Origin of the sequence: Planotetraspora sp. GP83 (assembly GCF_041262585.1) — a bacterium.
Classification (GTDB): Bacteria; Actinomycetota; Actinomycetes; order Streptosporangiales; family Streptosporangiaceae; genus JAOEGB01.
The window spans coordinates 1-114,500 of the sequence record NZ_JBGCBZ010000008.1 but is presented as its reverse complement, the minus strand read 5'-3'; the positions used below and the strand labels follow the sequence as shown (position 1 = coordinate 114,500).

Genomic DNA, 114,500 nt, shown 5'->3' with positions numbered 1-114,500 from the left:
CGACCGGCTGTGCCGGGCCGACCGCGACGGGCGAGGAGGCCCCGGTGAGGAGCAGGCGAGGAGCGCCGGTCCCGTCGGCGGGGACCGCCCAGACGGACCCCCGCTTGCCGTACATGACCGTGTCGCCGTCGAGCCAGGCCGCCTGGTCGTCGACGCTCTCCGGCTCCGCGAGCGGCGTCTCCCTCATCGTGGCCAGGTCGAGCGCGTACAGCCGCCAGGGGCCCGGCCGGACCCGCTTCTTGAAGACCAGGCGGGTGCCGTCGGGCGACAGCGACGGGCACTCGGCGTTCTCCCGCAGGGCCCGCGCCTCCCATTTCCCGTAGTCGCCCTCGATCAGGTAGGTCTTTCCCCTGGTCGAGACGGTCCCGTAGAAGCGGTTGTCGTCGGCGGCGAAGTTGACGCCCCAGTAGTTCACGTCCGGCGAGCGGTAGCGCCTGCCGTCGATGTAGAGCTGGATGTTCTCCATGTTCGGTACGGCGTAGCCGGTCCTGGTGTCGAGGATTCCGGTCCAGGTGGAGAACCCGCCCTGGTTGTAGGAGTCCCCTGCGACGAAGACCGTCCACGACACCATGCGCCCGCTGGCCGACACGCGGGCGCGGTTCGGGACCCCGGCGGTCTGGATCCGCCGGACCTCCCTCATCGAGCGGTCGAGGACTTTCGCGTACGTCGCGGGCACCGGGCCCGTCGTGACCACGAGGCAGAGGCCGGTGCCCGCCGCCGCGTAGAACCGCTGGCAGGTCGTGCCGCTCACCGTCCGCGTCCCCGGCGAGCCGCCGCCCAGGGGCGCGGACGCCACCCGGCCGCCCGACACGAACAGCAGCCGGCCGGCCGTAGCGAGATCCAGGGCCCGCGCCACGGGCTGTGGGTGACGCCTGGCCGCGATGGCCGTGTACGCGGCCGCCACCGTGGCGAGCACGATGACGGCCGCGACCAGGATCAGGACCCGGCGCACAGGTCGCCGGGTCGCGGAGATCTGCATCAGTGGCAGGTGTAGGTCGGGCTGGAGTCCTTGACCTTGCCGTCGGTGCCGATGAGCTGCCAGGAGTAGGTGGTGTCGGTGAACGTCAGCTTCGCCACGCCGTACGCGCCGCTCAGCCGGAACTGGCTGTTGGGCTGGACGTTGACGATCTGGTACGGGTCGGCGCCGCCCATGCCGCCCAGCAGCTCGACCAGGCCGTTGGGGTCGGCCGCGCCGGAGGGGTTCTGCGGGCCGAACCGCTCGTAGTGGTGGTCATGGCCGTTGAGGATCAGGTCGGCCTTGTTGGCGTACAGGATCTGCCAGACCGGCTTGCTGACCGGGTCGTTGCCGTGCTCGCCGGAGCTGAACAGCGGGTGGTGCCAGTAGGCGGCGACGCAGCCCTTGGTGTTGGCCGCGAGGTCGGCCTTCAGCCAGTCGATCTGCGCGGTCTGGTCGAAGATATTCGAGTCGAGCGCGATGAAGTGCCAGTTGCCCTGGTTGAAGCTGTAGTAGCTCTTGCCGGCCGGGAACGCGATCGCCCCGAAGTAGGACTTGTAGCCCGCCTCGAACCCGGCGGGGTCATAGCTCTCGTGGTTGCCCGCCGCCGGGTGCGTCTTGCTCTTGAACTTGCCCCACGAGGTGTCGTAGTAATTGCGGAAATCGGCGATCGTGCCGTCGTCGTACTGGTTGTCGCCCATCGTGAGGACGAAGTCCGGGTTGATCGCCTGGACCTGCGCCGCCGTCTTGGGGTGGGCGCAGGAACTCGATGAGGCCGTGCACTGTGCCGCGATGTCACCTGCCGCGACGACCGTGAACGCGCCACCCGGCCCGCTGGGCGACGGTGAAGGAGACGGGGAAGGAGACGGCGAGGGAGAGGGAGACGGCGAGGGGGACGGCGAGGCCCCACCGGGGGTCACGGTGAGCTTGTCGACGTTCGGGCCGCCGGCGGCGCCGGTCGCCGTGGCGCGGATCTTGCTCGTCCCGGCGGGCAGCGCCGCCACGGCACTCGCCGTCGCCCAGGTGTCCCAGTTGGCGGTCGGCGGGAAGACCAGGCTCGCCACGACCGTCCCGTTGACCGCGATGTCCACCGGCCGGTTGGCCGTGGTGCCGTTGGCGTACCGGAAGGCGAGCGTCGCGTTGCCCGCCGTGGCCGCGTTCACCGTCCACTCGATGGACCCGCCCGCCACGTTGACGTAGTCGACGAACCCGGTGCCGGTGTATCCGGTGTGGTTGGTGAACACCGCCGCCTGCGACAGCGTCGCGTTCTCGGCCTGGTAGTCACCGCCCGCCGGAACCGTCGGCGTGGGACTGGGACTGGGGCTGGGGCTCGGACTGGGACTGGGGCTGGGGCTCGGGCTGGGGCTCGGGCTGGGGCTCGGGCTGGGGCTCGGGCTGGGGCTGGGGCTCGGGCTGGGGCTCGGACTCGGGCTGGGCGTGGCCCCGGCCTCGCCGTACACCTGCACCTCGTAGAGGGAGTAGCCGTAGGACGTGCCGCGGGCGGTGCCGAGGACTCGGACGTACCTCCCGGTGCCCGACAGGCCGGTCCGGTCGTCCGTGCCGCCGTCTCCCGTGGTGGTGGAGTAGACGGTCGTCCAGGCGGTGCCGTCGGTGGACGTCTGCACCTGGTACGCCTTGGCGTAGGCGGCCTCCCAGTACAGCTTGACGCGGGAGATCGAGAAGGCGGCGCCGAGGTCGACGCTCAGCCACTCGGGGTCGTGGCCCTCGGCGGACGCCCACCGGGTCGAGGTGGTGTTGCCGTCCACCGCGTAGGACGCGGCGTAGGACGAGGACTCGGCCGAGGAGGCCGTCGCCGGCTTGCCCTGCGACAGCAGGGTCTCGGCGGCGTCGGCGTGCTCGGCTGTGACAGTGAGACCGGTGAGACCGGTGAGCACACCGGCGAGAAGCACTCCGGCTGCGGCGGCTGCGCCGTACCGGTTTCGGCGGAAGAGTGGGGACACGGCTGTCTCCTGGGGGTGAGAGACCACGACGGACCGGGGCGCGTCCGACGACGCGCGAGGCGACGCCGGGCACTCCCTAGACGGCCGGGGCAGATCTCACTGAGCGCGTCACGTCCTCGTGGAGTCCTGGACGCCGCGCCAAGCCGTTACCCGGCATCGTGGCAAGCGCCTCCCACGATGTCAACTTTCGTTAGGAAGGTTTCCTAACGTTCACCCGAGCTTCAGCGGCCCGCAAGGAAGGTCAGCAGATCCTGCCGGGTGAGGAGGCCGACCGGCTTGCCGTCGTCGAGCACCACGGCGGCGTCGGCCTTCTCCAGCGCCTCCACCGCGCGGGCCACCGGCTCGCCCGAGCCGACCATGGGAAGCGGCGCGGACATGTGGTTACCGATCGGGTCGTCCGAGTGCAGCCTGCCCCGGTAGAGGCCCTCCAGCAGATCGCGCTCGACGATCGAGCCGACGACCTCGGCCGCCATGACGGGCGGCTCCTCCTTCATGACCGGAAGCTGCGACACGCTGTACTCCCGCATGGCGGCGATGGCCGTGCCGACCGACTCATGCGGGTGGACGTGCACGAACTCCGGCAGACCGGGCGCCTTTCGGCTCAGCACGTCGCCGATCAGCCCCTCGTCGCTCGACGTCGTCAGGAAGCCGTAGTCGGCCATCCACTCGTCGTTGAAGATCTTCGACAGGTAGCCCCTGCCGCTGTCCGGCAGCAGCACGACCACCACGTCGTCCGGCCCGGCGGCCCGGGCGACCCGGAGCGCGGCCACCACGGCCATGCCGCACGACCCGCCGACCAGCAGGGCCTCCTCGCGGGCGAGGCGGCGGGTCATGCCAAAGGACTCCTTGTCGGAGACCGCGATGATCTCGTCGCAGATCGTGGTGTCGTAGGTCGCCGGCCAGATGTCCTCGCCGACGCCCTCCACCAGGTAGGGACGGCCGCTGCCGCCCGAGTAGACCGAGCCCTCCGGGTCGGCCCCGATGACCTTCACCCGGCCGCCGGAGACCTCCTTGAGATACTTGCCGGTGCCGCTGATCGTGCCGCCCGTGCCGACCCCGGCGACGAAGTGGGTGACCCTGCCCTCGGTCTGCTCCCAGATCTCCGGGCCGGTCGAGTGGTAGTGGCTCGCCGGGTTCTCGGGGTTCGAGTACTGGTCGGGCTTCCACGCGTTGGGCGTGTCGCGGGCCAGCCGGTCGGAGACCGAGTAGTACGAGTCCGGGTGGTCCGGGGAGACGGCGGTCGGGCACACCACGACCTCCGCGCCGTACGCCCTGAGCACGGCGATCTTGTCCTGGGCCACCTTGTCCGGGCACACGAACAGGCAGCGGTAGCCCTTCTCCTGCGCGACGATCGCCAGCCCCACACCGGTGTTGCCCGAGGTGGGCTCGACGATCGTGCCGCCGGGCTTGAGAGCGCCGCTCCGCTCGGCGGCCTCGATCATCCGCACCGCGATCCGGTCCTTCACCGAACCGCCCGGATTGAAGTACTCCACCTTGGCCAGCACCTGGGCGGGCGCGCCCGCCACCACCTTGCGCAGCCGGACGAGCGGGGTGTTGCCCATCAGCTCGATCAGCGAGTCGTGTACGCGCACCGCGAAGACCACCTTGGTTAACTTAAGCTTTGTCAGCCTGCCAGCCGCCGATCCCGTGGGGGTGGCCGGGACCGGCTGTTTCTCATTTCAAACCGTACCGTCACAGGGAGAGAGCGGGTGATCTGGACGTCCGGCGCGGCGCGCGCCGCCCGCCGCATCGCCACCGCCGCCGCGCTGGGTGGAGGCGGCCTGACCGCGTTGGGAGCCGTCACGTACGGCCTGCTCATGGCCGAGGCCATGGTCGCCCGCAGGATCGTCGGGCAGCCGCACGGCCTGGACGGCCCGCCGGCCGACGGGCTCTACGGCGACTTCCCCGGCGAGCCGATCCGCATGGTGGTGCTCGGGGACTCCACCTCCGTCGGACTCGGCATGACCGACCCGGCCGACACCCCGGCCGTGATCATCGCGCGCGGCCTCGCCGCCGTCGCCGAGCGTCCGGTACGGCTGAGCGTCCTCGGCCAGTCCGGCGCGGCCTCCGCCGAGCTGGGGGTCCAGGTGGACAAGGCCATCGAGGCCCGGCCGGAGATCGCCGTCGTCTTCGTCGGCGCCAACGACGTCACGACCGCCACCCTCCCGGCCCGTGCCGTACGGCACCTGCAGAAGGCCGTGCGGAGGCTCCGGGAAGAGGGAGCGGAGGTCGTCGTCGGGACCTGCCCCGACCTGGGGACCGTCAGGCCCCTCCCCCAGCCGCTCCGCTGGGTCACCCGGCGGTGGTCGCGCCAGCTCGCGGCGGCGCAGACCGTCGCGGTCATCGACGCCGGCGGCAGGACGGTGGCCTTCGCCGACCTCCTCGGACCGGAGTTCGAGACCAACCCGGCCGAGATGTTCGGACCTGATCGTTTTCATCCATCTGCCCGAGGTTACCTACAAGCCGCGTACGCAGTGCTACCGTCTGTATGCGCTGCGTTGGAGTTGTGGCCCGAGCCGGAACCCGCGCGCGTCGAAGGATCGCAATACCTTCTGGCGGCAATGGCCGTGGAGGAACCCGGCACCGAGGTCACCGCGACCCGCGTCGCCGGCCGGGCGGTCGGCCCCCATGGACGGTGGGCGGCGCTGCTTCGCCGGAGGCCTGGGCCGATGCCGAGCGGCTAGAGCCGGTCACCCTTCGCGGCCTGTCCATCACCCCCTGTAGGAGTGACATGACACGGCCTCACGCGAAACCCGCTCTGGCGCTCGCCGCGGCGACCCTGGTCGCCGGCGGCGTCCTCACCGGCTGTTCCGGCAGTGACGCCGCCCACGACGACGACCAGCACGCCTGGCAGAACGCCCAGGTCAACGCGGTCAGCCGGGCCACCGCGGCCGCCGGCGTCGCGGCGGCCACCTCGATGACGTCAGGCGGCACCCTGGAGACCGTCGCCCTCGATCTGTCCACCGGCAAGAAGCTCTGGTCCTCCCCCGCGACGATGGTCGGGCGGCTCCCCGGCATGGGCGTGCAAGCCCCCGCGACCGTCGAGACCGGGGCCGGCCAGGCCGTCGTCGTGGCGGTCGACCCCGCCAAGGCGGGCGCCGGCTCGGCGGGCAACTCGGCGACCGGCTCGGCGGGCGACTCAGCGGGCAAATCGAAGGCGACGCTGGTCGCCCGCGACGCCCGCACCGGGCGGCAGCGGTGGACCCGCCCCGTCGAGTCGACCTTCGGGCCCCAGCGCTGCGGGCCGTACGTCTGCCTGTCCGAGAACACCGCGCTCTCGTCCGCCCGCGTCGTCGTCCTGGAGCCCCAGACCGGCAAGACCCTGTGGAACCTGCCCGGCATCGCCGAGGTGGAATGGTCCGATCCCACCCGCGTCGTCATGCTCCGGCTCGCCTCCCACCCCGTGCTGGAGGCCCACTCGCTGAAGAACGGCAAGGTCATCTGGCAGCTCCCGATCGAGCAGGCGCTCGGCCCCGGCGTCGACCTGTCCGGAGGATGGGCCTTCGGCTCGACCGGGGACAATCTGGTGGGCTATGTCGCCCCCTACACCAACCCCCAGACCAAGCAGACCTCGACATTCGGCCTGTTCTCCGTGCAGCTCAACGACGGCGTGGTGGACTGGATGCGCCCCTCGGTCGTCCGCGTCTACCCCAGCGGGAACCCGGCGTTCGCGCCCGTGGTCCGGCCGGTCGACGAGCAGGGACAGTACGGCGGGTTCGCCCGGCTCGACGGGGAGACCGGGCGCGTCCTCGGTCAGATCACGCCCACCCAGGTGCCCGGCTCGGGCTGGTGGCTGGCCTTCCCGAACGCCATGGACAAACTAGGCTTTCTCAAGCGCGGCGCCCCCGGCTCCGCCTTCGACCTGACGACAGGCGAGCCCACCCCGGTGAAGGGCGCCAGCGGCTGGTCGTTCTGCGTGACCGACCCCAAGCCCCTGTCACTCACGGGGATGACCCCCGGGTTCTACTCCATCGCCGCGCTCTGCGAGTTCGACCTCGCCACCGGGAGGCGGATCAGCTCCTCCACGCCCCCGCCCGCCTGGTTCACCGGCAGCCAGAACGGCTGGCGCCTCTGGCGCGACGAGAAGGGCGCCCTGCACGCCGTCAACGACGGCACCGCAACCACTCCCGGCATGTACGGCTGAGCAGTGTTCGATTGCCGCGCCTCCGGCGCGGCGGGCTCGGGGCGCCTTTGAGGCCCTCGCACACGGGTTGGCCTCAGAAGAGCAACCCGCGCCCCGAGCGTTTATGGTGCCCTCGCCTTGGGTGAGATGGGCTAGGGGCGCGGCTCCGGTACAAAGTTCTGTTTTGTGGGGGCCTGGGCGTGGCGGGAGCCGTACCGAGGGGTAACCTCCTGCGGAGGAGGGCCGCCCGAACTCTGCGCGTGGTGGCCGGCAACCAGGCAGGAGAGTGACATGCCCGAGGCAGTGATCGTGGCGACCGCGCGTTCGCCGATCGGCCGCGCCTTCAAGGGATCGCTGAAGGACATCCGTCCCGACGACCTGACCGTCCAGATGGTCCGCGCCGCGCTCGCCAAGGTGCCGCAGCTCGACCCGAACGACGTGGACGACCTCATGCTGGGCTGCGGCCTGCCGGGCGGCGAGCAGGGCTACAACATGGGCCGGGTCGTGTCCGTGCTGCTCGGCCTGGACAACGTGCCCGGCACCACGATCACCCGCTACTGCTCGTCGTCGCTGCAGACGACCCGGATGGCGTTCCACGCGATCAGGGCGGGCGAGGGTGACGTGTTCATCTCCGCCGGCGTGGAGACGGTGTCCCGGTTCGTCACGGGCAGCTCCGACTCCCTTCCCGGAACGACCAACCCGCTCTTCCTGGACGCCAAGGGCCGCACCGACAAGGCGGCGGAGGGCGGCGCGCCTGTCTGGCACGACCCCCGCGAGGACGGCGCGCTGCCGGACGTCTACATCGCCATGGGTCAGACGGCGGAGAACGTCGCCGCGTTGAAGGGCGTCTCGCGGCAGGAGCAGGACGAGTTCGGCGTGCGGTCGCAGAACCTGGCGGAGAAGGCCATCGCCAACGGCTTCTGGGAGAGCGACATCACGCCGGTGACCCTGCCCGACGGCACGGTGGTGAGTAAGGACGACGGCCCGCGGGCCGGCACGACCTACGAGGCGGTGTCCCAGCTCAAGCCGGTCTTCCGCCCCGACGGCACGGTGACCGCGGGCAACTGCTGCCCGCTGAACGACGGCGCCGCCGCCGTGATCGTGATGAGCGACACCAAGGCGGCCGAGCTGGGCATCACCCCGCTCGCGCGGATCGTCTCGACCGGCGTGACCGGCGTCTCCCCCGAGATCATGGGCCTCGGGCCGGTCGAGGCGTCGAAGCAGGCGCTCGCCCGAGCCGGGATGTCCATCGGCGACATCGACCTCGTCGAGATCAACGAGGCGTTCGCCGCCCAGGTCATCCCGTCCTACCAGGAGCTCGGCATCGACATCGACCGGCTCAACGTGAACGGCGGCGCGATCGCGGTGGGCCACCCGTTCGGCATGACCGGGGCGCGCATCACCTCGACGCTCCTCAACAGCCTGCGGTTCCACGACAAGTCGATCGGTCTGGAGACCATGTGCGTCGGGGGCGGCCAGGGCATGGCCATGGTCCTGGAGCGCCTGTCCTAGAGTCCCCACCCTCAATGGTGGTGATCATGCACAAGTTCCTGGACGCCCGCCTCGCTGGTGGTGATCATGCACAAGTTCCTGGACGGCCACCTCACCGGCCCAAACCTGGCCGTGATCATGCTCGTGCATGATCACGCACCAAGAAGAGGCAGGCTGGGTGAGGTGCAGGGGAAGGTGTGCATGATCACCACCAAGGTGGGGGTGGGGGCGGGACCGAGGAGGGTTTGGGTCAGCCCTGGTAGTCGGGGCCGGCGCGGGTGGGGGTGACACGGATGATGACCCGCTTGTCCCGGACCATTGCCGCGCGATAGTCGTCCCAGTCCGGGTGCTCGCCGCTGACGCCCCGGTAGTAGTCGACCAACTGGTCCATCGCCTCCGGCAGCGAAACGACCTCCGCCTGGCCCTCGATGTGGATCCAGGGGCCATAGAAGGCGTCGGTCATCACCGTCAGGTGCACCTGGGGGTTCTTGCGGCTGTTGCGGGTCTTGATCGCCGTTTCACGGCTGCTGATGACGACATATCCGTCTTTGTCGAGGCCAACGGTCACCGGGGACATCTGCGGCCGCCCGTCGGCGTGCCAGGTCAGCATGACCGCGCGGTGGTTGTCCTTGACGAACTCACGCGCCTTATCGAGATCCATAAGACAATGATGCGCCCGCACCGGTGCGGCGCGGGCGCGAGTGTGTCCTGTGTGTCCGTTGTGTCGCTGAAGCTGTCGTTAGAAGCTGTCGTCAGAAGCTGTGTCGTCAGAAGCGACGGCGCCGTTCGTGCTCGAGAACGATGGCGGCGGCGTAGCCGTGGCTCAGCCCGTGTTCGTCGGCGAGCCAGTTGGCCCTCTCTTCGCACCGCAGAAACGATGGGCCGTTGTCGATGGCTTGGAACCACTCTGGGAGGTCGCGGCCGGTGATGGACGGGACGCGTGCGATCAGCTTGTTCTGTGTCTCCGGTGAGTGGTTCAACGACATGGGCACCTCCACGGATAAGGCTGCTTTGTGTCACAGTGCATCACGCGCCCGTGATTGACAAGACCCTGGCAGACATCGATTCGTTACGTTAAGTTGATCAAAAGTTACGCGCGGAGCCGCGATGTCCTGCTATAGCGCAGAAAAAGAGCGCTCTTCGGCGAGGAAGAGCGCTCTTTCCGGCGACGGACGCTAGTCGTTGTTCGTGAAGTAGCTGATGAACCGGAGGATCTCCAGGTAAAGCCAGACCAGGCTCAGCGTCAGGCCGAACGCCATCAGCCAGGAGTAGCGCTCCGGAACGCCAGCCCGCGCACTCCGCTCGATCTCGGCGAAGTCGAGGAGCAGGAAGAAGCAGCCCAGCAGGATCATCGCCACGCTGAAGATCCAGCCGACGGGGCTGTCCGTCCGCAGGCCGAGGCCGCCCGTGACGAAGATGCTCGCGATCCAGTTGATGAGCACGAGCCCAAGGGCGCCGAAGCCGGCCGCGATCACGAACTTGGTGAACTTCGGCGTGGGCCGGAAGATCTTCAACGCGTAGACGGCCAGGGTGCCGCCGAAGGCGACCATCGTGCCGAGGACGGCCTGCACGACGATGCCGTTGAACCGGGCCTCGTACGCCTGGCTCAGCGCACCGATGGCGATGCCGTAGGCGACCGCGTAGCCGAGAATGAGGGCGGGGTTCGTGCTCTGGCGGAAGGAGACGATCAGCCCGAGCACGAGGCCGACGATCCCCGCCAGGACCGCGACGCCAAGGCCGACGTCGAAGTACCACGCCAGGGCCGCGGACACGACCAGCGTGCCGAGGGTCATGGAGCCGCGCACGACGACGTCGTCGATCGTCATCGTCCGCTCGGACGGCGGGGCGTACGACGGCGCGCCGTACATGTCGTTCAACTGCTGCACGCTCGGCGCCGGCGTGGACCATGCCTGCTGACCGGCCGTCCCACGCCGGCTGAATATGGGGTTCCTGCTCTCCATCGTGCCTCCAGGACGCGACTTGTCAGCCTCTTGCGCGGCTCATATCGGGATGGTGCCCGGGGCGTGACGGCCCCGGCAAGGGATTTCGCCACTCCACCACCCGCTCCAACGATCAGCCCGGGGTGCGAGTTCCCCGCCCTTCCAGGGGCGGCACGTCTTCTTCGAGGACACCCTCGGCGAAATGTATGGCTCCACGACGCAAGACTGGGACGATTCTTTTACTTGAGTCGTTCAATTCTAGTGCTACCGTGGTGCTCGTGGACGAAAGGCGGCCGGCTCCGCCCGAGGAGACAATCCCGCGAGAGCCCGCCGTACGGAGACCGTGAGAGGCCCCGTCCGACAACTTGTCCGATAATCCGGCCGACCTGGCGTACGGAGACAGAGCAGCATCACGATCTCTCGCCGCACCTCAGGCCAACGGGGACATGGTCCTGTGAGAGGGGGCGCGTCGTGGACACCATCCGTAATCTCGCCAAGCGCGTCTGCTCGTCTCTGACGCGGTTGCGCCCCCGGTCGATCCGCGGCCGGATCACCGTCTTCGTGACCGTGCTCGCCGTGGCGCTGCTGATCCCGATGGGCCTGCTCAGTGAAATGGTCGTCCGCCAGGGAGCGGGCGACGCCACGTGGCTGGACACCCGTGAGCAGGCCACGCTGACCGCCGCGGCCGCACGCCTCGGACAGCTGGCCGACCCGATCGTGCCGCGCGTCGCCGGCATTCACCTGGTCCAGGTCGTGACGCCCGATCATCGCGTCGTCGCGTCGTCGGCCGCGGCCAAGGCCATGCCGCCGTTGGCCTCGGTTCGGCCGCAACCCAATCGTCCACAGCAGGACCTGCGGACCTGCCTGACCAACCCGAAGACATGCCTGCACGTCTCGGCCCTCAGGGTCGAGCCGGCAGCTGACTCCCTCGTCGTGTACGCGGGGCGTCCTTCGGGGGGGACGGGCTCGTCCGGGGTCTTGAACGCGATATTCGCAGCGGAGGTGGCTGCCTTGATCATGCTCACGATGTGGGGAACCTGGAAGATCGCAGGTCGCACTCTCCGCCCCGTGGAGGACATCCGGTCCGAGCTGGCCGCGATCAACGTCAACGACGTCGGCAACCGGGTAGCCGAACCTTCCGGCCATGACGAGATCGCCCGGCTCGCGCAGACGGTCAACAGCACGCTGGGGCGGATAGAGCGGGCGAAGCAGGTGACCGAGCTCACCCTTCAGCAGCAGCGCCAGTTCGCCGCGGACGCCTCGCACGAGCTGCGCACGCCCCTCGCCGGGCTGCGCGCCCAGTTGGAGGAGGCGCAGCTGCATCCGGACGAGACCGATCTGCGGGAGCTGCTCGACCGGGCCCTGTCGGACGTCGACCGGCTACAGGCGATCATCACCGACCTCCTCCTGCTCGCCCGGGTCGGCGCGAACAAGTTCACCGAGAGGGAGCCGGTGGACCTGGCGGAGCTGGTCGAGGAGGAGGTCTTGCGGCGGAACGACCGGGTGAAGGTGCAGTTGCGGCTGCAGTCGGGGGTGACGGTCTGCGCCGTCCGCTCCCACATCGGCCGGCTGCTCACCAACCTGCTCGACAATGCCCAGCGGCACGCCAGGGGTTCGGTCCGGGTCGAGGTACACCTCAACGGCGGCGACGCCGAGCTCTCGGTCAGTGACGACGGCGCCGGAATCCCGCCGTGCCAGCGAGAGCGGATCTTCGAGCGGTTCACCCGGCTCGACGCGGCCCGCAGCCGCGACCGCGGAGGCACCGGGCTCGGCCTGGCCATCGCCCAGGACATCGCCAAGGCCCACCAGGGCACCCTGCGGGTCGGCGAGTCGCCCTGCGGCGGCGCACGCTTCGTGCTGAACCTGCCTCTGGGCAACTCTCCCGTGAACTCACACGCGCTGACATCCGGATCGGCGGGTCCGATCAACGGGTTTGATCACCGAGTCTGACCGTCGGGTTTGATCAACGGGTCACAGCATGCCGAACCAGTCGCGTACGGCGTCGCGGCCTCCGGCGCCGAGGGCGACCATCAGCGCCGCGCGAGCCTTCACGGGCGCGAGTCCGCGCGCTCCGATCGCGCCCACCCTGGCGGCGAGCCCCGTGCCAAGCGGCAGGTCGTCGAGCGGAACCTCCCGCGTCCGGCACCGTGAGGCGACGACCACGGGGATGTCCCAGTCCGACAGCTCGGCGATTGTGGAGAGCAGCGTGACGGGCACGTTCCCCAGGCCGGTTCCCTCCAGGACCACACCCCGCGCCCCCGCGTCCACGACCGCCGTGAGCAGCACCGGATCCATGTCGGGATAGGTCTTGATCAGCGCGACGTGCGATTCCGGCTCTCCCTCCGGATCGGGCGGTCTTGACGGCGGTACGGCCGGCATCTCGACGCGCCGCCCGATCACACGGCCCAGGATCGGATGGGGCGCCGAGGAGAACGCCGACACGCTCGCGGCGTCGACCTTGGTCACCCAGCGGGCCGCGTGCAGTTCGTCGTTCACGCAGACGACCGCCCCGGCGCCCCGGAGCGCGGGATCGGCGGCGGCGGCGATGGACGACGCCAGATTGCGGGGGCCGTCGCTGGACAGGTCGTCGAGCGCCCGCATGGCGCCGGTCAGCACGATCGCTCCCCGCCGCGCCGCCGGTCCCGCGAGCAGGTCGGTCAGGAACGCGGTGTCCTCCATGGTGTCGGTCCCGTGTGTCACCACGACCCCGTCGAACCCGTCGTCGAGAATGGCGGACCTCGCCCGGCGGGCCAGCCGCAGCATGGTGGCGGGCGACATGTCCCAGCTCGGCTCGGCCATCACATCCTCGACCACCACGTCCGCCGCCGGCGCGTCAGCGGGGATGGTCTCCAGCAGGCCGGCCCCGGACGCCACTGCGGCACGGCCGGGCCCGGACGAGTGCGCGATCGTGTCTCCAGTCGCCAGCAGCAGCACACGCTTCACCACATCGATCCCTTCCCTGATCCGTCCCTGCCGTCGGCCTTCGCTCAGGTGGCCGGGTCCGCGGGGATGCCGGCGTGCTCTTCGAGGCGTCGGATGCGTTCGGTGAGGGGCTCCAGCTCCTGGCGAACGACGGCGGCGACCTGCCCCAGGACCGCCGCGGTCGCGGCCTGCGTGGCGGTGCCCGTCGTGGCGGTGGCAGGCGTGGTGTCTTCGGCTGTGGCGGTTGTCTTGGCGCCGGCGGCTTCGCTCGCGGTGCCGTACGCCGGGATGGCGCCCTGGGTCTGCGCCCGCAGGTGGACGTAACCCGCGAGGGCCGCGACGACGGCTCGGCGGGTCAGCCGCGGCTCCGCGCCCCGGGCGCGCAGGATCTGCCCCGCCGTGCCGTCCGGCTCGATGATCAGCCCCAGCAGCAGGTGCTCACAGCCGACGTAGTTGTGCCCGAGGGTCTGCGCCTCCGTCACCGCCAGTTCCAGGACGTTGGCCGCGGCCCCGCTGAACTGCCGCACGGTGTCGCCTTCCGCGCCCTCTTCCGCGCCCTCTTCCGCGGGCTCGGACTGGGTGGGAGCCTGGCGGGCGAGGTCGCGCCCCACCAAGTCGGGATCGACCTCCACGGCGCGCAGCACATGAAGCGCCAGATTGCCGCCCTCGGCGAGCATCCCGGCGAGAAGGTGCTCCGTACCGACACTCGGCGAGCCGTCGGCCCGCGCCCGTTCCAGCGCCAGCTTGAAGACGGCGCGGGCGCGTGCGGTGAAGTGCGCCAGCCGTCCAGCCGGGTCGTCGAGCTCCAGGTCTCCCACGACGGCCTCCCTGATGGCGGTCACGCGACGTACGGCCTGCTCCAAAGCGCGCTGACAGATGGCCGACACCGGCAGGCCCGCCTCCTTGACCGCCTCGGCCAGCTCATCCGGCAGATACACGTTTATCTTCGGCATACCCCGTATATACCCCCAGAGGGGTTACGTGTCCACAGCGACTGGGCTTCGGCGGGGCGGACCGGAAGGGACGTGAGAAACTGGCGCAGTTCAGGCATAAGGCTGCGACAGATGGGGTACTGCCTTGCCGTGGCCGATCGGCACCACGCGGAGACGGAGACACCGCCCGTGCCGGAATCGACCAGGTCACAGGGCTATAAGCGGGAATGCAGAGGCGAGTGCCCCCGGCGGGACTCGAACCCGCACAACAGCCCTTTTAAGGGGCTTGCCTCTGCCATTGGGCTACGGGGGCGCCGCGATCATATGTCACGGATCACTCATCTGTAACTGGTTAGGCCTTACGCCGCTTGTCCCCCTTTCCGGACAGCATGAACGGCCCAGGTGCCCGCGACCCGGTCCAGGAAGAGTAGACCGTCCAGATGGTCGATCTGATGCTGGACGCAGCGGGCCTCGAAGCCATCGGCGTGAATCGTCATAGCCTCGCCCGTGCCGGGCCGTACACCGCGGACCGTGACAAGACCGGCCCGCGCGACCTCGGCGACGAGGCCGGGGACCGACAGACAGCCCTCCCGGGCGACCTCCCAGTGAGCGGCCTCGACGACCTCGGGGTTGGCGATCACCAGTTCCCCGGAACACGATCGAGCCAGCGGGTGTCCCGAGACGTCGAGGCACATCAACCGCTGCCCGAAGCCGAACTGGGGAGCCGTCAGGCCGAGACATCCGGGGATGCTCCGCATGGCCTCCAGCATCCGGGCTGCGGCGGCGACCACTGCGGCGTCGGTGGGATCCACCGGAGCCGCGGGCGTCACGAGCACGGGATGCGGCGCGGTGACCACCCCCTTCAGCAGTGCCGTACGGCTGTCACCCTCCATCAGATCACCGCCGGCTCGGCGGGCCGGAAGGCGATCCGATGATCATCCAGAGCCGAGGACATGCCCCGCATAAGTGACGGTACGTCGGCCCGCTCCGGCAATTCCACATCGGCCACGAGCACCAGCAGATCTCCCGCGACCCGGGTGATCAGAGATGTGATGGAACAGCCGGAGCCGGCGAGGAGTCCGGTGAGGACGGGAAGCACGTCCCCCTGCGAAGGACCGTGGAGGGTCAGGACGTACCCCAGCCCCGTTCGCACGGTCTCCACCAAGCCGAGGCCCCGGGGACTTCGCATCGGCCGGGCGTCCCCCACGACGCCCGGCGTCACGACCTCCCGCGCGGCTCTCACCGTCTCGCCGTTGTGCGTCTCGCCGTTGTGCGTCTCGCCGTTGTGCGTCTCGCCGTTGTGCGCCGAGACGAGCGACGTCTCGACCAGATCGGCGACGCCGACGGCGTAGCCCGGAAAGCGCCCGGTCAGCCCCTCGCCGAGACGGTCGGCACCGAGGCCGGCCGTGATGACGAGGATCATGGCGAGATAATCGCCCAGAAGGATCATCGACGAGTCGCCGATGGCGCCTCGGTCCGCGAGTGCCCCCGTGACCTCGGCGATCACGCCGGGACGATCCCGTCCGATCACCGTTACAGCGTAGAGCCCCACTCTGAACCACCTCCGTCGCAGTCACATGCGGACCGCACTGCCGACGGAAGGGGTGGCCGGCGTCGTGCAACGGGTGCCGGCGCGGCACACGCCCCCACGGTGGAGGCGCGTGCCGTACGGCGATGGTCTAGCGCTTGCGACCACTCTCGGCGGCGGCCTTGAACACCTCGCGCGGGTTCTCGATCTCGCCCAGCGAGACGGTCTCCCGCTTGAAGAACAGCGACAGCGTCCAGTCGGCCACCACACGGACCTTGCGGTTCACCGTAGGCACCCGCGAGAGATGATACGTCCTGTGCATGAACCACGCCGGGAACCCGCGTAGCTTCACCCCGTAGACGTTCGCCACACCGCGGTAGAGGCCCAGACCGGCGACCGATCCGGCGTACTTGTGCCGGTAGTCCTTCAGCTTCTCCCCGCGCAGGTAGGCGGTGATGTTGTCGGCCAGGACCTTGGCCTGGCGGACGGCGTGCTGGGCGTTGGGCGCGCAGTACTGGCCCGCGTTGGTCACGTCCGGCACACCGGCGATGTCTCCGGCGGCGAACGCGCCCTTGACGCCCGCGACCGTTAACCGGGTCGTGGTCTTGATCCGGCCACGCTCGTCGAGCGGCAGGTCCGTGGAGTTGACGACCGGGCTGGGCTTGACCCCGGCGGTCCACACGATCGTGGCCGCCTCGAACTCGTCGCCGTCCGAGGTCTTGACGAGCCCGCCCTCGCAGGACTGGAGCAGCGTCTCCATCTTGAGCTCGATGCCGCGCTCGCGGAGCTGCTCGGCGGTCCACTCGCCCATCTCGGGGCCGACCTCGGGCAGGATGCGGTTGCTCGCCTCGATCAGGACCCAGCGCAGGTCCTTCTTCTCGATGCTCGGGTAGTACTTGATCGAATCCTCGGTCATGTCCTCGAGCTCGGCGAGGGCCTCGATGCCCGCGAAGCCGCCGCCGACCACGACGAAGGTCAGCGCGCGGCGGCGCACGTCCTCGTCATCGGTCGACTCGGCCCGGTCGAGGAGGGCGAGAACACGGTTGCGCAGCGCGATGGCCTCGCCGACGGTCTTGAAGCCGATGGCGGCGTCCGCCAGGCCGGGGATCGGCAGCGTACGCGAGATGGAACCGGCGGCCATGACGATGACGTCGTACTCGATCTCCCGCGAGTGGCCGACGGCAGGCTCGAAGGTCACGGTCCTGGCCTCGTGGTGCACCTTGGAGACCTTGCCGTTGAGGATCCGGACCTTGGGCAGCACCCGGCGGAGCGGGGCCACGACGTGGCGCGGCGAGATGTTGCCCGCCGCGGCTTCGGGAAGGAACGGCTGGTAGGTCATGTAGGACTGCGGGTCGATGAGCGTGATCCGCACGCTCCCGTCGCGCAGCTCACGGCGAAGCGTGCGCTGGAGGCGCAGGCCGCTGTAGAGGCCCACGTATCCACCGCCGACGATGACGATGTGCTTCGACTTGCGGTTCACCACGGATGCCCTTCGTGCCTGATGGCTTGTGAAAGCATTCACAAGCCTACGCCACGGGCAGGCGACAGCACCAATCCCCCCATGGAGTAACTTTGACGAGACTTGACCATTGGTGCGTATCAATGCTGGTTTCACGGCAAAAATTTCACCGAACTTTCGTTCGTGACGGACTTCACACTCGTGAAACGGTTCACAAGCCGCGCGTACCCCCCGTTAGCAGACACCGCGTGATCATGCACAGGCTCCCGCGGAATGTTGAGACCTGCACAAAGGTCGTAGGTGATCATGCGCGGATTCCCGTGGGTGCGCGCCGACCTCGTGCGCGGCAATTCGTGACCATGCAGCCGGATGTTCGGGCACCTATGCATGATCACGAAACAGGAGTTCGCAGGTTGAGGTGCTACCTCGGGAATGTCTGCCAGATCACGAACCGCAAGTGCCCAGCGTGGCTCCCAGGTGCGGGAACCCGTGCATGATCACGCCGGTGGGGAGGTGGGGTGGCGATGATTAAGGTGACTAAGTGGTGGCGAGCACGACGGCCCTTGCGAAGATCGCGTCGAGCATGGCGGCCGTCACCCGCCCGGTGAAGGTGTTCTGCTGGCTCGGGTGGTAGCAGCCCAGCAGGGTCGCGGGCGCCGAGCCGTACGAGATGGGCACCTCAACCCCATGGCCGAACGGCGGCCTGCGGGGAGGCAGCGAGAAACCGGCGTCCCGGAGAGCGGGCCAGACGGCCTGCCAGGCGAAGCCGCCGAGGGCCACGATCACCCGAGTGGACGGCGCGGCCAGGGCGAGCTCCCTGGAGAGCCACGGGAAGCAGGCGTCCCGCTCCTCCGGCGTTGGCTTGTTGGCGGGCGGCGCGCACCGGACCGCCGCCATCATGCGCGCGCCGAGGAGCCGCTGGCCGTCCCCCGCGTGCGTGCTCGTCTCCTGTACGGCGAGGCCGGTCCGATAGAGGGACGCGAACAGCCAATCGCCGCTGCGGTCGCCCGTGAAGATCCGGCCGGTACGGTTCCCACCGTGGGCGGCCGGGGCCAGCCCGACGATGAGCGTGTGCGGGTTGTCGTCCCCCCATCCGGCGACGGGGCGGCCCCAGTAGGTCTCGCCGGCGAACGCCCGCCGCTTGACGTCGGCGACGGTCTCCCGCCACTCCACGAGCCGGGGGCAGGCCCGGCACACCGACTGCCGGGCCGTCAGCTCCTCAGGCGTACGGCTGTCCGCCGCGAGCTTGGCGACCTCCACGGCATCCTGGGCGACGGGAGTGTCCGGCCTGGCGGGGTCGTCCGGCCAGCCGGATCCGGGAGGTACGGAACTCATGACACCGATCGTGCCAGCCCGGGCAGCCGCCAGGACCGCATACCCAGCCATATCCCCGGGCCGCACCACCGGCCCATCCCGGGCCCCATCCCGGGCCCCATCCCCCGGCCGCCTTGCCGACCCGCATCGTCAGCGCATGAAGGCGGGTAAAGCATCTTTCTCCGGGACATGAGGTGGGTACGTACCGCCCGTGTCCAGCGACTCATGCCCCCCGTTGTTCGGTCCGTCCTTCGACGCCGACCCCTATCCCGCCTACGACTGGCTGCGGCGCAACGCCCCCGTCGTGCGCGTCCCGCTGCCGGGCTGCGAGGCCTGGCTGGTCACGCGCTACGAGGACGCGGTGGCCGCGCTCACGCACCCGTCCCTGTCCAAGGACCCCGCCTCGGGCTCGCCCGAGTGGCGCGCGGCGGGCCTCGGCCTTCCCCTGGACCACCGGCCCTCGCTCGCCCGCCATATGATCAACGCGGACGCGCCCGATCACCCTCGGCTGCGGCGGCTGGTCAGCTCGGCCTTCACCCCACGACGCATGGAGGGTCTGCGGTCCCGCGCCCAGGAGGTGACCGACAGCCTGCTCGACCGCCTTGACGGCCCCGAGGCCGACCTGATCGCCGATCTGGCCTACCCGTTGCCGATCACGATCATCTGCGATCTCCTCGGGGTGCCGGAGGAGGAACGGGAGACCTTCCACCACCACGCGTCAGTGATCGACTCGGCGGAGGCCTCCGAGGTCGAGGAGATCGCGCGGGCCACCGACGCCCTGGAGAAGTTCCTGGCCGACCTGGTCGAGCTCAAGCGCTCCCGCCCCGGCGACGACCTGCTGACCGACCTGGTCAGGCGCTCGAAGGACGGCGAGATCGACAACGACGAGCTGACGTCCACGGCGTTCCTGCTGCTCATCGCCGGCCACGAGACCACTGTGGCCCTGATCGGCAACGGCCTGCTGGCGCTGCTGCGGCACCCGGGCCAGGCGGCGGCCCTCCGCGCGGACCCCTCACGGCTTCCCGACGTCATCGACGAGATGCTCCGCTACGACGGGCCGGTGCGGAACGCGACCTGGCGTTTCCCGACCGAGCCCGTCGTCATCGGCGGCCAGGAGATGCTGCCGGGAGACCCCATCCTGGTGTCGCTGCTGGCCGCCAACCGGGATCCGTCTGCCTTCCCCGACCCCGACGCGTTCTCCCCCGGCAGGATCGGCGAACCGCACCTGGCGTTCGGGCGCGGACCCCACTACTGCATCGGAGCGGCCTTGGCCAAGGTCGAGGCCGAGGTCGCGATCGGGACCGTGCTCCGCCGGTTCCCGGATCTACGGCTCGCCGCCGACCCGGCCGGGCTGACGTGGTGGCCGAGCGCCATCATGCGCGGGCTCTTCTCGCTGCCGGTCCGGCTGCGTCAGTGACCCTTCTTCCCGGTCCGGCCCGGGCTCGGGCCACCACTCGGAGTGGCCGTCGGGCTCGGGCTGGCACTCGGGGTCGGCGTCGCGCTGGGGCTCTCGCTTGGGGATTCGGTCGCGCTCGGGAAAGCGCTCGGCGACGGGAAGGGCGTGGGCGTGGCACAGGCCGGAGTCCCTTCCGGGAGCGGGCCGGGACCGTCCCCGAAGGCTTCCCGCTCCGGCTCGAGCGGCAGCGGATAGGCGTTGCGGATGATCGGCCCTCCCCCGCACGGGGCGATGATCGCCTGGCCGTGCATCTCGGGGTCGGTGGTGATCGCCTTGCCGTCCTGGTCGTAGAGCCGGACGTCGCTCAGCGGCGTGCCGTCCGCGGAGAAGGGGAAGATGTTGTAGACGCCTCCCCCGTCGAGGCTGGCGACGCTCTCGACCGGGACGCCAGGCCCCCCCGGCCCGCCGTACGCGAAGGAGACCTTGTCCCCGTCCCCGGCGTCGGAGGCCCTCGCCATGCCGGAGACCACGCACACGGCCGCGACCGCGTTGAGTCCCAGCAGCAGCGCCCGTCGCCAGGTGAGGGCCCTTCGTCCCCCGGACACCGGTCCCCGCACAGGTACGGAAGCTCCCGCAGGCGCACGTCCGCGGCTCACGGTCCGCCGGCCGAGCCACACCGACGCCCAGATCACCATGAGGGTGAACGCCCACGCCACGAGGTTGCCGGGGACGACGTCGTCCGGTCCCAGCGTTCCCAGCACGACCAGGGCGAGGGCGTAGCCGCGTAACACCCACCAGGCGGGCCGGAGCTCGGGCAGGAACGCGGTCGCCTGCTGGTACGGCGGGAGGCCGAGCAGCCGGGCGTGAGCCGTACGGAAAGCTGAGCGGATCCGGCCCCTCGCTCGCAGGGCCCGGCGCGGCGCCATGGGACGGCCCCCGTAGGCGGCCCGCAGCTCCGCGGCGTACGCGATGGGGGAGCCGAGGCGATCCTCCAGCGGCACGTCGGACTCGGCGGCGACCTCGCTCAGATGGTCGTCGAGGTCCTCCAGCAACTCCTCCCGCTCCCTGTCGGGGAGGTCCGCCAGGGCGTCACGTACGGCACGGGCGTACTCGCCTGGGCTCATCGGCGGGTTCATCAGGCGTCAACCTCCTTGAGCAGGTCGTTCATGGTGGCGGCGAAAAACGTCCAGGTCTTCGCCGACGAGGCGAGAAGCGAGCGGCCGACGTCGTTCAGGCCGTAGTACTTGCGGTGCGGCCCCTCGTCGGAGGCCACCACGTAGGAGTTGAGGGCCCCGGCCTTGAACAGGCGGCGGAGCGTGCCGTACACCGAGGCGTCCCCGACCTCTTCGAGGCCGACCTCGCGCAGGCGGCGCACGACGTCGTAGCCGTAACTGTCGCGTTCGTTGAGCACCGCGAGAACCGCGACGTCGAGCACGCCTTTCAGGAGCTGGCTGCTATCCACGCACGGCACAGTACTACGCAATGCGCAATAGCTGCCACACGTTGGCCGGATCGGTCCCGACCGGAAACGATCAGACGAGGGACCAGGCGATGCCGTCGAGGATGTCGTGCTCGCTGACCACCACTTCGGCGAAGCCGTACCGGCGGACGATGCGGTCGAGGATCAGCGCGCCCGCGCCGATGACGTCGACCCGGCCGGGATGCATGACGGGGATGGCCGCCCGCTCGTCGTGCGTCATGGCGAGGAGCCGCGCCGAGACCTCGTGGACCCGCTCGGCCGGAATGCGGGAATGGTGGATCTTCGCGGCGTCGTAGGCCGGGAGGCCGAGAGCGATGCCGGCGACCGTGGTGACCGAGCCCGCCAGGCCGACCAGCGTCCGCGCGTCCCGCACGGGGACGGCCGCCTCGACCCGGTCCATGGCCGCTTCGATGTCCGCGATCGTCGCCTGTACGGCTGCCGCCTCCGGCGGGTCGTCCGTCAGGTGGCGCTCGGTCAGCCGCACGCAGCCGATGTCCACCGACAGCGCTCCCTCGACCGAGGTCGAAACCGAGGAGGAGCCGACGACGAACTCGGTCGATCCCCCGCCGATGTCGACCACCAGATACGGAGTGTCGTCGGCGGCCGGTCCGCGCCGGGCCAGCCCCCTGGTGGCGCCGGTGAAGGACAACCGGGCCTCCTCGTCGCCGGTCACCACTTCGGGGTCCACGCCGAAGATCTCGCGCACGCCGGCCACGAAGTCGTCGCGGTTGGCCGCGTCCCTGGTCGCGGAGGTGGCGACCACCCGGACCGGCATCGATCCATCAGGACCGGCGTGTCCGGTGATGAGCTTGGCGTAGCCGCGCATCGCGGTGAACGTGCGCTCCAGGGCCTCCGGGGCAAGGCGGCCGGTCCGATCCACGTCCTGGCCCAGCCGGACGATCTCCATCCGGCGCTCGACGTCGGTCAGCTCGTCACTCTCTTGCGAGATGTCCGCGATGAGAAGCCTGACCGAATTGGTCCCGCAGTCGATGGCCGCGACCCTCATGATGACCCCTTCGCGGCGTCTGACTCCTTCGCGACGTCCGAAGCCGGATGGGAAGCCGAATCAGGGGCGGGGGCGACGCAGGGCCCGTCGGCCCACCAGTCGGGAAGCAGCTCCAGAGCCTCCCGGCCGAACGGGTTGGCCCCCGGGACCGCGAGCTCGTGCGCGACCAGCGCGTGGAGGCACTTGACCCGGTCGGGCATGCCCCCGGCGGTCTGCATGTCCGGAGGGAGCGGCTCCATGCCCTCCTCCGCGGCCGCCCGGTCTCTGCGGGCGCGGTAGTCCTCGTGCGCCGCCTGATAGGCCGCGGCGAGCTCGGGATCGCCGGCCAGCCCGGCCTGCATCCGCTTCATCAAGCCGGACGACTCCAGGGTCCCGATGGCCGAGGCCGCCTTGGGGCAGGTCAGGTAGAACAGCGTCGGGAACGGCGAGCCGTCCGGCAGCCGGGGTGCGGTCTCCAGGACGTCGGGCAACCCGCAGGGGCACCGATGAGCGACGGCCCGCGCCCCGCGCGAAGGGCGCCCGAGCTGGGCCTCCACCGCCGCCAGATCGGCCTGATCCACCACCCGTTCCACCACCCGTTCCACCACCCGATCCCCCACTGTCGAACTCCTCGCCAATTCAGTTCTGGCCCGCCTGTACGGCGCCGCGCCCGTTGTCGGCGGCCTCGACCGACTGCCACAGCGTGAGATACCAGGCGGGCTTCTCGGCCGGCTTCACCCCCGCCTTGGCGGTGGACCTGCCAGCGTCGTCGTTCTGCACGACGTAGCACTTCGCTCCGGGCTCGCAGAGGTGGAGCCGCGTCCTGGCCACGCGCTTGATGAACTCCGGGTCGTCGCGTTGCTTGGCGCGCTCCTCCAGGTCCCGGAGGTGCCTGAGCGCCTGCGCCTGCTGCTGCTCGAGCTGGGCGATCTGCCGCCGCTGGGCGAGGTACTCCCGGATGGGGTAGGCGAGGCTCATCGCGATCGCGCAGACGACGACCGCGAGGATCGCCGCCCGCCCGGTGAGCTGCGGTCGCTTGGCCAAGGCGAACCCACCCCTTCCGGTTGGATCTCCGTACCGTCCCTAGCTCTGGAAGCGCGGGAAAGCCCCGCGACCCGCGTAACGGGCGGCGTCGTCCAGCAGCTCCTCGATGCGCAGAAGCTGGTTGTACTTCGCCACGCGGTCGGAGCGGGCCGGGGCGCCGGTCTTGATCTGCCCGCAGTTGGTGGCCACGGCCAGGTCGGCGATCGTGGTGTCCTCGGTCTCGCCGGAGCGGTGGCTCATCATGCAGCGGTAGCCGCTGCGGTGCGCCAGGTCCACCGCGTCGAGGGTCTCCGACAGGCTGCCGATCTGGTTGACCTTGACGAGCAGCGCGTTGGCGGCGCCCTCGCGGATGCCGCGCTCCAGCCGCTCGGGGTTGGTCACGAACAGGTCGTCGCCCACGATCTGGACCTTGGTGCCGAGGGAGGCGGTAATGGCCTTCCAGCCCTCCCAGTCCTCCTCGTCGAGCGGGTCCTCGATGGAGACCAGGGGGTAGGAACGGACGAGGTCCTCGTAGAAGGAGATCAGCTCGGCGGCCGACAGGCCCTTGCCGTCGAGGGTGTAGACGCCGTCGGAGTGGAACTCGGTGGCCGCGACGTCGAGCGCGAGCGCGATGTCCTGGCCCGGCGTGTAGCCGGCCTTCTCGATGGCCACGAGGATCAGGTCGAGCGCGTCGCGGTTGGACGGCAGGTTCGGCGCGAAGCCGCCCTCGTCGCCGAGGCCGGTCGCGTAGCCCTTCTCCTTCAGCACGCCCTTCAGCGTGTGGTAGGTCTCGGCACCCATGCGCAGGGCCTCGGAGAACGTCTCGGCGCCGATCGGCGCGATCATGAACTCCTGGATGTCCACGTTGGTGTCGGCGTGCGCGCCGCCGTTCAGGATGTTCATCATCGGCACGGGCAGGATGTGCGCGTTCGGCCCGCCGACGTAACGGAACAGCGGCAGGTCGGAGCTGTCGGCGGCGGCCTTCGCGACGGCCAGCGAGACGCCGAGGATCGCGTTGGCGCCGAGCCGCGCCTTGTTGGGCGAGCCGTCCAGGTCGATCATCGTCTGGTCGATGAGCCGCTGCTCTTCGGCGTCGAAGCCGATGATCTCGTCGGCGATCTCATCGGTGATCCCGAGGACTGCCTTCTCGACACCCTTGCCGAGGTAGCGCCTCTTGTCCCCGTCGCGCAACTCCACGGCCTCGAACTGGCCGGTGGACGCGCCGCTCGGGACGGCGGCGCGGCCGGTGCTGTAGTCGTCCAGCAGTACCTCGACCTCGACCGTGGGGTTGCCCCGGGAGTCGAGGATCTCGCGGGCGGTAACGGCCTCGATGGCAGCCACGAACGCTCCTAGCAAAGTCGCGGGCATTTTGCCTCCTGAGCCTATCGGTCCCTACTACCCGGTTCTGCTCAGGGCCGCCTCTTCACGGTGTGTCGCGCGTGCTTTCCCATTCTTCGACCCGGCGGCGGTACGCCCGGGCCGCTGCGCGAAGCTCGGCCTCGGGGTCCAGCCCGTCCGCCTGTGCCTGCCGTACGAGATCGAAGAGCCGGGCGCCGAGCGCCGAGGGGAGGTCGTCGGAGAGCGCGCCCGGGGCGCCCACCCGCCCGGCGCGGCGGAGCAACTGGGCGGCGAGGGAGAGCGCGGGCTGCCCCATGGGCACTCCGTTGAGCACGGACTCCGCCTGGCCCTTGGCGGCCCGCTCGGCCGCCTTGATCGTCTCCCAGTTGTCGCTGACCTCGCCGGCGCCGGACACGGTGACGCCCGCGAAGACGTGGGGGTGGCGGCGGACCAGCTTGTCGACGATCCCGGAGGCCACGTCGTCGATGTCGAACCCGTCCTCCCGGCCCGGCGCGAGCCGTTCCTGAGCGACCCGGGAGTGGAACATCACCTGGAGCAGCAGGTCGCCGAGCTCCTCCTGGAGGGCGGCGTAGTCCCCCTGGTCGATCGTCTCGAGGACCTCGTACGCCTCCTCGACGAGGTAGGGCACGAGCGACTCGTGGGTCTGCTTGCGGTCCCAGGGGCATTCGCGGCGGAGCCGGTCCATGACCTGGACGAGGTCGAGCAGCTTCGCGCCCGGGAGGTCGTAGGTCCCCGGGATCACCTCGATGACCGGCGGGTCCTCAAGGGCGACCGCGGCAAGGCCGATGGACCGCATGAATTCCTCGTCACCGTCCTGCGCGGCCAGCCAGACGACCGTTCCCGTACGGCTCTCGCGGGCGAGCGCCGGCGGGTCGGGCGTCACCACGTCGACGCGGATGCCGGCTTCCTCCAGGAAGGGGAGGTACGGGTGGCGGGTGGAGCCGGTGAGCACCGGCCCCGCGCCGAGCACCGCCCACGCGTGCCTGGTCAGCACCCCCGGCGCCACCCGCGGAGACGTGGTTACAACGATGAGCGGCATACCGCCACCCTAACGCTCCTCCCCGCCGTGATCATGCACAGATTCTCGCGCGGGGATCTCACCAGCGAAAACGCCCGCCGTGATCATGCACGGATTCCCGTACGTGCATTCCACCAGCGGAAACATGCCGCGTGATCATGCAAGTGCATGATCACGCATGGTGTCCTCGCACTTCAGCGCGGCCGATCGGGACGTTGCGCATGATCACGGCCGAGGGCTTCTCAGGTCAGTACGGCCAGCCGGGACTTCGTGCATGATCACGCCGGAGGGGCGGCGGGCGGGGCTTCGGGGGCGGCGGGAGCGGCGGGAGCCACCGCGCCGAAGCGGTCGTCGGCGACGAAACCCTGCTGCGGGTCGTACTTGCCGTACCTCGGGCTGTAGCTGACGGGCACCGCTGTGTCGGCCTCCTGGGCCACCTTCAGGGAGGCGGTCCGCTGGCTCTGCTGGTCGTTGCCGGCCCCGAGCTGCGCCATCAGCTTCTGCCGGATGACCCACGCCCGGATGGCGTTGTCGCCCTCCGACAGCGGGATGCCGCTGGCCAGAAGGATCTGCTCGATCGTCGCCTGCCCCTGCTGGGCTTCCACGAGCGCGCGCTTGCCCTCCTGGATCTCCGACTGGGTGACCGTGATGCCCTTCTGGCGGCCGTACTCGGTGAACTGCCTGCCGTTCGCCATGTTGAGCAGGACGAGCTGCGGCACGGATATGCGGAGACCGAGCTGGTCCTCAGGGATCTTGTTCGCGGCCAGGTCCTTGCGGTACGCCTGGATCTCGGCGCTCAGGTCGCTGGAGGTGATGCGGTCCTTACCCACGATGGCCGCGGCACCGGCCTGCATGGGGCTACACGCGCTCAGCGCCACACCCGCCGCCACGACGGCGGCCGCGACGCGCACACGATACGACTTCACGTTCGATCCTCCCGACGACACCGGCCAGGCAATTGTGCCGATTTTCACAAACCCGGGGGTCACTGTACTCGCATCGGCTCGAGGAACATGGCCTCGACCAGGTCCCCGCACCATTTGAGCAGGTCGAGGTCCCTGAGGGGCTGGCCGCCGATGGGCTTCGTCTTCGGCACGGGCACCAGCAGGATCTCGGTCGCCTGCTTGACGATCGACTTCGGATACAACCGCTGCAGCCGCACCTGCTGGGAGTCCCTCAGCGAAACGGGGGCGAACTTGATCTGCTGGCCCTGCATGGTCACGTCCGTGAGCCCCGCCTTCCTCGCCTTGATGCGGAACCGCGCGACCTCCAGCAGGTTGTCCACCTCCTGCGGCGGCCTGCCGTACCGGTCCGTCAGCTCGTCGCGGACGGCGGCGATGTCGTCCTCGGAGCCGATCGCGGCGATGCGCTTGTAGGCCTCCAGACGCAGGCGCTCGGAGGTCACGTAGTCGTGCGGGACATGCGCGTTGATCGGCAGCTCGACCTTGACGTCGGGGCGCTCCTCCACCTGCGGCTGGCCGGAGAGCTTGGACTTCTGCTCCTGTACGGCTTCCGCCATCATCCGGACGTACAGGTCGAAGCCAACGCCGGCGATGAAGCCCGACTGCTCGGCCCCGAGGATGTTGCCCGCGCCCCGGATCTCCAGGTCCTTCATCGCGACGTACATCCCGGCGCCCATCTCGGTGTGCTGGGCGATCGTGGCGAGCCGCTCGTGGGCGGTCTCGGTGAGCGGGGACTCCGGCGGGTAGAGGAAGTAGGCGTAGCCGCGCTCCCGCCCCCGGCCCACCCGGCCGCGGAGCTGGTGGAGCTGCGACAGGCCGTAGTTGTCCGCCCGGTCCACGATCAGCGTGTTGGCGTTCGGCACGTCGAGACCGGACTCGACAATCGTGGTGCAGACGAGCACGTCGAAGTTGCGCTCCCAGAAGTCCACCATGATCTTTTCGAGCTGGTGCTCCTGCATCTGGCCGTGGGCGACCGCGATCCGCGCCTCGGGCACGAGCTCGTGCAGCCGCGCGGCGACCCTGTCGATGCTCCGCACCCGGTTGTGCACGAAGAACGTCTGGCCGTCGCGCATCAGCTCGCGCCGGATGGCCGCCGCGATCTGCTTCTCGTCGTACGGCCCGACAAAGGTGAGGATCGGGTGCCGCTCCTCGGGCGGGGTGAGGATCGTGGACATCTCCCTGATGCCGGTCAGGCCCATCTCCAGCGTCCGGGGGATCGGCGTGGCCGACATCGCGAGCACGTCGACCTGGGTGCGGAGGTGCTTCATGGCCTCCTTGTGCTCGACGCCGAACCGCTGCTCCTCGTCCACGATGATGAGACCCAGGTCCTTGAACCTCACCTCGGGCGAGAGCAGCCGGTGGGTGCCGATGACCACATCGACCGCGCCCGACCTGAGTCCCTCGAGGGTCCCCTTGACCTCGCCGTCGGTCTGGAACCGGGAGACCGGCTTCACCGAGACCGGGAAGCTCGCGAAGCGCTCGCCGAAGGTCGACAGGTGCTGCTGCACGAGCAGGGTCGTCGGCACGAGCACGGCGACCTGCTTGCCGTCCTGCACCGCCTTGAACGCCGCGCGGACCGCGATCTCGGTCTTGCCGTAGCCGACGTCGCCACAGATCAGCCGGTCCATCGGGACCGGCCGCTCCATGTCGCGCTTGACCTCGTCGATCGCTTCGAGCTGGTCGCCCGTCTCGGCGTAGGGGAAGGCGTCCTCCATCTCGCGCTGCCACGGGCTGTCCGGCGCGAAGGGGTGGCCCGGCGACGCCATCCGCGCCGAGTAGAGCCGGATCAGCTCGCCCGCGATCTCCCTGACGGCCTTCCTCGCCTTGGTCTTCGCCTTGGCCCAGTCGGCCCCGCCCATCCGGTTGAGCGTGGGCGCCTCTCCCCCGACATAGCGGGTGACCTCGTCGAGCTGGTCGGTCGGGACGTAGAGCCGGTCGCCCTTGGCGTACTCGATGACCAGGTATTCGCGGGTCGCCCCCTGGATCGTGCGCTGCACCATCTCGATGTAGCGGCCGACGCCGTGCTGCTCGTGCACCACATGGTCGCCGACCTTGAGCTGGAGCGGGTCGACCATGTTCCGGCGCCGGGACGGCAGCCGCCGCATGTCCTTGGTCGACGCCTTCTGCCCGACGAGGTCGAGATGGGTCAGCACGGCCAGGTCGGGGGTGACGAAGCCGTGGTCGAGGCGGCCCGTCGTGACCTCCACGACGTCGTGGCCGGGCGGCCCGTCGAGCGCCGGCACCAGCCGGGCCGGCACGTCCACGCCCTTGAGCAACTCCACCATGCGCTCCGCCGGGCCGTGGCCCTCGCTCAGCAGCACCACCGCCTTGCCCGCGCCGAGCCATCCCTTGATGTCGGCCAGCGCCCGCTGGGTGTCGCCCCGGTACGCCTCGACGTCCTGTGCGTCCAGCTCTGCGCCGTCGCCGAAGGGGGCGATGCTCCACCACGGCTGGCCGAGCTCACGGGCGTGGTCGCGGATCTCCTCCAGCGTCCGGAAGGCGGCCGCCTGGAGGTCGATCGGCGCTTCGCCGCCCGCCGCCGCGGTGATCCAGGACGCCTCCATGAACTCCTGGCTCGTGCGGACCAGCTCGACGGCCCGGCTCCGGATGCGCTCGGGATCGCAGACGAACACCGCCGACCGGACCGGCAGGTGGTCGAGGATCAGGTCCATCGTCCCGGCCAGCACCGGCGCGAACGCCTCCATGCCCTCGACCGGCACACCGTCGGCCAGCTGGTCGAGCACGTCCTTCAGCGCCGGGTGCTCCTCCCCCAGCTCGCGGGCGCGCCGCCGTACGTCGTCGGTGAGCAGCAGCTCCCGGCACGGCGCGGCGAACAGGCCGTCCTGGGCGATCTCCAGCGAGCGCTGGTCGGCGACCCTGAACCAGCGGACCTCCTCGACCGTGTCGCCCCAGAACTCCAGCCGCAGCGGGTGCTCCTCGGTCGGCGGGAACACGTCGAGCAGGCCGCCGCGCACGGCGACCTCACCGCGCTTCTCGACCATGTCCACCCGGTGGTAGCCGTTGCCCACGAGCCTGACGACCACCTCGTCCAGGTCGGCGTCGTCGCCCGCGCGGAGCCGTACCGGCTCCAGATCGCCGAGACCGGACACGATCGGCTGCAGCAGCGACCGGATCGGCGCGACGACGACGCGGAGCGGCCCCGCGTTCGGATCTCCCGCCACCGGGTGCGCCAACCGGCGGAGTACGGCGAGGCGCTGGCCCACCGTGTCGCTCCGCGGCGACAGCCGTTCATGCGGAAGGGTCTCCCACGCGGGGAAGACCGCCACCGAGGTCTCGTCGACGAGGCTGGTCAGCGCGGCCGCCAGGTCCTCGGCCTCCCGCCCGGTCGCCGTCACGGCCAGGACGGGCCTGACGCGGGAGAGCGCGGCCACGGCGAACGGCCGGAGCGCGGCGGGCGCGAGCAGGTCGGTGCCGGGATCGGCGGATTGTTTGGCGCTTTCGAGCGCGACGGCCAGCTTCGGTTCGGCGGCGACAAGGTCGAGCAGTCCGGAAAGAGACATTGATGCCTTCAGAGCCCCACGACGGCAAGCGAATGGCCCCGAGCCGAAGCGGACCGGGGGTATCAAGGCTACGCCCGTCCGCCCATGCGCGGACCGCGAGTCCCCCAACCCCGCCGACGCGGGCGCGGAAGCGGGCCGGCGCGGGGGAAGCGGCGGGGCCGCGCTCGGCGACGGAAATCTTGGCGGCGCGCAAATCCGCTACTAGTCGTGTGATGGTGACTACTCTCTGATGCTATGTCTGAGGTTCAGTGGTCGTCCGTGGACGAGGATGACGTGTTCAGCCAGCGGATCCGCGAGCAGTGGACCGATCAGCTGGGTCGGCGGCTCGACATCCTGATCGCCGGCTGCGGCCGCGGGGGCGTCCTTGACGTCGGCCGGTGCGACCCCAAGATCACGGGGATCGACGAGGACCTGCCGCCGCTGCGGGCCTACACCACCGCGCGAAAGGACCTGGACGCGTGGTACCTCGACGACATGCGCTCGGTGCCGATCCCTCCCCGGTCGTTCGACGTGATCTACGTGTCGTTCCTGCTGGAGCGCATCAGCCACGCCGAGCTGGTGCTCGACCGCATCGTCGCGGGCCTGCGACCCGGCGGGCTGCTCCTCATAAAGACCCGCGACCGGAATTCGGCGTACGGGTTCTGCGACCGGATCACGCCTCCGTGGCTGCGCCGGATGCTATGGAAGTCGCTGGTCCCGGCCGGTTCCGTGGGGCCGCTGCCCGCGGTCTACGAGCCGCTGGCCTCCCGCGAGGGCATCCAGGCGTACTGCCTGATGAGGGGTCTCATGATCGCCGAGGACCACCCGGGCACGAGCGGCCCGGCCCGGAGGGGACCCCAGGCCGGGCCAGTCAACCTGATCTGCCGCGCGATCGCGCTGCTGTCCCGGGGCAGCCTGACCGTGGAGGACGAGGTCACCATGGTCATCCGCAAGCCCCACAACCACTTCGCGCGCCTCATCTGAGACCCCGGGCCGGACCCCGGTGTGTTGCTCGTTGAACCGCTTGTGCCCGCGCCACAGCGCGGACCGGCTTCCCCGCGCCCTGGGATCCTGCCGAGCATCGTCTTACCTGCCCTCTCTCCATCAGACTGGACTGGGGCGGTCCGCACCGAATCATCGGTGGCGTGCCGGTCGTCTCCGGTGAGCATCGCTCATCCGCGGCGCCCACGATCACCTCCAGGGGTTAATGTCAGCTTCTTGGACGCCTCGCCCCCCGGCGGCACAATGCCTGATTGGTGTACTAAGGAAATATCCGACTGAGTCGATCGGAAATAGGAACGATGCACGAGTGGACTCCCGACGCGCGGGAGCTGGCCGACCTGGAGCTGCTGCTCTCCGGGGCGTACGCGCCGCTGACCGGCTTCCTTAGCTCGGCCGACGTGACCATGGTGGTGGAGCGCGGACGGCTGGCCGACGGCGCCCCGTGGCCCGACCCGATCACCATCGCCCTTCCCGACGAGATCCGGTCTGGCGATCGGGTGACGCTCAAGGACCCAGAGGGCGCGGCGATAGCCGTACTGACCGTGGAGGAGCGGGACGGGCACCACGCATCGGGGCCCGTGGAAGCCCTCGACGCGCCCGTCTACGGGCCGTTCGCGCGGCTGCGCCGTACTCCCGAGGAGGTCCGCAAGGACCTGCCCGACGGCGAGATCCTGGCCGTGACCATGCGGGGGCCGCTCGACTCGGCCGCCCTCGACGACGTGGCCGCGACCGCCGAGGAGCTGGAGGCGACCGTCCTGCTGATGCCGCTGGTGTTCGGCGAGGGCGGTCCGGCGGTGGTGCGGGCCGCGCTCAAGGCGTCGGCCCAGCTTCCCGGGTCGTCGGTGGTCGCCGTGCCGCTCGCGCCGCGCGAGGACGTCGAGATCGACCTGGAGCTGCGGGAGCACGTGGCGCGCAACTACGGCGCGACCGAGCATTACGCCGGGCCCGCTCCCGTGGTGATTCCCGGGCCGCCGCACCGGCGCGGGCTCGTCGTGTTCTTCACCGGGCTGTCCGGCTCCGGCAAGTCGACCATCGCCAGGGGCCTGCGCGACGCGCTGCTGGAGCGGGGCGGCCGCACGGTCACCTACCTGGACGGCGACGTGGTCCGGCAGCTGCTGTCAGCCGGGCTCACGTTCTCCCGGGAGGACCGCGACCTGAACATCCGGCGCATCGGCTTCGTCGCCGCCGAGGTCGCCCGGCACGGCGGCCTGGCCATCTGCGCACCCATCGCGCCGTACGCGGCCACGCGCGACGAGGTCCGCGCCATGGTCGAGGAGGTCGGCGCCGACTTCGTGCTCGTGCACGTGGCCACGCCGCTGGAGGAGTGCGAGCGCCGCGACCGGAAGGGCCTCTACGCCAAGGCCCGCGCCGGGCTTATCCCCGAGTTCACCGGCATATCCGACCCGTACGAGGAGCCCGACGACGCCGAACTCGTCGTGGACACCACCGGCATGACCATCGAGCGTTCGGTGAGCACGGTGCTGAACCTGCTCACCTCCGGAGGCTGGATCCGCTGACCCCCGCCGTATGGTCACCCCTTGCTGGCATATGGTCACCGCTTGCCCGCCCCGTGCCTGCCCGTTGCCGCAGAGGTTTCGACGGCGTACGGCTCGCACCGGCGCGGCCGGCGGCCATGCGCGAGGCCGGGGCGGCCGGCCCGCGCGGTGGAGAGACGGGCCGGGACGCAGATGGTCACTGGGCGGGGACGGCGGTGCGGGTGAAGCGGCGTTCGCGGCCCAGTTGGATGAACGCCCTCGTCGCGCCCGGGGTCGTGTCGAACCGGGTGTCCCCACGGGGAGCCAGCGGCGAGTCGAAGTAGACGAGCGCCTTGATCTGCGGATATTCGTCGATCTGCCGCCCGACCGAGGTGTAGAAATCGCGCTTGAACCGCGGCATGCCGGACCGCTCGAACGCCCCCCACTCAGCGATCATGATCGGCTTGGCCGGGAAGCGGGACTGCATCCAGCGGTAGAAGCCCGGCCACTGGGGGTGATCCGGGCGGGTCTTGTTGACCAGCCCGGCGAAGTCGCTCACCCGGTCGTCGGCGTAGGGATCGAGGCCCACCCAGTCGACCACGTCGTCACCCGGATAGAGCTTCTCGAACCAGGGCTTGTCCGCCCAGTTGGGCGCGCCCATGTAGGTCATCACGGTCACCGCGTTCCGCACGCCTCTTTCGCGGAGGCGGGTGACGATGTGCCGGTACATCGCCGCGTAGTCGGCGGCGGAGTTCCCCGCGCCCTGCCGTACGTCGTTCTCCGGCTCGTGGTGGATGGTCAGGAAGAACCGGCCGGGAAATGTGCGGGTGATGTAGTCGGCGAGCGTGTCGATGCGATGGTCGATCGCGCCATGGGCGACCTCGGCCCAGGTGTGGTCCATCGCCGGCTTCCAGTTGACGAGCAGCAGCCGGGGGCCCTTCGCGATCTCCCGCTCCTCGGGAGTCGGGAACAGCTCGCCGTTCCGGTGGTAGACGTGCACGATGTCGGCCCGGCGGCCCATCCGCCGCTCGGCCATCTCGACCGCCCGTAAAGGCCGCCTGCCCGAGAAGACGTCAGGCGCGATCCCCCACCACACCCCGCACGTCGGGATGAGCTTCTCCGTCACCGCGCAGTCCCCCGGCGGCCTGCGGCCGTGGCCGAGGGGCGTCGCCAGCCCCCTCGACGTGCCGGTCGCGGAGCCGCACCCCGCCAGGCATCCCGGCGCCAGTACGGCCAAGCCCGCCAGCAGAGCCAAGCCTCGTGGCCCAGCCCAGCGACGACGTCGTACAGCCGAGCCGTCACGGACGGTTTTATTCGCGGCCAGGCCGGCGCCCCCAGTTCGTCGCACGGTGCCCCTCCTCTATTCGACCGGGCCCCCGCCTCGATCGGTCGGCATTCACCTTCCCACTAGAGGGGAGGGGTGGTGAGCCATTCCCGACATCTCATCTGTCCTGAAATTTCCGCCGAAAGACATCTATTGGCTGGCCATTCCTTGATGGAAATCTTGAATAGTCGGCAGGGGGAAACACATGTCCGCCCTATAGTTCGAGACTGAGCGCGGAAGCCGGCATCGGACGGCCGCGAGACAGCCAAGGGCACGGAGAGTTTCCATGGGTCTGCCCCCGCACAGCCGGGACCTCGCGGAGTACGGTTCGGTGCTCCGCCGCAGGCGCCTGCTCTTCGCGTTCTGCCTGTTGGCGGGGGTTTCGGGGGGCGGCGTGCTGTTTGTGCGGACTCCCCCGCAATACACCTCCGTGGCGCAGGTGCAGGTGCTTCCGACCGGTGCGCAGGAGCAGATCAATCAGGTGACTCCGCGGCAACGAGAACCACTTAATCTCGACACCGAATCACAGATCGCACAATCCATGGTCGTCGCGTCGATAGCTGGTCAGATCCTGAAAAATACCGATCCGGCCGGTCTGCGCGACCGGGTCACCGTGGACGTCCCCCCCAATTCGGCTATTTTATCTATTTCCTTTACCGCGCCTGATCCGCTGTCGGCCGCCGCAGGCGCGCAGGCATTCGCCGACGCCTATTTGCGCAACCGTTCCCGCGCGGCCACGGACACGATCAACGCCGGGCTGAAGGTCCTCGCCGCCAAGCTGCGCCAGGTCAACGCCGACCTCGACAAGACCGTCAGCACGGGTCCGGTGCAGCCCCGAGGCGCGGCCGCCCGGACGATGGCCGCCCATCAACAGGCCGTGCTGGCCCGCCAGGCGTCCAGCCTCACGCTCAAATACGACGCGCTCAAGACCATCGCGATCACACCGGGCACCGTCATCAGCCCGGCCCAGCCGCCCCCAAAGCCGAGCGCGCCCAGCGTCCCGGTCTATCTCGGCAGCGGGCTGTTCCTCGGCCTGCTCGCCGGCGCGGGCACGGCCTTCGGCCGGGACCGGCTCGACACCCGCCTCCGCACCGCCGCCGACGTGGAGCGGCTGACCGGGCTCCCGCTGCTCGCCGAGCTGCCGTCACGGCCGGACCCGTCGATCTTCCCCGAGCTGGCCGCCACAGTGGCGACCTCGCTGGGCGACGACGAGTACCACACGCTCCTGCTGGAAGGGATCTGCGCGGAGAGCCACGCCAGGCCGATGGCCAAGGGGCTGGGCTCGGCGCTGACGCCTTTGGCGCCCGTCTCCGTCGTGACCCGCCGCGGCGCGCGTCCGGACGCGGCGGTCCTGCTCGTCGGCCTCAGGCGAGCCACCTCCACCCAGGTGGCGAGAGCCGTACGGCAACTGACCAGGCAAGGCACCCGAGTGCTCGGCGTGGTGACCGTACCGCCCCGGCTGTCCGTGCCCGAGCCCGACCCGGCGGAGCAGACGACGTGAGGCCTGCCGTGTGGCCGATCGCGGCGCTGCTGGTCGGCTATCCCGTCTGGTGGGCGCTCGGCTTCGGCGGCCTGTCGGTCGTCGTGCTCACCGTACCGATGGCCGTGGTGCTCTGGCGCAGGCGGCCGATCAGGATCCCGAAAGGCTTCGGCCTGTGGGTGCTGCTGCTGGCCGGATATCTGATCAGCGCGCTCACGCTCGCGGAGACGCCCCCGGGGACCTACGGCGAGCTGGCCCCGGGCCGTGTCATCGGCTACCTGATGCGCCTCGCCGTCTACATCGCCCTTCTCGTCATGGTGCTCTACCTGGGCAATCTGACTCTGGAGGAGCTGCCGCAGCTCACGCTCGTCCGGATGCTCGGCGTGCTGTTCGTGACCACGGTGGCGGGCGGCCTGCTGGGCGTTCTCGCTCCCCGGTTTCAGTTCACGTCGCCGCTGGAGATGGCACTGCCGGAGTGGATCGGCGGCAACTCGTTCGTGCGGAACCTCATCCACCCGACGGCCGCGCAGATCCAGCACGTGCTGGGCCACGCATCGCCGCGTCCCGAGGCGCCGTTCGAGTGGGCCAACGCCTGGGGCAGCAACGTGTCGGTGCTGGTCATCTGGTTCGTGGTCGGTTGGTGGGCGTACGGCGGGCCGTACCGGCGGGTGGTGGCGGTGCTGTTGCTCGCCGTCGCCGCGATCCCGATCGTCTACTCGCTCAACCGGGGCCTCTGGATAGGGCTCGCCATGTCCGCGGCCTATCTCGCGCTTCGGAGCCGCCGCCCGCTTCTGGTCGGTACGGCTGTCGCGGTCGCCGGGGCGGTGTTCGTGCTGTCCCCGCTGAGCACGATGGTCGGCCAGCGGCTCGACAGCCCGCGGAGCAACGACATCCGGGCCTTCACGGTGACGTCCACCGTGCGGGTGGCGGCCATGTCCCCGGTCATCGGGTACGGCAACACCCGCAACGCCCTCGGCAACCACCGCACGGTCACGACGGGCAAGACCCGCTGGTGTGAGGAGTGCGGCCATCCCCCACTGGGCAGCGACGGGCAGTTGTGGCTGCTGCTGATCAGCCAGGGCTTCGCCGGGGCCCTGCTGTACGTCGGCTTCTTCGCGGGCGCCGTCCACCGGTTCTGGCGCGACCGGACGCCGATCGGCCAGGCCGGGACGCTCGTCATGATCCTCGTGCTGTTCTACATGTTCGTCTACGACGGCCTGATCAGCGCCCTGAGCCTGTACCTCATCTCGTTCGCCCTCCTCTGGCGGAACGCCCAGGGACAGACGAACGACAGCCCCGCACCGGCGGGGCATACATGGGCACTTACGAGGAACTCATGAGGGACGCCCGCATTCGCCTGCGATATCTCCAGGAGGTCCTCGCCATGCTGTACCCAGAGACCATCGCACACCGCCCGCAAGATGCTGATGTCGAGGAGGCCCGGGAAGTCGAGGAGGCCGGGGAGCCGCACGTGGAGACCAGGGACGCGTCCGGGGATGGAGTCGCCACGAGCGCGCGCACGGTGCTGCCGCACCGGCTGGTTCCCCGGCTGCTCGTGCCGCGCGCCCCGTGGCACTCGGTGCTGGGCCGCCGTGTGGTCGTCGCCGACGGGCCGGACACCATCGAGACCTACCTGAGTGACGTGCTCGGCCAGCGCATCCACGTGGTCGTCCACGTACGGCCGGCCCGCCGGGCCAACCGCAAGCCGATCCTGGAGGCGCACGGGCCTGCGGGCCTCGTGGGATACGTCAAGGTCGGCGACTCGGACAGGGCCAGGGACCTGGTCCAGCATGAGGCCGAGGTGCTGCGGATGCTCGCCGCCCGTCCGCTGAAGGTCGTCGTGCCGCCGACCGTGCTGCATCAGGGAGTGTGGCGCGGGCTCGACGTCCTGGTCGTCTCCCCGCTGCCGGTCACGTCGCGGCGGGTGCCGATGGACCTGCTCAACACCGCCGTGGCCGAAATCGCGGCGTTGGGCAGAGGCCGCATGATCACGAACCCTGTTTGGCAAGGTGAGCGGGCATGGGCGGGAACGTATGCACGATCACGAATGACGTTTACGCAGGTGAAAGCCGTGACAGCGGAGCCTGTGCATGATCACGCCGAAAACGCGGCGTGGGGATGGCATGGGGACCTGGCCCCGTGGAATGTCTCGGCCTCGGCGGACGGGCGGCTGCTCGTATGGGACTGGGAGCGTTTCGGCAGCGGCGTGCCGTTCGGCTTCGACGCCCTGCACTACTTCTTCCATCGTGCGCTCCGCCGCATGAGGCCCGCGACGGCTGCCCACGCCTGCCTCGCACAGTCGGGCAGGGTCCTGGAGCCCTTCGGGCTCTCCACCGCCGAGGCCCGCCGTACAGCCGCTCACTACCTGATCACCATCGCCGACCGGCACCACCGGGACGGCCACGAGCCCCTCGGCCCGTCGTCCCGATGGCTCAACCCTGTCGTCGACCACCTGGAGGGCCTGCTGTGAGGTCATCGCCGTGAGGTCATCGTTCAAGCGCTCGGCCCATGCCGTCTCCCTCACCACGGGGCGCATCACCGTGGGCGCGCGGATGCTGCCATCGTTCCTCATCATCGGGGCGCAGCGGTGTGGGACCACGTCGCTCTATCGGGCGCTCGCCCAGCATCCGCTGATGATGAAGCCGGTGCTGCGCAAGGGCGTGCACTACTTCGACGTGGCCTACGACCGGAGCCTGTCCTGGTATCAGGCGCACTTCCCGCTCAAGGCGACCGCTTCAAAGCTTCACCGCCGGTACGGCTACCGCCCCCAGGCGTTCGAGTCATCGCCGTACTACCTGTTCCACCCGCTGGCGGCGGCCCGGATCGCCTGGGACCTGCCGGGGGTCAAGCTCATCGTGCTCGTGCGGGACCCGGTCGAACGGGCCTACTCGGCCCACGCCCACGAGCTGGCGCGGGGCTTCGAGACCGAGCCGTCGTTCGAGCGCGCCCTGGATCTGGAGCCCGAACGGCTCGCGGGCGAGGCCGAACGGCTGTGCGCCTCGCCGCATTACGTGAGCCACGCGCACCAGCACCATGCGTACCTGGCCCGTGGGCGCTACGCGGAGCAACTGTCCAGGCTGGAGCTCCTCGTCGGCCGCGACCGGGTGCTCGTGCTCGACAGCGGCGTCTTCTTCCGCGATCCAGATCCGGTCTACGACCGAGTGCTGGAGTTCCTCGGACTTCCTCGTTTGGGTGACCCTGTTTTCGAGCCCCACAATGCGCAGCCCCGCGCCTCGGACATGCCGGCCAAGGTACGGCGGAAGCTCAACGAGTACTTCACCCCCTGGGACGCCCTCCTGGAGCCCTGGCTGGGAGCCGAACCTTCATGGCGCCAGTAACCGACTCCGACGCGGTCGACAATCCCCGAGCCGGGCTGGCTCGGGGCAGCCTGGCTGGGATCGCAGCTGCGGGCGCCAACGCGACAAGCCAGTTCCTCATCGTGCTGGTGGTGACGCGGTCACTCGACCCGGACTCGGCGGGGGCCTTCTTCACCGCGACGGCGCTATGTCTCATGCTGGCCGGGATCCTGCGCCTCGACACCGGCAACGGCCTTATCTATGTCCTGGCACGAGAGAATCGTGGCCCGACCTCGGAGTCACGTGAGCCGCGCCCTGGGCCAGAGCGTCCCCACGCCAGATCAGTCCTGTGGACGGCCCTCCCGCCGGTGGTCGTGCTATCTGTCGTGGCGGCATGCACCGTGGCCCTATTCCGTGAGGAACTGCGCGACCTCACCGGTGTGCCGGTGGGCGTATGGCGGGTGCTGGCCGCGATCCTCCCGGCGATCGTGCTGGCAGACGTGCTCGTGTCAGCCACGCGCGGCCTCGGCTCGATGCGGCCGACGCTGCTGCTCGACGGCCTCGCTGAGCCTCTTGGCCAGCTCGCCCTCGTCACAGCGGCCGTCCTCACGGGTGTCTCACTACCGACCCTGGCCGCCGCATGGGCACTCCCCGCAATTGCCACAGCCGTCGTGGCTGCCCTCTGGCTACTGCGCCGCGAACCGTACGGCGACGACGGTGCGGTTACGTTCCAGTGGAACACCGAGAGGTTCCGGCGAGACTCAGCGGCGTTCTGGCGGTACACTGCGCCGCGCTCGGCCGCCGCGGCGATCCAGTCGGTGTTCCAGCGACTCGACATCGTGATCGTCGCCGTGCTTGCCGGGCCGGCGCCCGCGGCGGTCTACACAGCGGCGACCCGATTCAAAGTAGTCGGCCAGCTCGCCAACCAGGGGCTAGCGCAGGCAGTACAGCCTCGGCTCGTTAGAGCACTCACCGAGGGTGACCTGGCCCGAGCGCGGGAGCTGTACCAGACCACGACGATGTGGTTGGTCGTGCTGACGTGGCCGATCTGGCTCGGCTACGCGGCCCTCGCGCCCTGGCTGCTGCCGCTCTTCGGTCCCGTCTACGGGAACGGCGTGGCCGTCGCGGTCGTGCTCTCCGCGACCATGATGGTCGCCACCGCCTGCGGCATGGTCGACGTGGTGCTCATCGCCTCGGGACGCACGACGGCGAGCCTCGTCAACACCGCCTCCGCGGTGGCCGCGACCATCGTGCTCGACGTGCTGCTGGTGCCATCCCACGGCGCCCTCGGAGCCGCTCTTGGCTGGTCGGGCGGGGTCCTCGTGAAGAACCTCCTGCCGCTGGTCCAGATCTCCCGCCGGTACGGCCTGCGTCCCTTCGGCAGGCACTCCTCGGCGGCCCTCCGCCTGTCCAGGGTGCCCGCATGACCGCCGCCGGACCGCCCGTGCTGGTCACCGGGCTTCCCCGCAGCGGCACGAGCTGGGTGGGGAAGATGCTCGCGGCAAGCGGACGCCTCGTCTACGTCAACGAGCCGCTCAACCCGCAGCACCCGCCGGGCCACTCCCCCGGCGTGCTGGACGCGTCAGTAACCCATCGCTTCCAGTACATCTGCCAGGACAACGAAACCCCCTGGCTGGAGGCGTTCTCCAGGACGGTCGCGCTCCGCTACCGCTGGCTCGCCGAGCTTCGCCGCAATCACCGCCCCTACGACCTGGCCCGGATGGCCAAGTACGGCACGGCATTCGGTATCGGCCGGCTGCTGGGCAGGCGCGCGCTGCTGGACGACCCTTTCGCGCTGTTCTCGGCTCGATGGTTCGCCGACCGTCTCGGCTGCCAGGTCGTTGTCCTCGTCCGGGACCCCGTGTCCTTCGTAGGGAGCTGGCAGCGGCTCGGGTGGACGGTGTACTTCCACGAGCTGCTCGAACAGCCGCTTCTCGTGCGGGACCACCCCTGCGTGGAAGAACTCCGGCCTTTCATCGGCTCCCAAGACCGCATCGCCAAGGCCGCCGCGCTGTGGAAGGTAGCGCGCCAGGTGACCGACGAGTTGGCCGCCCGGACGACGAACATCAAGGTCGTCAGCTACGAGCAGCTCGCCTCGGCCCCGATGGACGGCTTCCGCGACCTCTACAAGTGGTGCGGCCTGCCCTGGACGGATCGCACCGCCCAGAAGATCACCGCAGCTTGTACGGCACAGCGGTCCCGAGAGCGCACCTTCACCTGGGCCGGCTTCTCACGAACGGCCTACCGCCCCATGGACTCCCGCCAAGCCCTCACCGCATACCGACACCGCTTATCGTCTGAGGAGATCGCACGCGTCGAAACCCTCATCACGCTACCGGCCACTTGACCTGCGGTGCAGGAATGTATGGCGCATAGAACCAAGGTAACCCGATCGCTTCGGAGCCTTCAGGCAGGGATCAAGTCCGTGAGGAAGTCACGAAGACCGGGGTCGACGGCGTAGATGACAGTGCCGCGCATTCCACGAGTGAGAAGGACCTTGTAGACGTTGCGCGCCAGTTGGTCGAAGTCACTATCTGACACTGCCTTCTGGCTCCTGAAGGCCGGGTCCCTGTTCTCCTTGCGCACCGTGATCACGTTTCCGTCGCGGACGCTCAGGTCAGGGCCGATGATCACGCCGGACCAGTCGTACTCGAAGCCCTGAGCGGTATAGACGCATCCGACCTGGCCGAAACCGCTCGGCTCGGTTGCCCACAGCATGCTGGGCGGCGCATCGCCGACCGCACGGTCCTTCTTGACATTCCACGGCCGTGACCAATCCCCGATCACGACATCGTCCACGAGGGAGTCATCAGACTGCGGGTCGCTCCACGGCCAGCAATATCCGGCGGTCATTCGCGCGGTGCCGGGCTTGGCCCGTAGAGCAGCCTCAAGTTCCTGAGGGGAGTGCGCGAGCCGTACCTCGAAATCATCGTCGCCGTCCCAGACCACCGGCCCTCGGCCGTCCAGCCCGAGGAGGCTCAGCACCCACTGCTCGTATTTGCGGCTGCCTCCACAGCGGAACTGCTCGTCCAAGGACACACGGTTGACTGCGAAGCCTCGCGACCGTGCGTACTGCTCGATGGCGTGCACAGTGCCGATCTCGCCAGGCCGTACAACCTGGTGTTCGTCGAGCAGGAAGACAGGCACGCGGGCGACGGCCATCAACTCGTCGAGTTGGAGGCGGCCGTTGCGCTTGGCCGCCGGCGTGAAGCGGTTGGTCGAGGTCTCGCGGATACGGTGAGCTTCATCGCAGATCAACACGTCCAGGCTGTTCCGCTCGGCGTTGGTGAAGCTGTTGAAATACATGAAAAGGTTCTTGATCCGCGTGCTGCCCCGACCCGGATAGCGGCGCATGGTCTGCGTGAACGACTGCGAGCCTGTCGCGTGCAGCGCGGTCCGACCCTGCCTGTAGAGCTCACCAAGCAAAGACAGAGCAATCACACTCTTGCCGCTGCCGGGGCCTCCGGTGACGATGACGACCTGCTTGGAATCGGCCCGGCGGCCTCTATCGACGGCACGCATGACCAGTTCGTAGGCGACCTGCTGCTCGTCAAGTAGCGTGAATTGCTCGCGCTCGCGGATTTCTGTGGCCGCATGCGCCATGAGTTGCTTGCTGGGCGCTACGGGACTGCTCAGGAGCCGGTCGGCGGCTTCGGCGCCGGGCTTGTCGGCGAGCCGCTCCCGCAGATACCTGTGAAACTCCCCGCGCCGCTGCTTCGTGAAGAGCCTGCTCCGTTCATCGCGCACCTGCTCGCCAAGGCCGTCCACGTCTAGGTCCATGGCGTTGTGCAGGTAGGCGACGCCATGCACAGAGTTCGGCCGATCCTTGAGGACACCTAGAAAGTCGCACATGTACTCGCAGTACCGGCGCACCTGCTCGGCCGGGTGAAGTGTCTCCTTCCCCGGCATGCCTTCCACGATGACCAGGTGCTCGCCCTGGTCGGACGGCTCGGCACGACTCCACTGCTTGAGCTCCACAACCACGTAGGAGTCTTCACCGGTCTGCGGATGGACGCCGGCCAGCACTACGTCGGCGCGCTTGCTGGTCAGCGGCAGCTTGTACTCCACCAACACTTCCACCCGCCGCAGGCCGGCATCGGCCAGGTCCCGGGCCAGCAGAGGAAGGCTCCGCTGCCACGATCTGGCTTCGGAAGGCGAGGGACCGCGGCCGGTGGTGATACGAAGATGCTCGGCGATCTGCTCGGCCAATGCTGCCTCGTTGGGCGACGCGAGCAGGTTCTCGACGGACAGCCGTAACGCCGTCACGGGCTTCCCCCAGGCAGCACGAGAGATCTCGTGCGGGTGGGGGCGTATCCGCTTCTGCGTCAGCCGAACAAACGCGGAAGCCCGTCGGGCCGCATCACATGGTCATCAAGAGGTTAGCGGAGGAGCTTTGCGAGCGGAGCCGCGATAAAGCTCGGGATCGTAACGGCGCTCGCTCTCGTCCAGCTTGATGTTGGTGGCCTCGTGCTGACAACTGCTCCAACTCACTCGTCACGTCTCGTGACACTACTGGCTCACAGGGTCAGCAGCGCCGGGGCAACAAGCGTCAGTCAAACAGCGCCATACCGGACAGCACGAAGTTGGACGGGGCAGACGCCCCCGTATTTGCCTGCGATCTCAAAGGGGAACGAAGTGAGCGGCAGGCCGCCGACTTCGTCAGGCGGTGGGGCATGGGTAGACGGCGTGCCGGTTGGGGGTGCAGCAGATGGCGGCGCAGGTGAGGAAGCGGCCTCCCGTTAGCCAGATGCCCCATTGGACGTCGACGCCCGCGGTCAGGCATTCCTTGGCGATGTGCAGGCGGAAGTCCAGGGCGATGCGTGCTTCGTCGGCGGGGTGGAGGAAGGACGGCTCGGCCGTCCGGTAGTGGTCGGCGAGCCAGGTCAAGGCGTCGTCCACGGTGGGCGGGGAGGCGTCGATGCGGCGGGCCGGCTTGAGCAGCCAATCGCAGGTCCGCATCGGCGGCAGCGGCGAGGCCAGGAACAGGCCGGGGTCGGCCGGCGGCAGCGGCAGGCGGCGTTCGGCTTCGTTGCGAAGCTCCTCGCCGTTGCCCGTCCAGATGTAACAGTGGAAATGCACGTGCTCCTCGTAGTGGTCTCCGTACACTCAGCAATGGCCCCTGCCCCGTCTGCACACACATGGCAGGGGCCACCCCGGTCTCGTGGTGGTGCTATCCGATGGTGCTCATCCCGGCGGCGCGGAGCTCGGCGCCGGTGAAGCGGAGTGTCCCGGCATCCGGCTTCTTGCTGTCACGCAGCGCGAACCCGTCATCCGTTCCCGGAATCGGCGCGAGTTCGACGCAGCTCTCCTGGTCCTCCTCCTGCTGATTGCCACCGCACAACCGCCGGAACCGCACTCCAGCGAGGTCGTGGCCGTACAGGTCCATGAACTTGTTGTCCTTCCTTGTTGGGGTGGACCCGGCATCGGTCTCGCCGGGCGTTTATAAGGGGTGGCCTCCCTTAAGCCCCCAAGGCGTACGGGAGGCCCCCGGCCCTGCCGGCCGAGGCCAACTCCGCGCACCATGCCAGCTCGGTACGGCCCGCCTCCACCATGCGCTCGTCGGCACTGTCCAGTTTGAGCGCCTGCCGTACCTCAGCGAGAGGACAAAACTGGAGGACCTGGCGCACGGCCTCTCACGCCGCTCGGCCGCCCTCATCCTCGGACCCGCGACGGACGCGACGCTCACGAGGCGGAAGCCAGCTTGGCCAAGCTCTCCTGCTCCGCGATCACCCGGCACAACTCAGGCAGGTCATCACCGTCAACGGTGCGAAAGGCGCCCGCCCCCTCCGCCGTCGCGTCGAAGGGCCGCTCGCGGGTGGCCCACAGCCGCCCGGCGTCGCTCCGCAGGATCCGCCAGCCGGGGATCGTCTCCCAGACCGGGATGGCTCTATCGTTTCGCATGGGTCAGGACCTCGATTCCTGATCAAGGGGCCCGTATGGCGTGACAGCGCCTACGGGTCCCGTTCTCTTCGGCCGCTTCCCCTCAATGACACTCTCCGTAGTCTCGCCAGCACAGATGCGATTGGGGGACACTGGGGGACAGGACCTCCCCCCAGTCCAGTGAAGAGGTGCAGGCATGGGCGCCGACCTTCCCGCATGGGCCGTACGGCTGCGCGCTGAACGGCGCAACCGGTTGTGGAGCCAAAGAGAGATGGCCCGCCGGCTCGTGGAGGCCGCCGACGAGGACACCCGTGGCCGCCTGCCCGAGCGAGAGTCCATCGTCCGCAGAATCAAGGCGTATGAGGCGGGTCAGCACCAACCCGACGACCCCTACCGCGTGCTGTACGCGCGGGTGTTCGGCATCAGCGAAGCTGAACTGTTCGGCGAGAGTGCCGGGGACAGCTTCCAGAATGGCGCGGCTGTCCGGTATGGGATCGACGCCGACGAACTAGACGCCTTGGAGTTGGCGCGCCGGGTCGCCGCAAGCGACGTCGGTGCGGAGACACTCGAACGCCTCGAAGTGGCCGTTGACGATATGGCGGTGGCATACCACACGACGCCACCTGCGGAACTGCTCAGCCGGGTGCGACGGCACATCACCTACGTCCGCCAGTTGGTCGAAGCGAAGACACTCTCAGAGCACAGGCGCCTGCTTGTGGCCGGTGGGTGGCTGTCGCTGCTCGCCGCCACTTGTCATGTCGATCTCCGCCAGTTTCCCGCCGCCGCCGCGCGGCTCCGAACGGCCGCCCAGTTGGCGAAGCATGCGGAGCATCCCGAGATCGCGGCATGGTGCCTGGAGACAGAGGCGTGGCAGGTCCTCACCGATGGGGATTACCGACGCGCCCTCACCCTGTCCCAGTTGGCGCAGCGGGTCGCGCCAAAGAGCAGCTCGGCGTACATCCAGGCGACCGCGCAGGAGGGCCGGGCCTGGGCGCGGTTAGGGGCCGGCGGGGAGACCCGCGACGCGCTTGACCGGGTCGCGCGGCTGGTCGCACCGCTGCCCACCCCCGACCGGCCCGAACACCATTACCGCTACGACCCCGCCAAGAGTGACGCCTATACCGTGACAACTCTGTCCTGGCTGGGGGATCCCGCCGCGGAGTCGCTTACGCGACAGGTGCTCGCCCGACTGGAGTCTGGCGTCGACGGACCGCCACGACCGCGCAGAGTCATCGCCGCACGCCTGGACCTGGCCTTGGCTCTACTGGCTGTCGACCGACCCGACGAGGCCGGAGATGCCACGCTCACGGCAATCACGAGCGGCTACCTGGTGCCATCGAACTATTGGCGCGCTGCCGAGGTGATCGCCGCAGTTGAGGACCGCCACCTGCCCCAGGCCGTCGAGCTACGGGAGGCATATCGCGAGTTGTGCCCACCGACGGACGGCGTCTAAAGCAGGGGAAATTGCTCGCCAGCCCCGAGCACTTCTACGCAGCTACACCACCCATGAACTGGACCGGATCATGACCAACAGGCCCGCCACCACCACGGGCGTGCGCGCCCGGGAGATGAACCTCTACCGCGGCTACTTCGACCTTGTCGCCGCCGGCCGCAAGACCATCGAGGTCCGCGTCCAGTACCCGAACCTGCGGAGCTTGAAGGCTGGGGATCACATCCGGTTCGTGTGCGGCCGCGACGACGCCCTCACGCGGGTCAAGCGCGTGGCTAGGTATGCCTCCTTCGAGGACATGCTGGATAGCGAGGGGCCTGCGAACGTCAACCCAGACAGCCCTCTCGAGCAGCAACTCGCCGACATTCGCCGGATCTACGGCCCGGAGAAGGAAGCCTTGGGCGTCCTGGCCATCGAGATCGAACTCCTGGCCCCGCCCATAGACACGAGGACGGACGGATGAGCACGGCCGGCTGGGTTGAAGTCGCGGAGCGAACTTGCCGCTCTCGGGAGGCCGCGGGGGCTATGGAACCCCTGACCTGCGTCCGGTCGGCGCCGCGGGCCCGGATACGGGCGAACGTTGGGCCGTGGGAGGATCTTTGTGACCGCGCTGCGACCTAACCGACCGAAGGACGAGCGCTCATGCGCGACGAGAAGATCAGTGATTTCCTGACCCGGCTCGCCGACCGGGTGCCGGCCCCTGGCGGCGGTGCGGTGGCGGCACTGCATGCCGCGCAGGCCGCGGCTCTGCTCGGAATGGTCGCTCGATACAGCACTGGGGAGAGGTACGCCGAGCACACGCTGAGTATTGAGCGGATCATCATCAAGACCGACGAGTTGCGGTTTACCGCTCTACGGCTGGCGGAGGACGATGCGGCGGCGTTCACCGCGGTCACGGACGCCTACAAGCTTCCCAAGGACACCGAGGCCGCCAAGGCTGCCCGCTCGGCTGCCATCGCGAAGGCGCTGATCGGTGCGGGCAAGCCTCCTGCCGAGGTCATCACCGTCGCCCAGCTGGCCGTCGAGTTGGCCGAGGAACTGCTGCCCATCGGCAACCGCAACGTCATCACCGACATCGCCGCCGCCACCGAGGCCGCGCGGGCTGCGGCGACCACCGCCCGAGTGAACGTCGAGATCAACCTCGGCGGCATCAAGGATGAGCAGGCCCGTGCCGAACTGGCGACCGAGGTCGCCAAGGTCGACGACATCGTCGCCCGCGCCGAGCGCATCACAGCCGCCGTCCGCGAGGAGATCGGCAAATGAGTGCCTCCATCCTGTCCGGCAAGGAACTCGCCGCCGCGATCCGCGCCGAGACCGCCGCCAAGGCCGCCGAACTGACGGCGGCCGGGAGGCCGCCCAAGCTGGCGGTCGTCGTCGCGACGGCGGACGAGTCCAGTGCCTGGTATGTCCGGTCGATCGCCAATGCTGCCGTGAAGGTCGGGATAACCTGCGACATCGTCGATCTTGGCGCGGACGCTGCCCCCGCCGACATCCGCCACAAGCTGGCCTCGCTGTCCATCGACGAGACCGTCCACGGCGTCATCCTCCAGACGCCGCTGCCGCACGGGGCCAAGCCGGAGGACCTGGCCGGCGCCATCGCGTTCGAGAAGGACATCGACGGCGCCAATCCGCTATCCCTGGGCCGCCTGGCCGCGGGCCTCCCGGCCTTCGCGCCGGCGACCGCAGAGGCGGTGATAGCGATCCTGGACCACTACCAGATCGAGCTGACCGGTCGCCGCGTCGCGGTGGTGGGCCGGTCGACCGTGGTCGGCAAGCCCGCCGCCCACCTGTTGCTGGACAAGAACGCGACCGTCACCGTGTGCCATTCGCGGACCAAGGACCTGGCCGCCGTCACGTCCAACGCCGACGTGGTGGTGGCCGCGGTCGGCCGGGCCGGGCTGATCACTGCCGAGCACATCAGGCCTGGAGCGGTGGTGGTCGACGTGGGCACCAACCCCACCGCCGAAGGTGGTCTGGTCGGTGACGTCGACGCCGCCTCAGTCACCGAGAAGGCCGGAGCACTGACACCCGTGCCTGGCGGCGTCGGTCCGGTGACCACCGCACTGCTGCTGCAACACACCGTGCAGGCCGCCTCGATCCGCTGACCACGCCACGCTGCACGACTTCGTCAAGCAGGTCGACGAGCTCTAATGGCTGACGGCCTGCTCACATGCGGCCGACTAAGGCGACGATCAGGGCGGCCACGCCGTCCTTCACCACTGACAGGACGGCGTCCTTGGCGCCGCCGGCGATCGCGCTGCCGAGCGCCTTCAATCGGCCCGGCTGGGACTCCACGGCGGCGACGACCGCACCGGGATCGGTGACGCTCCCGTCCGCGGCGACCGCACCGTCACGGGTCAGCTGGGCGACGAAGGCGCGCAACTCCGCGACGGCGGCGTCCACCTCGGCGCGGGAGACCCCGTCCGAGTTGTTGACGGTGAAGGTGTTGTTGGTGCCGCTCTGCGTGTAGCTGTCACGCCCGACCTTGTTTCCGAACACGTAGTCCGCCATGGGACCACCCCTCCTACGACTATTTGTTCAAGGTCATACGGTTGCCGGTTCCGCCCTGCTCGTACTTGTCCCTGCCGATCTTCTCGCCGATCACGAGATCCCCGCTGACGTGCAGAACCCGCTCGTGCGAAGGCGGGTCCTCGATGGCGCTGACGATCTCGCCCTCGATCCGGTGGATCTCGTCCTGAGCGGTGCCGGACAGCGCGGCGAACTGGGTGCCCGCCGTCTCGATGACCAGCGCGTACCGCGTCCGCCTGATCAGCAGCCGGTAGAGCAGCACGAACAGCAGGTACGTCACCCGGATCGCGGCCAGGATGGCGGCGACGGTGGCGAACTGCCGCGCCGCCTCCTCGACGTTGAAATCGGCGTTGATATCGAGCTCGGGCACGACCACCACGGCCGCCGCGATGATCGCCCCGACCACCACGACGAGGAAGGCGATCTCCCGGAGCGGGTAGAACGTCGACAGCTTGCCGCCCCAGACCACCCGCAGGGTCTGCACCCGGGAGATGTTCGCGAGCGGGTAGACCTCGTGCCCGATCCGGACGATCCGCTTGCTGATGCGAATTTCGCCGACCTGTTCCTTCGCCATGCCGTCCTCACCTTCGGCTGCCCGGGACATGGGTCGTCCTGGGCTGACCGTGCGACAGGGATGTTCCCGAGAGATCGACTTCATGGTCACGCCCGATCCAGGCGGCGCGGGAGAGTACCCCCCTACTTAATGCTCACCAGAATGATCGGCGGTTCTGTCTCCCGACGACATCGCCCGAGTCGAGGCCCTCACTGCGGTCTCCAGGTGACGGGTGCCACGATGATGAGGCAGGGGTCTGGCGGGCGCGGCCGGAAACCCATTTGAGCCGATAGGGAATACCGGGTGCGGATCGAAAGTTGGGAACGCGCATGACGACTGTGGGATTCATCGGTAGCGGAAACATCGGCGGCACAGTGGCCCGGCTCGCCGTGGCGGCCGGCTATGACGTGGTGCTGAGCAACTCGCGCGGTCCGGAGACATTGCGGGAGCTGGTCGACGAGCTCGGGCCGAGGGCCCGTGCGGCGACCTCCGCCGGCGCCGCGGCGGCCGGCGACCTGGTGGTCGTGAGCATTCCGCTGCGGGCCTATCGCGACGTTCCCGTGGAGCCGCTCTCCGGCAAGCCCGTGATCGACACCAACAACTACTACTCCCAGCGGGATGGGAACTTCCCCGAGCTGGACGACGAATCGACCACGTCCAGCGAGCTGCTGCAGCGCCATCTGCCGTCGTCCAAGGTCGTCAAGCTCTTCAACAACATCTACTTCGAGCATCTGCGGGAGCTCGCCCGGCCGTCCGGCGCGGCGGACCGCAGTGCGCTCGCGATCGCGGGCGACGACGCGGGGGCGAAGGACGAGGTGACGGCCTTCCTCGACCGAATCGGCTACGACGCAGTCGACGCGGGGACGCTGGCCGAGGGATGGCGCTTTCAGCCGGGGACGCCCGCGTACGGCTTGATCTATTCGGGGGGCGACGAGAAAGTCTGGGAGACACCGGGAGTGCAGGCCGACGCCGCGGTGCTCCGGGAGGCCCTTGCCGCCGCCAGTCGCTGACCCCCTACCGCGTCCAGGGCCCGGCCGCGCGGCCGGGCCCTGCGAGAGCGGGGTTAACAGAGCGCGGGGTTAACAGGAGCGCGGGTTAGCAGGTGCTCCGGTCGTGGGGGCCCTGCCAGCCGGGCACGTGCCGCCAGTCGCTCGAGATGACGGTGGCGCCGAGGCAGCCGAGCAGCCTGGTGCGGGTCAGAGCCTGCTCCGGGGTCGGGTTGTAGGTGTCCAGCGTCGGCGAGACGCTGTGGGCGTCTGTGACGGTGGTGAAGTAGTCGCGGTAGAACGTCCGCTGCTGAGCGGACAGCCCGGCGAAGCCTGTCGCGCTGCCGTCGAAGACCACGAACCACGGGCGCAGGGACGCGTCGTAGCCCTGCCTCGGATCGGTCGTGCCGTACGCCGTGTTGGGGACCGGGAAGACCTGCGCGTCCGCCGGATGCGCGCGCAGGTGCTGGGCGTACTCGACCTCGGTGGGCAGGCTGTCGTTCTCCGCGGTTCCCCTGATGACGTACGCCATGATCTTGCCGCGGAGCTGGGTCGGCCAGGCGTGCGCCTTGGCGCCTTCGTCCGGAGTGGCCCAGCCGTTCATCAGAGCAGCGGGCGTGATCATCGCGCTGCCGAAGCGGGTACGGAGCACCGTGTCGAGCTCGTCGGGCCCCTTGCCGCGGTTGTCGTGGAAGCCGTCCTTCATCTCCAGCTTGATGATCAGCAGCTCGTGGTCCGGGTGGGCGTCATGCCAGGCCTTGATGTTGTCCAGGCAGTCGGTCAGCGGCTTGCTGCGCGCCGAGTCGCGCAACTGGCCGATGGTCGCGCCCTGCTCGCAGTTGTTGTCGTTGCCGAACGGGTTGGAGTGGCTGACCGTCCACTGCCCGAAGAAGGTCCACATGTCGATCTCGATCATGCGGTCGCCCGCGTCGAGGGCGTCGATGAGGTACGGGTAGGCCGCCCTGTCGTACGCGTTGTGGACGCCGCCGTAGAAGTAGTCGGTCAGCGTGGGAGTGCCGGCCTGCACGGGGCTGACGCCGGTCGCCAAGGCCATGGCCGTGACCAGCCCGGCGAGCATGGCGAGGCGACGGAAGCGGGAGATGCGGGGGAATGGGGGGAAACGCACAAAGGCCTCCGGGGGGGTTGAGGGGACCACTGCTGCGCTGCTGTGCGGCGGCTTGACAAAGCGCTTGCTTCGATCAACCGCCACACAGTAAGTGTGCGTTTCCTGGCCGTCCCCGCCGGTGAACGGCACTTCAATGACAGCCGAACATGAGACGGATCTCCGTACCCCTGTAAGCCCTCGCCCGGAAGCCGGTTCATCCGGCCTGGCCGGCATCCATGCACAGCGGGCTTGAACCGGACGCGACGTCAGGTTCTAGCGTTGGCGGCGTGATCGGGAGCGACGACACCGGACGCCGGTGGAGCATCGGAGAGCTGGCGCACGCGACCGGGCTGACCGTGCGGACCCTGCGCCACTACGACCAGATCGGCCTGCTTACGGCGAGCGAGCGGACCTCGTCGGGGCACCGCCGCTACACCAAGGAGGACGTCCGGCGGCTGTACCGAGTCCGGGCGCTGCGCGGGCTCGGGCTCTCGCTGGAGGAGATCGCAAAGCTGCTCGCCTACTCCGCTGACGATCTGGCGACGATGCGGGATCTGCTCGCCGCTCAGCTCCGCGATGTGGCGGAGCACGCCCAGCGGGTCCGGCAGCTCACGCAGCGGCTTCACGGGCTGCTGGACCAGATTGACGGCTCGTCGATGCCCGATCCGGATCAGTTCATGACGACCTTGGAGATGATGTCGGTGTTCGAGACCCACTTCACACAGGACCAGCGGGACCGCCTGGCCGAGCGCCGAGCCGTACTCGGCCCAGAGGCGGTCGACAACGCCAAGACCGAATGGGCCGGACTCGTCGGGGAACTGCTGCGACACGTGCAGGGGGACACGCCCGTCGAGGACCCGCGGGTTCAGGCCCTGGTCGAACGCTGGGACGCGCTGGGAGACCTCTTCCACGGCGGGGACGAGCGGGTAAAGGCCGCCGCCAAGACGATGTGGCAGGAGAACAGCACAGAGCTGAGCCAACGCCTACCGTGGCCCGCTAACCAAATGGTCAGCCTCGTCGCCTACATCGAGCGCGCCCGGCAAGCCCGCTGACACACCATGGCCAGAGGAACGATCCAGCAAGGCCACCGTGTTGGCCGAATCCCGAGCGAATGAGTTAACCTTGGCGTTAACCTCGAAGCGTGACGGACTGGCAGGTCATCTTGGTGGCAGAGGTTGCCGAATGGTTCCAGTACTTGTCGGAGACCGATTGGGAAAGCGCCGATCGAGTCGAAGATGCGATCGACGTGCTCGCAAGGATGGGCCCAACCCTGGGTCGGCCACTGGTCGACCGGATCAAAGGCTCGGACCATCACCATCTGAAGGAACTGCGACCCGGCTCCTCGGGTAGCAGCGAGATCAGAATTCTGTTCGCGTTTGACCCTGTGCGGCGGGCCGTGCTGCTGGTGGCCGGCGATAAGGCGGGGAACTGGAACCGATGGTACGACGCGAACATTCCAATAGCTGAGAAGCGCTACATAGAGCATTTGGCGGAGATCGACACGAGGATGTACGAATGAGCACGGTCGGATGGAATGAGGTCAAAGAACAGGCTCGCCGGGGGCGAGAAGCCGCAGGCCTGCCGGTGCGCTCTGAGCGAGACAAGCAAACGGCGATTGATCGCCTTACCGCCGAGGCCCGCGCACATCGCCTGGCGGAGATCCGCCGGGACCAGGCCCTGACGCAGAAGGACATCGCCGCCGCGATGGGCGTGTCCGGGCCCCGAGTCTCGGCGATCGAACATGGCGAGATCGACCGGGTCGAGGTGTCCACACTTCGGTCATATGTGGAAGCACTGGGCGGTCGGCTCCGTGTGGTGGCGGACTTCGGTGACACCGAGTACACCGTTGCCTGATTCCTCATCAGGGATGGGCTTGCCGGATGAGGACCGGATCTCCTCAATCAACTGGCGTTTGGATAGGCGTCACCACCGCTAAGCACTAGGCAGTTTTCCGAGCCTTCGCGACTCCCCTGTTGTGGCGGAGCAGGCAGCGGGTGAGCAGGCGCAGGGCGAAGGGGAGGTCGTCGATGAGGTAGCGGCGGGCCAGCCTGCCTGGCTCGCTCAGCAGGCGGAACAGCCACTCCAGGCCGTGATCGCCCATCCACGCGGGCGCTCGCCGTACCGAGCCGGCCGCGAAGGCGATCGCGGAGCCGCAGCCGACGAACCACGCCCCGGGCAGGTCGGCCCGGGCGGCGGCGATCAGCCGGTCCTGCTTCGGGAAGCCCAGCCCGACGAAAACCAGCAGCGGCCCGGCGTCGACGAGCTTCTTCCTCACCTCCGCCAGCTCTTCCGCACAGGCGTCGAACCCGTACGGCGGAGCGTTCACCCCTGCGACGACGAGCTGCGGACAACTCTTCCGGAGGACGGCGGACGCGGTGTCCGGCACTCCGGGAGGCCCGCCGAGCAGATAGATCGGGAAGCCGTGGGAGGCCGCCGCCTCAGAGAGCGACCAGATCAGGTCGGCTCCGGTGACCCTTGCCGGCAGCGGGTCGCCCAGGAGGCGGGCCGCCCAGACCAGCGGCATGCCGTCCGCCACGGCGAGATCCGCGCTGGCGACCAGGTCGCGCAGCTCCGCGTCGCGTGAGATGGCCCGGCAGATGTCGACGTTCGGGGTGACGATGTGCCCGCCGCGACCGTGATGCAACGCCTCGACGACGTGCTCCACGACCTCCGCCTCCGTCAGGGCGTCGAGTTCCACCCCGGCGACCGCGACCCGCGCCGCCCCGCGGACTGCCCCGCATCGACTCGCCATGCCGTTGGCCGCGCCCTCTGACACGCCCGTCGCCACCTCCTGCGGCGCGGCACCTCCCGCACGGCCCGGCCTGCCCTTCGCCGCTACGAGCGGGACGGCGGGCGGCTCTTGGGGCAGCAGCAGATCTCGGGCCATCAGATGCCGTGGCCGTGAGCGTTGAGGATGTGGAGGACCGCGCTCGGGGAGACCAGACGAGCCGCCACGGCCAGTGCCAGGGCTGTGCGGGGTTCTCCGCGGCGGGTCGCGAAGGTACGCAACGCCCACCGGGCCGTCTCCCTGCGCCGGCCAAGAGCAGCATGGCTGAAGGCGAGCTGGCCGTAGATCCGGGCGGCGCCGCGCCGGTCTGTCGTGAGCTCGGGATGCCGGGCCAGCATCCATTCGAGGCCGGCGATCCGGTCGGCCCACTTGGTGACGTAGCCGGACGCGCCCCAGCGGACCCGCACGAGGGGCCGGTCGACGTGGAGGATCGGGTGCCGCCCGGCGGCACGGAGCGCGAGGTCCCAGTCCTCGTTCTGGCCACCCGGGGCGCTCTCGTCCACCCAGATCGAGCCCCGCCTGAGCAGGAACGTCGACGAGTGGACCATCATCATCCGCGACCGGGTGAGGTGCTCGCGGGTGACCCGGTCCGTGCCGGCGAGGCGGGCCACGCGGCGGGAGCCGTACTCGACCTCGATCGCGCAGCTCGCGAAGTGGGCCTCCGGTTCCGCCGCGAGCGCCGCGAGCTGAGCGGCGAGCTTGCCCGGCAGCCATACGTCATCGTCGTCGCAGAAGGCCACCAGATCCGTGCTCAGGGCCGCGAGGCCGGTGTTCCTGGCTCCGGGCAGGCCGGGGCTCCGGCCGTTCCGGAGGACCCGGACGCTGCCGCGAAACGCCGCCACAACGTCCGCCAACTGCTCGGCCACCATGGCCACCCGGTCCTCGCCCATGGCCGCCCGGTCCACGCTCATGGCCGCCCGGTCCACGCCCATGGTGTACGGCCAAGCCACCGCAGGCACCCTTCCCGCCGCCCCGGGCTCGGCTGCCTCGCCGTCGGCGGCGTCGACGACCACGACGACCTCGGGTGGGCGGCTGTGGGACTGGTTCAGTACGGCTGACACCGCGGCGGCGAGAGGGCCGGGCCGGTCACCTCGGGTGGGGATCACGACCCCCACGGACGGGTTCAACGCGGAAGCTCCGATCGGTAGGCGAGTCAGTACGTGAGGCGGTAGCCGTACAGGAGGAGAAGGGGCCAGGTGAGCGCGGTGACCAGCCAGCGTTGGGCCATGGGCAGCGCAGTGTGGCGGTCGCGGAACTCGATCCGGCCGACGGCGAACCGCATGGGGTTGCCGGACACCGTGTGCGCGACACCGAGCCGCGCCTGCCGGTCGTCGAGGAAGGAAATCGCTTCCGCGGAGGACGGCAGATCGAGCTTGGCCGCCAACTTCGTCATCGTTTTGACGGGCTCGTCGAGGAGGTCCTCGTAGTGGACGCGCACGACCCGGACGCCACGGCAGCGGAGGACCTCCAAAGCGAGGTTCTGCGCCAGCCAGTGGACGGCCGTCCTGGCGGGCGCCCAGCGAGTCATGGGCTGCCCGTCTTCGGGCCGCCGCACCTTCCGCCGCCAGGAGGCCGCGACCGCCCGGGGGTCGCGGACGACATGGACGACCCGCACATCGGTGATCGCGGACAGACAGTACGCCAGGGAGGCGTGCTTGCTGCTGTCGATCACGGCTCGGGCGTTCGCGACCTCGGCCGCGGCGCCGTAGATCCGGGAGTAGGCCGACACGTATTCGGCCATCTCGGCCTCGCGGGTGAGCAGTCCGCAGGCGAACCCCGGGATCCGGCGGGTACGGTCGACCTGGGTGCGGAGACGCAGCAGCCAGTGGGCCTGGGTCTCCCGCCAGCGGCCGAAGGCCCGGGCGCCCACCTTCCCCCAGAAGGGGCACTCAGCGAAGAGCTGCCCGCAGCCGCAGGGCTCGTTGGCGAGGACACCGCGCGCCCAGAGGTGGACGACCTCCCCGAGCGGGACGACACCGGGGATCTCGCCGAGCAGGCGTTCCAACAGCGTGCTGCCGCTGCGACCCAGCCCGCCCACGAAGATCACCGGCTGAGAGTCGGCCACGGCCACGCGCCCTCCACCTTGCGGATACGGAACGTGGCGACCCTAGCGCGCAGTGTAATTACACACGTGACGATCCCTAAAGATCTACCCGGCGACGGCTACCGTCCAGGTTCGACTTGGCCATCGCGGCACGCGACCGCACGAGCACCCCTGCGGACGACTCCGCCGCGCAGTGAACCCCGCCCAAAGCCTCGTCCGCCCGGCGGACCGGCGAAAGGGCCGGTCCGCCGGGGAGACCGCGTCAGTGGGCGTCGACGATCATGCCGGCCGCCACGGTGCCGTTCGTGGCCTCGTCGATGAGGATGAAGCCGCCGGTGAGGCGGTTTCTGGCGTAGTCGTCCACGAAGAGCGGCTGGGTCGTCCGCAGCGACACCCGGCCGATCTCGTTGAGGCCCAGCGCCGTCGCCGACTCGTCACGATGGAGGGTGTTGACGTCGAGCCGGTAGTGCAGGTCCCTCACGAGGGCCCGTGCCGTCCTCGTCGTGTGCTTGATGACGAGCTTGGAGCGCGGCTGGAGCTTCACTCCGTCGGCCATCCAGCAGACCATCGCGTCGATCTCCTGCGCGACGTGCGGCTGGTTGTGCGGGCGGCAGATCATGTCCCCGCGCGAGATGTCGATGTCGTCCTCCAGCCGGAGGGTGACCGACATGGGCGGGAACGCCTCATCGACCTTGCCGTCGAACGTGTCGATCCCCGAGATCCTCGTGGTCAGGCCCGACGGCAGGTGCATCACCTCGTCACCGGGCTTGAGGATGCCCCCGGCGACCTGGCCGGCGTATCCCCGGTAGTCGTGGAGCTCCTGGCTGGTCGCGCTGTGCGGCCGGATGACGTACTGCACGGGGAACCGGACATCCACCAGGTTCCGGTCGGAGGCGATGTGCACGTGCTCCAGATGGTGGAGGAGCGACGAGCCTTCGTACCACGGCATGTTCTCCGACCGGGAGACCACGTTGTCGCCGTGCAGCGCCGAGATCGGGATGAACGTGAGGTCGCTCGCGTTCAGCTTCGACGCGAAGGCGGTGAACTCCTCACGGATCTCCTCGAACCGCGCCTCCGAATAGTCGACGAGGTCCATCTTGTTGACCGCCAGCACGAGGTGCGGGACCCGGAGCAGCGTCGTGAGGAACGCGTGCCGCCGCGACTGCTCCAGCACGCCCTTACGCGCGTCGATCAGGATGATCGCCAGGTCGGCGGTGGAGGCGCCGGTGACCATGTTCCGCGTGTACTGGATGTGGCCGGGCGTGTCGGCGATGATGAACTTGCGCTTCGGCGTCGCGAAATAGCGGTACGCCACGTCGATCGTGATGCCCTGCTCACGCTCGGCCCGCAGGCCGTCGGTCAGCAGCGACAGGTCGGTGTACTCCGTGCCCCGGTCGCGCGAGGTGCGCTCGACCGCTTCGAGCTGGTCCTCGAAGATCGCCTTGGAGTCGAAGAGCAGCCGCCCGATCAGCGTCGACTTGCCGTCGTCCACGCTTCCCGCGGTGGCGAAACGAAGGATGTCCATTACTCCCGCTCCCCAGAGTCTCCAGCGTCCCCAGACCTCGTACGGCCGCGCATCAGAAGTAGCCTTCCTTCTTGCGGTCTTCCATGGCGGCCTCGGAGGCCCGGTCGTCGGCGCGGGTGGCCCCGCGCTCGGTGATCCGGGTGGCGGCGATCTCCTCGATGATCTCCTCTACGGTCGTGGCGGCGGACACCACCGCTCCCGTGCAGGTCATGTCGCCCACGGTCCGGTAGCGGACGACGGCCTTGAAGACGGGCTCGTCCTCGCCGCGCTGCACCACCTCGTCGTCGGCCAGCAGCATGCCGTCCCGCTCGAAGACCTTGCGGGTGTGCGAGAAGTAGATCGACGGGATCTCGATGTTCTCGCGCCGGATGTAGTGCCAGATGTCCAGCTCGGTCCAGTTGGACAGGGGGAACACCCGGATGTGCTCGCCCTTGCGGATCCGCGTGTTGTAGAGGTTCCACAGCTCGGGCCGCTGGTTCTTCGGGTCCCACTGGCCGAAGTCGTCGCGGAAGGAGAACACCCGCTCCTTGGCCCGCGCCTTCTCCTCGTCGCGCCGGCCCCCGCCGAAGACCGCGTCGTACTCGTTCTCCTCGATCGCGTCGAGCAGCGTGGTCGTCTGGAGCCGGTTGCGGGAGGCCCGCCGCCCGGTGTCCTCGACGACTCGTCCGGCGTCGATGGACGCCTGGACCGACGCCACGACGAGCCGGGCGTTCAGCTCGGCGACCCGGCGGTCCCGGTAGTCGATGACCTCGGAGAAGTTGTGACCGGTGTCCACGTGCATCAGAGGGAACGGGATCGGCGCCGGCCAGAACGCCTTCTCGGCGACGCGCAGCATGACGATCGAGTCCTTGCCGCCGGAGAAGAGCAGACAGGGGCGCTCGAACTCGGCCGCGACCTCACGCATGATGTGGATCGCCTCGGCTTCCAGCACGTCGAGCTGTGACGTGGTGTAGTCACGCTGAAGCATTGGGCTTCCTTCGGGAGACTAGCGGTGCAGGTCACGGATCCCGGCGAGCAACGTTGGCGCCAGATCCGGTAGGGAGACAAGGATATCCGGCAACGAGGGGTCCGCCTGGTTGTAGGTCAGCGGCGTGCCGTCGATCCGGCTGGCGTGGGCCCCCGCCGCGAGCGCGACGGCGACCGGTGCGGCCGAGTCCCACTCGTACTGGCCGCCCGCGTGGACGTACGCCTCGACCTCGCCGGTGAGCACAGCGGAGATCTTGGCGCCGGCCGAGCCGATCGGCACGAGGTCGGCCCCGACGAGGTGGGCGAGCTTCTGCACGAACTCCGGCGGCCGGCTGCGGCTGACCGCGATCCGGAAACGCTCTCCCGCGCCCGGCCCCGCCGGGAGGACGGGCGGCTTGGCGGTCGTGAGCGTACGGCCCTGCGCCGGGAGCGCCACGGCACCGGCCGTCAGCGCCGCGCCGGCCGTCACCGGCCCAAGCTCCGTAACCGGCCCGGGCCCCGTCAGCGATCCAGGATCCGTCAGCGATCCCTGCGATCCGCGCTCCGCGGGCACCCGCTCCCACAGGGCGACGTGAACCGCCCAGTCGGACCGGCCGGGCTCGCCGAACTCGCGAGTGCCGTCGAGCGGGTCGATGATCCACACTCTCTCGGCGGCCAGGCGCCTCGGGTCCATCCGCTCCTCGCGGGTGGCCTCCTCGGACAGCACGGCGTCGCTCGGCCGGAGGCGTTCCAGCGCTTCGACCAGGAAGCGGTGCGCCGCCCGGTCACCGGCGTCCTTCAACGCCTGACGGTCGTCGAAGCCGTATCGGGCGCGAAGCTCGAGCAGCCGCTCCCCCGCCTCCGTGGCCAGGTCCCCAGCGAGGGAATGGTCGTCCCGTATCGTCATTCAGTAAGCTCCCGCCCCGCGTGCCACCGCAGACCATGTCTTCCACAGGATCTGCAGATCCAGCATGAGAGACCAGTTCTCGACATAACGCAGGTCCAACCGTACCGATTCCTCCCACGACAGGTCCGACCGGCCGTTGACCTGCCACAAGCCGGTCATCCCCGGCCGGACGACGAGTCTCCTGCGGACGTCGTCGCCGTACCTCGCGACCTCCTCGGGGAGCGGCGGACGCGGCCCCACGAGCGACATCTGGCCCCGCAGCACGTTGATGAGCTGGGGAAGCTCGTCGAGCGAGTGCCGCCGCAGCCGGCTGCCCAGCGGCGTGACCCTGGGATCCTGGCGGATCTTGAACAGCACGCCGTGGCCGTCGCTGACCAGCTCGACCTTCCGGGCCTCCGCGTCCTGCCGCATGGTGCGGAACTTCAGCATCGTGAACTCCACGCCGTCCTTCCCCACCCGCGTCTGCCGGAACAGCGCCTGCCCGGGGCTCGACGCCCGTACGGCCATCGCGACCACGGCCATCACCGGCGACAGCAGGACGAGCGCGACGCCGGCCACGAGCCGGTCGAAGACGTTCTTGATGAGCTGGCGGACGCCCGCCAGCTCGGGGTGCTCGACGTGCAGCAGCGGGAGCCCGGCGACCGGCCGGATCGTCGTCCGGGGGCCCGCCACCTCCATGAGGGCCGGAGCGACCACGAGGTCCGTGCGGGTCCGCTCCAGCCGCCAGGCGAGCCTGCGCAGGGCCGTGCCGTCCAGCTCCGGACAGGCGAGCACCGCCACGGTGTCCGCCCGCGCCTGGCCGACGACGAGCGGCACGTCGGTGAAGTCGCCCAGGACCGGGACCCCCTCGACCTCCTCCCCCGAGGCGTCGTACGGCAGGCAGGCGGCGACGATCTCCATCCCGTGGTAGCGCTCCCGCCGGAACCTGGCGGCCAGCTCGGCGATCCCGGCCGGATGGCCGACCGCCACGACCCTGCGCATGCAGTCCTCGCCCCGCGCCCGCCGCCCGTGTAACCCGCGGCGCAGGCCGTACCGCGCGCAGAGCGTGAACACGGTCACGAGCGGGAGCGCGACCACGACGTAGCCGCGGGCCAGCTCGGTCTTGGTCACGTACGCCGCGATGGCGACTCCCGCCATGAGGGTGAAGCCGCACTGCGCGATCCGGCGGAACTCCTCGGATCCCACGCCGATCAGCCGCGGCTCGTAGGCCCGGTTGAGACCGACCACCCCCACCCAGAGCACCGGAAGAGCACCGCTCAGCACCACGTACGGCATGACATACGGAGTAAGGTCGCCAAACCGCAGGAAAATGGCGACAACCCCGGCGAGGAGGGCACAAACCATGTCGCAGACGGCCGCGTGGACGCGATATCGCGCAGCCCAGCGTGGCGGCCGCGGGGTCGGGTGCGCGGGCGACTCTCGCGACCTGCCGACGGCGACCGCCGACACCTCGCCGTCCAGCACGCACGCCTCCATGCTCGTCGCAGCATCGGCCGCTTCACGTTGTAGCCGTGTCGGCACTGACAGTGAGGGAATGCTAGCGGCCACGTGGCCGGGCTTCGAGGAGAATCCGTGAAAGCCGAAACCTACATATCCGTCGATATCGAGGCCGACGGCCCCATTCCGGGCCCCTATTCCATGGTGAGTCTCGGCATGACGGTCGCCGGGCGGATGGGCGGCAGGAGGTTCGAGAAGGTCGATCCCGAGTCGGCCACGTTCTACGCGGAGCTCAGGCCGATCAGCGACGAGTTCGTGGCCGAGGCGCTAGCGGTGAGCGGGCTCGACCGTGACGCGCTGCTCCGCGAGGGCCGCGACCCCGGCGAGGCCATGGCCGCCGCGTCCGCCTGGATCCGGGAGGTCTGCGGCGGCACGCTGCCGGTGCTGGCCGCGTTCCCGCTGTCCTTCGACTGGATGTGGATGTACTGGTACTTCATGCGCTTCACCGGGGAGTCACCTTTCGGGCATTCCCGGTGCATCGACATCAAGACCCTCTATGCCGCCAAAGCGGGCGTTCCGGTGGCGTGGTCCACCAAACGGCAGATGCCGCGTGACGTGCGATCGACCCGCCACCACACGCACAACGCGCTCGACGACGCGATCGAGCAGGCGGAGCTGTTCCAGAACCTCATGCTCTGGCCGGGCCCCGGCCGTACGGTCACCGAGGCGTCAGCCGGCCCCCAGCCGCCGTCGGAATCCCCGTCGTCATCCGAAACCCCGTCATCCGAAACCCCGTCATCGCAAACCCCGTCCGCGCCGGACATCACGGTGGCAGCTAAAGCCAAGCCTCTGCCGGACGTCGCGGCGTCGGCGGCCGCGCAGGCGGAGGTCAGCGGGGAGGCTTCGCGGGGTTGAGATCGCCGGCGTGGAACCTGTTCTGCGTGGCCTCGAGACCGGCGGTGATGAACGACTCGGCCATGTCGGCCGCCCGGTCCACGAGGAACGGCAGGTCCTTGCGCTCGGCCGTGGCGAAGTCCTTGAGCACGTAGGCCGCCGGGTCCATCCGGCCCGGCGGGCGGCCGATCCCGAAGCGGATCCGAGGGTAGTCCTTCGTCGCCAGCGACTTGGTGATCGACTTGAGCCCGTTGTGGCCGTTGTCCCCGCCGCCCACCTTCGCGCGCAGCGCGCCGTACGGGATGTCCAGCTCGTCGTGGACCACGATGACGCGCTCCGCGGCGACCTTGTAGAAGTCGGCCAGCGCCTTCACGGGGCCGCCGGAAAGGTTCATGTACGACAGGGGCTTGGCGAGCACGACCGGAGCCCCGGCCAGGCGGCCCTCGACGACCTCGGCCCGCGACTTGTGGACCTTGAAGCGCCCGCCGACCCGCGCCGCCAGCTCGTCCAGCACCATGAATCCGGCGTTGTGCCGGTTACCGGCGTATTCCGGCCCGGGGTTACCCAGACCGACCACCAGCCACCGCTCAGCGCTCACGGGCGTGGACATCGCAGTCTCCTCACACGGAGAAGTCCTCCACAGGCCATCCTGCGGAGGACTCTCTCACAAACCGTCCTACTCGGCGGCCTCAGCCGCGGCGGCCTCGCCCTCGCCGGCCTCGGCGGCCTCGCCCTCTTCGGGCAGCTCGGCCGTCGGAGCGCCGATCACGTGCAGGACCAGCGCCTCGGGGTCGCCCGCGAGGGTCGTGCCCGACGGCAGCGCCAGCTCGCCGGCGTGCAGGGCGTAGCCGACGTCCTTGCCGTCGACGTCGACCTCGACGCCGGTCGGGATGTGGGTTGCCTCGGCCTCGACGGACACCGTGACGAGCTGCTGGTCGAGGATCGCGCCGCCGATCACGTCACCGGTGACGGTGACCGGGATCTCGACGGTGACCTTCTCGCCCCGCTTGACCAGGAGCAGGTCGACGTGCTCCAGGAAGCCCTTGATCGGGTCGCGCTGGACGCCCTTCGGCAGCGCGATCTCGTTGATGCCGTCGCCCTGGAGGCGGATCAGCACGTTCGGCGTGCGCAGCGCCAGCAGCAGCTCGTGGCCCGGCAGGGTCAGGTGCTTGGTGTCGGTGCCGTGGCCGTACAGCACAGCGGGAACCTTGTGCTCCCGGCGGATCTTGCGAGCGGCGCCCTTGCCGAACTCCGTGCGGAGCTCAGCGGCGATCTTAACCTCGGACACGGCACATCTCCTAGGGATGACTCGATCGATGGATTGAGCGCTCCCCCTCACCCGCCCTAGCGGAAGGCGTTACGAGCGCAACCCATACAGCCTACCGCCCCCCAGAGTGATCATGCACAATCCGCCGTGATCAGGCACGGATTCCCGCGTACGGCCGGCAGCGTGCGCGCACCTTCAGCGTGATCATGCACATGCATGATCACGATTGCGAAAACCGGACGTCACGGGGCTTCCGGGGAAACCCTGCATGATCATGGCGGCACCACGCGAGCCTTTGTGGTCCGGCCGGGGGACAACTCGGTTACCTGACCGGCTCTTCGACAGGACCTAGCTGTCGCCTTCGAAGAGGCTGGTGACGGAGCCGTCGGTGAAGACCTCGGTGATGGCGCGGGCGATCAGGGGCGCGATCGACATCACGGTGAGGCTGTCGAACCGCTTCTCCTCCGGGATCGGCAGCGTGTTCGTGACGACCACCTCGGAGATCCGCGAGTTCTTCAGGCGATCGACCGCCGGGTCGGAGAACACCGCGTGCGTCGCGGCCACCATCACGTCGGTGGCGCCGTGCTCATAGAGCGCGTCGGCCGCCTTGCAGATCGAGCCACCCGTGTCGATCATGTCGTCGATCAGCACACAGGTCCTGCCGCGCACCTTGCCGACGACCTCGTGGACCTTCACCTGGTTGGCCACCTCGAGGTCGCGCCGCTTGTGGACGAACGCCACCGGCGTGCCGAGCGAGTCGGACCAGCGCTCCGCCAGCCGCACGCGGCCGGTGTCCGGCGACACGATGGTCGTGGTCGCCGGGTCGAGCTTGCCCCTCAGGTAGTTGATCAGGACCGGCATCGCGAACAGGTGGTCCACCGGCCCGTCGAAGAAGCCCTGGATCTGCGAGGTGTGCAGGTCGATCGACATCAGCCGGTCGGCCCCGGCCTGCTTGAACATGTCGGCCATCAGCCGGGCGGTGATCGGCTCCCGGCCCCGGCCCTTCTTGTCCTGCCGCGCGTAGCCGTAGAACGGCATGATCACAGTGATCCGCTTGGCGGAGGCCCGCTTGAGGGCATCCACCATGATCAACTGTTCCATGATCCACTTATTGATCGGCGCAGTGTGGCTCTGGATCACGAAGGCGTCGCAGCCGCGCACCGACTCCTCGTAACGCACATAGATCTCGCCGTTGGCGAAGTCGCGCAGCGCCGTGGGCGTGATCTCCACGTCGAGCTCCGCCGCCACCGCGCTCGCCAGCTCGGGGTGCGAGCGCCCGGAGAAGAACATCAGGTTCCGCTCGCCCATGGTCTTGATGCCACTCATGCCGCACTCCTCGACTGCCGAGCCGTCCTGCCGGCCGCTCTGTCCCGGGTCGCCTCGTCCCGCCTACGCGGCACCACGCTGTGCCCCCTTGCTCGCTCGCCCTTGCTCGCTCGCCCGTGCTCGCTCACGGTGTCCTCCTGGCCTGGCCCTCGGGCGCTACGCGGTGTTGCCGCGCCTTGTTCTGTTTCCTGATGTGGCACGGCTAATGCCATGTCATGGCATGCCGTACGCCGGGTGCAACTCCTGGGGGGTGCTCCTCCGGGGATGCTATTCCTGGGTGCTATTCCTGAACTGCCCCCGGGACGGCGTCCTGCTCGGCCGCCGCGGCGCGGGTGGCGGCGTCCGCGGAGGGAGTCCCGGCGCGGCGGCGCGGGACCCACCCTTCGATATTGCGCTGCCGGGCCCGGGCCACCCCCATCGCCCCAGGTGGGACGTCGTCGGTGATGACCGAACCGGCGGCGGTGTAGGCGCCGTCGCCGATCGTCACCGGGGCCACGAGCATGTTGTCACTACCCACGCGGACGTGGTCACCCACGGTCGTGTGGTGCTTGCTGACGCCGTCGTAGTTCACGAAGACACAGGCGGCGCCGATGTTCGAGCCGGTCCCGATCGTGGCGTCGCCGACGTAGGTCAGGTGCGGGACCTTGGACCCCTCGCCGATCGTCGCGTTCTTGGTCTCGACGTACGTGCCGATCTTGCCCTTGCGGCCGAGGACCGTTCCGGGGCGCAGGTAGGCGAACGGGCCCACGGTGGCCTGCGGGCCGATCTCCGCACTCTCGCAGACCGAGTTGCGGACCACGGCGTCCTCGCCGACGACGGTGTCGGTCAGCGTGCTCGCCGGGCCGACCTCGGCTCCGGACGCGATCCTGGTGGACCCGTGGAGCTGGGTGTCGGGGTGGAGCACCACGTCGGGCTCCAGCGTCACCTCGGCGTCGATCCACGTGCTCGCGGGGTCGATGACGGTGACGCCCGCCTTCATGTGCGCCTTGAGGATGCGCTCGTTGAGCACCCGCCGCGCGAAGGCGAGCTGCACGCGGTCGTTGACGCCCTCGACCTCGACGTAGTCGCCGGCGACGTGGGCCCCGACCCGGTGGCCGTCCTCGCGGAGGATGGACAGCACGTCGGTGAGGTACTCCTCGCCCTGGGCGTTGGCCGCGCCGACCCGCTTGACCGCGTCCGCGAGGAGCGACCCGTCGAACGCGTAGACCCCCGAGTTCATCTCCCGGATCGCCCGCTGCTCGGCGTCGGCGTCCTTCTCCTCGACGATCTCCAGCACGGCGCCGCCCTCGTCCCGGATGATCCGGCCGTACCCCGTCGGGTCGGGGACCTCGGCGGTGAGCACGGTGACCGCGTTGCCGTCCTCGGCATGCCGTTCGAGCAGGGCCGCGAGGGTCTCGGTGCGGAGCAGCGGCGTGTCGCCGTACGTCACGAGGACCGTTCCGGTGATGGCGCCGACCGATTCGAGCACGGTGCGGACGGCGTGGCCGGTGCCGTTCTGCTTCTCCTGGACGACCGGCACCGCGTCGGGAGCGGTCGTGCTGAGATGCGCCTCGACCTGCTCGCGGGCGTGGCCGATGACGACGATCAGCCGCTCGGGCTGAAGGTCCCTCGCGGCGGTGAGCATGTGGTCCACGAGGGCGCTACCGCACAGCTCGTGGAGCACTTTGGGGGTTTTCGACTTCATCCGGGTGCCCTCACCTGCGGCGAGGACGATGACGGCGGCCGGGCGCGGCACACTCACGGACTGAGGCTCCCTCGGCGTCGCGACTGAGACGAGTCGGCTTCCGGATCCCACGCGGCCACCACCAGGGCACCGCACGGTCACCCGCTCGACAAGGTGAGCTTACCTTCCACGCCCCAGATCCAATCCAGTCCGGTTGCCCGACCGACTACAGACCAGATTTCGGCACAGCTCCGGCGCCAGGACTCGAACCTGGACAACAGGGACCAAAACCCTGCGGGCTGCCAATTACCCAACGCCGGAAAAACTACGACTCCCGGGACGAATATCCGATAACCGTCCCGGCAGTCTCCACTACCTTACCGGCGAAGGACGCCTCCCGCCGATCGCATAAGCACGCGCGGGACCGGAAGCTACGAAGAGCCTCGTCCAGCCTCGTCCACCATGCGGATTTGCCGGACTCGCGCAGAGCCACCGCCTGGGCGCGGAGGGCTTCCGGCGTGGGGTCTGCCGGGAGGTTCCTGTCACAATCCGAACTGTAGTTTCACTGACTGACAGTTTTCATGTGGTTACTAAGACGGCATGAGGGGCAGACCTCGGTTGCTTACGCATCTCGTGCGGGGAGCCGTACGGGCAGGGCGTGGTGGGCATGAGGCTCTAGCAGATGGCGCACCTTGGAGCAAGGCGTGGATTCGCCACGAGATGTATGCGCGAGCGTCACCTTCCCCACATTCGCTCTCGGGGATTCCTAACTTACGATGGCGTAGGTTACGGTTGCGTAGCCGGACATTCTTCCCAGACCGCGAGGTAGCCCATGACCGTCCTGACCGAACGCCCTGCACCACAGCCCAAGCCGGAATTCGACCCCGAGAAGAAGACCCGGGCTGAGCTGATCACCTTCGGCGTCGTCGTCGGAGCGCCCATCATCGCGCTGTTCCTGGCCGTGCCGTTCGCCTGGGGCTGGGGCCTGGGCTGGACGGACGTCGCGATCGCCTTCGTCTTCTACATGGTCTCAGGGCTGGGCGTCACGGTCGGTCTGCACCGCTATTTCACCCACGGGTCCTTCAAGGCCAACCGGGCCATGAAGATCGCCCTCGGCATCGCCGGCAGCCTCTCGCTGGAGATGTCCGTGCTCGACTGGGTCGCCACCCATCGCAAGCACCACAAGTTCTCCGACAAGGAGGGCGACCCGCACTCGCCGTGGCGCTTCGGCACCGGCTTCAAGGCCCTCTCCAAGGGTCTTCTCTACGCGCACATGGGCTGGCTCTTCGAGACCGAGCGGACGAACCGGGAGAAGTACGCCCCGGACCTGGTCAAGGACCCGGACGTCATGAAGCTCCACAAGTGGTTCCCCACTCTGGCGATCACCTCCATGGTGCTGCCGGCCGTCCTGGGCGGGCTGCTGACCTGGTCGTGGCAGGGCGCGGTGACCGCGTTCTTCTGGGGCACGGTCGTCCGCATCGGCCTGCTGCACCACGTCACCTGGTCGATCAACTCCATCTGCCACGTCTTCGGCGACGAGGCGTTCGAGGTCCGTGACAAGTCCCGCAACGTCTGGTGGCTGGCCATCCCGTCCTTCGGTGAGTCCTGGCACAACCTGCACCACTCCGACCCGACCTGCGCGCGGCACGGCGTGCTCAAGGGCCAGATCGACCTCAGCGCGGGCCTGATCCGCTGGTTCGAGAAGGCCGGCTGGGTCTACGACGTGCGGTGGCCGAATCCGGAGCGTCTGGCGGCGAAGCGACTTGGCTGACCCCGCCGGAGCGGACGGGTGGGCCGCCGTCAATCACCCGGCGGCCCTGACCCCCTCACACTTATCGCAGGTCGGAAGCGATTCCGACACCCGTACGGCTACCGCCGCGCCTCTCACCAGGGCGTCGGCGGTCGCCGTACAGGCGCGTAAGGCGCCCGCGACTCGGGCGAAAGCCGTACCGGACTCGGGCGACACGCGCAGAGAGGCCATGATTGAAGCCGTGAGCGAGTCCTCCCGATCCCGAAGACGCATGACCGGCGCGGAGCGGCGCGAACAGCTGATCCAGATCGGCCGCGCGCTTTTCGCGGAGAAGGGTTTCGACGGCACGTCGGTCGAGGAGATCGCGGCGAGCGCCAAGGTCTCCAAGCCCGTCGTCTACGAGCACTTCGGCGGCAAGGAAGGCATCTACGCGGTCGTCATCGACCGGGAGATGCAGCGGCTGCTGAGCCTCGTCACGCAGGCGCTGTCGGCCACGCACGCGCTGGTGAAGCTGGAGCGGGCCGCGCTGGCCCTCCTGCAGTACATCGAGGAGAGCAGCGAGGGCTTCCGCATCCTGGTGCGCGACTCGCACGCGGCCTCGGGCACCGGCACGTTCGCCAGCCTCATCAGCGACATCGCCAGTCAGGTCGAGGACGTGCTCGCCGACGAGTTCAAGGACCGCGGCTACGACCCGAAGCTGGCGCCGATGTACGCCCAGATGCTCGTCGGGATGACGGCGCTGACCGGCCAGTGGTGGCTCGACGTGCGCAAGCCGCGCCGCGAGGAGGTCGCCGCCCACCTCGTCAACCTGTCCTGGAACGGTCTGACGGGTCTCAACCCCAACCCCGGCCTGACCGCCGCGTCCCGCGGCCTGGTCCTCGCCCCTTCGGCGGAGGCCCGTACGGCCCGGCCCACGGAGCGGGAGCTGAAGGAGCTGGAGAAGGCCCGCGAGCGTGAGCTCAAGGAGCAGGAGAAGGTCCGGCGCGAGCAGGAGAAGGCGCGGGAACGCGAGCTGCGCGAGTTGGAGAAGGCCCGCGAGCGTGAGCTCAAGGAGCAGCAGAAGGCCCAGCGCGAGCAGGAGAAGCTGCGCGAGCGTGAGCTGAGGGAGCAGGAGAGGGCCCGCGAGCGCCAGGAGCGGGAGCTCAGGGAGCGGAGGGAGCGCGAGCTCAAGGAGCAGGAGAAACAGCGGGAACGGGAGGAACGGGAGAGGCAGAGCACGGCGGCCGAGCAGGTCGAAACCGGCTCAGATCGGTCGAACTGACGTTTTCGTTGAGGGGAAGTTAACGTTCCGTTCAACAACTTAGGGCATATTTCGTTATATGTCGGCCGAAACCTCCCCTGTCGCTGAATCCGAGGATGTCACCCCGCCCGAGGACGCTCCCTTGCCCCAGGATCGATTCCTCAACCGGGAGGAGAGCTGGCTCCAGTTCAACGAGCGCGTGCTGGAGCTGGCTGAGGACCCGTCGGTTCCCCTGCTCGAAAGGGTGCGGTTCCTCGCCATCTTCGCCAGCAACCTGGACGAGTTCTTCCGGGTGCGGGTGGCCGGTCTCAAGCGGCGGATGGCGACCGGCCTCCTGCTGCGGACCAAGAGCGGCCTGAAGCCCAGCGAGGAGCTGGCGAGGATGGCCTCGATCGCCGACGAACTGGCGCGCAGGCACGCCTCCGTGTTCCACGATCAGATGCTCCCGCAGCTCGCCGAGGAGGGGATCGCGATCGTCCGCTGGGACGATCTCGGCCGGGACGAGCGGATGGCGCTGCGCAAGCTGTTCCGGGAGCGGATCCGGCCGGTTCTCACCCCGCTGGCGGTGGACCCGGCTCACCCGTTCCCGTACATCTCCGGGCTCTCCCTGAACCTGGCCGTCACCGTCCGCAACCCGGCCAACGGCCACACGGTCTTCGCGCGGGTGAAGGTGCCCTCGCAGCTTCCGAGGTTCGTGACCGCGTCCAAGGACCGGTTCGTGCCGCTGGAGGACGTCATCGCCGCCCATCTGGGCGAGTTGTTCAAGGGCATGGAGGTCGTCCAGCACCACGTCTTCCGGGTGACGCGAAACGAGGACCTGGAGGTCGACGAGGACGTCACCGAGAACCTGATGCAGGCCCTGGAGCGCGAGCTGCTGAGGAGGCGGTTCGGGCCCCCCGTCCGGCTTGAGGTCGAGGACACCATCACTCCCGAGGTGCTCGAACTGCTGGTCGACGAGCTGGGGGTGGCCGAGCACGAGATCTACCGGCTGCCCGGGCCGCTCGACCTGACCGGGCTGCACGCGATCGCCGATCTCGACCGGAGCGAGCTCCACTACCGCGCCTTCGTGCCCGCGGAGGCGATCAGCGCCGAAGACGACCTCTTCACCACGCTGCGGGAGCGGGACATCCTGCTGCACCACCCGTACGACTCGTTCGCCACGAGCGTGCAGCGGTTCGTCGAGGAGGCGGCGGCCGATCCCGACGTGCTCGCGATCAAGCAGACGCTCTACCGGACCAGCGGCGACTCCCCGATCGTCGACGCCCTGATCGACGCGGCCGAAGCCGGCAAGCAGGTCGTCGTCGTGGTGGAGATCAAGGCGAGGTTCGACGAGCACGCGAACATCTCCTGGGCGCGCAAGCTGGAGAAGGCCGGCTGCCATGTGGTGTACGGCGTGCTGGGCCTGAAGACGCACAGCAAGCTGGCCCTGGTGGTCAGGCAGGAGGCCGGCGGCGAGCTGCGGAGCTACTGCCACATAGGCACCGGTAACTACAACCCCAAGACCGCCCGGCACTACGAGGACTTCGGCCTGCTCACGGCGGACCCACAGGTCGGTGAGGACGTCACCGACCTGTTCATCCACCTCACCGGATACTCCAACCAGGCCGACTACCGCAGGCTGCTGGTGGCGCCGACCTCGCTCAGGCAGGGGTTGCTGGCCAGGATCGAGCGGGAGATCGAACACCACCGGGCGGGTCGCAAGGGACGGATCCGCATCAAGACGAACTCGATGGTGGACGAGCCGATCATCGACGCGTTGTACCGGGCGTCCCAGGCCGGGGTGCCCGTCGATCTCTGGGTCCGGGGCATCTGTGCCCTTCGACCGGGAATTCCAGGTTTGTCGGAGACGATCCGGGTCAGGAGCATCCTTGGCCGGTTCCTGGAGCACTCCCGGGTGTTCGAGTTCGGTGGGGGCCGGCGGTCGGAGATATGGATCGGGAGCGCCGACCTCATGCGCCGCAATCTGGACCGACGCGTCGAGGCGCTGGTGAAGGTGACCAGCGCCCAGCAGCGGGAGTACCTGTCCGACCTCCTCGACGTCGCCATGAACGACACCACGACGGCGTGGACGCTGAACTCCGACGGCAAGTGGGTGCGCCAGCGGGGTGAGGTCGACCTCCAGCACCACCTCATCGCGACCCGCCGATGGCGGACCGTGGACGACTCGACGACGCTTGACTGAGGGATGCCGATGATCGAGCCCCAGGTTCGACCGACCGACATGATCCGCGCGGCAGGGGCCGTGGTCTGGCGCGGCGACGAGACCGACCCCGAGGTCGCGCTGATCCACCGGCCGAAGTACGACGACTGGAGCTTCCCCAAGGGCAAGCTCAAGCCAGGCGAGCACGTGATCTCCGCGGCACTGCGCGAGGTGACGGAGGAAACGGGCCTCGATGTGGTGCTGGGCCGCTGCCTGCCGCCGATCCACTACCTGAAGGACGGCCGCCTCAAGCGGGTGGACTACTGGGCGGCGCGGGCTGTCGACACCACTGACGCCGGAGGCGACGTCACTGCCGTCGACGAGGTGGACGAGGTCGTCTGGCTCCCACTGGAGAAGGCCAGGCGGCTGCTGACCTACGAGTGGGACGCGGGCCTCCTGCGCGCCCTCACCGCCGCGCCGCTCGTCACCACCCCATTGATCTTCGTACGGCACGGCCTGGCCGGCTCGCGGCAGGAGTGGAAGGGCGACGACGACCGCCGTCCTCTCGACGAGGGCGGCGTGGCCCAGGCGGAGACGCTCGCCGGCGCCCTGCACGGCTACCGCCCCGCCACGCTGGTCAGCTCACACAGCAAACGCTGCACGCAGACGCTCAAGCCGTACGCCACCGGCCACAGGCTGGAGATCCGCAAGGAGCAGTCGCTGTCCGAGAGCGGCTATGACGCCAAAGACGCGGACAAACTGGTGCGCAAGCTCTTCGACTCGGGCGAGGCGGCGGTGGTGTGCAGCCACGGCAAGGTCCTGCCCGAGCTGCTCACGATGGCCCTGGAGGGCCGGCTGGACACCCTCCCGGCCGACCTGCACCTCCAGAAGGGCGCCTTCGCCGTGCTCAACCGGGTGGGCGGCCGGGTCGTCAACGTGGAGCGTTACATCACCTGAGGCATCACGCACGCGACCCTCACGAGACGGCCGGTCACGTGGTGATCAGGCCAGCGTGGCCCACACCCCGGGGAACTCCTCGTGGGCCCGCTCGGCGTCCGCGCGCTCCAGGCCGACGAGGACGCCGTAGGTGAAGGTGTCCTCGCCCGCCTGCCGCGCGGCCTCGGCCTCCTGCGCGAGGACCTCCTGCGCCACCACGCCGTCCTGGTGCCTGCCCAGCACCTCCTGCACGGTCGCCGCCCGCTTGGCCGCCTCCGGCAGGCCGACCGCCTCCGCGGTGTAACGGGCGCGCTTCGCGGCCTTGCGGACGTCGTGCATCGCGATCTCGCGCTGCTCGGCGTCGTCCATCCGGCGCGCGGCGTCGTAGGTGTCCGCCACCCGCTTCCAGCCCTTGTCCGCGATTTTCTCCAGCGTCTTGGCGGCGTCCTTGCCGGCGAGCGGGGTCAGCGGCGGGTCCGCCACCAGCCTGTCGAGCCCGTCCAGCAGCGCGAAGTAGCGGTCGCCGCTGAGAGCCTGGCGGATCCGGCCGTACGCGTCGTGCTCGCGGGCCAGGAGGTCGTCCCCCAGGCGCCGGCGGACGGGCCCGACGACCAGTGACGGGTCGAGGCCGTCGAGGCGGCCGGCGAACCTCTCCCGGATGACCTCCAGGTCGCGGGCCTCTCCGAGGACCTCGCCGAGCCACTTCAGCTCCTGCTGGAGGTCGTCGGTGCCGGTGACGAGGGACTTGAACGCCTTGAGCGCGCTCCGGAGGCGGCGGCTCGCGACCCTGGCCTGGTGGACGGCGTCCTCCTCGGCCCGCCGCACTCGCGGGTCCTGCGCGGTCAGCGCGTCGACCTGCTTCCTGAGGTAGCCCGCGACGACCGCTCCGGCCGACCCGGTGGCGGGCTCGGCGACCTGCCGCGCGGGAATGTCGCCGAGGAGGCGGGCCAGCTTGCTGGCCGAGCCCGAGGGGGACGCGCCGGCCTTGCGCAGCCGCTTCCCGACGCGCCGGAGCATGTCCTCGTCGCCGTCCTTGAGCTCGGCCTCGACCTCGCGCCAGCGATGGACTGTGGGCTCCTCGCCGAACACCGTGCCCTTGACGCGGTCGTCGGCGATCTCCACGAGCAGGTCGCCACCGTCGCCGAGGAGCCTGGTGACGCCACGCCGGGTTTCGAGCTGGGCGACCGGGGCCAGCCGGGCGCCCCGGGTGTAGGCGAGAACCAGATCGGCGAGCTCCGGCGGGACGACCTTGGCGCTGCGGGTCAGCGGCAGGGTGATCTCCTGGCGTGCCCCCTTGGCCTTGGGCAGCTTGAGATGCCAGCCGTCGTCGTCCCCGCCGCGCCTGCGGCGCAGGGTGATGCCACGGGCGGCCAGCCGCAGGTCCGAGGTGTCGAAGTACTGCGCCACGAGCCGGTGGCTGAGCGGCTCGGCGACCTCGGCGCAGCCTCGCACGTCGCTCAGGTCCGGTACGGCGAACTCCGCCGGCACGTCGAACTTGTCCTCGATCTCGATCGGCACTAGGCCCCCAAAATGAGCGAATTGCGACCATTTCGTGGCCATAATGCCACTAGAAGGTAAACAAACCCCTCCCCGCGTGATCATGCACAGGTTCCGCCGTCGCCCACCGAGCTGCGCCAGCGCCTGTGGTGATCATGCACGGATTCCCCCCGGCCCCGCATGACCTGCTCAAACGCCTCTCGTGATCATGCGCATGCGACACCTCAGAGATGAGCGACGACGAAGATCCTCCGGAAGGGGAACGCCGTGCCGTACGGCTCGCGCGGGTAGGCCTCGCCGAGGACGCGCGCGCAGTCGGCGAGGAAGGCCACCTGGCGGTCCGGGGAGAGACGGCCGAGCATGGGCCGCAGGGCGGTGCCCTTGACCCAGTTGAGCACGGCGTTCTCCCCCGGCAGGACGTGGACGTAGGTGGTCTCCCAGGCGTCCACCGCGCAGCCGAGGGCGACGAGCCGGCGCAAATAGTCCACCGGCTCCCCCACCGGGGCGTCCCTGGCGAGGTCGCCCAGCTCATCCCGCCATTTCGTACGGCACAGCTCGCGGATGAGCGCGTGGCTGGGCGAATGGAAGTTGCCCGGCACCTGGAACGCCAGCCAGCCTTCCGGCTCCAGGTAGCCGACCCAGCGGTCGAGCAGGTCGCGGTGCTCGGGCACCCACTGGAGGGCGGCGTTGGAGACGATCACATCCACGGGCCGTGGGGGCCGCCAGTCCCGCAGGTCCCCCACCTCGAAGGCCGGCCCTGGCGGCGCCTTCTCGATCATGGCCGGCGAGGAGTCGACGCCACGCACGGTGGCCGCGGGCCAGCGGCGGCACAACGTCGCGGTGAGCTCCCCCGTGCCGCAACCGAGGTCCACGACGGATCGGGGGGCGGCGGGGTTCACCCGCGCGATCAGGTCGAAGAACGGGCGGGAGCGCTCGCCGGCGTACCTCTCATAGACCGCCGGATCCCAGATGTCGCGCTTCATCGCTCCTCCGCGAGGTGGATATCTTGATATCGGGCAGGATATCTCGATGTCAAGACAGCTAGACTCTGCCCATGACGCACGTCGAGGACTCCAGGCAGGTCGAGGATGAGGTGGACCGGCTGGTCGCGGCGTGGCGACAGGAGCGTCCCGACCTGGACGTGACTCCACTGGAGGTGCTGAGCCGGGTTTCACGGCTGGGCAGGCACCTGGAACGGGAGCGCCGCGCCGCCTTCGCCGATCAGGGCGTCGAGTCATGGGAGTTCGACGTGCTGACGGCCCTGCGCCGGGCCGGCGAGCCGTACGAGCTGAGCCCCGGAACGCTGCTTCGGGCCACTCTGGTCACGTCGGGCACGATGACCAACCGGATCGACAGGCTCGCCGCGGCCGGGCTCGTGACGCGGCGGCCCGACCCCGAGGACCGGCGCGGAGTGCTGGTCCGCCTGACCCCCGCCGGACTGCAACGGGTCGACGCCGCCTTCACGGATCTGCTGCGACGCGAGCGCGAGCTGCTGGCCGGCTTGGAACAGCATGAGCAGCAGGCCCTCGCCGGCCTGCTGCGCACGCTGCTCGTCCCTTTTGACGCCGCCGACAGCGGAGTGCAGTAGCGGCTACCCCGGCGATCGGCGCTCTAACACGGCAGTCTCAGACGTGGTCACCCGGGCTTCCGGTTTCACGTCGGCGATGTGATTTACATCACATCCCGATGCGAATCGATCTATCACGCTCTGTAAGAGCTCTTCGCGCCATATGACTGGTGATCTGCGCAAACATCTCTCGCGTGCGGCGACCACTCTCGTCGCCTTTATTGGCCGGGGTCCGCATCGCCACAAAAAGCACGGCTGGTTACCAGATGCCCACCCGATTTCTCTTATAACTTGTCAACCGTTCCTTTACTGACGCATGGGGCGCAAGAGCCGCCTCACGACAGACCAGGGAGATCCCCCTTGAAGCGCACCCTCGCACTTGGTGGCGTCGCAGCTGGGCTACTGGCCTCCGCTGCTATCGCCGCCCCTGCTCACGCCTCCGGCGACGTCGCCGCCGACCCGCTGGCGAAGACGAACCTCGCCGCCAAGCAGGTCGCGGCCTTCTGGTACGGCGAGAACAAGGCCAACCTGATCAACGCCACGCCGTACAACGTGGAGACCAAGGTCGTCGCCAAGCACGTCTCGACCGGTGGCCCGGCTGCGGACAGCAAGCCCGGCGTCGTCCCGGCGATCGGCGACGAGAAGAAGTCGGCCGCCAAGTCGAAGAACATCAACCTGCCCAAGACCACGGGCAAGGTCTTCTTCATCGGCGCGGACCACAAGCCGCACTGGTGCACCGCCACCTCGGTGCAGTCCGCGTACCACAACCTGGTCGCGACCGCCGGTCACTGCGTGTACGACACCGAGTCGAACGCCGCCACCCTCGACAAGTGGGTCTTCATCCCGGGTTACTACCAGGGCAAGACCCCGTGGGGCATCTACGTCGGCAAGCAGGCGTTCACGCACTACGACTACGACGTCTACGAGGACGGCGACCGCGACTACGCGTTCGTGACCGTGTACAACGGCGTCCTGCCCACGTCGGCCGCCAAGGACTGGGTCTCGCAGACCTTCGAGACCAAGGACCTGGCCGAGAAGAAGAAGGCCGAGCTCGAGTCCGACAAGACCAACGGCTACTCCAGGCTCTGGATCAAGCCCGTGGTGGACTGGGCCCACAAGGTGACCGTCGGCACCGCCGACTCGCAGAAGGTCGACGCCAGCGTCGCCCAGCTCGCGGTGGACCCGAGCACCATCGACTCGGCGCGGACCACCCTCGAGAACCAGGCCAAGGACCACGGCACCTCCACCTTCAGCGACAACACGTGGGGCACCGTCGTCACCAAGGCCACCGACGCCGAGTACGGCAACGGCGGCTGGAACTCCACCGACGCCAAGAAGCAGACGGTCTTCTACTTCACCAAGGGCGAGGACAAGTTCAAGGCCACCTTCTGGGGCGTCTTCGACACCGACTACGTCCTCAAGGGCAGGATCCTGTCGATCGCGCTGACGGACGTCGGCCGCCTCGGTGACAACGTCGGCGGCCAGGGCCTCGCCTACAACCAGAAGCTCGGCAAGCCGGTCTTCGTGTTCGGCTACCCGAGCGGATCGCACCCGGACGGCAACTACGCCTACACCGGCAAGACCCTCAAGTGGTCGTACGGCAAGACCTTCGCCGCCTCCGCCGCCGCCATCAAGGGCGAGGAGCTCGTGGGTGTCAAGTCGTCCTTCACCGGCGAGGGCTCCATCGGCTCCTCCTGGCTGCTGAGCTACAAGAACGGCCGTCGTCTCGGCTACCTGAACGGTGTGACCATCGGCGTCTCCGACACCGACAAGAACAACCGCATCGACACCAGCATCTCCCCGTACTTCGACGGTGAGCTGTACGGCGTCTACAAGTCCGCGGCCAACCTCTGGTCCGGCAAGATCGTCTAAGTGACCGGTTGGATGATCTCCTGAACGATCGGAAGGGCCCGGCGCATCCCGCCGGGCCCTTTCGCGTTCTCAGTGCCAGATCACGGATCGCGTCGCGCCTGGTCGGCGGGCGTGCGCGGGACAACGTGCATGATCACGACCGGGATCGCGGCAGGTCAGGCCGTGCGTCCGGGAACCTGTGCATGATCACGGCCGGGGTGGGTCAGGGGGTGGCGTCGAGGCGTTCGGCGAGCTCCATCCATTCGAGCTCGACCGCTTCCTTCTGCACGCCAACCTCCCGGAGCTCCGCGTCGAGCTTGCCGAGGCGCTCGAAGTCGCTCGCGGCCTCGGCCATCTGGGCGTGCAGGGTCGCCTCTCGCTCGCCGAGCTTGTCGAGCTGCCGCTCCAGCCGGTTCAGCTCCTTCTGGAGCTCCCTCTGCTCCTTCGCCGACAGCCCCCCGGGCGCGGCCGCCTCCCCGTTCGGCGTGCCGTTCTGGGCCGCGGCGGCGGGAGCCGTACCGTCCGAGGCCGCGGCGCGGGCGGACAGCGCCCCACCGGCCGCGCGCCGTTCCAGGTATTCGTCCACGCCACCGGGAAGCATCGAGAGCGTGCCGTCGCCCAGGAGGGCCACGGACCGGTCGGCGACGCGCTCCAGGAAGTAGCGGTCGTGGCTGACCACCACGAGCGTGCCCGGCCAGCCGTCGAGCAGGTCCTCCAGCTCGGTGAGCGTCTCGATGTCGAGGTCGTTGGTGGGCTCGTCGAGCAGCAGCACGTTGGGCTCGTCCATGATGAGCCTGAGCAGCTGGAGGCGGCGGCGCTCGCCACCGGACAGGTCGCCGACGACCTTCCACTGGGCCTCGCCCTTGAACCCGAGGCGTTCGAGGAGCTGGGAGGCCGACCACTCCTTCTTGCCGACCGTGATGTACTTCCGCACCTCCTCGACCGTCTCCAGCACCCGGCGAGAGGGGTCGAGCTCGGCCAGCTCCTGGGACAGGTGCGCGAGCCGTACCGTCTTGCCGCGCACGACCCGGCCCGAGTCCGGCGCGACGGTTCCGGACAGCAGCCGCAGCACCGACGACTTGCCCGAGCCGTTGACGCCGATCAGACCGATCCGGTCTCCGGGGCCGAACTGCCAGGTGCAGTGGTCGAGCACGAGCGGGCCCGTCCCGGGGCCGCCCGCGTGGAGCGTCACGTCTTCGAGGTCGTAGACCGTCTTGCCGAGCCGCGCCGAAGCGAACTTGAGCAGTTCCACGGTCTCGCGCGGCGGCGGCTCGTTGGCGATCAGCGCCTCGGCGGCGTTGATGCGGAACTTGGGCTTGGACGTCCTCGCGGGCGGCCCGCGCCGCAGCCAGGCGATCTCCTTGCGCATGAGGTTCTGCCGGCGGTCCTCGGCGGCCTGGGCGATCCGCGCGCGCTCGGCCTTGGCCAGGACGTACGCCGCGTATCCGCCCTCATAGCGCTCGACGGAGGCGTCCACGACCTCCCACGTCCGCGTGGAGACCGCGTCGAGGAACCACCGGTCGTGGGTGACCACCAGCAGCGCCGACTTCCGCTGGGCGAGGTGCCCGGCGAGCCAGGCGATGGCCTCGATGTCCAGGTGGTTGGTCGGCTCGTCGAGGATGATCAGGTCGTGCTCGCCGATGAGCAGCTTCGCGAGAGCCGTACGGCGCCGCTCGCCACCGGAGAGGGCGCCGGCCTGCGCCGAGAGGTCGATGTCACCGAGCAGGTTGGCGAGAATCTCCCTGATGGCCGGATCGCCGGCCCACTCGTGCTCGGCCCTGTCCGAAAGGACCAGATCCTGTACGGCTGCCGCCGGATCGAAGTCGTCACGCTGGGACAGGACGCCGACCCGCAGCCCCCGGTTGTGCGTGACCCGGCCGCTGTCGGGTTTCAGCTCCCCGGCGATGATCGAGACCAGTGTGGTCTTGCCGCCGCCGTTGCGGCCGACGACGCCGACCCGGTCGCCCTGTTCGACGCCGAGGGAGACGTCGGTGAGCAGCGGCTTGGGCCCGAAGGCATGGGAGACGGATTCAAGATTGACCAGGTTCATCGCCCGTAAAGCCTATCCGGCAACCGTCCCGCGAGCCTATTCGGAAGCTTCCCCGGGCCTGTTCGGCGATCTGGCGGGAGATCTAGTGGAGGAGCACGGCCCCGGGGACGGAGCCGAAGGCGGTGACGGCGGAGCGGCAGACGCCGGCGGCTTCGAGGGCGGCGGCGAGCTCGGCGGCGTGCGTCTCGGACTCCGCGAGGAAGGCGCAGGTGGGGCCGGAGCCGGAGACGATCGCGCCGAGCGCTCCCCGCTCCCGGCCCGCGTCCAGGGTGCGCGCCAGCGAGGGGCGCAGCGCCAGGGCCGCGGGCTGGAGGTCGTTGGCCAGGGCCAGGCCGAGCGCCTTGGCGTCGCCGTCCCGCAGGGCGGCCATGAGCGGCTCACTCGCGGCGGGCCACGCCACGGTCTCGCCCGCGACCTCCCGCAGGCGGTCGCACTCGCCGTACACCCTGGGAGTGGACAGGCCGCCGTCGGCGAGCGCGAACACCCACTGGAACACCCCTGACGTCTCCACGGCCGTGAGTCTCTCACCGCGCCCGGTGCCCACGGCGGTGCCGCCGAACAGGGCGAACGGCACGTCGCTGCCGATGTCGCCGCCGATCTCCATCAGGTCGCCGAGCGGCAGACCGAGACCCCACAGCTCGTTGCAGGCGACCAGCGCCGCCGCGGCGTCCGCGCTGCCTCCGGCCATCCCGCCGGCCACGGGGATCGACTTGCGGATGAGCAGGTCGGCGCCGTAGGAGCGGCCGGCCCACCCGGCCAGCGCGCGGGCCGCCCGGATGGCCAGGTTGTCGCTGTTCGCCGGCACGTCCGCCGCCGACTCGCCCTCGACTCTGACCGTCAGCATCCCGGCCGCGGCGGTGGACGAGGCGGGTTCGTGCTCGGTGGCGGTGACCTCGTCGAACAATGAGACGGCGTGGAAGACGTTCACCAGATCGTGGTAGCCGTCGTCGCGCAGCGGGCCCACGGCGAGCTGGAGGTTGACCTTGGCGGGGACGCGCACGGTCACCCTGTTCATCGCTCGCTCACCGCTTCCTCACCTGAGATCACGTGTTCGCACCGGCTGGCGGCTCTCTCCTGTGCCGACTCGCCGCGGTCACGAGACCCGAGCCTAACGTGACCTGGCCCTACGCCGTTCATCGGCCGCAGGAAGCCGGGGCCGCGGTCGACTTCGGCGCGTCAGTCGGGTGACCGAGCCACGTCAGTCCGCCAACCGACCCGCGCCATTCCGGTAACCGAGCCACGTCCGTCGGGCGACCGGGGCCATTATCGCCGCTGGCGGCTGCGCGCTGTTTTCTCTGTACGCCCGCCGGCTGCGGGAGAGTGCTCCGCGATGCGGGCGAAGTCGTCGATGCCGAGTTGCTCGCCTCTCGCGGACGGGTCCACCCCGGCCTTGACCAGCGCCTCCTCGGCGGCGGCGGCCGTACCCGCCCACGAGGCGAGGGCGGCCCGCAGGGTCTTGCGGCGCTGCGCGAACGCCGCGTCGATGGCGGCGAAGACCTCCTCACGGGTCGCGGTCGTCTCCGGCGGGTCGCGGCGCACGAGGGAGACCAGGCCGGAGTCGACGTTCGGCGCCGGCCAGAAGACGTTGCGGCCGACCGGCCCGGCGCGGCGGACGTCGGCGTACCACGCCGCCTTGAGCGAGGGAATGCCGTAGATCTTGGAGCCGGACGTCGCCGCGAGCCGGTCGGCCACCTCGGCCTGCACCATCACCAGGCCCCGCCGCAGCGACGGCAGCACCTCCAGCAGGTGCAGCACGACCGGAACGGACACGTTGTACGGCAGGTTGGCCACCAGCGCGGTCGGCTGGGCCGCCAGGTCATCCGGACGGACCCGCAAAGCGTCGGCGTGGACCACGGACAGCCGGTCGGCGTATTCAGGGGCCATGTCCGCCACCGTCAACGGCAACTGCTCCGCGAGCACCGGGTCGATCTCGACCGCGACGACCTTCGCGACCTCGGGAAGCAGCGCCAGCGTGAGCGAGCCGAGCCCGGGCCCGATCTCGATGGCGACGTCGTCAGGGGTCACCTCGGCCACCCGGACGATCCGGCGGACCGTGCCGCCGTCGATCACGAAGTTCTGCCCCAGCTTCTTCGTCGGCCGGATGTTCAGCTTCTCCGCCAACGTGCGCACTTCGACCGGGCCGAGCAGACTCATGCCTCCAGTGTCGTGCATGCGAGCGTGTCGATTTACCTGGTGCTCTCGACCGACGGCCATCCATTCTCGTTTCGGTGCCGAACATGCCATATACGGAGGGAGCGGACGTGGATAACGTGGCGACGCGCGGCACCGACGCCGCCAGGCAAGGAGGCGCGCCCATGCGGCCCACCGGCGCCGAACCGCTCAGTCCGGACGACCCGGCGGCGATCGGCCCCTACCGGCTGCTGGGCAGGCTCGGCGAGGGCGGCATGGGCACCGTCTATCTCGCCGTGGCCCCGGCCGGCCAGGTCGTCGCGGTCAAGGTGGTGAAGGCCGAGTTCACGGCCGACGACGACTTCGCCGCCAGATTCCACGCCGAGGTGGACAACGCCCGCAGGGTGGCCTCGTTCTGCACCGCCCAGGTGCTGGACAACGGCAACGCCGCGGACGGCAGGCCGTACATGGTCACCGAGTACATCGCCGGGACTCCGCTGTCGCGGCAGATCACGACGTACGGCCCGCTGGGGGCGGGCCCGCTCCACGGGGTCGCGCTGGGGGTGGCGGCGGCGCTGGCCGCCATCCACGTCGCGGGACTGGTCCACCGGGACCTGAAGCCCGCCAACGTCATCCTGTCCATGTCGGGCCCACGGGTGATCGACTTCGGGATCGCGCGGGCGCTCGACACCACGCACAGCTTCACGCAGTCGGGTGAACTGCTCGGCAGCCCGGGGTGGTGGGCTCCCGAGCAGGTGCGAGGCGAGGAGATCACCCCGGCGACGGACATCTTCGCCTGGGGGTGCCTGGTGGGCTACGCCGGCAGCGGCCGCCACCCCTACGGCCGGGGCGACGCGGTCATGCTCGCCGCCCGCGTGCTCAACAACGGCCCCGACCTGGGCGCCCTGCCCGCACCGCTCGACGAGCTGGCCCGCAGGGCCACCCACCCCGACCCCGCGCGGCGGCCCAGCGCGCAGGACCTGCTCCTCGCGCTGGTCGGCGGCGTCGCGCCCGTTCCGGCGTCGCCTGCCGCGACGGCCACGGAGATGCTCACCGAGTCGTGGGAGCCCCCGCCGAACGTCGCGGCGGAGCCCGACGCCACCCAGATCCTCGGCCGGCCCACGTCGACGGAGCCGGGGCTCGTCACACGGCGGCGTTCAAGAGTGAGCCGCTGGCTGTTCGCCGCGGCCGCCGTGGTCGTCGCGCTGAGCGTCACCGTCGGCGTGCTGGTCACGGCCCGCCACAGGCCGGGCGACGCCGGCCCGGTCGCGGCGCCCAAGGCGCCCGCGGCCAGGAAGGCCCCCGCCGTGGGCGCGGATGTCGGGCGCCGGATCCGGCTGGCCGGGTCCAATACTCAACCGCCCGGCACTCAAACTCCCGGCACCTCCATGCTCGACACCCAGATCCTCGTGCCGCAGCAGCCGCGCTGCGGGCTGCCGGCCTACGAGAGCGTCACCGCGACGAAGGGCGGGCTCTGCGTCGTGCGCTGGACGATGGTGAACCTGGGAGGCGACCTCGCGCCTGTCGCCACCATGTCCCCCCGGCTTTTCGACGACCGGGGAGGCGAGCATGACGCCGACAGGGCATCCACTCCCCTGCCGACCGCTCTCGTGCCGGGCGCCAAGGTCGACGGTGTCCTCATCTTCGATCTTCCGCCGGGCCGCAAGCCCACGAGACTCGTCCTCTCCGACGGTGTGGAGGTGCAACTGTGAGGCTCCTGCGCGCGGTTCCGGCGCTTCCCCTCGTCGCCGCTTGCGTCGTCGCCGGACTGTTCAGCCCCGGTACGGCTCTCGCCCGCGCCGATTGCTCGGAGGCGTCCGCGGCCGACTTCGACGGCGACGGGACCGACGACGCCGTCGTGGGTGACCCGTTCGCCGACGTCCGGGGTGGCGCAAGCGAGGGCGGCGTGGGCGCCGAGGGTGCGGGAGCCATACATGTCCTGCTCGATGGCGGGCGGGGCGGCGTCCTGGTGCTCAGCAGCCCCGAAGCGAAGGCGGGCGACGGGTTCGGATGGTCCGTACGGACGGCTCACGTCAACGGTGACCGATGCCTGGACGTGATCGTCGGCGCGCCGTACGCGGACGCCCCGGGCGGGGGCACGGACGCCGGGGCCGCCTACGTCTTCTACGGCACGCCGAACGGCACGCCACGGGTCATGTCACTCCCCCGGGAGCCTCAGGCGAACGCTCACTTCGGCTGGTCGCTGGCGGCGGCCGAGCTGTCCACGTCGTCGGCCGCCGGCTTTCCGGCAACCCAATCGTCGACAGCCCAATCGTCGACAACACAGAGCGGCGCGCTCGTCGCCGTGGGCGAGCCGCACGCCGACCGAGACGGCGTGACGGACTCGGGCGCCGTCCACCTGTTCGACGTGGACGACGTGGACGACGTGGACGACACGGCTGCGAAGGCGACGGCGGTCATCACGCAGGACTCCGAGGGCGTCATCGGCAACAGCGAGGTCGGCGACCTGTACGGCTGGGCCCTCGCCTTCGGCCACCTCGGCGGCAAGCCTGGCGAGCTCGACCTCGCCGTCGGCGTGCCGTACGAGAACGACGACGGCACCGGCAGGCAGGTCGCGTCGGGGAAGATCGACGCCGGTATGGTGGGGGTGATCTTCGATGTCCGGGTCGCCGGGGGGCGTTACACCAGCAAGAAGTGGGATCTCCACCAGGCCTCGACCGACGTGAGGGAGGCCTCGGGCGACCGTTTCGGGTACGCGCTGGACTACGCCGAGTGGAAGGGCGACGGCTACCTCGCGGCGAGCGCGCCGCTGGCCGGCGCGGGCGGGAAGGAATCCGGCATCGTGGAGCTCTTCGTCAGGAAGGGCGGCGGCGAGGTGTCCCCTGCGCGGACGTTCAAGGCGCGATCGGGCGGGCTGGGAGGGTGGAGCCTCGCCTTCTGGAGCCCGAGGGGTGTCCTGTCCTTGGCGGTCGGCAGCCCCTACGCGACGGCCGGGTCAGGCCCCAAGGAGTCGGGACTCGTGCGCTGGATCTTCCTGAGTGGGGCAGGCCAGACCATGTTCGTGCCGAGCGGCCGCCAAGAGCGCTTCGGCGCCTCGGTCACGGACATCGGCGGCCCGAACGCGCTGTCACCGGGCGAGCGGCTCCTCATCGGCGTCCCGGACAGGGGCCCGACCGGCACGGTCGCCGTGGCCGGCGAGGGCGACCCGGTGTACTACGGCCCCGGGAAGCTCGACGGCGGCGCCTCGGCCGACTTCGGCGCGAGCGTCGCGGGCTGAGCGCGGGTCGGGGCCCGGGTTACCAGGCGCCGAAGGCGGTTTCGCCGTTGGCGGTGATGGCGGAGGCCAGGGCCTCGGCCTCGATGCCCTTGACCTCCGCCAGGCAGCGCAGCGTCAGCGGGATGAGGTAGGGCGCGTTGGGCTTGCCCCGGTGCGGCACCGGCGGAAGGTAGGGCGCGTCGGTCTCGACCAGCATGAGCTCCAGGGGCGCCACGCGGGCGGCCTCCCGGAGGTAGTCGGCGTTCTTGTAGGTAACCGGCCCCGAGAACGACATGAAATATCCGGCGTCCGAGCACCGCTTCGCCATCTCGGCATCCCCCGAGAAGCTATGAAAAATCACCACGTCGGGAGCGCCCTGGTCGGCCAGCACCGCCAGCACGTCGTCGTGGGCGTCGCGGTCGTGGATGACGAGCGCCTTGCCGGTCCGCTTGGCGATCTCGATGTGCGCCCGGAAGCTCGCGTGCTGGTCGGCCTGCGAGGCCCAGTCGCGGAAGTAGTCGAGCCCGGTCTCCCCCACCGCCCGCACGTACGGCTGCCGCGCGAGCTCCTCGATCTCGTCCAGGACCTCGGGAGTGGCAGCGTGGGCCTCGTTGGGGTGGATGGCCACGCCCGCGTAGACGTCGTCGTGGGCGGCCGCCGTGGCGGCGTTCCACCGGGATGAGGGCAGGTCGTAGCCGATCGTCACGAGCCGGGTGACGCCGACGGCCCTGGCCTCGTCCAGGATCGACTCGACGGTGGCGCTGGCAGCCTGCGCCGCCTGGGCCACCGGATCGCCGGAGGAGGCCTGCCGGTTGCCCACCATGATGTCGAGATGGCAATGGCTGTCGAAGACCTCACCCGGCAGCGGCTCAGGCAACGGCGGAATCCCGGTCACGCCCCTCAACCTACCGCCCCTCCAAAGGGTGCCCCTTTTGGGAGGGGCGGTAGGTTGAGGGTGATCATGCACACATTCCCACGCGTGTGGCATGAGCAGCCCCACAGCGTACGTGATCATGCACAGGTTCCCTGGGACAGCGAGCGACCTGGCAAAACATCTTTCGTGATCATGCACGCGGCTGCCGATGCCAGATCACGAACCGCATCCGCCCTGGTCACACCGCACATCCAGGAAGGTCCGCATGATCACGACAAGAAGAGGCGCAGGTGGGACCGGCTTCCCGGGAACCTGTGCATGATCACGATGATCAGCCCCCGCCTCATATGCCGGACCCGCATCATGTGCCGGTGAGGCGGGCGAGCTCCTCGTCGACGACCTTGGGGTCGAGCTTGGCGAACAGCGGCGTGGGCGGGGCCAGCGGGGTGCCGGCCTTGATCGGGCGGTGCTCCCAGCGGGCGGCGCCCTGGTAGTCGCCCGTGATGACGGGATAGGCCGGCCCGCCGTCCTCGTCGACCTCGTGGATCTCCGGCATGCCGGACCACACGCCCTCGCCGCCGAGCATCTCGAAGATCTTGTTCGACGAGTTCGGCAGGAACGGCGTGAGCAGCGTCTTGGCGTCGTCCACGACCTGGAGTGCCACGTGCAGGATCGACTTCTGCCGCTCGGGATCGTCCTTGATCTTCCAAGGCTCCTGGTCGGCCAGATACTTGTTGGCGTCGCGCACGACGTCGAACGCCTCGGTCACCGCGTTCTTGAACCGGGACCGCTGGAGCTCGGCCCCGACCGCGGCGAAAGCCGTACGGGACCTTTCCAGGAGGGCGCGGTCGGCGTCGGTGAGGTCGCCGGCCTCCGGGATGGCGCCGAAGTTCTTGGCGGCCATCGAGATCGACCGGTTGACCAGGTTGCCCCAGGCCGCGACGAGCTCGCCGTTGTTGCGGTTGACGAACTCCGACCAGGTGAAGTCGGTGTCCTGGTTCTCCGGGCCGGCGACCGCGATGTAGTAGCGCAGGGCGTCGGCCGAGTAGCGCTCGAGGAAGTCGCGGACGTAGATCACGACCTGCCTGGAGGAGGAGAACTTCCGGCCCTCCATGGTCAGGAACTCGCTCGACACCACCTCGGACGGCAGCGCGAGCTTGCCGAGCGACCCCGGCGTGCCGCCCCTGGCGCCCTCTCCGTTGTAGCCGAGCAGCATCGCCGGCCAGATCTCGGAGTGGAAGACGATGTTGTCCTTGCCCATGAAGTAGTAGCCGCGGGCGTCCGGGTTCTGCCACCACTGCCGCCAGGCGTCCGGGTCGCCGCTGCGCCTGGCCCACTCGATGGAGGCCGAGAGGTAGCCGATGACCGCGTCGAACCAGACGTAGAGCCGCTTGTCGTTGCGGTCGCGCCAGCCGTCCAGCGGGATCGGCACGCCCCAGTCGAGGTCGCGGCTGATCGCCCGGGGCTGGAGGTCGCCCAGCAGGTTGAGGGAGAACTTGAGCACGTTGGGCCGCCACTCGCCCTGCTTGGACTGCAGCCACGTGCCGAGCACCTCGGAGAACGCGGGCAGGTCGAGCATGAAGTGCTCGGTCTCGACGAACACCGGCGTCTCGCCGTTGATCCGCGACCGGGGGTTGATCAGGTCGATCGGGTCGAGCTGGTTGCCGCAGTTGTCGCACTGGTCGCCGCGGGCGCCGTCGTAGCCACAGATGGGGCAGGTGCCCTCGATGTACCGGTCAGGAAGGGTCCGCCCGGTGGACGGGGAGACCGCGCCCATCGTGGTCTTGGGGAAGATGTACCCGTTCTTGTAGAGGCCCAGGAAGATCTCCTGCGCCACCGCGTAGTGGTTGTGCGTCGTGGTCCGCGTGAACAGGTCGTACGACAGCCCGAGGCCGACGAGGTCCTCGGCGATGACCCGGTTGTACCGGTCGGCGAGCTCGCGGGCGGTGACGCCCTCCTTGTCGGCCTGCACCTGGATCGGCGTGCCGTGCTCGTCGGTCCCGGAGACCATCAGCACCTTGTTGCCCGCCATCCGCTGGTAGCGGCTGAAGACGTCGGAGGGCACCCCGAAGCCGGAGACATGCCCGATGTGGCGCGGGCCGTTCGCGTACGGCCAGGCGACGGCGGTCAAGATGTGCTGGGACATGAGCACAAGCCTAGAGCGTTACGCGTAGCGTCTCGAACCGGTTACGCGCTCACGCGTCGGCCGGGGTGAGGGTGACGGCCTCGGCGGCCTCCTCCGCGGCGGACGCCGCGATGTCGGCGGGGGTCTCCCGCGACCGGCGGATGCCGAGGATGCTGATGAACAGCGACGCGAAGATCGTCTGGAAGCTCATGACGAACGCGGTCGCGGACGGCACGACGAGGCGCAGCGACTCGGCCGGGATCAGCTCGCCGAAGTCGCGGCCTCCCCAGTGGGCCAGCGACGCGACCAGGCCGCAGAGACCCGCGACGGCGAGCAGGCCACCGGCGAGCAGGCCCTTCTCCAGCGTGACGATGTCCACCAGCTTCCTGATCCGGCGGTCCTCGGGGAGGAAGCCCTCCTCCGCCGCGTAGACCTTCGTGAACAGCGCGAACAGCACGGCCTGGAAGCCGATCACCACCATCGCGGACGCGCCGACGAGGGTGTCGACGTCGAAGGCGAGCTTGCCGATGTAGACCGGCCCGAAGGTCAGCGCCGCGCCCGCGACGAGGCCGAGGGTCATCAGCACGAGGCCGGGGATGAAGAACAGCCAGCGCGGGCTGTACAGCAGGAGGAAGCGCAGGTGCCGCCAGCCGTCCCGCCAGGAGCGCAGGTGCGGCGGGCGCGAGCGGCCGTCGGGCGACAGGGTCGTCGGGACCTCGCGGACGTCGAGCCCCTGCAGCGTGGCCTTGACGACCATCTCCGAGGCGAACTCCATGCCGCCGGTCTGGAGGCCCAGCCGGAGGATCGAGTCGCGGCGGAAGCCGCGCAGGCCGCAGTGGAAGTCGCCGATGGCGCTCGGGAAGAACAGCCGCCCGATGAACGACAGGACGGGGTTGCCCAGGTAGCGGTGGAGGGGCGGCATGGCGCCCGGCGCGATCCCGCCCCTGAACCGGTTGCCCATCACGAGCTCAGCGCCGGCGCGCAACTCCTCGACGAAGGGCATCAGGCCGGTGAAGTCATAGGAGTCGTCGGCGTCGCCCATGATGACGTATTTGCCGCGGGCGGCCCGGATGCCGCCGAGCAGGGCGTTTCCGTAGCCCTTCTCGTCAATGTGGACCACGCGGGCCCCGGCGTCCCGGGCAAGTTGCTGCGATCCATCGGTGCTGCCGTTGTCGGCGATCACCACCTCGCCGTCGATCCCGTGCTCCCGCATGCAGGCGATGGCCTTGCGGACGCAGGTTTCGACTGTCTCGGCCTCGTTGAGGCATGGCATGACAACGGTCAGTTCCACGTCGCAACTCCTCGCATATGACGGCAGGACACCAATGATGCCCGCTTCCCCAAGGTGCCCGAGTCAAGACCGCAAAACGGCTGGCATTCTGTAACCATGGTCGCGGTCGCGGAGCCTCCGGTAGTCGACGCCCCCCCGCTTGGCGGGTGGAGGCGTCTCCTCGTGCTGCTGCGCCGCCATCGAATCTTCGTGATCGCCCTTGGCCTGGCGGCCTCGCTGAGGATCGTCACCATGCTCGGGTTCGGCCCGGCGATGTGGTTCAACGACTCCTACGACTACGTCTCGGTGGCGCTGAGGCCGCGGCCACACCCGATCCGCCCGGATGGCTACGGTTTCTGGCTGCTGATGCTCAGGCCGCTGCACAGCTTCGCCGTCGTCGTCTTCACGCAGCATTTGATGGGACTCGCCACAGGGCTGCTCATTTACGCCCTTCTTACCCAAAAATTTGGGGTCCCCAAATGGGGGGCGACGCTCGCGGCGGTTCCCGTCCTGTTCGACGCCTACCAGATCCAGCTCGAACAGCTGATCATGTCGGACTCGATGTTCATCCTGCTCGTGGTCGGCGTGGTGACGCTGGTCCTGTGGCACGACGCCATGTCCTGGCGGGTGGGCGCGGCCACCGGGCTCCTGCTGGCGCTCACGGCGCTGACCCGCAGCATCGGCCTGCCGATCCTGGCCCTGGTCGTGGGCTACCTGGTCATCAAGCGGGCGGGATGGAAGCCGGTCGCCGCCGTGATCGTGGCGTGCGCCGTCCCGGTCGTCGCGTACATGGGCTGGTTCAAGGCCGTCAACGGCCAGTTCTCGATGACCAACAGTGACGGCGCCATCCTCTACATGCGGACGTCGCTGTTCGCCGACTGCCACAAGATGAACCTGGACAAGCGCAAGGAGCTGGAGCTCGCGCTCCTGTGCATCAACACCCCGCCCGACAAGCGGGAGCCCTCCGCCCAGGCCTACCTGTGGTGGGACAACGAGAACCAGCTCCACGTCTTCGGCTCCGGCATGAGGTTCACCCCCGAGATCAACACCAACGCCGGCGCGTTCGCGAAGAGGGCGATCCTCGCGCAGCCCGGCGACTACCTCGCGGTGGTGGCCAAGGACTTCTTCCGCGCGTTCCGCTGGGACCGGCCCCGGTTCCCGGACTACAAGACCTACCACCTCTACGAGTTCGACAACCCGTTCACGCGGGAGCTGCCGAAGTGGAGCTCCTACCACAGCACGACCGACAAGGACGCCGAGGCCTACGAGAACGGCAAGGCCGCCACCCATGTCGTCCGGCCCTGGTCCGACTTCATGATCGGCTACCAGAACGTGGTGCGGCTCCCCGGCATCGTGCTCGGCCTGCTCCTGCTCACCGGCCTGTACGGCGTGGCGCTGCGGTGGCGCGACATCGGCGGGCCGGTCCTGCTGCCATGGCTCGGCGCCGCCGGCCTGATCCTCGCCCCGGCGGCGACGGCCGAGTTCGACTACCGCTACCTGCTGCCGGCCGTGCCGCTCGCCTGCCTGGCCGCCGCGATCACTCTCGCCGCCCTCCGCCTTCCGAAAATCACCAGCCTTCCGAAAGTCACCAGCCTTCCGAAAATCACCAAGGGCGGGTGACCTCAGCCGCCGTGGACGGCGTTGTAGAGGTCGCGCTTGGGGACGCCCGCCGACTTGGCCACGTCGACGATCGCGTGCTTGCGTGACACGCCCGACGCCTCCCGCCGGGCCACCTCCGCGACGAGATCCTCCATGGCGGGCGGGTCCGTCTGGGGCGGCCGCCCGGCCACCACGAGCGTGATCTCCCCCCTGACCTCGCCCTGCGCCCACTCGGCCAGCTCGCCCAGAGGGCCCCGCCGTACCTCCTCGTAGGTCTTGGTGAGCTCGCGGCAGACGGCGGCCGGGCGATCCGGGCCGAACTCCTCTGCCATGGCCTCCAGGCAGGCCGGCAGGCGGTGCGGCGCCTCGAAGAAGACCATCGTCCGCTCCTCCTCGGCCAGGCTCGCGAACCTCCTGGCCCGCTCGCCCGGCTTGCGCGGCGGGAACCCCTCGAAGCAGAACCGGTCGCTCGGCAGCCCCGACACGGCGAGCGCCGTGGTGACGGCCGACGGTCCCGGTAGCGCGGTCACCGGGACACCGGCCTCCACCGCCAGGTGGGTGAGCCGGTATCCGGGGTCGGACACGCCCGGCATGCCGGCGTCGGTGATCACCATGACGGTCTGGCCCTGAAGCAGGGCGTCGAGCAGCTCCCTGGCCCGGGCGGCCTCGTTGGCGTCGTAGTAGGACACCACCCGCCCGGTCACGGTGACGTCGAGGTCGGACGCGAGCCGCCTGAGCCTGCGGGTGTCCTCCGCGGCGATCACGTCCGCCGTCCCGAGCGCCTCGCGGAGCCGCGGCGAGGCGTCTCCCATTTGACCGATCGGGGCTCCCGCGAGAATAAGCACCCGTCCACCCTATGACTCGATGAAACGTTGCCCCACGAACGACCAGATGTTCCCAATCCACGCGTACGCCATGTTCGTGACCTGCTTGCGCCAGTAATCTGTCCGGGTGGCCGTGACCGACTTCCCTTACCAGGCTTTCGAGCAGCCGGAGCCCGAGCCGGAGGCCTCCCCTCCGATCTCCGTGCGCGACCGGCTCGTGCCTCCCATGACAGGCAGTCCCCTGTGGGGGTGGATCGGGCCGATCATCGTCGCCCTCTTCGGAGGAGTCCTGCGCTTCACCGGGCTCGCCATCCCCAAGGCGGTGGTCTTCGACGAGACCTACTACGCCAAGGACGGGCTCTCCATGGTCACGTTCGGGGTCGAGCGCCAGTTCGTCGACGGCGCCGACAAGCTGCTGCTGGCCGGCAACACGAACATCTTCAAGCAGTGCGAGCAGGTCGGGCAGTGCGCCAACTACGTGGTGCACCCGCCGCTCGGCAAGTGGCTGATCGGCCTCGGAGAGCTGATCTTCGGCGCCAACCCCTTCGGCTGGCGGTTCGCCGCCGCGCTGGCCGGGACGATCTCGATCCTGATCCTGGCGCGGGTGGCGCGGCGCATGACCAGGTCCACGCTGCTGGGCTGCCTCGCCGGGTTCCTGCTGTCCCTCGACGGGCTGCACTTCGTGCTGTCCCGTACGGCGCTGCTGGACGTCTTCCTGATGTTCTGGGTGCTGGCCGGGTTCGCCTGCCTGGTGACCGACCGGGACGACGCCCGGCGGCGGCTGGCGGACTGGCACGAGAAGACCTCCTCCACCGTGGGGGCGGCCCTGGGGCCGTCGCTCGGCTGGCGGCCGTGGCGGCTCGCGGCCGGAGCGTGCCTCGGCGCCGCCCTGGCCACCAAGTGGACCGGCGTCTTCTTCATCGCGGCCTTCGCGATCATGTCGCTCGTCTGGGACGCGGGCGCCCGCCGCGCCGCCGGCCTGCGCCGGCCGTACGCCGGGATGCTGCGCCTCGACCTGCCGCTGGCGGCGGCATGGATGGCCGTGGTCCCCGTGCTGGCCTACGTGGCCTCGTTCGCCGGTTGGTTCGCGACCGACAAGGGCTACGGCCGCAACTGGGCACAGGCGACCTCCAACGGGCCGGTGTTCTTCGTCATCGACTCCCTGCGGTCGTGGATCGACTACCAGAAGCAGGTGCTGAGCTTCCACACCGGCCTGGCGACGAGCCACCCGTACCAGTCGGAGCCGTGGCAGTGGCCGCTGCTGCTCCGGCCGGTCGCGTTCTTCTACGAGTCGCCCAGGACGTGCGGCGCGGCCACCTGCTCATGGGCGGTGCTCGGCACCGGCACCCCGATCATCTGGTTCGGCGGGCTCGTCGCCCTCATCGCGATGATCGCCTGGTATGTGTCGAGCAGGGACTGGCGCGCCGGAGCGGTGCTGGTCGGCTACGCGGCCGGCTGGCTGCCCTGGTTCTACTTCGCCATCGCCGACAACCGGACGATGTTCATGTTCTACGCGCTGCCGATGGTGCCGTTCATGATCTTGGCTATCGTGCTGGCGTGCGGACTGATCATCGGACCCGTGGCGGCCGCGCCGAGACGGCGTGTCGTGGGAGCCTCGGTCGCGGGCGCCTTCGCGCTGTTGTCGCTGCTCAACTTCTGGTGGCTCTATCCGGTCATCGCGGCGCAGGTCGTGCCGTACGACGTCTGGCACAGCCGCATGCTGTTCAAGTCGTGGATCTGACCCTCCGTATCGTTGTCCCGGGGGTGGTTGCGAGTGACAGTGGGTCGTCGTCAACGGTGGGTCCCATACGGCAGACTGCGGGTCATGCCCGCACCTGACGTGGCCGCGCTGCTGGCCGAGTTGGAGCGCTCTCAGCCGGACATCGCCGAGTCGGCCCGCGTCGCCGTCGAATGGCTGACCGGCGGCGAAGCGCTGGAGACCATCAGCCAGCTCGATGTGTGCGAGTTCCTCTGGTACACCCTGCCGCTCAAGGTGACCGGCGACCGCCCGTCCATCGCCAGGGCGCTCGGCGAGCTGCTCCGGCTCGGCGGGATGGGGCGGTACGCCGGGCTGTGCGACTCCCCGGTCACGGCGCAGATCCTGCGCACCTACGCCCGCGACGGGGAGGAGGCCGGGTCCGCCGCCTACCACCAGGCGCTGGAGGCCACCGGCGTCCTGCCGCCCGACGTCGCCGAGCTGTCGTGGAGCTCCATCATGGGGCCCGAGGAGCTGGGAGCCCACCTCGCCTGCGCGGCCGCGCTGGAACTGGCCATCGTGTCCGGCGACCGGCTCGACCGCGAGGCGCTGACCAGGCGGTGGCTGACCGCCCCCCGCCCGGAGCTCGGCGGCGACTGCTGGCTGCACCGGGTCCACGGGGAGCGGCTGAACCGCTGGGTGCTCGGGCGCGGCAGCGCCCGCCGGGAGCTGGCGCAGCCCTTCGAGGTGCGGCTGCACGCCCCCGTCCCGGCGCCGGCCGAGCCTCACCTGGAGCCGCTCCGGTGGCTGCTGGGCCTGGCGGAGAAGGGCGTGCCGCTGACGGAGCGGCTCAACCTCGCCCGCGCGCTCGCCGTGGACGCCGTCGACCGGTTCGGCTGGGACGCCATGACCACGCGATCGGTCCGGAGCGAGGCCGACGTGCCCGCGCTGACCACGCTCAAGGAGATCGCGATCCAGGAGCTCGGGGCGCTCCGCCGTACGAGCAGGAGGCTCGTCCTCACGCCCGACGGGCGCGCGCTGCTGGACAGCCCGGACGCGCTGTGGGAGGCCGCCACCGCCGCGCTGCTCGCCCCTGCCCGTGGCGAGCACGACTTCGAGATCTCCATCCGTGAGTCGGCGCTGATGCTGCTCGTGGACAACAGGCAGATCAAGTACGCCGAGCTGCGCGAGCGGGTGGCCGACGTGGTGAACGGCGAAGGCTGGCGCACGGCCGCCGGTGGCCAGGTGACGGCTCTCGACCTGGCCGGGCCGCTCGGCGAGCTGCTGCGCCGCCTGGACGCTCTGGACCTGCGGGCCGACACCTCCTGGGACGCCCCCTGGCAGCTCACCGAGGTGGGACGTCAGGCCGCGCTGGCGGCCCTGCGGGCGCAGGCCCTGCGCCCCCGTCAGTACGCCGGGCTCGGCTAGCCGTACGGCCGCGCTTGGTCACCGCCCCTTGGGGTCACCGCCCGCTTGGGGTCACCGCCCGCTTGGGGGGCCGCCTGCGCGTGCCGTACGGCCGGCTGGCCGGCGGCTAGCTCTGTGCGGCTGCGGCTAGCTCTGTGCGGCTGTGGTGTCCAGGCGGCGGACCTTCAGCTCGCCTGACGCGGGGTCGAGCTCCAGCTCGGCCTTGAGCGGCCGCTCCTTGCCCGGCTCCGCGTCGGTGGTGGACCAGCCCTTGTCCCCCCGTGTGGCGGTGAACTGCCACGACGGCCCGTCCTGGTTCTGCAGGAAAAGCTCGATCTGGACGTCGCCGCCGTCCTCGACGTAGACGGGATCGAGGTCGGACGGCTTCAGCCGGAGCTGGAACAGGCCGTTCGCGTCGGTCGTGGCGCGGGCGACGACGGCGGTCGGCACATCGGCGCCCTCCGCGATCTTGTCCAGGACCTCGCTCTTGGGCCAGGCCACCGCCAACACCTGGACCGCCGCCCTGGGCCTGCCCTTGTCCACCACCTTGCCCTGAGCGAGCGTGTCCCCCGTCTCCTTGGGGACGGCCGGAGCGGTGACGACGCCCTTGACCGCCGACGCCGCGGGCTGGGGCTCCGCGCTGCATCCCCCGGCAGCAAGCGCCACCGCGGCCCCCATCACAACCGTGCCCAGCACAACCCGCATCCGTCTGCCCTTCCGCTCGCCGTCGAGTCCGTTCACGAACGACACAGACTAGTAGTCAAGACGATCGAGACATCCGGAAATGGGGCACATCATCTCTAACCCTTGCGTACATACGCAGAGTAATCGTACGATGACACATCGTAGCGTGTGCCATGTCGTCCACGGCAGCGGCAATGACCAGTCACAACACGATCAGGAGCATTCGGGGGACGCGATCAGGGCGACGAGGCGAGGCCGTGCCGTACGTCCGTATGACCACCCGGCAGGCTTGGCCACTCCTCTCTGCGGCATGCCCCCTTGCTCTTCACAAACGGCAATCAACGGAGGTCACCGTGGTCCAGGAGCAGGTGTCCGTCTCAGCTGGAGGGTTGGCGGCTCCCTATGACGGAAATTCCGCCACCACCCCCACGGATCGTCTCACTCCAGAGCTCCTTCTCCGAGTGAGGCGGCGCGCCCCCTCGGGAGGCTGGCGTCGCGCCGTGTACAAGATGAGCGGGGGGCTGTTGCATCTCGGCGAGTCGCCGCGTGAGCTGCGCCGTCGCGAACTGATCGCCCGAGCCCGCACGCCGGTGGCGGGGGGGCACCACCGGGTGGCCGTGCTCAGCCTGAAGGGCGGCGTCGGCAAGACGACCACATCCGTGGGGCTGGGGGCCACACTCGCCACTCTGAGGGGTGACCGGGTGATCGCGGTGGACGCCAACCCGGATCGCGGCACCCTCTCCGACCGGTTGCCGGTCGAGACGACGGCGACCGTCCGGGAGTTGCTGACCACGCTCATCACGTTGGACCAGCCGCGATACGCCGACATCCGGGCGTTCACCTCGCAGTCGCCGTCGAGCCGGCTGGAAATCTTGGCATCCGCCCGTGACCCCGCCGTGTCGGAGGCCTTCAGCGCCGCGGACTACCGGACCGTTGCCGGGCTTCTGGAGCACTTCTACTCGATCTGCATCACTGACTGCGGCACCGGCCTGTCACACTCGGCGATGTCGGCCACTCTGGAGCTGGCCCACCAGATCGTGCTGGTGACGGCTCCGTCCGTGGCCGCGGCCCGGTCGGCGGGAGCGACCCTGGACTGGCTGGAGGCCCACGGTCATGCCGACCTGGCGCACTCGGCCACCGTGGTCCTGTCGGGAGTCCGCCACGAGAGCCAGTCGAGTGTGGACCTGGAAGCGCTCCACAACCACTTCGACGAGCGCTGCCGCACCGTGGTGACCATTCCTTTCGATCCCCACCTGGAGGAAGACGCCGAGTTCGAGCTGGATGCGCTCGCACCCTCGACGCGGGAGGCCTACATGTACCTCGCCGCCACGGTGGGCTCGGCCTTCTCCCAGCAGCGCCGTCCCTCACGTGAGTCCTCGGCGACCCTGGCCCCTTCGTGGGCATCGACGTCCCGGCCTCGCGGGAGCCGGAACGGAGCCCCGCAGCCGGCGGAGCCCGTGGCGGCGGGGGACTGACTCGGCACGGCGCCCCTCCGCGCGTATGCGGGGTCGTTCGTGGGCGCCGATGTGCCACCAAGCGGAAGGGCCGCCTCTGCCCCAGCAAGGCGGCCCTGCCCATCTCCTACCTTTCGGCGGAGTGCTCCTGACGCCCGGCTTGTACCGAATCATCGGAACAGCGTGAGCCGTTGGGGGAGGATGGCGGCATGAGCGATCTCGACTGCGGAGGGTACGCGGGTGTCGGTCCGTACGGTCGGGCCGTCACGGTCGCCGGGTTCCCGCCAAGCCGGCCCGGGCCAGGCGGCACGCCCGCACGCTCGTGCGCGGCCTGTTCATCGTGCCCGGCCTGCTTATCGTGCCCGGCCTGCTTATCGTGCGCGGCCTGCTTATCGTGCGCGGCCTGTTCATGAGGGCCGCCGATGACTGAGCTGATCGCCTTCATCCGCGCATGCCTCGACGACGCGGCGCGCGGCTCCATCGACGACGCCACATCCGACGAGGCTCTGGCCGCGTATCTCCAGGAAGAGCGCGACCTCACAGCCAAGAGGGAACGCCTCAACTACCTCGCCCACATCCTCGGCGGCGGGTTGATCGACGTCGGGGAGCGGGCCCAGGCCGAGCACCTCCTCCGTCTCGAAGCCGCCGCCTACGACTGGCACCCCGGCTACCGTGACGAGTGGCGCCCCTGAAGCCTCAGCATCGAACGACCCGGCCTCACGATTGAGCGGGCGGTCAGGTGGCCGGGCCGGAGTCCACCGCCACGGTGAGCAGGACGGCGGAGTCGTCGAGCGCGGTCAGGTTGTGCCGCTCCGGCGGTATGACGAGGTAGTCGCCTGCCGCGCCTTCCCAGGTGTCGTGGCTGCTCGCGACGCGCACGCGTCCCTGCAGCACCTGCAACGTGGCCTCGCCGGGGCTCTCGTGCTCGTCGAGGCCACGCCCTGCGGCCAGTGCGATCAGCGTCTGGCGCAGGGAGTGCTGGTGTCCGCCGTGAACGGTCTGCGCACTGCGCCCACTCGTGTTCTCCCGCGCCTTGGCCAGGTGCTCGCTCGCCAGGGTGGTCAGTGATATCGGCTCCATGGTGACGCCTTTCGGTATGGGGTGGTTCATGCCCTCAGCAGCAGGATGCCGGTGGTGAGCAGGGCCGCGACTTTGAGGACCTCCAGAATGGCGTAGGCGTGATGGCCCCGAGATCGTGGGGCCGTCCGGGACGTGCGGCCTGAAGCCGCGCGTCGGCCCACCTGTCATCATGATGCGCCTCGCCACCAGCGGGACCACCGGGAGAGGGCGATGAGACGCGGGCGGTGCCGCTTCGATCCTGCCGATCATGAGGAGGGTCCGGCGTCCAGGGGTCCTGCGCCGATCCGCTCCGCATTTGATGGCGCCTTTGACGGCGCCGGCCTAAACGGCGTGCTCCCGGAGCCATTCCATGGCGGCCTCGCCGGAGTTGAGGATCGAGATGTGTCCGTCGTCCGGGGACAGCCGCAGCTCCGCCCACGGGCAGCGGCGCGCGAGCCACTCGCTGTGCGCGCTCGGGATGACCCGATCCCGGCCACCGTGCGATAACAGGACCGGCACTTTCACCTGCGCGGGGTCGAAGCCCCACGGGGAGACGTAGGCGAGGTCGTCGTCTATCAACCCGCCCGGGCCGCCCTCCACAGCCGGGCCGACGATTTCACCGAACCAGGACCACGCGCCGGAGAGCGCCGCATGATCGGCCGGGGTGAACTCGGGGTCATACTCGGCGCCCGAAGCCTCGTGCCCCTCCTTCGCCGCGCGTCCCTGGGCGGCGGCGCGCAGGGACGCCACGCCGGAGGCGGCCATGCCCGCGAACCAGTCAAGCCCCTCCGCGCCGAACGGGGCGGGCCCGGCCACGCTGACCACGCCCAGGACGCGTTCCGGCAGCAGCACGCCGCACGCGAGGGCATGCGAGCCGCCGCCGGAATGGCCCATGACCGCGAACCGATCGATGCCCAGCGCGTCGGCGACGCCGGCCACGTAAGCGGCCGCCGACGCCACGTCCCGGCCGGGGCAAGGAGTTGATCCGCCGTATCCGGGCCGGTCATACGAGACCCAGCGGATGCCGAGCCGCGTCGCGGCCACGAAGAGGGGCTCGGGAGGCGCGCCGACGTTCGGCGTGCCGTGGTGCCAGAAAACGGCGAGCCTGCCATCCGCTCCGTCCGCGCCCATGTCGTAGTAGTGCAGCGTGCGTCCGTCGCTCAGCTCAAGATCACCCTCTGTCGTCACCCGCTGAGCGTAGTAGTCGCCTACGACAACGCCGGGAACACGACGGCCGAACGGGGCGGTGAAGGTCTTGGTCCAGCCGCCGAAGCAACGCCCTGGCCGCGCCGCTGGTCAGCCCATGCTTTTGGCGCCGTCCAGGGACTCGCGGATGATGTCGGCGTGGCCGGCGTGCTGGGCGGTCTCGGACAGGATGTGCATCAGCACCCGGCGGGCCGACCATCGCGCGTCGGCCTCGAACCACGGGGCCTTCGGCAGCGGCTGGGCGGCGTCCAGGTCGGGCAGGGTGGCGACCAGTTCGTCGGTCCGGCGGGCCACCTCGGCGTAGCCGGCCAGCACACCGGCCAGCGTCTCACCGGGCAGCAGCCGGAACTCGTCGGCCCACCGGGCCCAGTCGGCCTCGGTCATGGCGGTGAAGTCGGCCATCGCCGACGGACCGTCCAGGATGAAGCCCACCCAGTTCCGCTCGACCGCCGTGACGTGCTTGATCAGGCCGCCCAGGCACAGCTCGCTGGCGGTGGTCCGCTGTCCGGCCTGCTCGTCGGTGAGGTCGCGGGTGGTGAAGCGCAGGAAGTGCCGGTGCTTGGCCAGCATCGCGAGCAGGTCGGCGCGCTCACCGGTTGCGACCGGCGCGGCGGCGGTGTCGCGGGTGGTCAGCTCGTTGACGGTCATGGTCTCTGCCTTCCGTTGTTCTGTTCTGCCGGTCACAGACCACACTGGTGGCAATAGCGGTCACTTTCCGACCTGAATTGCGGAAGACTTCAGGACATGGCGAACACCAGCGCCCGGACGCTGCGGCTGCTGTCCCTGCTCCAGACTCACCGGTACTGGCAGGGCACCAAACTGGCCGAGCGGCTGGAAGTCTCGGTCCGCACCCTGCGCCGGGACGTCGACCGGCTGCGCGAGCTGGGCTATCCGGTCGAGGCGCAGCGCGGCGTGGACGGCGGCTACCAGCTCGCCGCCGGCGCGGCACTGCCGCCGTTGGTGATCGACGACGAGGAGGCGGTCGCCTTGGCCGTGGGGCTGCAGGCCGCCGCGCAGGGTGCGGTGGAGGGCATCGCGGAGTCCTCGGTGCGGGTGCTGGCCAAGGTGGTGCAAGTGATGCCGGCCCGGCTGCGGCGCCGGATCGACGCGCTGCGCGCGATGACTGTGCCCGCCGGCTGGGACGGCCCGGCCAGGGCGGGCGTCGACCCGGGCGTGCTCACCGCGGTCGCGCTGGCCTGCCGGGACAGCGAACAGCTCCGCTTCTCCTACACCGCCGCCGACGGCCGGCACACCGACCGGCACACCGAACCGTATCGGCTGGTCTGCCTCGGCCGCCGCTGGTACCTGGTCGCCTACGACCTCACCCAGCACGACTGGCGCAGCTTCCGGGTCGACCGGCTCACCGAGCCGCACGGCACCGGCTCCCGGTTCCGGCCCCGCGACCTGCCCGCCGCCGACGCCGCCGAGTTCGTCCGCGCCGGCCTGGACAACCTGCCCCGCCCGTACCGGGTGGAGGTCCTGGTCGACGCCCCGGCCGAGATCGTGCACGAACGGATCGGCAGGTGGAGCACAGTCGAGAAGGTTGACGCCGAGCATTGCCGGATGCGCATGACCGCCGACTCCCTCGACTGGCCGACCATGGCACTGGGCGTGCTCGGCGCTGATTTCCGCGTCCTCAGCCCTCCCGAATTGCTCGACCAGATCCACAACTGGGGAGCCCGGTTCAACCGGGCCCAGTTCAAAGATGGTCTCTGAAGAGCGACAAGACCCGTCAGGCGATCATCTGACGAGCCTTTGTCCTGCCCGCCTCCGAACGCCCCATTTGAGGACTACCGGGCAGGTACGTCATCTGATCGCTAGAGTGCGTCGTCGTGCCTAAAGTGCCGAGGTCCGTGCCACGTATCGTCTGGTTGGTCGGCTTACTCGCCGCCGCTGTCTCGCAGGTCTACATGTTCAGCAATTACTGGTCAACCTGGCCGGAGCGCCTTCAGGCCGTTGCCTTCTTCGCCGGCAGCGGCGGCATGATTCTCATGTTTCACCGGTGGCGCGCTCGCAGGGATTCCCTTGCGGGCATGCTCTGCCTGATCGCTGTTGCGACCTGGGCCGCGGCAGTAGTAGCCGGCTCCGTCACGACGCAAGGCGTGGAAGTCGGATCGCCGGCCTTTTTCACTGCGGGCGCCGCTCTATTGATCGGCACCGTGGGTGCGATGGTCATTCTCGTCAGGGGGCGCGCGAAGGCCGAAGCGGAGAAAGATGAGCCTCCCCCAGCTTGATGCGACTTATTACAGCGGGGGGCTGGTGACCCGGAGGATCGGAGAGGCCGGTCCCGCTGGGCGGAGTCGGCCTCTGTTCTTACCCGGAAGCCCCAGAATTACAGGTTACGGATCTATGTCACAAACCATATTGACCTGGAACAAACAGGTTGGAAGACTTCGACACGCACACAGCTGAGCTGCTGCAGCGCAGGTCAGAGCCGGTGAGTCCTGCCCATGATTGCTCGCCATTCACCGTGGATAACCTCTATCACTGGACGCGTGGCACGGTAAGGCCGCACGAAAGTAGGTCAGCCCGACTTGCGCCTGTTACCCGCGCTTGCCCCATCTCGCGGCCTGCCCTATTGATGAGCTTTAGAGCTGCGCGCACCTCTTCCCGAGTGAAGCCAGTCCGTGTCCGAAGCTCTGCGTCGTCCCAGTGGATGCCGTTGCACACCTCGTTGAGGGCGTTGTTGATCAAGGCTACGTCGTCTCGGCTCAGGATGAGAACAACCTCGTCCTCAGTTAACGCCTCGATCTCCATGTTTGAAGCATTGCACATTCTGCGGGTCGACCCATCCGACGGGCCGCGGGTCGGCGACGAAGGGCAGTGCCTCTCTCCGTCCCATGTCATCGGGTGCAAGGAGTTCCCAAGGACATAGGCTGGTAGCACCCAAGGAGACCTCTTCTTTAGGGTCGATTGGGCCGCCACAACACGCGCAAGCGCGTGGGTGGGAAGACCCTTGCGTAATGGTGACGTATCAGGATGCCCTCAGGATGCCTGAGCCAATTCGTCCGGCCGAGCGCGATTCCCGGCCTCCCTGGTCTTTCGATCAGAAGCATTCGGGCGAGGCCCCCTGACTTGTGGGAGAACGCGATCGCGGCGCGGTTCGAGATGTGGCCCAACCTCGCCGATCCCACTGCTTGATAGGGAGCTCTCGCGCTGGCGGGCCGGGACGACGTCCAAGGTGGTCACGGTGATCTCGCCGAGGAACAGCAGGGCCCGGTCGGCCTAGTCGGCCCAGAGCACGCGAGTGATGGTGATCATCTCTGTCTCGTCGTCGACGTGGTCAGCCGAGCCACATGGTCCGCACGACGTAGACCACGCGCCGCTCCTCCACCACGACGTAGGTTGCGATTCCGCGGCCGCCGAAGACCTGTTTCGCATGTGCCCTCGGGCCGGTCCTCCCTGAACGGATCGCCAGCCCATGGAGCTACCTCCAACATGGCCAGCAGCTCCATGTAGTGCGGCCGCGCCTCGGCCGTCTCCTCTGGCGTGCGGTGCGTCTCATGCGGTTGAGCGGTCATCGTGGTGACTGCTGATGCCACCGCTCCGGCAGTACGGCCAGGATGGCCTCGGGGTACTACCGCGGGTCCTGGACGGACTGGGCGCTCATGGGACGAGCCTAGGTGCGGGCGGGCTGTGGTCAAGGTGGGCGGTGTCGCTCATCGTCGCTCCCCTCTCCCAAAATTCTCCCGCAGGAAACAGAAGGGCCTTGCCCGCCTCAGCGGGCAAGGCCCTCACCTGCCTGTTCGTTGTGGAGCTATGGGGATTTGAACCCCAGACCCCTTCGATGCGAACGAAGTGCGCTACCGGACTGCGCTATAGCCCCAACGACTCGACTAGGTTAGCAAACTCTTGGGGCTTCTCGCGCCATCCCGTCAGTCCCCCACCGCGCGGCGTCCGTCGGCGTACTGGTCGAAGACCTGGGTGCGCTTGCGCGCCTCGAACTGGATGATCTCCGCCTCGCGCGCCATGGCCGCCAGGGCGCGGCGGCGCTGCCGCGCCCGGCGCAGGTGCTCCGCCCGGGCCCGAGCCGCCTTCTCCCGCTGCTCACTGTCGACCCGTACGGCGACGCGCAGGACGGCGATGTACGTCACCAGGAGCACGCCTGAGGGGGTCACGCCCCACCAGGGCATGACCCGGACGGCGGCCGTCACTACAGACGCCAGGAGGAGCAGGATGCTCCACAGGAGCCGCCTGCGACGGCGGGCCACGATGGCGGCCCGCCGTCGCGCTTGGGTACGGCGGGGCCGCGCCGGTGCCGCGCTCTCGCCCTTGGCTGCGGCAGGAGCGCCGTCGCCCCCGGCGTCAGCCGTGGCGGGGTTCCCTTCGCCGGCTCCCAAGGCACCCCCAGCCGCCGACCCCATCCCGCTCGGAGAGTCGATCCCGCTTGGAGACCGTGCCACGGAGCCGGTGGCGGATGCGCCGAGGGTGATGGGTGCGGGCGAGGACGCCGGGGACTGCTCCTCCGGTGCGGCGTTGGAGCGGTCCTCGGGCGGGCCGTCGACGACCGTGTCCGCCTCGGCGGGCTGGTCGTCGTAGAGGTCGTCGTGGACATGCCGGTCCCTGCGCAGCCACATCGGCAGCAGGACGCTCAACCACATGACGACGATGGCGAGATAGAGGAGGGCGCTACCCATGCGGCCACCTCCGGGCATGGTGAACACATCCGGGGACTCGTGTCATCGGAGAGGTGCTCACGTCACGCACCGTAAGACTGCGTGTCGCTCGTTGACGAGCATTGAGTCCGGTGTGTCGCGAGATCGTCAAAGCTGTTCATGTAATTCGATCCCGACCGGACCTTCCCGGAGATCGTTTGGCTAACCCGGGCTGGGCTCGCTTCGCCGGGCGGCCGAGCCGTCCGAAGTCCTGCGCCACTGGACGAGGAGGCCGCGTGGCACGTCCTCGACCGTCAGGGCGTAGCAGATGTGGTCGCGCCACGCGCCGTCGATGTGCAGCTGGCGCCTGCGGACGCCCTCCTCGCGGAAGCCGAGCTTCTCCACGACCCTGCGGCTGGCGTGGTTCTCCGGACGGATGTTGGCCTCGAGACGGTGTAAGCCGGTGGTGAAGAAGCAGTGATCGACCGCCATGGCGAGGGCGGTCGGGATGATGCCGCGCCCGGCGAGGGCGCCGTCGATCCAGTAGCCCACCTGGGCCGACCGCGCGGAACCCCAGACCACGGCCCCGACGGTGAGCTGCCCCGCGAACGCTCCGTCATAAGTGACGATCCACGGCAAAGCCAGCCCCTGGCGCGCCTCCCGCCTGAGCGTGCCGACCATCGAGACGTACGGCCCGAGACCCGTCCTGAACAGGGGAGTCTCCGGATTGCTCGGCTCCCAGGGTCGCAGCCACTCGGCGTTGCGCAACCGGGTGTCCCGCCAGTCCCGGACGTCACGCAGGCGCAGCGGTCGGAGCCCCACGGGCCCCTCCACCAGGGTCGCCGGCCAGCCGCGAAGTCGATCCATTCGTCAATCATCCACCGGAAGACGGTCAACGCGCCACGCCAGGGGTGTCGTGGCTCCACTCAAGCCGTGTGGTCACCGCCATGGATCTGGTCGACCACGTGGCCCAGGATAGGCCCGAGCACAGCCATCCCATCACGGACGCCGCCGGACGATCCGGGGAGGTTGACGACCAGCGTCGAACCCGCCTGTCCGGCGAGGCCGCGGGACAGGATCGAGGTGGGCACTTTCTCCCTGTTCGCCTGCCGTACGGCTTCCGCGATGCCGGGGATCTCCCGGTCGATGACCCGGCGGGTCATCTCGGGGGTGAGGTCCTGAGGGGTGACGCCGGTGCCGCCGGTGGACACGATCACGTCGTACCCCTCGGCGATGCCTCCGCGCAGCGCCGACTCGACCGGCTCCCCGTCGGCGACGACGCGGGGGCCGTCCACCGGATCACAGCCCGCCTCGGCGAGCAGCGCCGCCAGCAGCGGCCCCGAACGGTCCTCGTACATTCCCGCGGAGGCCCTGTTCGAGACCGTGATCACCAAAGCCCGCACAGCCTTACTCCCCTCAATCCGAATGAACTGACCTCGACATCGGCTCGGACGTCAGCCACGCGTCCAGCTGCCGGTCTTGCCCCCGGTTTTCTCTTCTACGCGTACGTCGCTGATGACGGCGGCCGGATCGACTGCCTTGATCATGTCGACCAGGGCGAGGGCGGCCACCGAGACGGCGGTCAGCGCCTCCATCTCGACTCCCGTCCGATCGGCCGTCCGGACCCGGGCGGTGATCTCCACTCCCGAGTCGACGACCGCCAGCTCGACCTTGACCCCGTGCAGGGCGATCGGGTGGCAGAGCGGCACGAGGTCGGGGGTGCGCTTGGCTCCCATGATCCCGGCGATCCTGGCCACCCCCAGCGCGTCGCCCTTCGGCACCTCTCCCGAGCGCAGCAGGGCCACCGCCTCCGGCGAGAGACGAACGCGGCCGGTGGCGGTGGCCGTACGGGCGCTGACGTCCTTGTCCGAGACGTCCACCATTCGGGCGGCGCCGGACTCGTCGATGTGCGTCAGGCGGTTCCCGGGGTTCATCGGGTTCACCTCGCTCACAGCGGGATCACCTCCACGCCGGACCCCTCGGGCAGCTCGGTCACGTCCTCCGGGACGACGATGAGCGCGTTGGCGGAGGCCAGTGCGGCGAGCTGGTGCGAGCCCTGGCGGAGGACGGGCGCGACGGTGTCCCCGGTCAGGACCGCGCGCAGGTAGGACCGCTTGCCCGGCGGCGACCGCAGGTCCGAGGTCACGGTCGCCCGCACGGTCTCCGGAGGGCCCTCGGGCAGCCCCTGCATCCTGCGCAGGGCGGGCTTCACGAACACCACGAAGGACACGAACGACGACACCGGGTTGCCCGGCAGCGTGAAGATCGGCACGCTGTCCGGCCCGACGACCCCGAAGCCCTGCGGCATGCCCGGCTGCATGGCGACCTTCTCGAACATGACCTTGCCCAGCGGCGCGAGGGCCTCCTTGACCGGCTCGTAGGCCCCCATGGAGACGCCGCCGCTGGTGATCACGGCGTCGGCGCGCACAAGCTGGGCGTCGAGCGTGTCGAGGAACTCCCTCGGGTCGTCGGTCACGACGCCGGCGCGGAACCCGTCTCCCCCGGCCTCGCGCACGGCGGCGGCGAGCATGAAGCTGTTGGACTCCCAGATCTGTCCGGAGGCCAGCGGCGTGCCGGGCTCGGCCAGCTCGGCGCCGGTGGACAGCACGACCACCCTTGGCCGGGGCCGTACCGTCACGCGACGTCGTCCCACTCCGGCGAGGATGCCGAGCTGGGCCGGGCCGATCCGCGTGCCTTCGCGGAGCACCACGTCCCCGGCGTGCACGTCCTCACCCGAGCGGCGGATCGCGTGCCCGGGCGGCGCGGGCCTGTCGATCCTGACCGTGACGGCGCCGCCGTCGGTCCACTCCACCGGGACGACGGCGTCGGCGCCCGCCGGCAGCGGCGCGCCGGTCATGATGCGGGAGACCAGCCCCGGCCCCACCGCGCGCAGCTCGCTGTCCCCCGCCGCCACGTCCTCGATCACCGGCAGCGTCACGGGAGCGCCGGCCACGTCCTCGGCCCGTACGGCATAGCCGTCCATGGCCGAGTTGTCGAAAGGCGGCAGCGGCACGGGCGAGGAGACGTCCTCGGCCAGCACAGCGCCGAGCGCCCGCTCGAGTTCGACCTCGAGCGGGGCCAGCGGCCGTACGGTCGCCAGGATGTCGGCAAGATGCCGGTCGACCGTCTTCATGGGTCCGAGAGTCCTCTTTCTACGAGCTCTACGATTTCTACGATTCGGCCTGGTCGAGGAACTCCTTGAGCCAGGGCAGGAAATCGGGCGCCAGGTCTTCGCGGTTGGCCGCGAACTGCACGACCGTGCGCAGATAGTCGAGCTTGTTGCCCGTGTCGTAGCGGCGGCCCCGGAACAGCACGCCGTGAACCGGCCCGCCCTCCTCGGGTCCCCTGGCCGCCAGCGTCCGCAGGGCGTCCGTGAGCTGGATCTCGCCGCCGCGCCCCGGCGGGGTGTTCTCCAGGACCTCGAAAACCGCCGGGTCGATCACATAGCGGCCGATGACCGCCCAGTTCGACGGGGCCTCGTCGGCCGGCGGCTTCTCCACCAGGTCGGTGACGCGGACCACGTCGGCCTCGTCGGTCGCAACGATCGCGGCCGCGCCGTACAACGAGACCTGCTCGCGCGGGACCTCCATGAGCGCGACGACGCTGCCGCCGTACGTCGCCCTGACCTCGATCATCCGCTTGAGCAGCGCATCCCGCGGGTCGATCAGGTCGTCACCGAGGAGACAGGCGAACGCCTCGTGGCCGACATGCTGCTTGGCGCACAGCACGGCGTGACCGAGGCCCTTGGGCTCGCCCTGCCGTACGTAATGCATGGTCGCGAGGTCGACAGGCTCCTGGACCTGCGACAGGCGCTCCTCGTCCCCCTTGGCCCGAAGCGCGTCCTCAAGCTCGTACGCTACGTCGAAGTGATCCTCGATGGAGCGCTTGTTGCGGCCGGTCACCATGAGGACGTCGAGCAGTCCGGCGGATACCGCCTCTTCGACGACATACTGGATCGCCGGTTTGTCGACGATGGGCAGCATCTCCTTGGGGGTCGCCTTCGTCGCGGGCAGGAATCGTGTGCCGAGACCTGCGGCGGGGACCACGGCTTTGGTTACGGGATCGAAGTCAGCCATGGCTGAACACTAACGGAGCAGGCGGAGCGGGATATGGACAAGGTGACCCTGCGACGGCGGATCCTGGACAGCCGCTCGAAGATCGACGAGAAGACCCTGCGGGCGTCCTCCGCCGCCGTGCGGGAGACGCTGCTCGACCAGCCATGGGTGCAGATGGCGGGCCTGGTCGCCTGCTACTGGTCGACCGGATCGGAGCCCTCGACCCACGGGCTGGTCTTCGCGCTGTGGAAGCACGGGGCGACCGTGATCCTCCCGGTGCAGCGGCCGGACGGCGATCTCGACTGGGCGGTGTACGACGGGCCCGACTCCCTCGCGCCCGGGCCGCTCGGGATCATGGAGCCGGTGGACACCCGGCGCGGCGTGGACACGATCCGCACGGCCGCGCTGGTCCTCGTGCCGGCCCTGGCCGTGGACAGGTTCACCGGCGTACGGCTCGGCCGCGGCCGCGGGTTCTACGACAGGGCCCTTTCCCGGGTCGGGCCGAACGTCCCGACGGTGGCGCTGCTCCACGAGGGCGAGCTGATCGAGGACGTGCCGGCCGAGCCGCACGACCAGCGTGTACGGTTCGCGGCCCTACCGACCGGAATCACCCGTTTGGTGCATATGTGAAAAGATTCCGATAAGTCGCGGGAGGAGGGGGGCGGGTAAGGCTGAACATCTGGCTTCTCCTGTCCGCCGCCGTCGTCATCGCGGCCATCGCGTCCGTCCGCATCGCCCACCGCACCGGCCTGCCCAGCCTGCTGATCTACCTGGGTCTCGGGCTGCTCCTCGGCGAGTCCGGGATCGGCGGCATCCATTTCGAGGGCGCCCAACTCGCCCAGCAGCTCGGCCTGATCGCGCTCGCCGTCATCCTGGCCGAAGGCGGCCTGACCACCAACTGGGCCCACGTCCGCGACGCCGTGCCCACCGCGCTCGTGCTCGCCACGGTGGGCATCGCGGTCAGCATCGTCGGGCTGGCGGTAGCCGTACACGCCCTGCTGGGCATGGACTGGCGGACGGCGCTGCTGCTCGGCGCGGTCCTCGCCTCGACGGACGCCGCCGCCGTGTTCTCCGTGCTGCGGCGGCTTCCCCTGCCTCCCCGGCTGGCCGGGATCCTGGAGGCCGAGTCGGGCTTCAACGACGCCCCCACGGTCATCGTCGTGATGATGCTCAGCGCGGCCTCCCAGCCGATGCCGTCGCTGTGGCAGGTGGTGCTCGAAACCGCCTACGAGCTCGGCATCGGCGCGGCGGTGGGCCTCGCCGTCGGACCGGCCGCCGCCTACGCCCTGCGCCGGGTGGCGCTGCCCGCCTCGGGTCTTTATCCCATCGCGGTGCTGGCGCTGGCGTTCGTCGCGTACAGCGGGGCGGCGCTGCTGCACGGAAGCGGCTTCCTCGCCGTCTACGTCGGCACGCTGATCCTCGGCAACGCGCGGCTGCCCCACCGGGCGGCGACTCGTGGATTCGCCGAGGGCGCGGCGTGGCTGGCCCAGATCGGCCTCTTTGTCATGCTCGGCATACTCGCCAGCCCGTCCGAGCTGCCGCGCGTGATCGTCCCGGCCATGGTCGCCGGGCTGGCCCTCGTCTTCCTGGCCCGGCCGCTTTCGGTCGTGGTCTCCGCCGCGCTGGTGCAGGTCGCGCGGATCGGCAGCCTGTCATGGCGGGAGCAGGTGTTCCTGTCGTGGGCGGGTCTTCGCGGCGCGGTGCCGATCGTGCTCGCCACGATCCCGTGGGCCGCCGGCGTGCCGGGCGCCAAGGGGCTGTTCAACGACGTCTTCATCATCGTCATCGTGTTCACACTCGTACAGGGGCCGACGCTGCCTTATCTGGCGCGGATTCTGGGCGTGACGGCCGAAGGCGAGGCCCGCGACCTCTCCGTCGAAGCCGCGCCTCTGGAGGAGCTCAACGCCGACCTGCTCCAGATCCGAATCCCGACCGGCTCGCTGATGCACGGCGTCGAGATCTTCGAGCTGCGGCTTCCGGCGAACGCCCTGGTCACGATGGTCGTCCGAGGCGGCCGGTCCTTCGTGCCGACGGAGAACACCCGGTTGCGCGCGGAGGACCAGCTTCTCGTGGTGACCACCGCCGCCCAGCGGGAAACCGTCGAACGCCGCCTGCGCGCGGTCAGCCGCCGTGGCAAGCTCGCAGGCTGGTACGGCGAGCGAGGGGCCTAGCTGTCTCGACCTTTTGAGGCGGAGGCGGCCTCGGGGTGCCGGAGGCGGTCGCGGGGTGGGCGGACACGGGGTCGGGAAGCGGACCGAGGTGCAATAAACCGGGCTGGAGTGGCGTTTGTGCTCCTTGACTGCTTACCATTAGCAGTCGAACGGGTCGAGTGCCAGTCTCAGGAGGAGTGCGTGCCCACCTATCAGTACGCCTGTACCGCTTGCGGTGAGCAGCTGGAGGTCGTTCAGAAGTTCTCTGACGACCCGCTCACGGACTGCCCGGAATGCCAGGGCCGCCTGCGCAAGGTCTTCTCCCCGGTCGGCATCGTGTTCAAGGGGTCCGGTTTCTACCGCACCGACAGCCGGTCGTCGAGCTCGTCCACCTCCACGGTGTCGGGCGACTCCAAGAAGTCGGGCGGCGACTCCGCGAAGAAGCCGGGCGACTCGGCCAAGGAGGCCGCTCCCGCCGCGGCCTCGACGTCGGCCTCCGGATCGGCTTCGGGATCTTCTTCGGGATCTTCTTCGGGCAGCACGACTTCAGCGGCGACCTCCGCGGCGTGACGATCGGGCCCGGCGCCGGCCGGGCCTGCGCGGAGTTATCCACAGGCGTCGCGTCGAGGGTGGCCGTGATTCGCTAGGGTCGGCCGCATGGTCAACGACGTAGAGATCGGGGTCATCGGCGGCTCGGGGTTCTACTCCCTGATCGAGCACGCCGAGGAGATCCAGCTGGCGACGCCGTACGGCCCGCCGAGCGACAGCGTCACACTGGGCCGGATCGGCGACCGGTCCGTGGCCTTCATCCCCCGGCACGGGCGCGGCCACGTCCATCCCCCGCATCGCATCCCCTACCGGGCCAACCTCTGGGCCCTGCGCTCGCTCGGCGTCCGCCAGGTGCTCGCGCCCAGCGCCGTCGGGTCACTGCGGCCCGAGCTCGGTCCGGGCGCTCTGGTGATCCCCGACCAGCTGGTGGACCGCACCACCGGCCGCGCGCAGACCTACTACGACGCGGGCGGCGCCGTCCACGTGTCGTTCGCCGATCCCTACTGCCCCAGAGGCCGGGCCACGGCCGTGGCGAAGGCCCGCGAGACGGGGTGGGACACGGTCGACGGCGGCACGCTGGTGGTCATCGAGGGCCCCCGGTTCTCCACCCGCGCGGAGTCGAGGTGGTTCACGCAGGCCGGCTGGTCGATCATCGGCATGACCGGCCACCCGGAGGCGGTGCTCGCCCGGGAGCTGGCCCTCTGCTACACGTCGCTCTGCCTGGTGACCGATCACGACGCCGGTGTCGAGGCCGGCGAGGGGGTCACCCACGAGGAGGTTCTCGCCTTCTTCGCGGCCAACAGTGAGCGGATGCGCTCGCTGGTGAGCGAGGTCGTGGAGGCCCTCACCCTTGAGCGTGCGTGCCCGTGCGGCAGCGCCCTCGACGGCATCAAGCTCCCCTTCGACCTTCCATAACCGGCCATGCGCGCCGTCAGTCTGCTTCTCGCTCGTCGCCGCCGTCTGATCGCCGCCATCCTCGCGGGGCTGGCGGTGGCGTGCGTGGTCATGTCGGTCCGGCCCCCTCAGGGCGTGGACGTCCTCGCCGCCGCTCACGATCTCGGCGGAGGCCGCCTGTCCGCCTCCGACGTCATGGTCGTACGGCTGCCGCCCGACGCCGTGCCGGATGGCGCGTTCCGTACGGCATCGGCAGTCATGGGCCGTGTGGTCAGCGGGCCGATGCGCCGGGGCGAGCCGCTCACCGACGCCCGGCTGCTCGCTCAAGGGCTGCTCGCCGCTCAGGGGCCGGGCATGGTGGCGGCTCCCGTCCGGATCGCGGACCCGGCCGCCGCGAGGCTGCTCTCACCGGGAGACCTCATCGACGTCTTCGCCGCTTTCGAGGGAGAGGGCCGGCAGGCGTTCGCCGTCACGCAGGAGGTCAGGGTGATAACCCGCCCCTCGGGAGAGGACGACGAGGGCGCCCTCCTGGTCCTCGCGACCACTCCCACCCAGGCCGCGCAGCTGGCGCAGGCACAAGCTCATGGCCGCCTGTCCGTCGCCATCCATCCAAGGTGAGGAGGGCCCGGTGAGAAAGGGCCCGGTAAGAAGGGGCCCGGTGATCAAGGGCTTGGTGAGGAGGGCCTACCAGAGGCGAACACCGCCTGCGGCGAAACCGTTAGAGGAGTGAACCGATCTTGGGGTCGTATTCCCAGTGCCACGGCTCGAAGGGGCTGTGGTAGGCCCAGTCCGGGTGGATGAACCCGAAGCGCTTGCTGTTGGCCTCCAGCCAGTTGAACTGAACGGATCGGAAGGCCTGGACCCCGCCGCAGAGGTCGACCGCCATCCCCAGGCCGTGGTTGCTCTTGCCCGGGATCGCCGCGAGCCCGGGACGCTGGTAATAGACCGTCTGCTGCTCACTGAGGCTGCGATAGCTGTCCGACACGCAGATCGGCCTGCCGAACCGCCTCTGGTAGGCCAGGTTGAGGTCCGCGAAGGCGATGGCCGCGTCGGCCCGCAACTCCTCCCCCTCCTGCGGCAGCGGGCACAGGCTGGTCTTCGGGAGCAGGCCGTTCGGGTACTGCGCGGCGATGTCGACCCGCGTGGGATCACAGGCCCCCACCCCACGGTGGCCCTGGTTGACGTTGACGCCGAGCTTGGTCAGCGCCTTCGTGAGAGACCTGACCAGCCTGGACGAGCGCTTCCGCAGGCTGTCGATCTGCAGGTTGAGCTGGGCCTCCTGGAGGAGGTTGGCCGCCCGCAGTTCCTGCGCCTCGGTGGCGAACTGCTCCTGCTGCTGCTGTAGCCGTATCGCGTCGCCGAGGACGGTGTTGCGCCCGGCGACCAGATGGTCGACGTCACTCATGGCCCGAAGCGTCGTGGTGCCGTCGCTCTGGGTGAAGAGCGGCCCGAGCCCGGTCGTCGAGGGATCCTGATAGATCGACTCGACGAGATCGGAGAGCGGCTTGCGCATCTTGGCGAGCGCCTGGGTCGCCGCCTGGAGCTGGGTCAGCTTGGCGACCAGCTGTTTCTGTGAGGCGTCAAACTGCTTCTGCCTGGCGACCAGGGCCTTGTTGGCGTCCTCTATGCCCTTGAACGCCTGCTGGGCCTGCCGCCGCAACTCACTCAGGCTGCCCGGATCCTTCCCCTTCGCCTTCGCGTTTCTCTTGAGCGGATAGGCGCCGAGTGCCACGGCATGTGCGGTCGAACCCCGGCCGTTCGCAGAGGCGTCCCCCGCACGATCGGCCTGGACGGCCCGTGCCGTACGGGACGGGACCGCGTGGACGTCCTCTGCCGTACCGGACGGGACCGTGGGGGCGGCCTGCGCCGTACCGGAGAAGATTCCGCCGACGAGCGAAGTCATCGCCGTGACGACCGCGACCAGACGCGCTGATCGACGAGATGGCACGATCGACCCCCCGTTTGCGAACTCGTGACCCGGGTCAGGGACGCACGTTACTACAGGTCCTCACATCCCTGGGCGCGAGTTGTCACATGCGTTAGCTACCGATCACAGCTCCTTTCGGCATCTTGTCCGGATCCACGCGGTAATCGGCACGATTTGCGCACCACGGCTGGGCCATACATCCGCGCCCGCGCCCGCAAACAGGGGCCGCCGCCCATGCCGCGACCGAGGCGGGTGCGGGGGTCGGCGTGGGACAGGTTCTGAGGCGGGGGCCCTATACCTGGCCGCCGCGCTCCTGGCACAGCTCCCATAGCCAGGTGCCCTGCCACTCCAGTCCGCACGTGAGCCCCACTCCGTCGCCGTCCGATCGCCTCTCCTTGGGCCGGCGCTTCGGCCGTGCCTTACCGGCGGTCTGAACAGTCAGCTCCGGCCGTTCGACGAGTATGAGCCCTCCGTAGACGCGGGACGGCCCAAAAGGCTCGGGCACCGGCGTCGGGTCCAGCACATCGTCCTGTACGGCTCCCGCTGCCAGCCCCACGCCGCCCGGCGGATTGGCCTGGGCCACGGGATCGCTGCCCGTCGTCGCTGGAGGAGCGTCATTCGTTCCGACGCCGGGATCTGTCCCAGCCGGGGCCGTATCGGCGACACCCGAAGAGGTCCCGCGGTCGCCTGTGGTGAGCCCGTCCCCCGAGGTGGAACCCGCCGCCGAGCCCCCACCTGTCACTGGATCGGGGCCTGCCGCCGGGCCCCCGCCTGTCAGTGAATCGGTGCCTGCGGTTGCAGCGCCGTCCGTTTCCGAACCCGGGCCTGCCGTCGCAGCCGCGTCCGCTCCTGAGCCGGGGCCTGCCGTCGCACCTGCGCCCGCCATTGGGGCCGCGCCTGCGCTCATACCGGGCGCGTTTCCGCCCTCTGGCCGCGAAGCCGAGTCCGGAAGCGGCGAGCCCCCGTCCGCTGTTCCGACGCCGGGCCCCGCTTCTGCCCCGGACGCTGTTCGGGAAGCCTGCATCGGATGTCCGGCAGCCTTTGGGACTCCGCCCTGTGCGGAAGCTCCACGCGCCATGGCCTCATAGCCGGTGAAGTCGGCCATGAACATCCCAGAGGCCAGAATCGCGGGCGCGATCAGCGCCACGACGATGGCCACGGGACGCAGCCGACGAACATATTTGCGTCGCTCTCCGGTCACGAACAGTGACGTTAGACAGTCTCCACAAGAGCGGACTCGCCCACTTGCCAGGCCTTTACCGCACTTCAGCCGACAGATGACCCATGTCCTTCGGGCGACACCCTCCACCAGTGCACACGCGGCCCCAACCTTTCGCTAGGCTTACAGAGCACATCCAGCCTCCGTAGCTCAGGGGATAGAGCACCGCTCTCCTAAAGCGGGTGCCGCAGGTTCGAATCCTGCCGGGGGCACTCATGTGATGTCGCAAGACATCGGAAACCCTCGAACCTACGGGTTCGGGGGTTTCTTTGTGTACTGGGGTTGGTAGTCGCGTGTGGGGTCGATGATCA

The 114,500-nt window shown here is 69.5% G+C and carries 104 protein-coding genes and 4 tRNA genes (1 of these 108 running past the window's edge); 43 read left to right on the top strand and 65 right to left on the bottom strand.

What is annotated here, in order from left to right; genetic code table 11:
* The 3 genes from ABH927_RS13695 to ABH927_RS13685 form a co-directional block, all read right to left on the bottom strand.
* Positions 1-979, bottom strand: partial view of a TolB family protein gene (locus ABH927_RS13695; RefSeq protein ID WP_370021429.1) — the 5' portion only. It extends 26 nt beyond the left edge of the window; 979 of the gene's 1,005 nt are visible here — the first part of the coding sequence; it begins with the start codon at positions 977-979; the stop codon falls past the left edge of the window.
* Positions 979-2,916 (bottom strand): discoidin domain-containing protein, encoded by a 1,938-nt coding sequence (locus ABH927_RS13690; RefSeq protein WP_370021427.1) that lies wholly within the window; start codon positions 2,914-2,916, stop codon positions 979-981. Before ABH927_RS13690 ends, ABH927_RS13695 begins: the two co-directional genes overlap by 1 nt.
* Before the next feature lie 221 nt (positions 2,917-3,137).
* Positions 3,138-4,508, bottom strand: coding sequence for a cystathionine beta-synthase (locus ABH927_RS13685; protein ID WP_370021425.1), 1,371 nt, complete (start codon positions 4,506-4,508; stop codon positions 3,138-3,140).
* 117 nt (positions 4,509-4,625) lie between these two features.
* Between ABH927_RS13685 and ABH927_RS13680 the strand changes: the two genes are divergently transcribed.
* From ABH927_RS13680 to ABH927_RS13670, 3 genes are all read left to right on the top strand, one after another.
* Positions 4,626-5,600, top strand: a complete 975-nt coding sequence (locus ABH927_RS13680) for an SGNH/GDSL hydrolase family protein (protein ID WP_370021424.1) — start codon at positions 4,626-4,628, stop codon at positions 5,598-5,600.
* A gap of 47 nt (positions 5,601-5,647) precedes the next feature.
* Positions 5,648-7,060, top strand: a complete 1,413-nt coding sequence (locus ABH927_RS13675; protein ID WP_370021422.1) for a PQQ-binding-like beta-propeller repeat protein — start codon at positions 5,648-5,650, stop codon at positions 7,058-7,060.
* A gap of 270 nt (positions 7,061-7,330) precedes the next feature.
* Complete coding sequence (locus ABH927_RS13670; RefSeq protein ID WP_370021420.1) at positions 7,331-8,551, top strand: acetyl-CoA C-acetyltransferase; 1,221 nt, start codon at positions 7,331-7,333, stop codon at positions 8,549-8,551.
* A gap of 229 nt (positions 8,552-8,780) precedes the next feature.
* Here ABH927_RS13670 and ABH927_RS13665 read toward each other — a convergent pair whose 3' ends face one another.
* The 3 genes from ABH927_RS13665 to ABH927_RS13655 form a co-directional block, all read right to left on the bottom strand.
* Positions 8,781-9,191, bottom strand: coding sequence for a PPOX class F420-dependent oxidoreductase (locus tag ABH927_RS13665; protein WP_370021419.1), 411 nt, complete (start codon positions 9,189-9,191; stop codon positions 8,781-8,783).
* Positions 9,192-9,297: 106 nt separating this feature from the next.
* Entirely contained in the window at positions 9,298-9,516 is a 219-nt protein-coding gene (locus tag ABH927_RS13660) for a DUF4287 domain-containing protein (RefSeq protein ID WP_261584456.1), read from the bottom strand.
* 189 nt (positions 9,517-9,705) lie between these two features.
* Entirely contained in the window at positions 9,706-10,491 is a 786-nt protein-coding gene (locus ABH927_RS13655) for a Bax inhibitor-1/YccA family protein (protein ID WP_370021418.1), read from the bottom strand.
* Between the two features lie 450 nt (positions 10,492-10,941).
* On the opposite strand from ABH927_RS13655, the gene ABH927_RS13650 reads away from it, so the two are divergent.
* Positions 10,942-12,420 (top strand): sensor histidine kinase, encoded by a 1,479-nt coding sequence (locus tag ABH927_RS13650; RefSeq protein ID WP_370021416.1) that lies wholly within the window; start codon positions 10,942-10,944, stop codon positions 12,418-12,420.
* A 21-nt stretch (positions 12,421-12,441) separates the two neighbouring features.
* On the opposite strand, the gene ABH927_RS13645 is transcribed toward ABH927_RS13650, so the two are convergent.
* The 7 genes from ABH927_RS13645 to ABH927_RS13615 form a co-directional block, all read right to left on the bottom strand.
* Positions 12,442-13,413 (bottom strand): asparaginase, encoded by a 972-nt coding sequence (locus ABH927_RS13645; RefSeq protein WP_370021414.1) that lies wholly within the window; start codon positions 13,411-13,413, stop codon positions 12,442-12,444.
* A 44-nt stretch (positions 13,414-13,457) separates the two neighbouring features.
* Entirely contained in the window at positions 13,458-14,345 is an 888-nt protein-coding gene (locus tag ABH927_RS13640; protein WP_370021413.1) for a Clp protease N-terminal domain-containing protein, read from the bottom strand.
* 219 nt (positions 14,346-14,564) lie between these two features.
* Positions 14,565-14,637: transfer RNA gene (locus ABH927_RS13635), tRNA-Leu, on the bottom strand.
* Positions 14,638-14,683: 46 nt separating this feature from the next.
* Positions 14,684-15,217, bottom strand: coding sequence for a peptide deformylase (gene def, locus ABH927_RS13630; RefSeq protein ID WP_370021411.1), 534 nt, complete (start codon positions 15,215-15,217; stop codon positions 14,684-14,686).
* The gene (locus ABH927_RS13625; protein WP_370021409.1) at positions 15,217-15,855 is read right to left on the bottom strand and encodes an ACT domain-containing protein; all 639 of its coding nucleotides are present in this window, start codon (positions 15,853-15,855) and stop codon (positions 15,217-15,219) included. The genes def and ABH927_RS13625 overlap by 1 nt, the downstream gene beginning before the upstream one ends.
* Before the next feature lie 148 nt (positions 15,856-16,003).
* A complete protein-coding gene (locus ABH927_RS13620; RefSeq protein ID WP_370021408.1) occupies positions 16,004-17,332 on the bottom strand; it encodes an NAD(P)/FAD-dependent oxidoreductase in 1,329 nt (442 codons plus the stop codon).
* 516 nt (positions 17,333-17,848) lie between these two features.
* A complete protein-coding gene (locus tag ABH927_RS13615; RefSeq protein WP_370021406.1) occupies positions 17,849-18,646 on the bottom strand; it encodes a uracil-DNA glycosylase in 798 nt (265 codons plus the stop codon).
* A 190-nt stretch (positions 18,647-18,836) separates the two neighbouring features.
* Between ABH927_RS13615 and ABH927_RS13610 the strand changes: the two genes are divergently transcribed.
* Positions 18,837-20,042 (top strand): cytochrome P450, encoded by a 1,206-nt coding sequence (locus ABH927_RS13610; protein ID WP_370021404.1) that lies wholly within the window; start codon positions 18,837-18,839, stop codon positions 20,040-20,042.
* Here ABH927_RS13610 and ABH927_RS13605 read toward each other — a convergent pair.
* The 9 genes from ABH927_RS13605 to mfd all read right to left on the bottom strand — a co-directional run bounded on the left by ABH927_RS13605 (position 20,036) and on the right by mfd (position 30,369).
* A complete protein-coding gene (locus ABH927_RS13605; RefSeq protein WP_370021402.1) occupies positions 20,036-21,157 on the bottom strand; it encodes an HAAS signaling domain-containing protein in 1,122 nt (373 codons plus the stop codon). The two genes, ABH927_RS13610 and ABH927_RS13605, sit on opposite strands and share 7 nt — an antisense overlap.
* Positions 21,157-21,483 (bottom strand): PadR family transcriptional regulator, encoded by a 327-nt coding sequence (locus ABH927_RS13600; RefSeq protein WP_370021400.1) that lies wholly within the window; start codon positions 21,481-21,483, stop codon positions 21,157-21,159. The genes ABH927_RS13605 and ABH927_RS13600 overlap by 1 nt, the downstream gene beginning before the upstream one ends.
* 70 nt (positions 21,484-21,553) lie before the next feature.
* Complete coding sequence (locus ABH927_RS13595; protein WP_370021673.1) at positions 21,554-22,510, bottom strand: exopolyphosphatase; 957 nt, start codon at positions 22,508-22,510, stop codon at positions 21,554-21,556.
* A complete protein-coding gene (locus ABH927_RS13590; RefSeq protein WP_370021399.1) occupies positions 22,504-23,106 on the bottom strand; it encodes a DUF501 domain-containing protein in 603 nt (200 codons plus the stop codon). Before ABH927_RS13590 ends, ABH927_RS13595 begins: the two co-directional genes overlap by 7 nt.
* A gap of 19 nt (positions 23,107-23,125) precedes the next feature.
* A complete protein-coding gene (locus tag ABH927_RS13585) occupies positions 23,126-23,530 on the bottom strand; it encodes a septum formation initiator family protein (protein ID WP_370021398.1) in 405 nt (134 codons plus the stop codon).
* A 39-nt stretch (positions 23,531-23,569) separates the two neighbouring features.
* Positions 23,570-24,850 carry a phosphopyruvate hydratase gene (eno, locus tag ABH927_RS13580; protein WP_370021397.1) on the bottom strand — a complete coding sequence of 427 codons (1,281 nt, stop codon included), beginning with the start codon at positions 24,848-24,850 and terminating at the stop codon, positions 23,570-23,572.
* A gap of 82 nt (positions 24,851-24,932) precedes the next feature.
* Complete coding sequence (locus ABH927_RS13575) at positions 24,933-25,907, bottom strand: MazG family protein (protein ID WP_370021396.1); 975 nt, start codon at positions 25,905-25,907, stop codon at positions 24,933-24,935.
* 257 nt (positions 25,908-26,164) lie between these two features.
* A complete protein-coding gene (locus ABH927_RS13570) occupies positions 26,165-26,812 on the bottom strand; it encodes a hypothetical protein (RefSeq protein WP_370021394.1) in 648 nt (215 codons plus the stop codon).
* Between the two features lie 59 nt (positions 26,813-26,871).
* The gene (gene mfd, locus ABH927_RS13565) at positions 26,872-30,369 is read right to left on the bottom strand and encodes a transcription-repair coupling factor (protein WP_370021393.1); all 3,498 of its coding nucleotides are present in this window, start codon (positions 30,367-30,369) and stop codon (positions 26,872-26,874) included.
* A gap of 234 nt (positions 30,370-30,603) precedes the next feature.
* Here mfd and ABH927_RS13560 point away from each other — a divergent pair, with 234 nt between their 5' ends.
* The gene (locus ABH927_RS13560) at positions 30,604-31,332 is read left to right on the top strand and encodes a class I SAM-dependent methyltransferase (RefSeq protein ID WP_370021392.1); all 729 of its coding nucleotides are present in this window, start codon (positions 30,604-30,606) and stop codon (positions 31,330-31,332) included.
* A gap of 317 nt (positions 31,333-31,649) precedes the next feature.
* A complete protein-coding gene (cysC, locus tag ABH927_RS13555) occupies positions 31,650-32,867 on the top strand; it encodes an adenylyl-sulfate kinase (RefSeq protein ID WP_407072830.1) in 1,218 nt (405 codons plus the stop codon).
* A gap of 175 nt (positions 32,868-33,042) precedes the next feature.
* On the opposite strand, the gene ABH927_RS13550 is transcribed toward cysC, so the two are convergent.
* Positions 33,043-34,062, bottom strand: coding sequence for a glycoside hydrolase family 26 protein (locus ABH927_RS13550; protein WP_370021391.1), 1,020 nt, complete (start codon positions 34,060-34,062; stop codon positions 33,043-33,045).
* A 373-nt stretch (positions 34,063-34,435) separates the two neighbouring features.
* Here ABH927_RS13550 and ABH927_RS13545 point away from each other — a divergent pair, with 373 nt between their 5' ends.
* From ABH927_RS13545 to ABH927_RS13520, 6 genes are read left to right on the top strand one after another with little or no spacing between them, the layout of a single operon-like run.
* A complete protein-coding gene (locus ABH927_RS13545; RefSeq protein WP_370021389.1) occupies positions 34,436-35,650 on the top strand; it encodes a YveK family protein in 1,215 nt (404 codons plus the stop codon).
* A complete protein-coding gene (locus tag ABH927_RS13540; RefSeq protein WP_370021387.1) occupies positions 35,647-36,969 on the top strand; it encodes a hypothetical protein in 1,323 nt (440 codons plus the stop codon). The genes ABH927_RS13545 and ABH927_RS13540 overlap by 4 nt, the downstream gene beginning before the upstream one ends.
* Positions 36,966-38,099 carry a hypothetical protein gene (locus tag ABH927_RS13535; protein ID WP_370021386.1) on the top strand — a complete coding sequence of 378 codons (1,134 nt, stop codon included), beginning with the start codon at positions 36,966-36,968 and terminating at the stop codon, positions 38,097-38,099. The genes ABH927_RS13540 and ABH927_RS13535 overlap by 4 nt, the downstream gene beginning before the upstream one ends.
* 10 nt (positions 38,100-38,109) lie before the next feature.
* Entirely contained in the window at positions 38,110-38,967 is an 858-nt protein-coding gene (locus tag ABH927_RS13530; RefSeq protein ID WP_370021385.1) for a sulfotransferase, read from the top strand.
* Positions 38,955-40,352, top strand: coding sequence for a lipopolysaccharide biosynthesis protein (locus ABH927_RS13525; RefSeq protein WP_370021383.1), 1,398 nt, complete (start codon positions 38,955-38,957; stop codon positions 40,350-40,352). Before ABH927_RS13530 ends, ABH927_RS13525 begins: the two co-directional genes overlap by 13 nt.
* Positions 40,349-41,272, top strand: coding sequence for a sulfotransferase (locus ABH927_RS13520; protein ID WP_370021381.1), 924 nt, complete (start codon positions 40,349-40,351; stop codon positions 41,270-41,272). Before ABH927_RS13525 ends, ABH927_RS13520 begins: the two co-directional genes overlap by 4 nt.
* 59 nt (positions 41,273-41,331) lie before the next feature.
* Here the strand turns inward: ABH927_RS13520 and ABH927_RS13515 are convergent, their stop codons facing one another.
* The 4 genes from ABH927_RS13515 to ABH927_RS13500 all read right to left on the bottom strand — a co-directional run bounded on the left by ABH927_RS13515 (position 41,332) and on the right by ABH927_RS13500 (position 44,826).
* Positions 41,332-43,191 carry a DNA/RNA helicase domain-containing protein gene (locus ABH927_RS13515; RefSeq protein WP_370021380.1) on the bottom strand — a complete coding sequence of 620 codons (1,860 nt, stop codon included), beginning with the start codon at positions 43,189-43,191 and terminating at the stop codon, positions 41,332-41,334.
* 393 nt (positions 43,192-43,584) lie between these two features.
* Positions 43,585-44,031, bottom strand: coding sequence for a hypothetical protein (locus tag ABH927_RS13510; RefSeq protein ID WP_370021378.1), 447 nt, complete (start codon positions 44,029-44,031; stop codon positions 43,585-43,587).
* Positions 44,032-44,095: 64 nt separating this feature from the next.
* Complete coding sequence (locus ABH927_RS13505; protein WP_370021377.1) at positions 44,096-44,311, bottom strand: DUF397 domain-containing protein; 216 nt, start codon at positions 44,309-44,311, stop codon at positions 44,096-44,098.
* A 296-nt stretch (positions 44,312-44,607) separates the two neighbouring features.
* Complete coding sequence (locus tag ABH927_RS13500; RefSeq protein ID WP_370021376.1) at positions 44,608-44,826, bottom strand: hypothetical protein; 219 nt, start codon at positions 44,824-44,826, stop codon at positions 44,608-44,610.
* Between the two features lie 175 nt (positions 44,827-45,001).
* Between ABH927_RS13500 and ABH927_RS13495 the strand changes: the two genes are divergently transcribed.
* The 4 genes from ABH927_RS13495 to ABH927_RS13480 all read left to right on the top strand — a co-directional run bounded on the left by ABH927_RS13495 (position 45,002) and on the right by ABH927_RS13480 (position 48,360).
* Positions 45,002-46,258: a multiprotein-bridging factor 1 family protein gene (locus ABH927_RS13495; RefSeq protein ID WP_370021374.1), complete on the top strand. Its 1,257-nt coding sequence runs from the start codon at positions 45,002-45,004 to the stop codon at positions 46,256-46,258.
* Positions 46,259-46,328: 70 nt separating this feature from the next.
* Positions 46,329-46,718 carry an ASCH domain-containing protein gene (locus ABH927_RS13490; RefSeq protein WP_370021372.1) on the top strand — a complete coding sequence of 130 codons (390 nt, stop codon included), beginning with the start codon at positions 46,329-46,331 and terminating at the stop codon, positions 46,716-46,718.
* 179 nt (positions 46,719-46,897) lie between these two features.
* Positions 46,898-47,518, top strand: coding sequence for a cyclodeaminase/cyclohydrolase family protein (locus ABH927_RS13485; RefSeq protein ID WP_370021370.1), 621 nt, complete (start codon positions 46,898-46,900; stop codon positions 47,516-47,518).
* Complete coding sequence (locus tag ABH927_RS13480; protein ID WP_370021369.1) at positions 47,515-48,360, top strand: bifunctional 5,10-methylenetetrahydrofolate dehydrogenase/5,10-methenyltetrahydrofolate cyclohydrolase; 846 nt, start codon at positions 47,515-47,517, stop codon at positions 48,358-48,360. The genes ABH927_RS13485 and ABH927_RS13480 overlap by 4 nt, the downstream gene beginning before the upstream one ends.
* 61 nt (positions 48,361-48,421) lie before the next feature.
* Here ABH927_RS13480 and ABH927_RS13475 read toward each other — a convergent pair whose 3' ends face one another.
* Together ABH927_RS13475 and ABH927_RS13470 are read right to left on the bottom strand one after the other, a co-directional pair.
* The gene (locus ABH927_RS13475) at positions 48,422-48,766 is read right to left on the bottom strand and encodes a hypothetical protein (protein ID WP_370021367.1); all 345 of its coding nucleotides are present in this window, start codon (positions 48,764-48,766) and stop codon (positions 48,422-48,424) included.
* Positions 48,767-48,785: 19 nt separating this feature from the next.
* A complete protein-coding gene (locus ABH927_RS13470; RefSeq protein WP_370021366.1) occupies positions 48,786-49,358 on the bottom strand; it encodes a DUF6232 family protein in 573 nt (190 codons plus the stop codon).
* 308 nt (positions 49,359-49,666) lie between these two features.
* On the opposite strand from ABH927_RS13470, the gene ABH927_RS13465 reads away from it, so the two are divergent.
* Positions 49,667-50,347, top strand: a complete 681-nt coding sequence (locus ABH927_RS13465) for an NADPH-dependent F420 reductase (RefSeq protein ID WP_370021365.1) — start codon at positions 49,667-49,669, stop codon at positions 50,345-50,347.
* An 85-nt stretch (positions 50,348-50,432) separates the two neighbouring features.
* On the opposite strand, the gene ABH927_RS13460 is transcribed toward ABH927_RS13465, so the two are convergent.
* Positions 50,433-51,449, bottom strand: coding sequence for a Ca2+-dependent phosphoinositide-specific phospholipase C (locus tag ABH927_RS13460; RefSeq protein ID WP_370021364.1), 1,017 nt, complete (start codon positions 51,447-51,449; stop codon positions 50,433-50,435).
* 266 nt (positions 51,450-51,715) lie between these two features.
* Between ABH927_RS13460 and ABH927_RS13455 the strand changes: the two genes are divergently transcribed.
* From ABH927_RS13455 to ABH927_RS13445, 3 genes are all read left to right on the top strand, one after another.
* On the top strand, positions 51,716-52,480 hold the full coding sequence (locus ABH927_RS13455; protein ID WP_370021363.1) for a MerR family transcriptional regulator: 765 nt from the start codon (positions 51,716-51,718) through the stop codon (positions 52,478-52,480).
* 89 nt (positions 52,481-52,569) lie between these two features.
* Positions 52,570-52,947 carry a type II toxin-antitoxin system RelE/ParE family toxin gene (locus tag ABH927_RS13450; protein ID WP_370021362.1) on the top strand — a complete coding sequence of 126 codons (378 nt, stop codon included), beginning with the start codon at positions 52,570-52,572 and terminating at the stop codon, positions 52,945-52,947.
* Positions 52,944-53,282 (top strand): XRE family transcriptional regulator, encoded by a 339-nt coding sequence (locus ABH927_RS13445; protein WP_370021360.1) that lies wholly within the window; start codon positions 52,944-52,946, stop codon positions 53,280-53,282. Before ABH927_RS13450 ends, ABH927_RS13445 begins: the two co-directional genes overlap by 4 nt.
* An 85-nt stretch (positions 53,283-53,367) precedes the next feature.
* Here the strand turns inward: ABH927_RS13445 and ABH927_RS13440 are convergent, their stop codons facing one another.
* From ABH927_RS13440 to ABH927_RS13410, 7 genes are all read right to left on the bottom strand, one after another.
* Entirely contained in the window at positions 53,368-54,315 is a 948-nt protein-coding gene (locus ABH927_RS13440) for a WecB/TagA/CpsF family glycosyltransferase (protein ID WP_370021359.1), read from the bottom strand.
* On the bottom strand, positions 54,315-55,322 hold the full coding sequence (locus tag ABH927_RS13435) for a glycosyltransferase (RefSeq protein WP_370021358.1): 1,008 nt from the start codon (positions 55,320-55,322) through the stop codon (positions 54,315-54,317). Before ABH927_RS13435 ends, ABH927_RS13440 begins: the two co-directional genes overlap by 1 nt.
* A 47-nt stretch (positions 55,323-55,369) precedes the next feature.
* Positions 55,370-56,287: a sulfotransferase gene (locus tag ABH927_RS13430; RefSeq protein ID WP_370021356.1), complete on the bottom strand. Its 918-nt coding sequence runs from the start codon at positions 56,285-56,287 to the stop codon at positions 55,370-55,372.
* Positions 56,288-56,522: 235 nt separating this feature from the next.
* A complete protein-coding gene (gene cysN / locus ABH927_RS13425) occupies positions 56,523-57,785 on the bottom strand; it encodes a sulfate adenylyltransferase subunit CysN (protein WP_370021355.1) in 1,263 nt (420 codons plus the stop codon).
* Between the two features lie 52 nt (positions 57,786-57,837).
* Positions 57,838-58,752, bottom strand: a complete 915-nt coding sequence (gene cysD, locus ABH927_RS13420; RefSeq protein WP_370021354.1) for a sulfate adenylyltransferase subunit CysD — start codon at positions 58,750-58,752, stop codon at positions 57,838-57,840.
* A gap of 18 nt (positions 58,753-58,770) precedes the next feature.
* Positions 58,771-59,637, bottom strand: coding sequence for an inositol monophosphatase family protein (locus tag ABH927_RS13415; RefSeq protein ID WP_370021352.1), 867 nt, complete (start codon positions 59,635-59,637; stop codon positions 58,771-58,773).
* Positions 59,638-61,101, bottom strand: coding sequence for a sugar transferase (locus ABH927_RS13410; protein WP_370021350.1), 1,464 nt, complete (start codon positions 61,099-61,101; stop codon positions 59,638-59,640).
* A 108-nt stretch (positions 61,102-61,209) separates the two neighbouring features.
* Here ABH927_RS13410 and ABH927_RS13405 point away from each other — a divergent pair, with 108 nt between their 5' ends.
* Positions 61,210-61,989: a hypothetical protein gene (locus ABH927_RS13405; RefSeq protein ID WP_370021349.1), complete on the top strand. Its 780-nt coding sequence runs from the start codon at positions 61,210-61,212 to the stop codon at positions 61,987-61,989.
* On the opposite strand, the gene pth is transcribed toward ABH927_RS13405, so the two are convergent.
* The 5 genes from pth to ABH927_RS13380 form a co-directional block, all read right to left on the bottom strand.
* Positions 61,964-62,578, bottom strand: coding sequence for an aminoacyl-tRNA hydrolase (gene pth, locus ABH927_RS13400; RefSeq protein ID WP_370021347.1), 615 nt, complete (start codon positions 62,576-62,578; stop codon positions 61,964-61,966). The two genes, ABH927_RS13405 and pth, sit on opposite strands and share 26 nt — an antisense overlap.
* Before the next feature lie 66 nt (positions 62,579-62,644).
* Positions 62,645-63,256 carry a 50S ribosomal protein L25/general stress protein Ctc gene (locus ABH927_RS13395; protein ID WP_370021346.1) on the bottom strand — a complete coding sequence of 204 codons (612 nt, stop codon included), beginning with the start codon at positions 63,254-63,256 and terminating at the stop codon, positions 62,645-62,647.
* Positions 63,257-63,583: 327 nt separating this feature from the next.
* Positions 63,584-64,561 carry a ribose-phosphate diphosphokinase gene (locus tag ABH927_RS13390; RefSeq protein ID WP_370021345.1) on the bottom strand — a complete coding sequence of 326 codons (978 nt, stop codon included), beginning with the start codon at positions 64,559-64,561 and terminating at the stop codon, positions 63,584-63,586.
* Positions 64,562-64,841: 280 nt separating this feature from the next.
* Positions 64,842-66,302, bottom strand: coding sequence for a bifunctional UDP-N-acetylglucosamine diphosphorylase/glucosamine-1-phosphate N-acetyltransferase GlmU (gene glmU, locus ABH927_RS13385; protein WP_370021343.1), 1,461 nt, complete (start codon positions 66,300-66,302; stop codon positions 64,842-64,844).
* Between the two features lie 171 nt (positions 66,303-66,473).
* Positions 66,474-66,545: transfer RNA gene (locus ABH927_RS13380), tRNA-Gln, on the bottom strand.
* Between the two features lie 511 nt (positions 66,546-67,056).
* Between ABH927_RS13380 and ABH927_RS13375 the strand changes: the two genes are divergently transcribed.
* From ABH927_RS13375 to ABH927_RS13360, 4 genes are all read left to right on the top strand, one after another.
* Entirely contained in the window at positions 67,057-67,995 is a 939-nt protein-coding gene (locus tag ABH927_RS13375; RefSeq protein ID WP_370021341.1) for an acyl-CoA desaturase, read from the top strand.
* Positions 67,996-68,215: 220 nt separating this feature from the next.
* A complete protein-coding gene (locus ABH927_RS13370; protein WP_370021340.1) occupies positions 68,216-69,235 on the top strand; it encodes a TetR family transcriptional regulator in 1,020 nt (339 codons plus the stop codon).
* A 58-nt stretch (positions 69,236-69,293) separates the two neighbouring features.
* Positions 69,294-71,396, top strand: coding sequence for an RNA degradosome polyphosphate kinase (locus ABH927_RS13365; RefSeq protein ID WP_370021338.1), 2,103 nt, complete (start codon positions 69,294-69,296; stop codon positions 71,394-71,396).
* A 9-nt stretch (positions 71,397-71,405) separates the two neighbouring features.
* The gene (locus ABH927_RS13360; RefSeq protein WP_370021336.1) at positions 71,406-72,311 is read left to right on the top strand and encodes an NUDIX domain-containing protein; all 906 of its coding nucleotides are present in this window, start codon (positions 71,406-71,408) and stop codon (positions 72,309-72,311) included.
* Positions 72,312-72,356: 45 nt separating this feature from the next.
* Here ABH927_RS13360 and ABH927_RS13355 read toward each other — a convergent pair whose 3' ends face one another.
* The gene (locus ABH927_RS13355; protein WP_370021334.1) at positions 72,357-73,808 is read right to left on the bottom strand and encodes a CHAD domain-containing protein; all 1,452 of its coding nucleotides are present in this window, start codon (positions 73,806-73,808) and stop codon (positions 72,357-72,359) included.
* Positions 73,809-74,011: 203 nt separating this feature from the next.
* Entirely contained in the window at positions 74,012-74,770 is a 759-nt protein-coding gene (locus ABH927_RS13350) for a trans-aconitate 2-methyltransferase (RefSeq protein WP_370021332.1), read from the bottom strand.
* 71 nt (positions 74,771-74,841) lie between these two features.
* On the opposite strand from ABH927_RS13350, the gene ABH927_RS13345 reads away from it, so the two are divergent.
* Together ABH927_RS13345 and ABH927_RS13340 are read left to right on the top strand one after the other, a co-directional pair.
* Complete coding sequence (locus ABH927_RS13345) at positions 74,842-75,375, top strand: MarR family winged helix-turn-helix transcriptional regulator (protein WP_370021331.1); 534 nt, start codon at positions 74,842-74,844, stop codon at positions 75,373-75,375.
* A 339-nt stretch (positions 75,376-75,714) separates the two neighbouring features.
* Positions 75,715-77,226: a serine protease gene (locus ABH927_RS13340; protein ID WP_370021329.1), complete on the top strand. Its 1,512-nt coding sequence runs from the start codon at positions 75,715-75,717 to the stop codon at positions 77,224-77,226.
* Between the two features lie 202 nt (positions 77,227-77,428).
* Here the strand turns inward: ABH927_RS13340 and ABH927_RS13335 are convergent, their stop codons facing one another.
* From ABH927_RS13335 to rsmA, 3 genes are all read right to left on the bottom strand, one after another.
* Complete coding sequence (locus ABH927_RS13335; RefSeq protein WP_370021327.1) at positions 77,429-79,255, bottom strand: ABC-F family ATP-binding cassette domain-containing protein; 1,827 nt, start codon at positions 79,253-79,255, stop codon at positions 77,429-77,431.
* Between the two features lie 82 nt (positions 79,256-79,337).
* Positions 79,338-80,270 carry a 4-(cytidine 5'-diphospho)-2-C-methyl-D-erythritol kinase gene (locus tag ABH927_RS13330; protein WP_370021325.1) on the bottom strand — a complete coding sequence of 311 codons (933 nt, stop codon included), beginning with the start codon at positions 80,268-80,270 and terminating at the stop codon, positions 79,338-79,340.
* A 248-nt stretch (positions 80,271-80,518) separates the two neighbouring features.
* A complete protein-coding gene (gene rsmA / locus ABH927_RS13325) occupies positions 80,519-81,427 on the bottom strand; it encodes a 16S rRNA (adenine(1518)-N(6)/adenine(1519)-N(6))-dimethyltransferase RsmA (RefSeq protein ID WP_370021324.1) in 909 nt (302 codons plus the stop codon).
* 89 nt (positions 81,428-81,516) lie between these two features.
* Here rsmA and ABH927_RS13320 point away from each other — a divergent pair, with 89 nt between their 5' ends.
* Positions 81,517-83,097 carry a serine/threonine-protein kinase gene (locus tag ABH927_RS13320; protein ID WP_370021322.1) on the top strand — a complete coding sequence of 527 codons (1,581 nt, stop codon included), beginning with the start codon at positions 81,517-81,519 and terminating at the stop codon, positions 83,095-83,097.
* On the top strand, positions 83,094-84,623 hold the full coding sequence (locus tag ABH927_RS13315) for an integrin alpha (RefSeq protein WP_370021321.1): 1,530 nt from the start codon (positions 83,094-83,096) through the stop codon (positions 84,621-84,623). The genes ABH927_RS13320 and ABH927_RS13315 overlap by 4 nt, the downstream gene beginning before the upstream one ends.
* 19 nt (positions 84,624-84,642) lie before the next feature.
* Here the strand turns inward: ABH927_RS13315 and ABH927_RS13310 are convergent, their stop codons facing one another.
* The 3 genes from ABH927_RS13310 to ABH927_RS13300 all read right to left on the bottom strand — a co-directional run bounded on the left by ABH927_RS13310 (position 84,643) and on the right by ABH927_RS13300 (position 88,892).
* Positions 84,643-85,497: a TatD family hydrolase gene (locus ABH927_RS13310; protein ID WP_370021320.1), complete on the bottom strand. Its 855-nt coding sequence runs from the start codon at positions 85,495-85,497 to the stop codon at positions 84,643-84,645.
* Positions 85,498-85,837: 340 nt separating this feature from the next.
* The gene (gene metG, locus ABH927_RS13305) at positions 85,838-87,622 is read right to left on the bottom strand and encodes a methionine--tRNA ligase (RefSeq protein ID WP_370021319.1); all 1,785 of its coding nucleotides are present in this window, start codon (positions 87,620-87,622) and stop codon (positions 85,838-85,840) included.
* 49 nt (positions 87,623-87,671) lie between these two features.
* Entirely contained in the window at positions 87,672-88,892 is a 1,221-nt protein-coding gene (locus tag ABH927_RS13300; protein ID WP_370021318.1) for a glycosyltransferase, read from the bottom strand.
* Positions 88,893-88,988: 96 nt separating this feature from the next.
* Between ABH927_RS13300 and ABH927_RS13295 the strand changes: the two genes are divergently transcribed.
* Positions 88,989-90,491: a hypothetical protein gene (locus ABH927_RS13295; RefSeq protein ID WP_370021316.1), complete on the top strand. Its 1,503-nt coding sequence runs from the start codon at positions 88,989-88,991 to the stop codon at positions 90,489-90,491.
* A 2-nt stretch (positions 90,492-90,493) separates the two neighbouring features.
* Here ABH927_RS13295 and rsmI read toward each other — a convergent pair whose 3' ends face one another.
* Complete coding sequence (gene rsmI / locus ABH927_RS13290; RefSeq protein ID WP_370021314.1) at positions 90,494-91,315, bottom strand: 16S rRNA (cytidine(1402)-2'-O)-methyltransferase; 822 nt, start codon at positions 91,313-91,315, stop codon at positions 90,494-90,496.
* 106 nt (positions 91,316-91,421) lie between these two features.
* On the opposite strand from rsmI, the gene ABH927_RS13285 reads away from it, so the two are divergent.
* Together ABH927_RS13285 and ABH927_RS13280 are read left to right on the top strand one after the other, a co-directional pair.
* Positions 91,422-93,035: a dolichyl-phosphate-mannose--protein mannosyltransferase gene (locus tag ABH927_RS13285; protein WP_370021312.1), complete on the top strand. Its 1,614-nt coding sequence runs from the start codon at positions 91,422-91,424 to the stop codon at positions 93,033-93,035.
* An 84-nt stretch (positions 93,036-93,119) separates the two neighbouring features.
* Complete coding sequence (locus ABH927_RS13280) at positions 93,120-94,418, top strand: hypothetical protein (RefSeq protein WP_370021311.1); 1,299 nt, start codon at positions 93,120-93,122, stop codon at positions 94,416-94,418.
* 126 nt (positions 94,419-94,544) lie between these two features.
* Here ABH927_RS13280 and ABH927_RS13275 read toward each other — a convergent pair whose 3' ends face one another.
* The gene (locus ABH927_RS13275; protein ID WP_370021310.1) at positions 94,545-95,138 is read right to left on the bottom strand and encodes a hypothetical protein; all 594 of its coding nucleotides are present in this window, start codon (positions 95,136-95,138) and stop codon (positions 94,545-94,547) included.
* Between the two features lie 452 nt (positions 95,139-95,590).
* Between ABH927_RS13275 and ABH927_RS13270 the strand changes: the two genes are divergently transcribed.
* Together ABH927_RS13270 and ABH927_RS13265 are read left to right on the top strand one after the other, a co-directional pair.
* Entirely contained in the window at positions 95,591-96,556 is a 966-nt protein-coding gene (locus tag ABH927_RS13270) for an AAA family ATPase (RefSeq protein WP_370021670.1), read from the top strand.
* Positions 96,557-96,957: 401 nt separating this feature from the next.
* Entirely contained in the window at positions 96,958-97,227 is a 270-nt protein-coding gene (locus ABH927_RS13265) for a hypothetical protein (protein ID WP_370021308.1), read from the top strand.
* Positions 97,228-97,270: 43 nt separating this feature from the next.
* On the opposite strand, the gene ABH927_RS13260 is transcribed toward ABH927_RS13265, so the two are convergent.
* The 3 genes from ABH927_RS13260 to ABH927_RS13250 all read right to left on the bottom strand — a co-directional run bounded on the left by ABH927_RS13260 (position 97,271) and on the right by ABH927_RS13250 (position 99,448).
* Positions 97,271-97,615: a cupin domain-containing protein gene (locus ABH927_RS13260; RefSeq protein ID WP_370021306.1), complete on the bottom strand. Its 345-nt coding sequence runs from the start codon at positions 97,613-97,615 to the stop codon at positions 97,271-97,273.
* A 321-nt stretch (positions 97,616-97,936) separates the two neighbouring features.
* Positions 97,937-98,782, bottom strand: coding sequence for an alpha/beta fold hydrolase (locus ABH927_RS13255; RefSeq protein WP_370021304.1), 846 nt, complete (start codon positions 98,780-98,782; stop codon positions 97,937-97,939).
* Between the two features lie 108 nt (positions 98,783-98,890).
* The gene (locus ABH927_RS13250) at positions 98,891-99,448 is read right to left on the bottom strand and encodes a DinB family protein (RefSeq protein ID WP_370021302.1); all 558 of its coding nucleotides are present in this window, start codon (positions 99,446-99,448) and stop codon (positions 98,891-98,893) included.
* A 96-nt stretch (positions 99,449-99,544) separates the two neighbouring features.
* Here ABH927_RS13250 and ABH927_RS13245 point away from each other — a divergent pair, with 96 nt between their 5' ends.
* Positions 99,545-100,516, top strand: coding sequence for a helix-turn-helix transcriptional regulator (locus ABH927_RS13245; RefSeq protein ID WP_370021300.1), 972 nt, complete (start codon positions 99,545-99,547; stop codon positions 100,514-100,516).
* A 137-nt stretch (positions 100,517-100,653) separates the two neighbouring features.
* The gene (locus ABH927_RS13240) at positions 100,654-101,034 is read left to right on the top strand and encodes a hypothetical protein (protein ID WP_370021299.1); all 381 of its coding nucleotides are present in this window, start codon (positions 100,654-100,656) and stop codon (positions 101,032-101,034) included.
* A gap of 250 nt (positions 101,035-101,284) precedes the next feature.
* Here the strand turns inward: ABH927_RS13240 and ABH927_RS13235 are convergent, their stop codons facing one another.
* The 8 genes from ABH927_RS13235 to galU all read right to left on the bottom strand — a co-directional run bounded on the left by ABH927_RS13235 (position 101,285) and on the right by galU (position 107,471).
* Positions 101,285-101,557, bottom strand: a complete 273-nt coding sequence (locus ABH927_RS13235; protein WP_370021297.1) for a hypothetical protein — start codon at positions 101,555-101,557, stop codon at positions 101,285-101,287.
* A gap of 995 nt (positions 101,558-102,552) precedes the next feature.
* A tRNA-Ala gene (locus ABH927_RS13230) sits at positions 102,553-102,626 on the bottom strand.
* A gap of 49 nt (positions 102,627-102,675) precedes the next feature.
* Positions 102,676-103,437, bottom strand: a complete 762-nt coding sequence (locus tag ABH927_RS13225; RefSeq protein ID WP_370021295.1) for a hypothetical protein — start codon at positions 103,435-103,437, stop codon at positions 102,676-102,678.
* A gap of 180 nt (positions 103,438-103,617) precedes the next feature.
* Positions 103,618-104,262, bottom strand: coding sequence for a GNAT family N-acetyltransferase (locus tag ABH927_RS13220; RefSeq protein ID WP_370021293.1), 645 nt, complete (start codon positions 104,260-104,262; stop codon positions 103,618-103,620).
* Positions 104,263-104,321: 59 nt separating this feature from the next.
* Entirely contained in the window at positions 104,322-104,798 is a 477-nt protein-coding gene (locus tag ABH927_RS13215; RefSeq protein ID WP_370021291.1) for a molybdenum cofactor biosynthesis protein B, read from the bottom strand.
* A 51-nt stretch (positions 104,799-104,849) separates the two neighbouring features.
* Positions 104,850-105,329, bottom strand: a complete 480-nt coding sequence (gene moaC / locus ABH927_RS13210; protein WP_370021668.1) for a cyclic pyranopterin monophosphate synthase MoaC — start codon at positions 105,327-105,329, stop codon at positions 104,850-104,852.
* A gap of 14 nt (positions 105,330-105,343) precedes the next feature.
* Positions 105,344-106,528 carry a gephyrin-like molybdotransferase Glp gene (glp, locus tag ABH927_RS13205; protein ID WP_370021289.1) on the bottom strand — a complete coding sequence of 395 codons (1,185 nt, stop codon included), beginning with the start codon at positions 106,526-106,528 and terminating at the stop codon, positions 105,344-105,346.
* A gap of 37 nt (positions 106,529-106,565) precedes the next feature.
* A complete protein-coding gene (gene galU / locus ABH927_RS13200) occupies positions 106,566-107,471 on the bottom strand; it encodes a UTP--glucose-1-phosphate uridylyltransferase GalU (RefSeq protein ID WP_370021287.1) in 906 nt (301 codons plus the stop codon).
* Positions 107,472-107,504: 33 nt separating this feature from the next.
* On the opposite strand from galU, the gene ABH927_RS13195 reads away from it, so the two are divergent.
* The 5 genes from ABH927_RS13195 to cpaB all read left to right on the top strand — a co-directional run bounded on the left by ABH927_RS13195 (position 107,505) and on the right by cpaB (position 111,661).
* Complete coding sequence (locus ABH927_RS13195) at positions 107,505-108,080, top strand: 5-formyltetrahydrofolate cyclo-ligase (RefSeq protein WP_370021285.1); 576 nt, start codon at positions 107,505-107,507, stop codon at positions 108,078-108,080.
* Positions 108,081-108,121: 41 nt separating this feature from the next.
* The gene (locus ABH927_RS13190) at positions 108,122-109,621 is read left to right on the top strand and encodes a potassium/proton antiporter (RefSeq protein WP_370021666.1); all 1,500 of its coding nucleotides are present in this window, start codon (positions 108,122-108,124) and stop codon (positions 109,619-109,621) included.
* Between the two features lie 180 nt (positions 109,622-109,801).
* On the top strand, positions 109,802-110,170 hold the full coding sequence (locus tag ABH927_RS13185) for an FmdB family zinc ribbon protein (protein WP_370021283.1): 369 nt from the start codon (positions 109,802-109,804) through the stop codon (positions 110,168-110,170).
* An 87-nt stretch (positions 110,171-110,257) separates the two neighbouring features.
* The gene (locus tag ABH927_RS13180; RefSeq protein ID WP_370021281.1) at positions 110,258-111,064 is read left to right on the top strand and encodes an S-methyl-5'-thioadenosine phosphorylase; all 807 of its coding nucleotides are present in this window, start codon (positions 110,258-110,260) and stop codon (positions 111,062-111,064) included.
* A 6-nt stretch (positions 111,065-111,070) separates the two neighbouring features.
* Positions 111,071-111,661 carry a Flp pilus assembly protein CpaB gene (cpaB, locus tag ABH927_RS13175; RefSeq protein WP_370021280.1) on the top strand — a complete coding sequence of 197 codons (591 nt, stop codon included), beginning with the start codon at positions 111,071-111,073 and terminating at the stop codon, positions 111,659-111,661.
* A gap of 100 nt (positions 111,662-111,761) precedes the next feature.
* On the opposite strand, the gene ABH927_RS13170 is transcribed toward cpaB, so the two are convergent.
* Complete coding sequence (locus ABH927_RS13170; RefSeq protein WP_370021278.1) at positions 111,762-112,946, bottom strand: D-alanyl-D-alanine carboxypeptidase family protein; 1,185 nt, start codon at positions 112,944-112,946, stop codon at positions 111,762-111,764.
* A gap of 316 nt (positions 112,947-113,262) precedes the next feature.
* Positions 113,263-113,553, bottom strand: coding sequence for a hypothetical protein (locus tag ABH927_RS13165; protein ID WP_370021277.1), 291 nt, complete (start codon positions 113,551-113,553; stop codon positions 113,263-113,265).
* 775 nt (positions 113,554-114,328) lie between these two features.
* Between ABH927_RS13165 and ABH927_RS13160 the strand changes: the two genes are divergently transcribed.
* Positions 114,329-114,401 (top strand) — tRNA-Arg (locus ABH927_RS13160).
* Positions 114,402-114,500: the final 99 nt, after the last annotated feature.

What these genes read in the sequence shown, in the direction of transcription:
- ABH927_RS13520 (WP_370021381.1), top strand. Translation starts at nt 40,349, where the DNA reads ATGACCGCCGCCGGACCGCCCGTGCTGGTCACCGGGCTTCCCCGCAGC.
- ABH927_RS13350 (WP_370021332.1), bottom strand. Translation starts at nt 74,770, where the DNA reads ATGAAGCGCGACATCTGGGATCCGGCGGTCTATGAGAGGTACGCCGGC.
- ABH927_RS13675 (WP_370021422.1), top strand. Translation starts at nt 5,648, where the DNA reads ATGACACGGCCTCACGCGAAACCCGCTCTGGCGCTCGCCGCGGCGACC.
- ABH927_RS13575 (WP_370021396.1), bottom strand. Translation starts at nt 25,907, where the DNA reads ATGCCGCTCATCGTTGTAACCACGTCTCCGCGGGTGGCGCCGGGGGTG.
- ABH927_RS13480 (WP_370021369.1), top strand. Translation starts at nt 47,515, where the DNA reads ATGAGTGCCTCCATCCTGTCCGGCAAGGAACTCGCCGCCGCGATCCGC.
- cysD (WP_370021354.1), bottom strand. Translation starts at nt 58,752, where the DNA reads ATGCTTCAGCGTGACTACACCACGTCACAGCTCGACGTGCTGGAAGCC.
- ABH927_RS13670 (WP_370021420.1), top strand. Translation starts at nt 7,331, where the DNA reads ATGCCCGAGGCAGTGATCGTGGCGACCGCGCGTTCGCCGATCGGCCGC.
- ABH927_RS13280 (WP_370021311.1), top strand. Translation starts at nt 93,120, where the DNA reads ATGCCCGCACCTGACGTGGCCGCGCTGCTGGCCGAGTTGGAGCGCTCT.
- ABH927_RS13180 (WP_370021281.1), top strand. Translation starts at nt 110,258, where the DNA reads ATGGTCAACGACGTAGAGATCGGGGTCATCGGCGGCTCGGGGTTCTAC.
- ABH927_RS13640 (WP_370021413.1), bottom strand. Translation starts at nt 14,345, where the DNA reads ATGCCGAAGATAAACGTGTATCTGCCGGATGAGCTGGCCGAGGCGGTC.
- ABH927_RS13560 (WP_370021392.1), top strand. Translation starts at nt 30,604, where the DNA reads ATGTCTGAGGTTCAGTGGTCGTCCGTGGACGAGGATGACGTGTTCAGC.
- ABH927_RS13535 (WP_370021386.1), top strand. Translation starts at nt 36,966, where the DNA reads ATGAGGGACGCCCGCATTCGCCTGCGATATCTCCAGGAGGTCCTCGCC.
- ABH927_RS13220 (WP_370021293.1), bottom strand. Translation starts at nt 104,262, where the DNA reads ATGGATCGACTTCGCGGCTGGCCGGCGACCCTGGTGGAGGGGCCCGTG.
- ABH927_RS13245 (WP_370021300.1), top strand. Translation starts at nt 99,545, where the DNA reads ATGGCGAACACCAGCGCCCGGACGCTGCGGCTGCTGTCCCTGCTCCAG.
- glp (WP_370021289.1), bottom strand. Translation starts at nt 106,528, where the DNA reads ATGAAGACGGTCGACCGGCATCTTGCCGACATCCTGGCGACCGTACGG.
- ABH927_RS13470 (WP_370021366.1), bottom strand. Translation starts at nt 49,358, where the DNA reads ATGGCGAAGGAACAGGTCGGCGAAATTCGCATCAGCAAGCGGATCGTC.
- ABH927_RS13440 (WP_370021359.1), bottom strand. Translation starts at nt 54,315, where the DNA reads ATGGCCCGAGATCTGCTGCTGCCCCAAGAGCCGCCCGCCGTCCCGCTC.
- ABH927_RS13665 (WP_370021419.1), bottom strand. Translation starts at nt 9,191, where the DNA reads ATGGATCTCGATAAGGCGCGTGAGTTCGTCAAGGACAACCACCGCGCG.
- ABH927_RS13475 (WP_370021367.1), bottom strand. Translation starts at nt 48,766, where the DNA reads ATGGCGGACTACGTGTTCGGAAACAAGGTCGGGCGTGACAGCTACACG.
- ABH927_RS13295 (WP_370021316.1), top strand. Translation starts at nt 88,989, where the DNA reads ATGGTCGCGGTCGCGGAGCCTCCGGTAGTCGACGCCCCCCCGCTTGGC.
- ABH927_RS13335 (WP_370021327.1), bottom strand. Translation starts at nt 79,255, where the DNA reads ATGAACCTGGTCAATCTTGAATCCGTCTCCCATGCCTTCGGGCCCAAG.
- ABH927_RS13615 (WP_370021406.1), bottom strand. Translation starts at nt 18,646, where the DNA reads ATGAGTTCCGTACCTCCCGGATCCGGCTGGCCGGACGACCCCGCCAGG.
- ABH927_RS13270 (WP_370021670.1), top strand. Translation starts at nt 95,591, where the DNA reads ATGAGCGGGGGGCTGTTGCATCTCGGCGAGTCGCCGCGTGAGCTGCGC.
- ABH927_RS13360 (WP_370021336.1), top strand. Translation starts at nt 71,406, where the DNA reads ATGATCGAGCCCCAGGTTCGACCGACCGACATGATCCGCGCGGCAGGG.
- ABH927_RS13605 (WP_370021402.1), bottom strand. Translation starts at nt 21,157, where the DNA reads ATGAACCCGCCGATGAGCCCAGGCGAGTACGCCCGTGCCGTACGTGAC.
- ABH927_RS13250 (WP_370021302.1), bottom strand. Translation starts at nt 99,448, where the DNA reads ATGACCGTCAACGAGCTGACCACCCGCGACACCGCCGCCGCGCCGGTC.
- ABH927_RS13415 (WP_370021352.1), bottom strand. Translation starts at nt 59,637, where the DNA reads ATGACGATACGGGACGACCATTCCCTCGCTGGGGACCTGGCCACGGAG.
- ABH927_RS13390 (WP_370021345.1), bottom strand. Translation starts at nt 64,561, where the DNA reads ATGAGTGGCATCAAGACCATGGGCGAGCGGAACCTGATGTTCTTCTCC.
- ABH927_RS13525 (WP_370021383.1), top strand. Translation starts at nt 38,955, where the DNA reads ATGGCGCCAGTAACCGACTCCGACGCGGTCGACAATCCCCGAGCCGGG.
- ABH927_RS13655 (WP_370021418.1), bottom strand. Translation starts at nt 10,491, where the DNA reads ATGGAGAGCAGGAACCCCATATTCAGCCGGCGTGGGACGGCCGGTCAG.
- cysN (WP_370021355.1), bottom strand. Translation starts at nt 57,785, where the DNA reads ATGGACATCCTTCGTTTCGCCACCGCGGGAAGCGTGGACGACGGCAAG.
- ABH927_RS13345 (WP_370021331.1), top strand. Translation starts at nt 74,842, where the DNA reads ATGACGCACGTCGAGGACTCCAGGCAGGTCGAGGATGAGGTGGACCGG.
- moaC (WP_370021668.1), bottom strand. Translation starts at nt 105,329, where the DNA reads ATGAACCCCGGGAACCGCCTGACGCACATCGACGAGTCCGGCGCCGCC.
- ABH927_RS13375 (WP_370021341.1), top strand. Translation starts at nt 67,057, where the DNA reads ATGACCGTCCTGACCGAACGCCCTGCACCACAGCCCAAGCCGGAATTC.
- metG (WP_370021319.1), bottom strand. Translation starts at nt 87,622, where the DNA reads ATGTCCCAGCACATCTTGACCGCCGTCGCCTGGCCGTACGCGAACGGC.
- ABH927_RS13660 (WP_261584456.1), bottom strand. Translation starts at nt 9,516, where the DNA reads ATGTCGTTGAACCACTCACCGGAGACACAGAACAAGCTGATCGCACGC.
- ABH927_RS13545 (WP_370021389.1), top strand. Translation starts at nt 34,436, where the DNA reads ATGGGTCTGCCCCCGCACAGCCGGGACCTCGCGGAGTACGGTTCGGTG.
- ABH927_RS13330 (WP_370021325.1), bottom strand. Translation starts at nt 80,270, where the DNA reads ATGAACAGGGTGACCGTGCGCGTCCCCGCCAAGGTCAACCTCCAGCTC.
- mfd (WP_370021393.1), bottom strand. Translation starts at nt 30,369, where the DNA reads ATGTCTCTTTCCGGACTGCTCGACCTTGTCGCCGCCGAACCGAAGCTG.
- ABH927_RS13485 (WP_370021370.1), top strand. Translation starts at nt 46,898, where the DNA reads ATGCGCGACGAGAAGATCAGTGATTTCCTGACCCGGCTCGCCGACCGG.
- ABH927_RS13495 (WP_370021374.1), top strand. Translation starts at nt 45,002, where the DNA reads ATGGGCGCCGACCTTCCCGCATGGGCCGTACGGCTGCGCGCTGAACGG.
- cysC (WP_407072830.1), top strand. Translation starts at nt 31,650, where the DNA reads ATGCACGAGTGGACTCCCGACGCGCGGGAGCTGGCCGACCTGGAGCTG.
- ABH927_RS13465 (WP_370021365.1), top strand. Translation starts at nt 49,667, where the DNA reads ATGACGACTGTGGGATTCATCGGTAGCGGAAACATCGGCGGCACAGTG.
- pth (WP_370021347.1), bottom strand. Translation starts at nt 62,578, where the DNA reads ATGTCCACGCCCGTGAGCGCTGAGCGGTGGCTGGTGGTCGGTCTGGGT.
- ABH927_RS13195 (WP_370021285.1), top strand. Translation starts at nt 107,505, where the DNA reads ATGGACAAGGTGACCCTGCGACGGCGGATCCTGGACAGCCGCTCGAAG.
- ABH927_RS13500 (WP_370021376.1), bottom strand. Translation starts at nt 44,826, where the DNA reads ATGCGAAACGATAGAGCCATCCCGGTCTGGGAGACGATCCCCGGCTGG.
- ABH927_RS13265 (WP_370021308.1), top strand. Translation starts at nt 96,958, where the DNA reads ATGACTGAGCTGATCGCCTTCATCCGCGCATGCCTCGACGACGCGGCG.
- cpaB (WP_370021280.1), top strand. Translation starts at nt 111,071, where the DNA reads ATGCGCGCCGTCAGTCTGCTTCTCGCTCGTCGCCGCCGTCTGATCGCC.
- ABH927_RS13170 (WP_370021278.1), bottom strand. Translation starts at nt 112,946, where the DNA reads ATGACTTCGCTCGTCGGCGGAATCTTCTCCGGTACGGCGCAGGCCGCC.
- ABH927_RS13260 (WP_370021306.1), bottom strand. Translation starts at nt 97,615, where the DNA reads ATGGAGCCGATATCACTGACCACCCTGGCGAGCGAGCACCTGGCCAAG.
- ABH927_RS13505 (WP_370021377.1), bottom strand. Translation starts at nt 44,311, where the DNA reads ATGGACCTGTACGGCCACGACCTCGCTGGAGTGCGGTTCCGGCGGTTG.
- rsmA (WP_370021324.1), bottom strand. Translation starts at nt 81,427, where the DNA reads ATGCACGACACTGGAGGCATGAGTCTGCTCGGCCCGGTCGAAGTGCGC.
- def (WP_370021411.1), bottom strand. Translation starts at nt 15,217, where the DNA reads ATGGAGGGTGACAGCCGTACGGCACTGCTGAAGGGGGTGGTCACCGCG.
- ABH927_RS13235 (WP_370021297.1), bottom strand. Translation starts at nt 101,557, where the DNA reads ATGGAGATCGAGGCGTTAACTGAGGACGAGGTTGTTCTCATCCTGAGC.
- ABH927_RS13490 (WP_370021372.1), top strand. Translation starts at nt 46,329, where the DNA reads ATGACCAACAGGCCCGCCACCACCACGGGCGTGCGCGCCCGGGAGATG.
- ABH927_RS13445 (WP_370021360.1), top strand. Translation starts at nt 52,944, where the DNA reads ATGAGCACGGTCGGATGGAATGAGGTCAAAGAACAGGCTCGCCGGGGG.
- ABH927_RS13225 (WP_370021295.1), bottom strand. Translation starts at nt 103,437, where the DNA reads ATGGGTAGCGCCCTCCTCTATCTCGCCATCGTCGTCATGTGGTTGAGC.
- ABH927_RS13365 (WP_370021338.1), top strand. Translation starts at nt 69,294, where the DNA reads ATGTCGGCCGAAACCTCCCCTGTCGCTGAATCCGAGGATGTCACCCCG.
- galU (WP_370021287.1), bottom strand. Translation starts at nt 107,471, where the DNA reads ATGGCTGACTTCGATCCCGTAACCAAAGCCGTGGTCCCCGCCGCAGGT.